Source organism: Vibrio paracholerae (assembly GCF_037672085.1).
GTDB classification, from domain to species: domain Bacteria; phylum Pseudomonadota; class Gammaproteobacteria; order Enterobacterales; family Vibrionaceae; genus Vibrio; species Vibrio cholerae.
Genome location: NZ_JBBHLM010000001.1, coordinates 1 through 115,343 on the forward strand (window position 1 = coordinate 1; position 115,343 = coordinate 115,343).

Sequence of the window (115,343 nt, forward strand, 5' to 3'; positions counted from 1 at the left end):
GCGTTATTTAGCCGTAAAACGTACCTGTTCCCAGATATTCTATTGACCTTCTCCCTTCCCTGTTAAGAGCATCTGGCAAACATCGCCATCGTGAACCACACTACAGGAATGAAAAGCATCATAAGCCACGTGGTTTGCTTCAGATCTTTGATCTTATGAGATCAACTCTTGTTTGATAACAGGAACTTACGGTATGAATGAACTAGAAAATTGGTTAAAAACCATTCATCACTGGTATCAAAATAGCGATTGTTCTGCCGTCGCTAAACTACAGCCTCTGATTTTTGGTGCACCGCAAGCACTCTGGCAGCCAGAGCTCAATCAAACGCAAAGCAAAGCGATTGCCTGCTGGCTTGATGCCTGTTTGCGTCAATTTAAGTTTTATCGCGAGACGGATACCGAGAAGGCCTTGCAATATCTCAATTTGGCTTACGGTCGATTCCAGCTCTGTGCCGCTCAACCTGAATGTGACTTGGAGTTGAAATCTTGGTGTTTGTTACGGATGCAACAGCTAATGGTGCTGAGTCTTGAGCATCTCAACCATCAAGTCGGGGGAGAATCTCAATCTCGCGAATTGATCGATGCCCATGTGCGATTTATGGCGTTTCATGCTTGGAACGATGATCAAGGAACTCGAGATCCGATGCGCGGATAGTCGGAATCGAAAGCACTGAGTAGGAGTTTTGCCAAAACGTAGGCAAAAAAAGAGCGAGCTATTTAAACTCGCTTAAAACATATGAGCCAATCTACAATTCATTAGATATGACAAAAGGTTGTCTATTCGCGAAAGAGTGTATCGGCGGTTATCTGGTTAAATGTCAGACTGTTGTCAGGTTTAAGTCACAAAAACCAACCCCAGTTCATTTAAGCTAGGCACCAGCCGCCATCTCATCTAAGGCTCGATACACCGTCTCGTCAATGTGTCCATCTAGAACTAATTTACAGACTTTACGGCGCACCGCTAAACCTGCGATCAATTTTTCGATCGACAGGTGCTTACTTTCATTTTGGCTGTTATAGAGCTCAAGCAACTTACTCAAGGTCGGGTATTGGAGAACATCATTTTCGACACGTAGCCAATCTAGCTTGTCTATGAGCTCTACACACTCTTCTTTGATTGATGAAGGGGCATGTCCAGTCATCGCCGCTAAAGCCGTTATACTGCGTTCTAGCGCTTCTGGAGAGGTATAACGCGATAGAGTAATGGTGATTTCATCGGCATTGATCTCGACAAGATGTTTACGTAGCTTCACACGACGGCCTAATCGGCCTCTCGGCGAAGGGGCTTTGCGCTGAATAGGTTCAAATTCACCATCAATGATGCTCGATAGCTCGGCTAACTTCTGCTTGGAAACCAGCTCGTTGCGTAAAGGGTTTGGCAACGTCGGAGCCATATTGCGTTTACCTGCGTTGGTGGTTTTGGCTCGTGAATAGCGCAGCACCTCTTCGACATCACATTTGATATCGACTTGGTAATCGACCACTTTGCCTTTCTCTACGATGCTTTTCACTGTTAAGTGGTATCCCCACAAATTGACCACAAACAGATCCTCACTCCCCTTCCCTTCGGAGAGACGACGAAGCTCACGGATCAGATCCATAGAAAAACGTCGCCATTCGATGTTTCTGGCCAATTTTTGGTTGAGTTCACTGAGCATCATGACATCGGAATGACGACGAGACATTCGGCTACGGAAATAGGAATAGAGCTGAAATACCAAAGTATGCTGTTTCAAGATCTCCGGTGGAAACAGGAAGAAATAATCTCGTGTTAATAATTCTTCAAAAAACGAAGGTTCCCAAACCAGAATATACAGATTGGGTTTGATGCGGATCTCGCCATCACTGCCTTCCACAGGTGCCTCTTCGGAAGCGGTGATAGTGCGCGCTAAAAAGCGAAAACGATCGCTTTTAAAACCTTCGGGCATATTCTCACTGAGCCAACGGCCCGTCAGTTCATGCAACTGAAAATCGGTAAATTCAATACGATCAATACTGTCACGAATTGAGTCACGTGCTGGGCCGCTGTCTTTTTTGCCACGCAAAGAGAGAATATCAGTGATATACAGCGGTGTTTTGTTTGGTGCTTGTTTGGCATTGAAATGGTAATCATCTTGGTGATGATCATGGTACTGCACTGTTAAAGTGAATAAGGCAAACAAAGTCATGAGATCGTCGACCGTCATGATGTTTTTAGACGATCGTGTTTCAATCACAGCGCGAGTACCCGATATTGAAACCATGGATTTTTGGTAACTTTTGCGGGTTCTTGGGGGGGCTAATGCTTGATCTATGATCCCAGCCCAGTTGGTGGGGGATACCACAAACTGCTCTGCTTCATCTTTCATCGCTGGTGGTGTATTTAAACCATGCTCATGCAGCAAACGTTGATTGACTTGTGTCTGCGCTAAGGCTTTAGAACGCTTCTGTTTTTCATTTTGTTTAACAGATTCAGTAACTAAGCTGGTTGAACCAAGTACAGAGATCAATTGGTTGGGGTTAATGAAACGATGGAGCATCGTTTTTCCGGCCAGCCCTTCTTCAAAACGCACTGGGATCTGTTTGAATAATCCGACGGCCACAGCCGCTCTTAATCGCTGCTGAATAGCTGCACGCGTAAGCTGCCCATCCGTTGCATCAATCAGTTCAGTGGTTGAGACTAGGCCATCCTTACTGCGTAATCCACGCAGTGAGATAAGATTTAAGAGTTCAACGATGCTTTTCGTGACACCTTTAAAGTGTTGATACTGTTCAATCCAGTCAATCGCTGCTTCAGAGACTTCAAAAAGATGACCATCTTTATGAGTTCTAGGTAATTTGATCAATCGTTTTTCTTCTGAGCTCATGGTTAGATCCGTATCACACTTGCCGTAATATCACTATAGTTCCAAGAGAATAAAGAAAAAGAGATCATAAATAAAGAAAAATTTGTTGTTTTTAAATAACTGATCTTTTTGATTTAAATGATTAAATATGATTAGAGTGATCTAATGATCTGCGCTGTTTCTTGCATCTAAGTGATTGTAATTAAATGGTAATATTTTTAGTGCTTCAGAAGCATGATCATGTTCTGTGTGAAACCATGATCAATACAAGATCGTAAGCATGATCATTTATTCCTTTAAGCATGATCATCTACAAATAGAATCAATGATCAACGTAGGCGACTAAGCATGATCAAGGTACTCACACAGTTTATCCACAAGCTGAGTGGGTTGTACCAAAATTAATGGTGCTATCGACATTCCGTTGCGCTCTCATTGCCACGGACAGATGATCAAGAGACGACGATTTTTTGGCCATATTTCAGGTAATACCCGTGACTTACGTTTCCAATTGACATTTTCAGCGCTATACCGTTTTGCCTAAGATGCTGATGTAAGATAATGAAAGCATGATCATGGCTGTTATTCTGCTTATCTCGTTTTGATTAGCACGAGTATTGATAGGTTGTTTTTCATCACTGACGAGTCAAAGCCTTACTCTGCCTGACATTGACCGTAAGTTGATGATGAATTTACATGCTTCCGTCTCAATTGACCTCTTGATCATCGATCCGATTGAAGATCTTCAATTGTCGATTCTCTTGCGTCGATTTATAGCCATGACGGGCTCTTGATCATGTTTCCTTAACCCCCTATTTTTTACGGAAGAATGATCAAGATGGCGCTCTTGATCATCGTTGCAGTGATGTCCATTCACTGAGGAAAGATAGGAATTTTCTTATCTCGCTTGAAACCTGTGTATTATTTAAATCAAAATTGCATTCACCGTAACTTAGTGAGGTGGTTTAATCGTTCCGCTTATGGCACGCTGTTATTTCATCATCATCACTTCAAAACGAGGCTTTACATTGTAAATAAGTGACGTTGTAATATTTTAATTATCTTCGTCTTATCGAAGAATTACAGGCCATTTAAAAACTAGTTTTATGCCCAACTATGTTTGTTTGGTATCAATTTTCTGTTAATACTCCAATATGTGTGATTTTAATTCATCGTTTAGTGTTCACCTTTTTGTTGTTATAAATAAGTTATGCTGTACAATTTGTTTAAAGCCCGAATAATGGAAATTGGCAATGAAAAGAGAACAAACGATAGAGAATCTCTACCAGCTTGCACTACTTACCCAACAGGTGCAGGCGGATCGTATAGAGATTGTATTAGAGGAACGTCGTGATGAACATTTTCCTCCAATGTCTAAAGCCCTTATGGAAACTCGCTCTGGTTTAACCCGTCGCAAGCTTGATGAGGCTATCGCTAAGATGGAAGAGGCAGGGCATCAATTTACCAAAAATAACGCGAACCACTACTCTATCTCCCTTTCTGAAGCGCATATGTTGATGGACGCCGCTGGCGTACCTAAATTCTATGAACGCAAAAAAAATAATGAGAATAAGCCGTGGGTCATCAACGTACAAAACCAAAAGGGTGGTACGGGGAAATCGATGACGGCGGTACATCTTGCTGCTTGTTTAGCGCTCAATTTAGATAAGCGTTACCGTATCTGCTTGATTGACTTAGATCCACAAGGTTCGCTGCGCTTGTTCTTGAATCCGCAAATCAGTCTGGCAGAGCACACCAATATCTATTCAGCGGTTGATATCATGCTCGATAATGTGCCTGATGGGGTTCAAGTTGACACTGAATTCTTGCGTAAAAACGTGATGTTGCCGACTCAATATCCGAACTTGAAAACCATTTCTGCGTTCCCTGAAGATGCGATGTTTAACGCTGAGGCTTGGCAATATCTCTCACAAAATCAATCACTAGATATTGTTCGCTTACTCAAAGAGAAGCTTATCGATAAAATTGCCAGTGATTTTGACATCATCATGATTGATACAGGTCCACACGTTGATCCACTAGTGTGGAATGCGATGTATGCCTCGAATGCGTTGTTGATCCCTTGTGCGGCGAAGCGATTGGATTGGGCTTCCACGGTCAATTTCTTCCAACATTTGCCCACTGTGTACGAAATGTTCCCTGAAGATTGGAAAGGGCTCGAATTTGTACGTTTGATGCCAACCATGTTTGAAGATGACAACAAGAAACAGGTGTCGGTACTGACCGAAATGAATTACTTGTTGGGGGATCAAGTTATGATGGCTACCATCCCGCGTAGCCGTGCGTTTGAAACCTGTGCGGATACTTACAGTACCGTTTTTGATTTGACCGTTAACGATTTCGAGGGCGGTAAAAAAACCTTGGCGACCGCTCAGGATGCGGTACAAAAAAGTGCTTTAGAGCTAGAGCGCGTACTTCATTCATATTGGTCTTCACTGAATCAAGGGTAAGTAACTTATGGCAATTAAAACTTCTGAACTGAACGCAAAGCTGTTTGGAAAGGCGGATAAACGCCGCGCAACGACGCCTGCTGAAGCGCAATCTGCGGTGAAAGCACAAGCACAGATGATTGAGTTGGCTGTAGCGGGTGAAGAGGTTGTGACCTTTGAACTGATGCGAATTCCGGCAGATGAAGTGGCGGAAAAAACCGTTGTGTTTGCTCAAAATGCCCGTGAACAAGCGTTTTTAACCGAACATGCTTTGGCTGATGTACTGACCACATTGCGTGAGCGTGGCCAGCAATACCCTGCCGTTGGCCGTAAAACTGCAGATGGCAAAATCGAAGTGCTCGATGGTAGCCGTCGTCGCATGTCTTGCATCCTGGCGGGCAAAGAGTTTTTGGTGTATGTGGCTGAAAATATCAATGCTGAGCATGCTAAGTTTTTGTCTGATGTCGCGAATGCGCATAAGCCTCTTTCTCTGTATGAGAAAGGTAAAGAGATGCAAGCCAAGCTCGATAGTGGTGAGGCGGAAGACCAAAAAGCGCTTGCCAAAATGTTCCAGTGCAGTGAGGCGTTGGTTAGTGGTGCCTTAAAAGCAGCCGCTTTACCGCTAGAGCTTTTACAGGCGTATCCGAGTGTTGTAGAGCTTGGGCGTCCTACTATCGTTAAATTACATAAACAGTTTAACGAGCTGAATGAGGCTCAGCGTGAGCAACTATTAGCGAAATGCCATCAAGAAAATGGTTTCGTGTGGCAGCAATCTCAAGCTCAAGGAGTGGCGCGTATTACCAAAGAAGTCACGGAAACCATCGAAAGCTGGATTCAGGATGTATTACCTCCTAAACGCATTGAAACACCTAAGGTTGAGCTTATCAAAGGTCGTGCCAGTTATGCTCGTAAAGGCAGTAATTTGGTGCTGAATTTGAAGAAAATTGATGATGAGCTAATGCAAGATATTCTTGATTTTGTGCAACGCAAGCTAAACTGAGTCGACCTAAATAACAAAGCCCGCAGATGCGGGCTTTGTGCGTTTTAGAGACGAGCTCTTATTGGTTTCTTAAGCGCTGCCAGTATTTCTCATAAATCGCTAGCGTCTCTGGGCCGACATCGTTGGTGAATTCACCTTTCTTCATATCTTCATCTGATGGGAAGATTGTCGGGTTATCGCGCAATTCTGCCGGTAAGATTGCACGGCCACCTTTGGTTGCAGAGGCATAACCTAAGGTTTGCACAATCTCAGCTTGGTTTTCTGGTTGGTACATGAAGTTGATAAACTTGTGTGCCAACGGAATGTTCTTGCTGCCTGAAGGAATGGTGAAGTTATCCATCCACAGCACTGCCCCTTCTTCAGGCATAACGAATTTCAGCTCAGCCATTTCCACTTGGCCTTGGTAGGCGTTGCCGTTCCACTGCATGCCCAGTGTTGCTTCGCCAGAAACGTAAGGCACGTGTGGCGCATCTGAGTTATACAGCAATACGTTTTTCTTCAGCGCCACCAGAGATTCGTACGCTTTTTTGATTTCCTCTTCATTTTTGGTGTTGATACTAAAGCCATTAAGCTTCAATGCCATACCAAACACGTCGCGGATATCGTCGATCAGCATGACTTGCTGTTCGTATTGCTTGTCCCACAAATCAGCCCATTTTGTGATGCCGTTAGGCAGGGTAGAAGAGTTGTAATAAAGACCGGTAATACCCCAAATGTAGGGGAGTGAGAATTTGTTTTGAGGATCGTGCGCCAGTCCTAATACGGTTGGCATTGCATCTTTCATGTTCGGGATTTGGTTATGATCGATTTCTGCTAGCAGCCCTTCACGTCCCATTTTTTCGATAAAATAAGCGGACGCAAATACGACATCATACCCTGTACCTTTTAGAAGCTTGAGTTTGGTATACATCGACTCATTATTCTCAAAGGTTGAATAGTTAATAGTAACGCCTTCTTGTTTTTCAAACGCTTTTAGTGATTTCTCTGGTAGATAACCACCCCATGCGTAAACGTTAAGTGTCTGATTTGCATAAACCTGAGAAGAGGCAACAACGGCAGAAAGCACCAATCCTTTAATGAAAGTTTTCATTGCATTTTGATTCCTTTTTAACCCAGCCCAATGCCGGGGTTCGAGTGCATAATTAGTGAATTTTTTGCTGTGATAAAGCAAATATAATTTGTCGTTAAGAAAAAATATTTTAGCCTTCTGTTAACAAATGTTTCCCCCATCTTATGATGCCTTTCAAGGTTTTACAGCGATCGGTTTGGCTTGTGCTAACATGGCACATCATATTTTGAATATTGCTCGTTATGACTCAGCCAATCACCTATTTATTACAGCTTCAGCAGCTCGCCAAGCAAGGACAGACTCGCTTTGGCTGTTGGCTGCGTGGTGATGCACAGTGGCAGCATCACTTACTGAAAACACTTGTTCCGCACTTTGCCGAACAACCGATATTGATGTTAGGACAAACTGAGCTTGAGGGTGTGACTTGTGTCGACTATCGCCAAGGTCAGCAATGGTTAGGGCGAGAATGCCAACTCCTGATCGTAGATTTAACACAAGGTTGGGATGCCAATAGCTTTAATGCGGTGCTGGGTACCTTGGTGGGCGGTGGATTACTGTTGGTGGTTGGCGAACCGACTACCCTCAACCATTGTGCACGAGTCTGGCTAGAGCGCGCTTGTCATCGCTTGCTTGTGATTACGCCACAAACGGTGCCGGCTTTACCCCATTCGGCTTCGGTTACGCGAACGAATACCGAACAAACTTATACCGAACAAAGATTGGCGATCGACAGCATCATTAAAGTCGTGACTGGGCATCGCAAGCGTCCTTTAGTGCTGACTGCCGATCGCGGGCGTGGAAAAACCAGTGCGCTAGGATTGGCGGCCGCTGAGCTGATGTCATCGCGCTCTATTCATATTGTGGTGACAGCGCCTACTTTGGCTGCTGTGGAGCCGCTGTTTGTGCATGCCCAGCGTAAATTGCCACAAGCCCATCGCCAGCGCGGTGATTTGCAAACGGAACAATCAAGCTTACGTTTTATGGCTCCGGATGAGTTACTGCGCACTCAACCTGAGTGTGATTTATTGTTGGTAGACGAAGCCGCCGCGCTGCCGTTGCCATTTTTAAAACGCTGGGTGGAGCACTATCACCGCGCGGTATTTTCTTCGACCATTCATGGCTACGAAGGGTGTGGGCGCGGTTTTTCTCTGAAATTTCAGAGTTGGTTGCAAGTACAGCGCCCGCAGATGCGTTCACTGCATCTTGAGCAGCCGATCCGCTGGGCGGCGAGAGATGCGCTGGAACAGTGGCAAAATCAGGTATTTCTTTTACAAAGTGAGTTGCCTGAAGTTGCCCTAGAGCAGGCGAGAGAGCCACTGTCTTTTTCTTTATTCAGTCAGCCTGAGTGTGTGGAGCAACCTGAGCGATTAGCACAAGTGTTTGCACTTTTGGTCAATGCGCATTATCAAACCTCGCCTAACGATCTCTTTGCTTTACTGCAAGATGAAGCGATGACGTTGTTGGTCGCTTATCAAGGAGAGGTGTGCGTCGGTTGCGTTTTGGCGGTGCGTGAAGGTGAGTTAGACGCGCCGACGATTGAGGCGATTCAATTGGGAACGCGGCGTCCGAAAGGGCATTTAACCCCTGTGACTTTGGCGAATCAATTAGGAATTAGCCAAGCGGCGCGCCAATCTTGCTGGCGAATATTACGCATTGCCGTCCATCCCGACTGCCAACGCCAAGGTATGGGTAGCCAATTGTTGACCCATTTTATTGCGCAGCATCACGCGGATTATTACGCCACCAGCTTCGGGGTGAGTGAAGATTTATTGCCATTCTGGCTAGCTAACCACTTCGTTCCAATAAAACTCGGTTCACATCGAGATCAGGCCAGTGGTTGTTACTCTCTCTTGATGGTGCGCGGAGAGCATCTCGATTGGTTGGAGCAAGCCAAACAGCAGTTTAGTGCACATTGGATTTTTGAACTTAGTGATTCACTGCAGGCATTGGAGCCACAAATCATTCAACAGCTTTTGCCCTGTACTGTCGCATTGCCTCAACCTCAGCTCCCTTTGGAATTGATCGAGCGTTACGCGCGAGGTGGAGCGAATTACGAAAGCGTAGCGGTGTGGCTTTATGCTTGGCTACTGGCAACGGCTCCATCACTAGAGAGCCTATCTCCTTTGTTGATCAGTAAAATTCTGCAGCGTAAAAGTTGGGCGGCCTGTGCTGAGCAGTTTCAGTTAAGTGGGAAGCGGCAAGTCGAGCAAGCGGTGCGAACGGAAATCTTGGCTTTGCTAGCGAATTTACAGTGTAAATAGCCATTTCGATTATTGCTAAATAACTCCATCTCTGAGATAGAGGACAAGGGTAAGTAATATTTCATTTGCGTCAAACAATGATTGAATATTTACAGTGTAAATTAGCAATAAACAAACGAATTCATGAGGCCATTCGGCCCCATGAATGACAAAGCTCATCTTACAAATAGAGTACACGATGGCAGGTTTTCTCAAGGGCGAGCTTGTCGTGACTGATCAAGACCAAAGCGCAGCCGATCTCTTGAGTCAACTCGATGATTAATTGCAAGGTACTGGCCGCAGTGATGGGGTCAAGTCGCGAAGTTGGCTCATCGGCGACTAAGAGGGTTGGCCGCGTCAGTAAAGCGCGCAGAATTGCAAAACGTTGTAATTCTCCGCCTGAAACTTGATTGGCTTTGCGTGACAGTAAGCTGGGTGACAAAGCGAGGCGTTCCAGTAAACGAGGAATTTGGCGGCGTTCGACCGTATGCTGACGACACACATCTTCCAATAGTGTCTGTAAAGTGACGCTTTTTGCCAAGGCGCTGGGCGGATCTTGATAAAGTTTCAGTGCCTTACCGACAGGGATCGCTTGTGGGTGATGAATATAACCTTGGGTGGGCTTGAGTAACCCGAGTAATAGATCGGCAAGGGTAGATTTTCCGCAGCCGCTATCACCACTGATGCCAAGAATTTCTCCGGCGCTGAGGGTAAAACTCAGCGAATCAAACAAGCACTTCTCCCCGCGATGCATGGCGATATTGTCCACGGTCAACAGGGGCTCTCCTATTTTACTCTGCGGTATTGTTGGCCAATATCTGGGGTCAGCGCTAATCAGTGCCTTGGTGTAATCTGATTGAGGATGGCTCAACACTTGTTGGGCTGGCCCTTGCTCTTGAATAACACCTTTGCGCATCACAATGATGGTTCCACCGAGCTTTTCGGCAACTTCGATATCGTGAGTGATGGTTAACAACGCACCACGAGTTAATTGTGCTTGCAATAAGGCAATGATTTGATCGCGGCGGCTGGCATCTAAACCTTTGGTTGGTTCATCGGCGATAAGCAAAGGCGCCTGCGTTTGGGTGGCACACAAATAGGCGACGCGCTGCGCCATGCCGCCAGAGAGCTGATGTGGGTACTTGATCTGATCCTCATGAAGCGCCACTTGCTGAAAAGCGGAGTCGGTTAATGCTGCGCTAGCAGCGTGATTGCCCATCACCAAGCGATGCACCTCCGCCACTTGTTCGCCCGCGCGCATGATTGGGTTGAGTGCATGCCAAGGCTCTTGGGGCAAGACGGCAAGTTGTTTTCCCCATAGCGCTTCACGTTCTGCTTGAGTTCGCTGATGTTGATATTGGCCAAATAACGCAATCTTACCTTGGCTGCGCAGCCCTGCGGGCAAATTGCCAATAATCGCATTCGCCAACAAGCTTTTGCCTGATCCCGTTTCACCTAATATCGTCAGTGCTTGGTGAGCATGCAGTTCAAAGGACAAGCTTTCGACTAAGGTTTCTTGCGCAGTAGAAATCGCGAGTTGTTGTACAGAGAGGAGCGCGGTCACGATATTTTTCCTTTGGCCAGCAGTTGAAAACTTAACACTAAAATAAACACCACTAAGATAGGTTGGGCGAGTACCCAAGGGGCTTGGTGATAGTAGCGAAAGAGCTCCACCATCATCATGCCTAATTCCGCTTGGGGTGGCTTAAGTCCAACATAAAGAAAGCCGATGGAGGCGAGCGCTAAAATCGCGTTACCCGCACCAAAACAGGCCAGCGTGAAGAGATCTTCCCTTAGCTCAGGCCAAAGATGTCGGCGAAATAGATACCAAGCATTGAAGCCATACAATCGTGAGGCTTCAATTTGTGGCTGTTCAAGTAATGAGAGGGTTTTGCTGCGCACTACGCGGAAAAATTCCACCCATAACATTAAGGCAATAGCGAGATAGAGGATGAAAAAAGATCCCGGCACCATAGCGCCAAACAGTAACACCAAGATTAAACCGGGCATGGCCAGCAGCATGTTGAGTAGCCAAGAAAAGCCTCTATCCCACCAACCGCGTTTCCATGCTGCGACCACGCCAGTGACTAACCCCAGTAACGCGGAACTGCTTACGCAAGAGACGGCCATGGTTAACGAGGTCGCAATTGCAGAGCTTAAACGTGCGAAGTTACTGCGCCCATAGTGATCGGTACCCAGCGGTTCACCCCAACTGGGGGCGGCTAAAGCGCGATTGAGATCTTGTTTGGCCGGATCGCCGCCATACAGCAGATGTTCGATCAGCACGAGCATTACGAGCAAAATCAGCAGGCTCACTCCAAGCCATTGTGGTTTCGATAAGTGCAGTTTCATGTTAGGCCTCTGGTTGAACATGTCGGCTTAAACGTAGGCGAGGGTCTAATGCGTATTGGGCTAAGTCGACCAGCGTATTGAGCGCGACAAACAGTAATCCCATCACCAGTGCAGAGCCTTGGATCATTGGAATATCGCGTTGGAAAATCGCATGTGACAAGGCATGCCCCACACCGGGCCAAGAGAACAGGGATTCAATCATCACTATCCCTTCTACTAAGCTCACTGCCTGAATGCCGACAAATGCCATAACGGGAAGGGTGATATTACGCTGTGCGTGGCGCGTAAAGGCTTGCTCGTGATTCAAACCTTTCAAACGCGCGAAAGCGTAATAAGGGGATTGCAGCACTTGTGCGGTCGAGTTACGGATCATGCGACTCGACATTGCTGCCATACCCAGCGCTAAAGCCAGCGCAGGCAGAATAAGGAATTTGGGATGACCAAATCCAGCAACAGGCAACCAATTCAGTTGCAAGGCAAACAGGATGACAAGCCCCAGACCAATCAAAAATACTGGCTGCGCTTTAATCATGATTGAGGTGAGCAGGGCAAGGTTGTCTGCCCACTGATCGGTACGTTTTCCGCAATAGACCCCAATTGGGATCGCGATAAACAGCGAGAGTAGTGTTGCAGCACCTGCAAGTAAAAGGCTGTGTCCGAGATTATGCATAATCGCATTAATGACGGGTTCACTGCTGACCAGAGAATGGCCTAAATTAAGATGCAGTAAATCCCATAGCCATTGCAAGTAAAGCTCAAAAGCGGAGCGATCCAGCCCTAGCTCAGCACGCACTGCAAGCGCGGCGTCGGCATTGACATAATCATAGCCATAGCGACCTGCTGCAATGCGATAAGCCACATCACCCGGAATAAAGCGCATCAAAATAAAGGTCAGTGTGCCAACGGACCAGGCCACAAAGAGGGCCTGGTAAAAACGGTGAACAAGAATCTTAGTCATTGAAACTCATCTGCGCGACGCGGTAGTTAATTTCAAAGGGATCAAACGAAAATCCAGCGACTCGTTTATTGACCGACACAATCTGGCGGTAATAAGTCACAGGGATGAGCGGCATCTCATCAGCCAGTAATTGGGAGGCTTGGGCGGCCAATTGCTGATAACGCGCATTGTCTGATTCGGTCGAAAGCTCAGCCAGCAGTTGGCTAAACTGAGGTGATGACCAATTGGTTGGGCCCCAATCCGATCCTTGATGCGTTGCAAAATCACTCAAAAGCAGTGGCAGAGGATCGGAAATAGTACCGAAGTTGCGGGCAATCAAGGCCATTTCTAGGGTGCCATCATGATGTTTGGCGGGGATGGCACTTGAGTTATCAATCGCAATATCCACTTGAATGCCAATCTCTTTGAGCTGGGCTTGTAGCGCGGTGGCAATCAAAGGTAGTTCAGGGCGATCAGCATAAGTCAGCAATTGAACTCGGAACGCTTGGCCTTCTCGCTCCAGTAAACCTTGGTCATTGAGCGTCCAGCCTTGATTGGCTAGCAGGGTTTGCGCGGTCGCTAAATGACGTTGCGGCTGTGATTTTTCTGCTAAGTGCCAAGCTCCGAGTGCGGGAGAAAAGAGTTGATGCGCTTCTGATCCCGGTAACTTAAGTACCGATTGAGCAATACCTTCACGATTGATTGCCAAACTGATTGCTTGACGAACATCGGCGTGATTAAGCAAAGGGTGTTGGTTATTGAGTTTGATCAGAACCGTACGCGGCATCGACTCAATGTAGAGATCCAGATTGTGGCTCTGTTGCAAACTCGGAATGCTAATAGGGTCAAGGGTGTAGACCAGATCGGCTTGCCCAGTTTGTGCTAACAAAGCGCGGCTTTCTGAGCGATGGCCTGCCAGATAATTGATGGTTTCGATACTGGCGGGTTTACCCCAATAAGCGTTAAAGCGGATAACACTGGCTTTATGAGGCGCTTGCAATTGTGCGATTTGATAAGGACCCGTGCCTAAGAGCCGAATCACGTTACCACTGGCATCATAAGAGCTGGGGGAGGCAATTGCGAGCGAGTAGTGAGCAAGCACCGCCGCGAGCGGACGATAGACAGTATTAAGTTCAATCACTACTTGGTCGTTTTGCGCGGTAATCGCCTTGATCGGCACTTGTTTTATTACTCCCGGCTTACCTAACGCATGATTAAGAGCCGTCGCCGCCGCTTGTGCCGTCAATTGGCTGCCATCGTGAAATTGTACTTCAGGACGTATTTGGAAACGCCACACTAATCCATCATCACTTACCGTCCAGCTTTTGGCCAGCAAAGGGTACGGTTGTGAGTTCTCATTGATGCCAACCAAGGATTCAACTACTTGTAGACGCGAAAACAGGAATCCGTCCTTGGCTAAATCTTGGCTGTTAAACTCAAAGGGGCCTGAAATCTCCAGCGAACTCGGTGCAGGCTCCGTTTTCGTCAACCAAATCCCTGCGCCTCCTAGCGCTAAAATCAAACCGAATAACAACCTTTTTTTCATCAAAATGTCCTTAATTAAAACGTTATAACATAACAATTAATTAAATCATGAGAATAAAAATCATGTCTATATGTGTCTGGTTGAAAAAATAAACAATCTTGGAGTGCGTTATTCACTGATGTTTACTGATTGCTGAAGGGGTATCACACGACGACTTTGACGAGAGATCATCTTGTTGCATTTGATAATTGGCTAATCCCTCCTAAACTCAAAATCGGGAAGTAAGAAAATGGTTGACTATTCATTTCATCTTAAAGGTTTGGATTTCCATGTTGATACTGAATGAAGTTCTGGACATTGCGCATGTACAAGAGTGCAAGCAGCAGTTTTTGTCGTGGATGAGCCAAGAAGCACCGATAGTGATTGATGGTCGCGCCGTTACTCGAGTGGATGCCGCAGGTCTTCAACTCTTGGCTTCCTTATTTATCACCGCACAGCACAATGGGCAGCAGATCCATTTTGAACAATTATCTGACGTGTTAGCAGAAGGACTTGCCCTACTGGGGATGGCAGACCTGATGCAGCTAAAGAGTGAATGAGGGAAACACTATGGCAAAAGTTTTGGCAGTAGATGATTCAATTTCGATTCGACAAATGGTTTCTCATACTTTGAAGGATGCGGGATATGAGGTTGAAACGGCAGCCGACGGGCGTGAAGCTTTAGCCAAAGCGCAGAAGGCGCGTTTTGACGTCATCATCTCTGATGTCAACATGCCAGTGATGACAGGTTTTGAGTTTGTGAAAGCGGTGCGTATGCAAAGCCAGTACAAGTTCACTCCCATTTTGATGTTAACCACCGAAACCAGCCCAGAAAAAAAACAAGAGGGCAAAGCAGTCGGTGCAACAGGATGGCTAGTCAAACCCTTCAACCCAGAAACCCTGCTAAAAACTTTGCAGCGCGTTTTGTAAAAGCTGAACTCTAAAATAATCAAAACTAGTCAGTGGGCGGGTGAGTTATGGCTTTAGATATGGAACAACTGCGCAAGATTTTTCATGTTGAATGCCGTGAAAATCTTGAGACTTTGGAAGGGGAACTGTTGCAACTGGATCCTTCTCAGGTCGATCTTGAGGTACTCAATACGATTTTTCGTGCGGCTCACTCGATCAAAGGGGGAGCCGGCACCTTCAATTTGCATGAGATCAGCGAATTTACTCATGCGGTCGAAACCTACCTCGATTTAATCCGCAACCAGAAAAAGCAGCTCACCGCACAAGGTGTTGATACCTTGCTCAAAAGCTGCGATGTCATACGCAACATGTTGGATAGTCGGGAACAAGAGACAGCGATTGACGAAGCCTTGAAACAGCAAGTCGGGGCTGAACTGCAAGCCTTGTTAGCGGATCAGGGAGCCGATAGGGTAATGAGTCCAGCGCAGCCCGTATCATCCAATACGCACGCATCCAATACGTACGCCGATGCTATTGCAACCCCAGATGCGACGGCACAAGCCTGGCGCATCCGTTTTGTTCCTCATCAAACACTGTTTTATAGTGGTAATGACCCGCTGCGTATCTTACGTGAGCTGCGTGAGTTAGGTTCTGAATATCAAATAGAGCTAGACCATCAAGCCCTACCAGAGTTAGCCGAAATCGATCCTGAACTCTGTTATCTGAGTTGGACGATCTGGTTAACAGGAGATGTGTCGGAAAACGATGTGCGTGAGTTGTTCGACTGGGTTGAAGATGAGTGTGATTTGCACATCGCCCCAATACTCAGTGACGAGGCTAGCGCTCATGTAGAGGATGAGCAGGCTGCTCCTGCAGCGACGCTTCAAAGCAACCCCCAAACTCAGGTCGAGCCTGTTGCCATCGTTGACTTACCTGCGGTAGAACCGCCGGTTGCAACTGTCGCTCCCCCCAAAGAGTCCGCGACTAACAAGCCTGCGAAAACGGACTCAAGTGTCTCCTCTATCCGCGTTGATATCGAGAAAGTCGATAACCTGATTAATTTGGTCGGCGAGTTAGTGATTACCCAATCCATGCTCACCGAACTCGGTAATGACTTTTCAATGGATAAATTGGACAAGTTAAAAGCCGGTTTAGCGCAGCTGCTGCAAAACAGTAAAGATCTGCAAGAAAACGTACTCAATATTCGCATGCTACCGATGAGTTTTGCGTTTAGTCGTTTTCCCCGTTTAGTTCGGGATTTGTGTGGTCGTTTGGGGAAAAAAGTCGATTTACAAATCCAAGGTGAACAAACGGAGCTGGATAAAACTGTGCTCGAACGGATTGTGGATCCTCTCGTGCATTTGGTGCGCAACGGTATCGATCATGGTGTTGAAATGCCGGATGTCCGCCTTGCCAAAGGTAAGCCTGAAACGGGAGTGATCACGTTAAAAGCCTTTCATCAAGGTGGCTCGATCATTGTCGAAATCAGTGACGATGGGGCAGGGATTGATTGCGACAAGCTTTGGCGCAAAGCGGTGGAAAAGGGGGTGTTAGAGCCTCAGACCCAACGTAGCGATCTGACCGATAAACAGATCATCAATTTAATTTTTGCGCCCGGGTTTTCTACCGCCGAGCAAGTCTCAGACATCTCAGGCCGTGGTGTCGGTATGGATGTGGTGAGACGCAACATTGAAGAGCTAGGTGGACAGATTGAAGTCGATTCCGAATTAGGCCGAGGAAGCCGTTTTACCATCAGTCTGCCTCTGACACTGGCGATTTTGGACGGTCAGTTGGTCAAAGTGGCCGATCAGGTTTATGTCATCCCGCTGCTGACGATCGTCGAATCGATTCAGATCAACACTGCCAGTGTCAAACATGCTGCAGGTGGGATCGAACTCTACCGATTGCGCGAAGAAAATATCCCGATTTTACGTTTGCAAGATGAGCTTGCGATGGGGCGTAGTGGCAGCTTAGAGAAACGCTTGATCTGTTTTGTCGAATCAGCAGGGCACAGGGTGGGTTTGCTGGTGGATGATCTGCTTGATCAGCAGCAAGTGGTGATCAAAAGCCTAGAATCCAATTATGCGAAAGTGGCTGGGATCTCCGGAGCCACGATTTTGGGTGACGGCTCCGTCTCTTTGATCCTCGATATTCCTGGCTTGATCGCACACTTTATGAAGCGCAGTTCATCTTCCACGACCAAAGGCAAAGCGGCATAGGAGCAGGTATGAATTCAGCGAATCTGACCACATCATCCAGTGCCGCTCTTGAGCCAATCTTGTCGATGGATATGGGGCTGACTGGGGGCGCAGATTTTTTAAGTTTTATGCTCGGAACTGAGCTTTACGGGGTGACCTTATCTCATGTCGAAGAGATCCGTGTTTGGGAAAAACCTACGCCGATCCCGAGAGCGCCGCATTTTGTTAAAGGCGTGATTAACCTGCGCGGCATGATTGTTCCCATTATCGATTTACGTCAACGCTTTGGACTCACCCAATACGAGTATTTGCCAACAACGGTTGTCTTGATCTTGAGTGCTCGCGAACAAGAGCAAAAACGCCTTATGGGTTTAGTGGTTGATTCCGTCAGCGATGTGATTGGCCAAGGCGATATGCCGCTGCATCCGGCAATCGGTGAGAGCATGGTGGTGCCTTTTTTAAGTGGCATTTTGAATGTCGGGGATGAGGTGATGTCTTTGCTAGACAGTGATGCATTGCTGGATATGGACCGAATCCTTAATGAGGGACAAGCATGATGCAGCGTGAATTTCTCAGTTTCGTTTTAGATGATGAAGAGTACGGCATCCCGATCCTAGAAGTGCGTGAAGTGCGTGGATGGAGTCCTGTGCGCATCCTGCCTAATGCGCCACCGTTTGTGATTGGCTTGCTGGATATTCGTGGCGAGTACATTCCGATTGTCGATCTGAAGCGTCGCTTAGGCTTAGTGCCGGTTGAAATTAACGCTACCACAGTGGTGGTGGTGATTAATGCGGCGAATCAGCAGCCTTTGGGGCTGATTGTGGATGCGGTCGCTGAGGTGTATGCCTTGTCTGAGCAAGAGATCAAACACGCGCCCAGTATTTCCACTGTGATCGGCAACCAATACGTGAAAGGAATTGCGGCAGTGAAAAGCAAACATCTGGTTCTTATTGATATTGATGCGCTGTTCGACGTTGAGGCGCTACGCTTAAGCACCACTGCCGAAAGCATATAACGAGGGAAGACACATGGCATTTTGGAATCGTAAACAACAGGTTGTGCCCCAGTTTGTTGAGCCAGCCAAGGAGAGCGCCACAAGCGAATTTGACGAGTCGGAGACCCAAAGCGGTTTATCTAACTATCAATTGCTTTCCGCACTCAATGCGGCACAAACAGCACTGATGATGATAGATCGCGACTTTCGGATCACCTACTTCAATAATCAAACGCTCAAGCTGCTAAAACAACACGAAACGTTGTTTCGTAGTGTCTGGCCTGATTTTCGTGCCGAGGCCGATTTTTTACAGGGCTACTGCATTGACCATTTTCATCTTAATCCTCGCCATCAGCGCACCATGCTCGCGGATCCGAGCCATTTACCCTACACCACCGTCATCAACATCAAAGGGGTAAAAATAGAGCTGATTGTAGGTGCGATTATTGATGATCGCGGTTCTTACATTGGCAATACCTTGGAATGGCGTGATGTGACCGAAGAGCTCCTGCGTGAGCAGCAAATAGGTCGTTTAGCTTCGGCGGTCGAAGGCATGACGACCAACTTGATGATGGCGGATAAAGAGGGGATTATTCAATATCTTAACCCCGCACTGTTGCAACTGTTGACCCACCGTGAACCAGAACTCGCGCAGGCCTTTCCCGGCTTTAAAGCCGCTGAGTTGGTGGGGAAAAATATCGACATTTTCCATAAAAATCCTGCACATCAACGTTCGATCATTAGCAACCCAGAACGCTTGCCTTTCTCCTCCATGATAAAAGTTGGCTCTTTAGAGTTTAACCTGACTTGTATTGCGATGCGCGATACGAAAGGCGAATACATAGGCCCCGCTCTGCAGTGGATGGATATTACTGAGCAGCGTGATGGCCAGCGCCAAGTGGAGTTTTTGATCCAAAAAGCGATTAAAGGTGACCTGCATGACCGGATCAACACCAGTGGTTACAACGGTTTTATGCGTGAGTTGGGGGATGGCATCAATAACTTGCTTAACACGCTGGTGGAACCATTAGGCCAGTGTATTACGGTGATGAGCCGAGTGGCTGAAGGCGATCTCAATACCAGCATGTCTGAAGAGTACCAAGGCGAATTTGGTCGATTAGCCAGTGCGGTCAACGCTTCGATTGTGAACCTACGCAATATGGTCGACAAAATTACCGTTTCTTCTGCTCGAGTTGCGACCGCTTCTACAGAGATAGCGGATGGCAATAACGATCTTAGCCAACGGGTAGAAGCTCAGGCCTCCAATTTGGAAGAAACTGCCGCCAGTATGGAAGAGATAACGGCAACCGTGCGTCAAAATGCGGATAACGCGAAAGATGCCAATCTACTTGCAACCGATGCGGCGAAAAAAGCTGCCCGAGGCGGAGAAGTGGTTGGTGAAGCCATCAGCGCGATGGGGGCAATCAATACCGCCAGTAAGAAAATTGCGGACATCATTAGCGTGATTGATGAAATCGCTTTCCAAACCAACTTGTTGGCTCTGAATGCTGCGGTAGAAGCGGCGCGGGCTGGTGAACAAGGTCGCGGCTTTGCCGTGGTTGCCGGAGAAGTGCGTAATCTCGCGCAGCGTAGTGCCGGAGCGGCGAAAGAGATTAAAGGTTTGATTAACGATAGTGTCGATAAGGTGAATGAAGGCTCACGCTTAGTCAATGAATCGGGATCGACACTTAAAGAAATTGTTGAAGCGGTAGTGAGAGTCTCGGATCTGATTGCACAGATCGCCGCTTCCAGTGTGGAGCAATCCACGGGTATTGATGAAATCAACCGAGCGATTGCTGCTATGGATGAAATGACCCAGCAGAACGCTTCGCTGGTGGAAGAAACATCAGCGGCGAGTCAGTCACTCAAAGATGAAGGAAAAGAGCTGCTTAATTTGATGAATTTCTTTGTCACCGAAAATAATGTCACCACTTTTGAGCGCAAACCTCGCCAATCAACGCCACCCAAAACTAAGCCTGTGGTTAGCATGCATAAAGCACCGATACATCAGGCTGTACATAAAATGCCAGCTCGGGCGGCAGAAGAAGGTGACGAATGGGAAGAATTCTAATCTAGGGATAACGTATGTTGGCGGTCAATGAGCAAGAATTTGAACTCACAGATAAAGATTTCAAATTTATTCAATGGTTTATGCATAAAACGGTCGGAATTTATCTCCCGGATTCCAAGCGTACCATGGTGTATGGCCGCTTGAGTCGGCAGATGCGTCGTAAGGGTTTGCGCCGTTTTGCACAATTTCGTGAGCTGATTGAAAGTGATGAGCAGGAGCGTATTCACTTCATTAATACCTTGACCACCAACAAAACAGAATTTTTCCGTGAGAGCCATCATTTTGAATTTATTGAAAAAGTATTGGTTCCCGAGTGGAGTAAAGAGCGGGTAGGCCAACTGCGTTTTTGGTCAGCGGGATGTTCGACTGGTGAAGAGCCTTACACTCTAGTCTCGGTTTTAGACCATGCAGGAGTCATGAATTTTTGTCCGGATGTCAAAATTTGGGCAACCGATCTGGATACGGCAGTGTTAGAGAAAGCGAGTTTGGGGATTTATCCCATTGAATCGCAAAGCTCGATTCCTGAACGGTATTTGCGTCGTTGTTTCGTCCGTGGGGTCAAAGATCAGCAAGGCAATATGAAGATTAAACAGAGTTTGCAACGCTACATCGACTTTCACCAATTGAATCTGATTCAGGAATGGCCGTTTAAACAGAAGCTGGATCTTATCTTGTGCCGTAATGTGATGATCTATTTTGATCGTCCGACCCAAGAACAGTTGATTGAACGTTTTCACCAGCAACTCAAGCCGGGTGGCGTACTGATGCTAGGGCATTCAGAGAGTGTTGGCCGTTGTAGCTCTCTTTTCCATCATCTGGGACATACTATTTATGTCAGACAGTAAACTTGCCACCAAGCGCAGATTAAAACAGGAAGAGGCGAAGGGGCATTACCATCGTTTCAACCATCCTAGCGATCATCGACATTGGGTCAAGGTGATGCCAGGAGGCGTTTATACAACCACAGATCAAGAAATTATCCATACCGGGTTGGGTTCTTGTGTTTCAGCTTGTGCTTGGGATATCGAAATGAAAGTGGGCGGAATGAACCATTTCCTACTGCCTTTTCATAACCAGTTTGAGAGCCATCATTGGCATCCGCAGGCTTTATTATCGGACACTTCTCGCTATGGATGTTATGCAATGGAACTTTTGATCAACCGCCTATTATCCATGGGTGCTGAGCGGGAGAGATTGAGTTTTAAGTTGTTTGGCGGTGCTCACTTAATGGGGTATCAGTCGCTGGTTGGGGAAAAAAACGTCGAGTTTGTGCTTGAGTATGCCAAGCGTGAAAAGTTAAACGTCGTGGCGCAAGACTTGGGAGGCGCTCAACCGCGAAAATTGTTGTTTGACCCACAGACCGGTCAGGCATGGGTAAAACGCATTGGATTTAGTTCGGCACATGCAATTAAACAGGACGAAGAACTCTATCAGCACAGCATAGATAGGCAAATTCCCTCTGACGATGTGGAGTTGTTTCAATGAAAAAAATCAAAGTCTTGATTGTGGATGATTCTCCGGTATTTCGGGCTTTATTAACCCAGTTGATAGATAGCGACCCAGTGTTGCAAGTGGTGGCCTGCGCAGAAGATCCTTATCAAGCTCGTGAACTGATTAAGCACCATCAACCCGATGTGGTGACCTTAGATGTTGAAATGCCCAAAATGAATGGTGTGCAGTTTCTTAAAAATCTGATGCGCCTTCATCCATTACCTGTGGTGATGATCTCTACCTTAACCCAGCATGGGGCGGAGGCAACGTTGGCGGCTCTTGAGTTAGGCGCCGTGGATTATTTCCCCAAACCTTCTTCAGATAACCCAGCAGAGATGCTCAATTATAAAAACTTGGTGAATGACAAAATCAAAATGGCGGCACAAGCCAATGTAGGGTTTGTGCAGAGTGCGACGGTTTCTGCCCCCATTACGGAGCGAGTTTCCACCGATTACCAGTTGATTGCTATCGGCTCTTCTACTGGTGGTACGGAGGCCGTCAAACAAGTCCTCGCAGCATTACCTTCTGGCTTACCTCCTATCGTCATGACTCAGCATATTGGCGCGCAGTTTACGGCCTCCTTAGCGAAACGATTAAATGACAGCAGCGCTCTCCATGTACAAGAGGTGACACAACCAACGACAGCACTTGAGAGCAGCTGCGCCTATCTCGCTCCAGGCGATAAGCATATCGTAGTCGTGAAACGGGCTGGGAAACTGTATGTCGAGTTAGATGACAGACCTGCGGTGAATCGGCACAAACCTTCAGTGGATGTCATGTTTGATTCGATTGCTCAGCATGTAGGCAGTAAAGCGATGGGGATTTTATTGACCGGAATGGGACAAGATGGCGCGAAAGGCATGTTGGCGATGCATCAACAAGGAGCGGCGACCGCAGCTCAGGATGAACAATCAAGCGTGGTGTGGGGAATGCCGCGAGTGGCGATTGAGCTCGGCGCGACCGATGTGGTTAAGCCTTTAGGGGCAATGGCGGCTTGGATTGTTGAACAACTACAAAGAAAGCGCGCATAACATCAGTACGCATAACACCAGAAAGACGTCGAGAGGCTTAGGATGATAACCAGAACACACAAAATAACGGCGGTACTGACAGGGCAACTACTCTTGTTGCTGGTGCTTTTTCAATTTGGGCAGGATTGGTGGTTAGGATTGATCGCAGTTTGTAGCGCGTTACTGCCATGGTTGGTCGGTTTTATCCCGCAACCTAATGTCACAGCAGCTTTGCCAGCAGATGAAACTCAGTTATCTGCTGGGCATCAACAGGCGCTTAGTCTGATTGAGCAGATCTTAAAAGAGAATATTCAACGAATCACTGACCCTTTACAGAAGCAGCGCCAAGTCGTTAACACGTCTGCAGAAACCATCAACAGTAGTTTTATTGGTTTACAAAGAGCCAGTGAGGAGCAATCCGCCATCTCGACTCAATTGGTGGATAACTTACTGGCTAACCAAGGCAGTGAGTTTGATCTGATGCAGGTTTTACCCAAAACGGAAGAGATCATTCAGCAATTTGTGCAAATCTTGGTGGATGTGTCAGAAAAAAGTATCTCAGCTGTACATAGCATTCACGATATGTCGCAAAAGCTGGATATGGTTTTTAAACTGCTGAATCAAGTGCGCAGTTTGTCTGAGCAGACCAATTTACTGGCGCTGAACGCCGCCATTGAAGCGGCGCGAGCGGGCGAGGCAGGACGCGGTTTTGCCGTCGTGGCACAAGAAGTCCGTAATCTCTCTATTCAGGCCGCGAGTTTGAATACTCAGATTGAAGCTGAAATGAAAGTCGCCCAAGACACGGTGGATATTGCCAACCGTACAGTGGGTGAAATGGCCTCATTTGATATGACTCAAGCCATTGAGTCAAAAGAAAAAGTGGATTATATGCTGCGTGGCGTTCAGCAGTTGAATACGGAAATAGAGCAAGAAGTGAATAAACTTCAGCGACTAGGGCAACAACTGACCCAACAAGTTCGTGCAGGCACACGGGCATTGCAATTTACGGACATTGTTTCTCAACAAGGCGACTACGCACTGGGCTCAATGGCCTTTTTACAAGAAGCAACCAGCTTGTTAAAGGCAGTGCAATCCAACTCACGTGATGTGCAACCCGTGATTGAAAGTCTCGTGGCATTACAAGAGCGCTCACGTAATCGTGGGGCATTGGCTGCCAACCAGCACAGCATAGATGAAGGCGAAGTCGAGTTATTTTAGGAGATCACCATGAGTGTGCACACGAACATTGATAGCCACAACAAACACATCACCGTTTCGATTGAAGGGGCTTTTTGCTTCAACTTGGTTCACGACTTTCGTGCAAGTTATGCCAAACGGCATGATCATCGATTCACCATAGATTTACGCAAAGTCGACTATATCGATAGTGCTGGGCTGGGCATGTTGCTCAATATGCAGAAATACCTAGAGCAAGCGGACGGCGCGATTCGAATTGTCAATGTCTTACCCCAGGTGAGAAAAATCCTCCTGATATCACGCTTTAATAAGAAATTCGATATCGAATAAATCGCTCAAAGGAGAGATAGCGGTGAGAGTAATGATAGTGGATGACCACGGTACTAACCGTGAATTGTGCCGATTTATCTTGGCGCACATCGCATCACACATAGACACTTTTGAAGATGGGCAGCAAGCGATTGATGCGATGCGTGCAATGGAAATCCTGCCCGATGTGATTCTGCTTGATGTGATGATGCCGATTAAAGACGGATTTGTCACCGCTAAAGAGATCCGCCAAGCGTTTGTGAAGCACCATATTCCGATCATTTTTCTGACGGTATTAGACGATCGCGATTCGTTTGAAAAGTGTTTAGCACTGGGTGACGATTTCATCCTAAAGCCAGTAGAACGCAGTGTGCTCATTGCCAAAGTGCAGGCACATTATCGCATTGTGAGGATGCATAATGAGGTTATGGAACAACGTGATGAGCTGCGCCATTTCCGTGAGCAAGTCCAGTATGATTACGCGATTTCAGAATCGATTTTCACTAACCTGATGGAAGAAATGTGCCATCAAGTTGAGCACATTTTCGGGATACATTACATCTCTACACCATCGACCATTTTTAATGGCGATTTGATTGTGGTCGCAAATCGGCCTCACGGCGGAGTCTATGTGATGATTGCAGATGCCACAGGTCACGGTTTACCTGCGGCGATCTCGACGATTCCCGCAACCAGAACTTTCTTCTCCACTGCACAAAAGGGCTTATCGCTGGGAGAGATGGTGATTGAATTGAATCACTCCTTAGAGCGTTTTTTACCTATTGGAATGATGTTGGCTGCTAGTGTGTTTGAAGTACGTGCTAACGGCTTTGAAGTCTCTTGGTGGGGGGGAGGGTTACCTGAGGCATATTTACTCGATAACCATGGCAAGATAGTGAGCCGTTTAATCTCTAATCATATGCCACTTGGTGTACTGTCTTCCAATGAGTTTGAAGCGGATGTGCAGCATTTCAAACTCGAACCTAATCAAAAGCTGGTTTGTTATACCGATGGCATTATTGAAGCAATGAACGAACAAGGAGAATACTTCGGCCAAGAGCGTCTTGAACAAGTATTGACGCAAGCCTATTCCGAGGCTTTGATTCCGACTTTGTATGATGCGGTGAAAAAATTTTCGAATCGGGGAAAAGGGGATGATCTCTCTATTTTGACCATGACATTCCCTATCACCAACAGTAACCCGAGTGATAAAGCCCTACCCAAGGTGGTATTGAGCTGCATCCCCCTACAGACAGAATTGCATTTCCCCGCTGATGTTCTGCGTAAAATTTCCCTGATGAATGAAGTACGCCGTTTTTTAACTGGGATTGTCAGCGGTGGTGAGGATCTCGACTTACTCTGTTCAGTACTTTCAGAACTGTTTGCCAATGCTATAGAGCACGGGTTATTGGAGCTCGATTCCTCGTTGAAAGAAACACCAGACGGTTTCTTTGAGTTTTATCAGTTGCGCGATAAACGATTGCAAACCTTGCCTGAATACCACTGGTTGATCCTCAAGGTTAACTACCAGCCAGAAAATCAACGTATTGAAATCGATTTAGAGCACAGTGGTAAAGGCTTTGATTGCCAAGCTTTAAAAGATGGCAATAGTGAAAAAAGCTATGGGCGAGGTATTCTTCTTGCGACCCAGTTGTGTGAGTCTTTGGAGTATTCCAATCAAGGCCGCCGAGTGACAGCGGTATACTCCTTCGCTCGCAAAGACACGCTGCACTATTCTCTGCCTAGCTGATGTTATTGTTTTGTTGGCATGGTTTGTTGGCATGGTTCACTGACCTTTGCCGTACGGTTTACAGTGTAAACGGCTGCTCGTTGACGATTCCGCGGGCAAAAAAAGTGCCCGTTTTCTCATCTAAACCCTTCCGATTAGTTTATAAATAACTCCTTTTGGTGATTTACAGAGTGACCTAAGCCCGAATTTGCGGGCTGCGCAGTTTAGCTATCTGTATTCTTCTTATACACTCAATTCATGGATATTCTGTACCGTAAAAGATAAAGCGTTATGTGGAAAGAGATACTCGAACTTACGCCAGATAGACAGAAAGTGATCGCAAAATTAGGTGCGCAAGGTGCCGTTAAGGAGCTCAATCGCAGCGAATTGCCTATGGTATTGGCACAAATTGGAGCGGGTAAACTGTTCATATTGGATGAGGAAGTCACTCGTTTTATCAATTGTGTGAAAGAAAGTAAGCGCGCTGCGTTTGAAGGTGTCGTGGTTGCTGAAGTGCGTAACGCGACAGTTTCTGTTGTGCTTGGCGAGAAAGAAATGCTAGCCAGCATGGTCGTCACTGGAGCTTATGGCGGGCGCGGTCTACGCGGTAATGAACTGGTTCACGCTCTAGCACAAGCCAGCGTGCTGAAAGGAATTAACAAACTGGCATTGAAAAAAGTACTGCTGGTGAGTGGCCAATTAAAACCCGGTGAGGTGTTTACTCAGCCTGTCGCTCGTGGCAAGGAGCCCATCCAAGGGCGTGATACTCAATTTGTTCCATTAGTCGAAGACGTCTCGAAGCGCGTACTGCGTCCTCAGCAGAAAGAGGGTGAAAATAAACTCGATATGCGCAACTTAGGAGAGACCATCACGGTTGGTGAAAATGATCCTGTGATGCGCCGTTTGCCTGCGACCAAAGGCGAGATGGGTTACACCGTTCAGGGTAAACAGATCCAACCTAAGCCTGGTAAAGAATCCGCGCTGGTGGCGGGTAAAGGTACCCATATCTCCCCGAATGACCCCAATTTGTTGCTTGCCAGTCAAGCGGGCATGCCCCTTATTAAAAAGAACACCATAGAAGTGGACAGTGCGCTTTGCCTAAATCATGTCAGTGTGGCCACTGGGCATATCCGCTTTAAAGGTAATGTCGTGATTGCTGGGGATATTGAGCCGGGCATGATTGTTCGCGCGACGGGGTCGATTACGGTTGGCGGTTTTATTGAATCCGCTAACGTTCAAGCGCAAGGTGATATCGAGGTCGGTAAAGGTATCATTGGACACATGGTGACGGATGATGAAGAGCGTAGCTGCGTGGTGAAATCTGGCGGCAGTATTCGCGCTAACTATGCGCAGTATGTTGAGCTACAAGCGGCGGATTTTATCCATCTTGGCGTACACAGCATTGGCAATATTATCCGTTGTGGAAATGATTTGACGGTGCTCGACAGCAAAATGACCCAAGGCACACTCAGTGCAGGAAACGCCAAAGTGGGCGGGAAAGTGCTCTGCTTTAATCTCGGAGTGGAGGGCGACACGGCGACTCATGTTGAGGCTTTTGCGCGTTACCAAAGTTATAAAGAGAGAATCAACAAACACAAAGAACTCTATAAGCAAGCACAAGACACGACTATGGCGTTGATTCGGCGTGAAATCGAGTTTAAAAAACGTCCGAAAGCAGAACGTAGCGATGAAGAAGCTCAAGAAATAGAAACCGCGAAAGCAGACGCGTCGACCCAGATGGAAAAAATCAAACTCGCTTTGGATATGCTCAATGAAGAGTTTGAGCAGCAGCTATTGGAAAATACGGTGGAAGCGAAAAATAAAGTGTTTACCCATGTCACGATTCAGTTTGGTGATGAGAAAGTGCTGACCAAGCGAGAACACGGCGCCTCGATTTTCAAATTTAACCAATACGAAATTAAGCTCTCTTCACTATTGGAAGCGGAAGATATTGGTATTTAAGTCTGCTAACGGAAGCGGAGTCGTGCAATCTGTCTGTGGAGTAATAAATCTGCGGAATAATAAAAAGGGAACCTTGAGTTCCCTTTTTCATCGCTAAACCTTGTGATGTAAAGACATCAAACTATTGCACAGCGCGTACATTACCTTGGCGCAGATCGTTCAGCACTTCGTGCTTTGGACCATCGGCAATAATGCAGCCTTTCTCCATCACAATAACGCGGTCAACCACATCTAGCATCGAGGTTTTGTGGGTGATAAGGATCAGCGTCTCACTCGGCTTGAGTTGGCTAAGTTGTTGCTTAATGTGCATTTCTGATCGGTTATCCATCGCGCTGGTGGGTTCATCCATCAGTAAGACGGGAGGGCGGCCAAGGAAAGCGCGCGCAATCGACACCGATTGACGTTGACCACCCGAGAGCAGCATACCCCCTTCACCCACTTGACGTTCTAGCCCCGCAGGATCTTGTTGAGTAAAGACCGTAACCCCCGCTCGGTTGGCCGCATCCATCACCTCACGATCATCGGAAAGTGGGCGACCGAGCGTAATGTTGTCGCGGATCGAGCCATAAAACAGCACACTGTCTTGCGGTACACACCCAATATTGCGGCGAATATCGATGTGATGCAGCTGTGAGATATCCGTATCATCAATTCGCACATGCCCTTCAGTTGGCTTGTACAGGCCCATGATCAAACGCTCAAGCGTGGTTTTACCAGAACCAATTCGACCAATGATCGCCACTTTTTCACCTGGGTGGATGGTAAGGCTTAAATCACGGACAGAGGCGATAGGTGAATTTGGATAATGGAAAGTCACGCGGTCCAGCTCAATCTTGCCTTGAATGATGGGACGGTGGATATAGCGTTTACCTTCTTCCTGTTCGTCAGGCATCGACATCACTTGTTCAATGATGGTCATAGAAGATTTGGCTTGGTTGTAACGGGTTGAAAGCAGTGAGAGCTGCACTAAGGGGCCAATCGCACGGCCACTGAGCATAGTGGCGGCAATCAGTCCACCCATGGTCAGGTCACCGTTGGAAATCAGGTAGACCCCGACAATGATCATGCCGATATTGGCGGCTTGCTGCACAAAACCAGCGGTGTTTTGAATGCTATCGGTGATGCGGCGACTTTTAATGTTCCAATTCGCCATGTGCGCTACGGCTTCTTCCCAGCGGTACTGGAATTGTCCTTGCGCGCCAAACAGCTTCACCGTTTCTAGTCCTGCTAAGCATTCGATGAGGTTGGCGTACTTTTGTGAGGCGAGTCTTGAGCCTTCTTCAATTGCCCGTTTTAAGCGGCTTTGAATGAGAAATGAGTAAATCACCAAAATCAGGACACCGATCACAGGCACCCACACCAAATGTCCAGCCATTAACCAGATCAACACTAAAAAGAGCAAGGCGAATGGCAGATCAATCAGTGAAGAAATCGTCGCGGATGTAAAAAATTCACGAATCGATTCAAACTCTTGCAAATGGCGAGCAAAAGCACCAACCGAAGGTGGGCGAGCCTCCATGCGGATGCCCATCACTTTGCTAAACAGTTTGGAAGAGATCAGTATGTCCGATTTTTTTCCTGCGACATCAATGAAGTAGCTGCGCAGCATTTTAAAAACGAAATCGAACAAAAAGATCACTAAGATGCCGCTAGAGAGCACCCACAAGGTTTCAAAAGCCAAATTGGGGACGACTTTGTCGTACACAATCCGTGAAAACATCGGCGCTGCAACGGCAAACAAGTTAATCAGCAGTGACGCGATCAACACATCGCGATAAATATGCTTGGATTTATAGATGGTGCTCCAAAACCAGTGCCCATCTCTGGGTTTCAGGACTTCTGGTGAGCGTTCATCAAAGCGAAACTGCTTTTTGACCATAAAGTAACGGCCAATATACATCGCTTCTAAATCACTGAGCGAGTAAGCGACGGGGACTAACCCCGACTCTGCGGTAACAATTTCAGCCTCTTGCGTTTCCTGATTGATGCTATTGAGTACGCAGGCCTCACCGCCTTTGAGCAGCAATACCACAGGAAACACCAGATGAGGAATTTGGTCTAATGGCGCGCGGTTTTCTTTTGCGATCAGCCCAGCTCTTTCCGCCGAGCGAGGAAACAGAAAAGGCGTGAGCTTGCCGTCAGCCAACGGTAAGCCGTTGATCAGTGCTTCAGGAGAATTCGCTAAACCATAATAACGGCTTACGTACACCAGCGAATTGAGTAACGTATCTTGCATGCCTCTGACCTTGGTTACTTATCAACAATGAAGCCTTGGAAGACTTCGATGAAATGTTCTGAAAGAAAATCGAGCTGAGTCTGTGTTTCAACCCGTGATGCGATGGTGGTGATCCCTAAGTTATGCGCGGTGCGCGAGATTGAGGTCAGGGTAAATTTCTGGCGTTCATCATCCAAATGGTGAGTAAACAGATAATCCAGTTTGACGTATTTAGGACGGAACTCGTTGATGTAGTCGAGAGATTGGAAGTTACGTCCGTAGTTGTCTACCCCAAAGTCCGCCCCTGCATTGCGTACCGCGTTACAAAATAGCGCAGTGTAATGCGGTTCATTGACGAAACAGCCTTCTGGGATCTCAAAATGCAGTAAGTTGGCCACAGAAAGATGCTTGCTTAAGGTTTGGCTGATCCAACGGATAAAGCTCGGTTGAGAGATGCTGCCTTGTGCGATGTTGATCGCGAGTGGATCGGTCAGTTCACCTTTTTCAAGCTGTTCAATCACTCGTTCAATCACGTACTGATCGAAGATATGGCTAGCATTGAGCTGTTCAAGGGCAAACAAGAATTGGTTTGCCGTGTAACGCACGCCATCTTTCTCAAACGCAGAAAAGACCTCACGATGGAATGTTTTCCCCCAACTGTTGTTGGCGGCTTGGTAGCGGAAAGTAAACCAGTCGTTATGGATTGCCTCTTCGACCAGAGTTTTCCACTGCTGTTTGCCCAAGATGATTTTATCAGTATCACTGCTAATAAAGCCGTAGTTCAGCTCAGGATTGGATTTCGCTTTAGCTAACGCATTATCCAGCAGAGACAAGAGCGTTGTGGTGCTGGATTGACGCTTATTGCTTACCACGCCAAGCGATAAATTGGCTTTCGCCATACCAGTAGGATCAGGGTTAATGTCGTCCACACAAGTGATGATGCTCTCTGCCACGATTTTGAGCTCAGTTTCATCCATGTTGGGCATAATGATGCCGAACTCGTAAGTGGAGATACGAGCGATAGAGATATCTTTGATGGTGATGGAGTTTTTAAGGCGATCAGCCAGTTCACGGACCATTCCATCACCCGCTTCATAGCCCTTATCTTCATAAAGTTCTTTGATGAATTCAGCTTGTAGGATAGCCACACCACCGATGCCGCTTTCAGAGAGCCAGCCACTCAATTGGCTCATGTAGTATGCTCGGTTGCCAAGATGAGAAACAGGGTCAAGATAAGCGCGTTCACGTAGTTGCTGCGCCTCTTTGGCTTGGGCTTTAAAGGCGTTTTCGACCTGCTCAGACATCTTATTGATGCCATCCACTACATAAATCAGATCTCGAGTGTTGGGGCGCGGTAGAGGCTCACCAAATTGGTTGTTAGCAACCTGCTCCATTTTGTTGACGATCAGTTGTAGTGGTCTTAGAGAGCGCTTCAAAATGAAGGCGACGGCAAACATACCAATCACTAAGATTGCCAAAAACGCGATATTTAAACGAATTAATGCTTTCCAGAGTTGAGCGTAAGCCGCGCCAGGATGGCTGACGATTTCCACTTCCGCCAATTGCATCCAACCACTGGTTACAACACGCCGATCATGGATGGGTTCAAACAGATTTAACTGAGTAAACCAAACTGGCACATCATTGGGTTGGATAGGGTATGAGCGCAGAATTTCAGTACCGTCATCGAGGAAAATAAGACGTACGATCGAGTAACTACTGCCATCAAACAGGGCATTGATCACCGACTCTACCGCAATAGTGTCTTTTTTCTCCAAATAAGGTGCTAAAGCCAAACCCACCGTATTGATGGTGTTGTTGACCTCAGAACGTTGTTGTTGTTCAAGACTGTTGCGAGTGGTGTTGAATTCGATGGTAAAAACCGAAATCAACAACAGAATAAACACCGCAATCATCCCTGCGACTAGTTGTTTGTATAGCGTCATAGTGCCTACTCATCATAGCTAACTAGAGGTTTATTTAATTTCAGTGAGCGCTCTCGTGCTCTTAAATCATTCCACAAACTGAGTCTCGAAGAGTCCCCAGCCAATTGACCGTTATTCGATTTCATTAACCACAAATTTTTACCGTTAAAGCTGTAGATAGGGAGTAAATCTTTGCGAGTGGACGCAGGTTTAATTTGTGGGTTGAGATTATCTAAAATCACCGGCTCGGAACTCGGAGTGGAGTAATACGCCAACACCATATGAAATTGATTTAATTCAATGGCTTTAACATACACGAGACGGAGTTTTTTATCTGGTACTCCGAGTTCTAACAGCGAGAAATACTTCGCAATTGTGAAGTCTTCGCAATCGCCAGCATTGCTACCGAGAAATTCTAATGGGGTCGCCCAGTAGTCTTTCACCCCCCATAAGTGAATGTCGTTGACAAAGTTGAGCTGATTAAAAAAGGCATTCACTTCTTTTAATTGTTCTTGCTCTGAGGCAGAGGATAGCTCTGCCATCTTGCGACGCCATGTTTCGACGCGTTTGCCTGCTCGCTGGCCATACGTTGCCTTCACCGCATCCACCCACTGTTGCTCTTTGCTTGTGAGCGCTAGCGAGAGTGAGGAGGCACAGATGGCCAGAGACAGCACAATCCAACGTTTCATAGGGCGGGCTATTCCCTCAGCGCATTGCTTTGCGCACTTAAAATCGGTTTCAGCAGATAATCCAACACTGTTCTTTTACCAGTAATAATGTCGACAGAAGCGGTCATTCCCGGAATGATCGGCAAATTTTGATCATGACCGAGACTGGTGTCTTTAGTACGTACGCGAACCAAATAGAAGCTATTGCCTTCCTCATCCTGTGTGGTGTCAGCACTGATGTGTTCGAGCGTGCCTTCTAAGCCACCATAGCGCGTGAAATCATAAGCACTAAACTTCACAATAGCCGGCAGCTCTGGGCGCAGAAAAGCGATGTCTTGCGGCGCAATTTGAGCCTCGACCAACAGAGTATCTTCAGTCGGTACGATTTCAATGATGTTCATTCCCGGTTGAATCACCCCACCTACCGTGTTCACATAAAGGGTTTTTACAGTACCTGTTACGGGGGAAACCACCACCGTTCGGTTCACTTTATCCTCAAGGCCGACCGCCGATTCAGTGAGGGATGAGAGCTTATCTTGCGCTTGGTTGAGTTTATCTTGCTGTTCAGTTCGGAATTTTTGCGCGGCATTAATTCGACTGAGCATCGCTTCACGTACCGCGGATTTGAGTACGGGAATTTTTAGTTCAGTGGAGGTTAACTCTCGGCGAGTATCATTCAACTGGCGCTGTAGTTTCAGCAGTTCAATTCTTGGGACTACGCCTTCGTTGGCGAGAGGCTCCGTGATGTCGAGTTCTTTTTTTGCGTAATCATAACTTTGGCGAAGGTTGATGATTCGCGCTTCGGCTTCAATCAAATCTTGCTGTTTCTGCTTGATTTGTTGAGAGAGAACGGACAATTGGTTGCGCAGGTTATCGAGATCTTGGCGATATTGATTTCGTTGGCGTTCAACTAAATCTGGCTGGTTATCACTCAATACGGGAGGGAAAGCAAGCTTGCTGTAATCAAGTTGTACGCTATTTGCCCAGTTCTTCTCTTCAAAATTCTCATTGATAATGACGCTTGAAATGGAAGCAGAAAGTTGTAGAACACTGGCGGTTAAGTTTGCAACTTGTTGCTCTCGCTCGCGGAAATCTGAGCGAAAGCGTGTGTCGTCGATCAAAATAAGCTGTTGGCTTTTTTGGACTTGCTCACCTTCACGGACAAGGATCTGCTTGACCAGTCCCCCTTCCAAGTTTTGGATCACTTGCACTTGTGAGGAGGGAACCACTTTACCTTGGCCGACCGTGACTTTATCGATTTCTGCCCATGACGCCCAAGCAATCGCTAGAATAAAAAATGCCACCATGACCCAGAGAATGATTCGTGCGCTATGCGGCGTATTAAGTAGCAGTGCGGCGGTTTTATCGTCCACATAGTCTAATTCTTCGACGGTGAGCTTGTTATAACTGCGATTGCTCATGAGTGGTTCCTGTTCACACCATTGGTAGTTGGTTGATTTTATTACGTGGGCCAATAATTGTTAAGGATATGCTATCTGCGGCGAAAGGCCTATTCAGCATTTTAATAAATTACTTAATTTTTAGAATTTGTGATCTTATTTTGTCGGCCTTGGCATCACTTTGCTCGCTTGAGTTATCAGCGGGATAGGCGCACAATCGGGCAAAAATCAGTGAGGAGCAGAAATGGATCTTTCAGATATTCGCCGCGAATACATTCATGGTGGTCTAAGAAGAAAAGATTTGCAGGCCAACCCAATTGACCAGTTCAATCTTTGGTTGCAGCAAGCAATTGACGCCAACTTGTCCGACCCAACCGCGATGACGGTTGCGACGGTAGATGAACACGGGCAACCCTTTCAGCGTATCGTGCTACTGAAAAATGTCGATGATGCCGGTTTTGTGTTTTATACCAACTTGGGCAGCCGCAAAGCGCAGCATATTGCGCACAATAACAAAATTAGCCTTCATTTCCCTTGGCATCCGCTAGAACGTCAAGTGCACATCACAGGTGTGGCGGAAAAACTGACCGCCATGGAAAACATGAAGTATTTCATGTCGCGCCCGAAAGAGAGCCAGATAGCAGCAATCGCTAGCCACCAAAGTAGCCGAATCTCTGCTCGTGGAGTATTGGAAGGCAAGTATCTTGAGCTTAAGCAGAAGTTTGCAAACGGTGAAATTCCTGTGCCTAGCTTCTGGGGCGGTTACCGCATCAGACCGGAGAGTCTGGAGTTTTGGCAGGGTGGTGAACATCGTCTGCATGATCGCTTCTTGTATTCGCGGCAAGATGACAATTGGACAGTCGATAGACTGGCGCCATAAGCCCAATCAATCAGCTTGACGTTGTTGCTTACTGTGCGACAACGTCAACTTTTTTGGGGATCGTGTGATCGCTCAGCACAACGGAAAGTTGTTTTCTAAGCAAGGTTTTCGGGATGACTGATCCGAATCCCCGATCTAAAGCAAGATCAATCAATTGGTCTTTGCTCAATGCCCCAAATTTACTGCGTAGTTTGGCCTCATACCCTTCCACCGTTTTAATCGAAATCCCCATTACTCGTGCAATGTGTTGCGGCTTTTTACCATACAAGAGCAGAAATAGGACTTCAGATTCACGCGCGGTCAGTTTCAAGGTATCGCGATCGGCGACCGATTTAAACGTGGTGGAGGTGGATAACCCGGTTGCTCGGCAGACCCAATGACCAACTTCAAGAATCGCAGTGTCGGTTAAATCCTGCCCGAAAAAAATGGTGCCTTGGATCTTACCTTGGCTATCACGCCAAGGCGTTTTGGTAAAAATATGCGCATGCCAGTGGCCATCGGGGTAGGGATGAATATCAAGTACCTTGACGGAATACCCCGTCTCAATCACATAGCGATCTTGTTGTTGAAATTCGGATGCACAAGCTGCTGTTGGGCTAGGCATTTCAAAATCGGTGCGCCCAATGCAATCTTCAGCGCGCTTTAAGCCGATCAATTCGCCGTAGGCTTGATTGGCATACACAAATACCGAGTTTAGGTCCTTGCATCCCCAATAACCGGGTAATTGTTTGAATAAAGAAATCTGCTCTAATGTCAGATGGTTAGGCACGCGATATCCTCCGCTGGAAATGCGGCAATATGATACCAAGAGCATTTCCGATTGTAAGCTTATCTTGCCTATTTGGAGACTGTTTGGATGAAAAAAAGCCAGCCTGAAGACGGGCTGGCATAAATACAAGAAACATATCTTGTCGACGTGTAGAAGAGGTTCCATGAATCCAGCGAGGGTCTGCTGAACACACAGAGGTATCATATTGATACCAAGCATCAGTCATGCAACTCATGCTCTGATTTGTACTTTACCGAACGAGGTACAAATGAAAAAGGGGGGAAATCCCCCCTGTTTGGCTAAAAATTACTTGAGTTCACGCAGGATACGGAAACCAACGTAATTTGCTGCTGTAGTTGGTCCTACAAACAATTGGCTGTGAGCTTTAGCCATTTCGGGAGAAAAACTCCATGCTCCACCTTTGACTAACCCACGTGAGTCATTAGTCCATTCCCAAACGTTACCAACCATGTCATAGAAGCCTAAAGAATTAGGAGAAAAGGCTTTAACGGGAGAAGTGCTTTTGTTTGACCATAATGTGCCAGCCCATCCGGTATTTGCCTTACCGGCACCAAAATGGTTGCCCCACCAGTAATCTGTTTTACTGCCAGCGCGTGCGGCAATTTCCCATTCCTCTTCCGTCGGTAAGCGATATTTGAGTCCAGTTTGTTTTGATAGCCAGCGTAAGTAAGATTTTGCATCATTTTGACTTATACACACCACTGGAGAGTTTTTACTCTGTGTAAAGCCAGGATTGCGCCAATTACTGTCTGAAATTGGTGTGATCTCTGAATCTTTGATCGTTGTGCATAAATTTTTTAATTCTGCATCCGTTTTGTATTTCGTTTGATTCACGAATGTCTGGAATTGATCTACCGTAACTAATGTTGCACTCAGTGCGAAAGCATGATCAAGGTTATATGGTTTAGCGGCATGTTCACCTAGCAAATATTGTCCAGGAAGAACGGTGATCAGGCTTGGACTATTAACACTCACTTTAGGCTTGGCTGGTACCTGAGTGTGGGCTGTTGTCGGTGTCGCTGTTTTAGGTTCAATTTTAGGTGTTGCATTATTTTCATGCAAAGTCACCCGTAAGGTTTGATCTGAAGTGAAATTAATTTCTTGCTGGAAAGTTCTGAAACCGTCTTTTTCTATCTTAACCAGATGCTTACCAACAGGAAGCATGACCTCTACGGGAGTTGTTCCGTAATTAACACCATCGATAGTAACTCTATCACCGTGTTGATTGGAACGCAGTGACAGGTTAATCCATGCCATTTCTTGCTGTTGTGTCGTATCACTCTGGCCTGGAGCCATACAGAATTGGGCGTCAATATTAAGTAATTTACAAGGTGCATTTTCAGCTGGGCGAGCTTCAAGATGGGCACTGACTATACTTCTAAAACGCATGCCATCATAAAAGCCTGATTCAACAATTTCATGTTTAAGAACGTGAATATTCAAAGACACACTGCTTATTTGTGCTCTTATAGCCTTTACTTCACTACTTTCATCAATGAGCCATTGCTGGAATTGACTGACGGCCTTTTGCAGTGCGAGCTCATTGGTTTGCTTGCTACATTGACCAAAAGTCATATCTGCATTACACAGATTGGTAAAACTGACTTTTTGTTCTCCAACACGGCGCAATTCTTCGCGCAGCCTATCCACCCGAGCGCGAATTTTGTTTTGTTGGAGTAAAGTGATGCTATGTTCTACCGTTTGCTGTTGGATTTGGTACTGTGCAAGAACTGTTTGTAATTCTTGTAATTTCTGTTCTGCTTCAAGTCGAGCAACTTGATTTTGTTTGACCTCAGCCCACGCAGCTTGGTAAGCATTTTGCGATGGTTGAAGATCCAATTCAGGATCATCGATCATTTTTTGATAATCGCGCTCAAGGGCAGCCTTGGCTGTGGTTAGCGCAGCATCTAAATTTTTCGCTTGCTGTGCCAGACGATTCAATTCAGATCGTTGGTTATCAACCGCTGTTTTTTGAAGCTGAGTGTCATCGATCGCTTTTTGCAATTCGGTGTGTTTGCTAAATAGTTCATCATCAATAGCAAGCACAGAAGAAGCCGTTTCTTCTGTGAGCACTGGTGCTGCTACCAAGCAAGGCGAAAGTGCTATTAATAGAGCGGGAATCCCTTGTCGCATGGTGGTCTACTTCAAGTTAAGAAAATAAGTCTAAGTTATGAACATTCTAAACGAAAACGCCATTTTGTCAGAAGTCATCTTTCAATCACTTAGTTACAAAATGGCGTTTTATCGACAGGTTTGTGAATTCCGACAAAAAAATCAGTAATTTTTTGTGTCGCTAACTGTCTTTATGTGGCCTGAGTTTAACCCATAGTGTGTCATTACCGTTAATAGTAATCACATTGTTATAGGTTTCATAACCCTCTTTCGATACGGTGACTTTATGATTTCCGACTGGCAACACCAACTGTATTGGTGTGCTGCCATAGTTTACGCCATTAATCGTTACCGAATCGTTGTATTGGTCAGAGCGAACTGTAACGTTAGCCCACTCTTTATCTTGTTTTTTCGTATTGGTGACTGAACGTTCTGGCTCACCTCTTAGGCAGTAGCGAGCTTCTACGTTGAGAAGTTTACAAGCCGCTGTTGCTTCGGGTTTTGCTTGTAACTCTGTTTGCATTTGAGTGAAGTATTCGCTGTTACCTTCAAATCCAGAGCGGATCATTTGACTGTTTTGTACATGAATATTGAATTCAACATCTTTGATGTTCTGCTTTGCAATAGCGGCTTCGGTTAAATCATTAACTAGCTTGTCTCGAAATTCTTTGACCGCTTTTTGTTTGGTCAAATATTGGCCTTGATTTGCGCACTCACCCAAAGTCATATTGGTCGAACAAGTCGTTTTAAAACTTGTTTCCAGTACATCACTTTCACGCAATTCTGCTGTCAATCGTTTTACGCGTGCTGCAATTTTCGCTTCTTCTAAATTGCTAAGCTCGGTATTCAAACGTGCTTGTCTTTGTTTGATTTGCGACAGGCGCATTTCAATTTCACTGACAGCTTGTTGATTATCTAACTTATGTGATTGATTTTCCTTTAACGCCCCCCATGTTTCTTGGTAGCGCTTTTGGAAAGAGACAAGGTCAGTGTTCGGATCTTCAAGAAGACGAGTATATTGTTTGTCCAGTTCTGACTTTGCCCTATTGAGTTTGACGGTTAACTCTTCGCCTTCACGTTTTAATCGGAGGCCTTCACTTTCAAGCTGCTGTAATTTACTGCTCTCCACCTCATAGTCGGTGAGGATCGCGTTGACTTCATTTTGTTTGTTACTCAGTTTCTCATCAATAGCTACAACGGGGTCAATTTGAGTGACCTCTTCTGCATGTATCGATGCTGATACCCATATAGGGGATAGCGCAAGCAATAGCGCTGGGATGCGACGTCTAATCATAGGTCCCTGCAACACATTTACGTTTAACCACAATAAAGTGGGAAAGACAAACTTTTGGCAGCTTTATGTAGCTAGCTGTATTATTAATGCAAATATTATTCCGCCTAGACAAAAATCATCATAAATCCATTTACTAGGTGACTGATTTTTTGAACTTTAGATCTAAGCATTTTCATTTTGAGCAGATTCGAGAAATATGCAAGCTGAGTTTTCCGATCTACTTTAACGTTTTTTAAATTGAGTACACATTGACCGTAATTTATGTGCACTTGATCATTGTTCCGAGATGAGAATTGAACCCAATTGCAGCCAAGATTTTTATTGATATGTAAGTAATTGATTATCGATGCCTCTAAATGGGAGTGATTTCGTTTTGAAGCAATTTGAGATACCATGGCCGCGCAAATCCCACCTGATGAGGTTGAAATGGATCAATCGCATGCAACAGATGTTGGCAACGCTTCTTCAATTGCCAAAGTTTTGGCGCCTAAACCGGCAGAACTGATCACTTTGCCTTCACATATGGCTTGCCATGATCATAGTTACACGCAAATTGTGATTGGTTTGAAAGGGCAAGCTGAATTTGAAGTCCGTGGTATGGGGAATATTGTTGGACCTGGGCAAGGGTGTGTGGTGACATCCGGTTCGGATCATGCATTTGGTGGTGTTGTGGGGCAATCGGATATTCTGGTGCTCAATATGCCAGTGCCGAGTGACGATGATCCGCTACTACTGCGCAAACTCAATGAACTCGCGGTCGGTGACGTTTATTTTCAACTGGATGGTCAGATCCAACGCTTGATTCAAATGTTGGTGCAGGAGATGCAAGCCAGCCCTGATGATCTGCTGCTTGGCCGAGCTTGTAACGATACGGTGGTCGCTCTTTTGCAGCGTCATGTCAGCGCGCTGGCCAGCGTCCATAAAGAATCTCGTTTTGATATGGAACTGGTGGATCGTTATATCGAGCAGCACTTAGCACATCGTATTTCCGTTGCACAACTGGCAGGAAGCGTGTTCTTAAGTGAAAGCCAATTTCATGCCTTGTTCAAAGAGCAAATGGGGCTGACCCCACATCAATATGTGTTGAACAAACGCGTCGATATGGCGAAGAAGTTGATTGAGCAAGGTCGACTTAATTTGGGTCAGATTGCGGAGCTGACGGGTTTTTCCAATCAAAGTACGTTCACGCATACTTTTTCTCGGTTACATGGTATTTCACCTTCGCAATATAAGCGGCGCTTTTCTTCTTCGCTTTAATCTTGAGTGATCCTTGAATTCCTCGTTTATTGAGCTCGCTAAGACTCAATCCTCAAGCCTTTTATCTCTTGATGACAAAACCCTAGTGACTACGCATCTGCCTGCTTATTGATGTAGAGTGGCTCACTTTTTGTCGTTGTTGAGTTGCAACAATTGCAAAATAATTGGCGATGAAACTTGCTTGAATTGGTGTGATCTTGTTTTTGTTTTGTTAAAACTCAGAGTTATTGACAAAATACTAGGACTTTTTGACAAGTTTTCTTCTCACGCTCAAAATACACTGCCAGCCATTGCAGGAAACCTGACTCAATCTGTCAGGTATGAGATGAAGGAAACCACATGTTTACAGCAACCGATGTGTTGAACGCAGCGTTTATCGAGCAGCCGCTAGATAAACTATGGTCGCTGATCTCGCCACTGTATATGGTGGACGAATCCCAATGGCTGACCCAATTATTGCCTCTCGCAACGCCAAGCCATGCTGAAAAAGTAGCAATGGCGGAGAAAACCACGCGCTTAATTGAAGCGATCCGCAGCGATAAAAAAGCGGTGCAGATGATTGATGCACTGCTTTTGGAATACAGCTTGGATACCCAAGAAGGTATTTTGCTGATGTGTTTGGCGGAAGCGTTAATGCGTATTCCTGATGCAGAAACGGCTGACGCGTTTATTAAAGACCGCTTGGGTGTTGCGGATTGGAAATCCCACCTGAAAAATTCAGATTCGGTGTTCGTGAATGCTTCAACTTGGGGCTTGATGCTGACAGGTAAAGTGATTGGCCTTGCTGATGGAGATACCGCAAGCCCAGTGCAAGCGGTGAATCGTTTAGTCAATAAGCTGACGGAACCTGTGATCCGCAAAGCCATGCATCAAGCCATGAAGATCATGGGCCATCAATTTGTGCTTGGACGCACCATTGAAGAAGCGCAGAAAAATGGTCGCCCGATGCGCGATAAGGGGTATACCTATTCGTTTGATATGTTGGGTGAAGCGGCGCTGACTTCCGCCGATGCGCACAAGTATTTCAAAGATTACTTGATGGCGATTGAAGCGGTAGGCCGCGATAAATATGGTCTGGAAACCAGCCCTGCGCCGTCGGTCTCGATCAAACTTTCGGCTTTGCATCCTCGCTACCAAGTGGCGAATGCCGATCGCGTGATGACCGAGCTGTACAGCACACTTATTCAACTGCTTGAGCGCGCGAAAGAGCGGGATGTCGCCATCACGATTGATGCCGAAGAAGCGGATCGTTTGGAGCTGTCACTGCATCTGTTTGAAAAGCTCTATCGCAGCGACACGCTGCGTGGTTGGGGTAAGTTTGGTTTGGTGGTTCAAGCCTACTCCAAACGTGCGTTGCCAGTATTGGTTTGGCTGACGGCTCTCGCGAAAGAGCAGGGCGATCTCATTCCTGTGCGTTTAGTCAAAGGTGCGTATTGGGACAGCGAAATCAAGATGTCGCAGCAACGCGGTTTTACTGGCTATCCGGTTTATACGCGCAAAGAAGCGACCGATGTTTCTTATCTCGCTTGTGCTCGTTTCCTACTGAGCGAATCGGTACGCGGCAATCTGTTCCCACAGTTTGCAAGCCATAACGCGCAAACCGTTACCGCGATTGCGGTGATGGCGCAGCACAAAGATTTTGAATTCCAGCGCCTGCATGGCATGGGGGATGCGCTTTATCACCATGCGAAAGCCGTTTATCAGCAGTCGGTAAGGATTTATGCTCCGGTGGGTAGCCATAAAGATCTGCTGCCCTATCTGGTGCGTCGATTACTGGAAAATGGCGCAAACAGTTCGTTCGTACATCGCTTGGTGGACTCGCGCTGTCCTGTGGGTGCGTTGACTCAGCATCCAGTCGATATGCTGCTCGCGTTTGAAACCTTAAATAACCGTAAGATCCCACTGCCAACGGAGATTTTTGCCGAGCGCAAAAACTCATTGGGGATCAATATCGATATTGAGAGTGAAGCGAAGCCGTTTGAAGCCAAGATCCACGCTTGGTTAGATAAGACGTGGCAAGCGGCACCGATCATTGGCGGACACTCATATTATGAAAGCATGACCAAAGCAGATCACAGTGCAGAGCCCGTCACTGCGCCTTACGATCGCCGTATTCAAGTCGGTCAGGTGTTTCACGCTAACCTTGATCATGTTTCCGCTGCGATCGACTCTGCTCAACAAGCTTTTGCAACTTGGAATGCGCTCGATGGCAAGGCGCGTGCGAGTAAATTAGATGCGCTGGCGGATCTGCTTGAGCTGCATATGCCTGAGTTGGTGGCTTTGTGTCATCAAGAGGCGGGCAAAACCATCCACGACAGCATTGATGAAGTGCGTGAAGCGGTCGATTTCTGCCGTTACTACGCCAAGCAAGTCGATGTGTTGGGCGAGTTCAGTGTCGAAAGCTTTGATGGTTCAACCCGTCGTGTCAGCCGCCAAGGTCGCGGAGTGTTTGTGTGTATTAGCCCATGGAACTTCCCGCTGGCGATTTTCCTTGGCCAAATTAGTGCTGCCTTGGTGGCAGGAAATACCGTGATTGCCAAACCTGCCGAGCAAACCAGTTTAATTGCGTATCGCGCGGTTGAGCTGATGCAAGAAGCGGGTTTCCCTGCTGGAACTATCCAGCTTCTACCGGGGCGCGGTACAGACATTGGTAGTGCACTCACTTCTCATCCGGCCATCGCGGGTGTGGCGTTTACTGGCTCGACCGCCACGGCGCAGCGCATTAACCAAACGTTAGCGCAACGTGAAGCGGCTCCGGTGCCATTTATTGCAGAAACTGGCGGCCAAAACGCCATGATTGTCGACAGTACCGCATTGCCTGAGCAAGTAGTGCGTGATGTGCTGCGTTCCGCTTTTGCTTCTGCTGGCCAACGCTGTTCGGCACTGCGAGTGCTGTTTGTACAGCAGGATATTGCCGATCGCGTGATCACTTTGATTCAGGGCGCGATGCAAGAGCTGAAAGTCGGTGTGCCACATCTGCATCAAACCGATGTCGGTCCAGTGATTGATGAAAAAGCCAAACAGAAACTGTTGGCGCACATTGAACACATGAGCCAAACCCAGAAGAAAATCGCTCAGCTTACTTTGAGTGAAGCTTGCCAGCATGGTGATTTTGTTGCGCCAACCGCTTTTGAAATTGATGACATTGCCGCGCTGAGTGAAGAGCAGTTTGGCCCGATCTTGCACATAGTGCGGTTTAAAGCGCGCGAACTGGCGCAGATCGTCGACAAAATTAACCAAACTGGTTTTGGTTTAACCATGGGCATTCATAGCCGTAACGAAACCACGTATCGCTGGATTGAAAAGCATGCTCGGGTGGGTAACTGCTACATCAACCGCGATCAAGTCGGGGCTGTGGTAGGGGTACAACCGTTTGGCGGACAAGGTTTGTCAGGCACGGGACCGAAAGCGGGCGGGCCTCACTATCTTTACCGCTTTACTCAAGTGCAATACCAATAACCCACAGCAAGGAGACGTATCATGGTGCATCAAGTAACCCGTTTTTCAGACGCCTTTTCTGCTTGGGAAAATTGGAATCTGACCGACTTTGACTCGAAATGTGAGTGTTTACTCGCGTTGAAATCTTTATTGGAAAACAGCATGCCCGGTGTGGCAAAAGTGATTTCCTACCACCTTCAACAGGCATCGACTTTGTTGGCGCATACGCACCAACTGATTGGGCCTACCGGAGAAACCAATGAGCTTTATACCGCAGGGCGTGGTGTTGCCCTGATCATCCAAGAGGATAACGGTATTCAAGCCAAACAAGCCGTAGTGGCTCAACTGACTGCTGCACTTGTAGCAGGGAACAGTGTCGTTTTTTGCAGTGACGATAAAGAGTTGAGTTCTGCGTTAGTGGCTGCTTACCAGCAGTCATCCCTTCCGGCAAATTTGTTGCAGTTTGCTTCTTTCGATGCGTATCACCAACTGATCGAATCAGACGTGAGATGCGTTGGATATGTCGGAACCCCGTCGGTTGAGGCTACGATCAACCGTCAGCTCGCGAAACGTACAGGCGCGATTGTCAGTCTCGTTTCAGAAACGGATCTGCTTACCTTGCCGGTGGCACATGATCCACATTTATCACTGCGCTTTATTACCGAGCGCACACGCACAATAAATATAACAGCAGTGGGTGGAAACGCGACGCTCTTGGAGCTAGGTGTGGATACTCATTAGTCCTTTCTGCGTTTGCCCCCTTTGGATAAGAGGGGGCATGAAAGGCGATCTTGAAAAAGAGGACAAAACACAATGGAAAATAGCTTCGCTATTACAACCACCTTTATCGTCTACCTCATTTTGATGTTGGCGATTGGGGTTTACGCTTATCAGCGAACGAAAAACTCAACCGATTACTTTCTGGGTGGTCGTTCATTAGGGCCATGGCCGGCAGCACTCTCTGCTGGCGCATCCGACATGAGTGGCTGGTTACTGCTCGGTCTGCCGGGTTACGCGTATGCCGCCGGCATTGAATCATTCTGGTTGGCTGGCGGCTTGCTCGTCGGTACTTGGGCTAACTGGTTAGTGAATGCTAAGCGTCTGCGCACCTACAGCATCACCACGGACTCTCTGACTTTACCTGAGTTTTTGTCACGCCGTTTTAACGATAACTCAAAACTCATCCAGACCATTTCTGCGTTTTTTATTCTGCTGTTCTTCCTCTTCTATACCAGTTCGGGTTTGGTGGCAGGCGGTAAACTGTTTGAAACCGTATTCGGCTTGGATTACTCCACCGCGGTGATCATAGGTACGGTTTGTGTGGTGTCGTACACCCTGTTTGGTGGCTTCTTAGCGGTCTCTTGGACGGACTTGGTGCAAGGCTTGCTCATGGCAGCGGCACTGATGATCGTGCCGATTGCGGCAATGAATGGTGGCTTTACTCAGCTTAATCACGATTTGGCGGCGATTAACCCTGAACTGCTGACCTTGTGGAATGACGCGAAAGGCGAACCTCTGTCGGCGATTGCGATTATCTCGCTGGTGGCGTGGGGCTTGGGCTATTTTGGTCAGCCGCACATTCTGGCGCGTTTCAAAGCCTCACGTTCCAATAAAGATCTGACCACGGCGCGCCGTATCGCAGTAGTGTGGACTGGGCTTTCAATGGCTGGCGCGATTCTGGTCGGTTTAACGGGTCTGATTTTCGTTACTCAATCAGGCACGATTGGTCTGGATGATGGCGAAAAAATCTTCATGCTATTAGTGAACTCGCTGTTCCACCCAGTCATCGCCGGTATTTTGCTGGCCGCCATTTTGGCGGCAATCATGAGTACTGCGGATTCGCAGCTGCTGGTCTCTTCATCGGCACTCGCGGAAGATTTCTACAAGCAAGTGTTCAAAACCGATGCCAGCTCCGAAGACATTGTCCGCGTTGGTCGCATCGCGGTGATTTTGATCTCGCTGATTGCCCTGTTTTTGGCGATGACGCCAGATAGCTCAGTGCTGGGTTTGGTGTCCTACGCTTGGGCTGGCTTTGGTGCGGCGTTTGGTCCTGCTCTGGTCTTGAGCCTGTACTGGCCGCGTATGAACCGTCATGGTGCGCTATCGGGGATCATTGTCGGTGGTGTGACGATTGTGGTTTGGAAACAACTGTCTGGCGGTTGGTTTGATGTGTACGAAATCGTACCGGGAATTATCCTTTCAACCCTGTCGATTGTTGTGGTCAGCCTGCTCACCGGTGAACCGGATGAGAAGGTAAAAGCGCAACACGCCACCTTCAAAAAGCAGTTGATTGAACTGGAATAAGTGCATTTTACTCTACGGAACAAGCCTCGCTTTGCGAGGCTTTCTTTTTGCTCTGTCTGGGCATTATTGAGTAATTTTCAAATATAGGTCACGAAATTTGCACAACAAATTATGTCTACGGAACCTATCGCTGCAAAATGCGTCAACTGTCAATAGTGACCAATCGGATAGGAGATCTCCGTCATGCCTAAAGCGTATTGTCGTAGTTGTGGTAAACACACCGCACACAAAATGGTGATGAAACGTGTGCAGTCACAACCTGAAGGCTGGCAAGGTTTCCAACAATTTCTCACCATGCTGATGCAAGGCCAACACTATTATCGGATGGAGCAACGCTATTTCTGCCGAGTCTGTAACCAGCAGAATGAGCGAGCGGCGCAGCGTGATTTATTCGCAAGCGCATGATTTCCGCGTCATGATTGGGCTCTCCTAAGACGAGCCTGCGGCTGTGCAAATCGGTTTTAGCGTCACCTTTCACTCGCTGGCTGCCTACCGGCCACTTCAAATTGTATCGGCATATGGCATCTCAACCGCGGCATATTCATGATATTGGATGGGAATGCATGGCAACGCTTTGTTTCTACTTTCCTTTAAGTCCAATGCTTACTGATGGGGCCAGCTAGTGGCTTTTGTGCACCATTATGGACAGAAGCTCACACTTTAGTCATTCCTTGTTATCACTCATTACGATTGTGGGAGTTTTCGCAAGGTAATTCTTCGTCATTTCGATAACTTGCTCCCATATCAGTGCAATTTGATATGAATGGAGTGTTGTTCATGAGATTGAGTTTAAAGAGAAAAATGGTTTTCTCTGTGGTCGTGGCGATTGCCGTGACGGCGGCGGCGTTAGTCGCCGCAGGGTATCAGACCTTTGAAAAGGACAGTTGGCGGGCGATTGAAAGTGAAAGTCGCAACACTTTACAAGCGCATGCCAAAGGGATTGGTGACTGGTTTTTGGGCAAGCAGCTCGCGCTTAAAGGGCTACGTGAAGAAATTGAACGCAATCCGCAGTTAGAGTTAGTCCCTCATTTAAGACAGACACTGCAGTCTGGCTCTTTTGGATTGAGTTACTACGGTAATGAGCAGGGCGAAATGTTCCGTCAAGATCCGTCACTCAATACCGCAGATTATGATCCTCGAGTCCGAGGTTGGTATAAAGAAGCAAAAGCAGCTGGCAAACCGATCACGACCGAGCCTTACGTAAGTGTCACCATGCAAACCTTAGTTGTGACCTTGGCGGAGCCTGTTCGCTATCAAGGTCAATTGATTGGGGTGGCCGCCTCCAACCTAGCGTTAGATAAGCTGATTAAAGATGTGCTAGCGATTGAAGTGCCAGGAAAAGGTTACGCGATTCTGGTGAACCAACAAGGCAAAATCGTTGCTCATCCAACTCAAGATTTGATCCTAAAACCGACGGAAGAGATTGCGGTAGATTTGACGCTGACTCAATTAAATCGAGCAGCGCAGCAACATACCCCGTTCAATTTGCGCATCAATGGACGTGATAGTGTACTGATGGCACAAGCGGTAGAGCATACTGACTGGTTACTGGTCATGGTGATGGATAAGGCAGTACTTGAAAAGCCGCTCAATGACATGTTGATGGTGCAGGTCGGGATTGGAGTGGGTATCTTGCTTGTGATGGCACTGCTTACGTCTTGGTTTGTGGCTCGTCAGCTTAATGAGCTCGGTAATATCGCTAATGCTCTGGCAGATATCGCCGAAGGGGATGGCGATTTGACTCGTCGTTTGGATGTTCGCAGCCAAGATGAAGTCGGTTTGCTGGCGGATAAGTTCAACAAGTTCGTCGATCGCTTGCATCAAATGGTGAAAAATGTGCGTGAAGTGTCGGTGGCGCTGACTCAAGGGGCTGACCACGCGGCCGCCTCGGCGACTCAAGCCAGCAAACGCATTCGCACCCAGCAAGATGAAATCACTATGGTCGCGACAGCGGTGACGGAAATGGCGTCGGCGACAGCTGAGATCGCCAGCAATGCCGAAAATACCGCGAAGAACGCCACTCAATCGGTGCAATTGGGCGAAGATGGCTTTGCGCAAATGCAACAAAGTAAACAGTCGATTGACCAGCTTGCCCAAGAGTTAACTGGTGCGGTGCGCATCATCAGCGAGCTTGAAGTGCATGCCAATGAAATTTCGACGATTTTGTCGACCATTCGTGGTATTGCCGAGCAGACCAACTTGCTGGCATTGAACGCCGCGATTGAAGCGGCGCGTGCTGGTGAGCAAGGACGCGGTTTTGCGGTGGTCGCGGATGAAGTTCGTGTGCTGTCACAGCGCACCCACGCATCGACGGAAGAGATCCAGACTAAGATTGCTGGTTTGCAGAAAGTCACTACCACTGCGGTATCGGTAATGACCGAAAGCCATAAGTTGGTGGAAACCAGTGTCGCGGATGTCAACCAAACCGGAGCAAGCTTGCAAGCGATCAGTGAAGCGATTCAGCAGATCAGCGATATGGCGACGCAAATCGCTTCAGCGGCGGAAGAGCAATCGTTAGTGACGGCGGATATCAATGTGAATACTGAATCCGTGCGTGAAGTGAGCGACCAGTTAGCCGAAGAAGCTCAGCAATCCGTGCAGCAGGCGAAATCACTGCATGCGATGGCACAAGAGCTGAACAAGGAGATTTCACGCTTTAAGCTATAAGCTACAGCGGTGCAAAATCGCGAGATTTGGCTAAAACTGGGCTGACACGTTAGCCGCTTCAGTCGCAAGGAGAAAACCAAGGGCATCGTAAGATCTGTCTCTTGATCACATTTCTAGATCAAGAGACTTTGCTAGCTCATAACCTTCAAGGATGGTTTGCAATTTAAACCATCCTTCACGCTCGGCTTGCATGGTGCTTGTTCTGACCATATAAAGTGACGTCTCGTGTCCATCGTTTTTGCTCAATAAGACCAACGACATGTTGCTGCTGTGGAGCAAACAGTAATACTGAATGAGCATGCATGCCACGTGAATGCTTGTTCGAACTTGTGTGTCCCATTTCGTCACGTACGGTTTGATGCTTGAATTCAAGAGAAGTGGTGTCTTCTAAAGCGAGCAGACAATCGTATTGGTTAACACGCTTTGCTGTGGCTAGAAAGCCTGACTCAGCTATGGCTTGGGCATTGATGGCTTTGTTGCGAGTAAAACGGTAAGCCGCTTCAATATCAGCGGCAGAAGTAGAAGATTGCACGAGAGATTGCCCTAGCTTATCGGAAAGGTTAGAGGCTAACACAATCAGTCGCTTTGTTCTGCGAAGATCACCTAGCTGTGCTTGAGAAAATATTTCTGATGCCCATTGCTCTGAACTTGTTGAAAACACCGTACCTGACCTTATGGTTATATTCAAAATAGATCAGATCGAGATTAATCAGCTAAGTTCAAAAAAATCCCCCGATTTTGATCGAGGGATTTGTGTATGAAAGACAGATCGTAAGATGCCCTTTTGCGTGATGTAAATCACGCCTTGCCGCACACTATTTCTGCCGATCGGGGGTTATCAGTATTGTATTCGGGTCTAAACAGTCAAAGGATATTGCTGTATGAGTCTGGATCGAGTTGACCGCGATATTTTGCGGATCTTACATGCCAAAGGGCGTTTACCAGTCGTTGAGCTGGCCAAGTTGGTGAATCTCACGACATCGCCCTGTTCAGAGCGGGTAAAACGTTTAGAAAAAGAGGGGTACATTCGCGGTTACCACGCGGATCTCGATCCGGGAAAGTTAGGCTTGGATGTGCAGGTCTTTATCCATATTCGGCTTGATCAAAGCAGCTTCTCAATTTTTGAACGTTTTGCTCATGCTGTTGCGGATATCCCAGAAATCGAAGCCTGTTACTCGCTCTCTGGTGATTTTGACACCATGATTAAAGTGCGCGTCAAAGACATGAGAGCGTATCAAGCGTTTATGTCGGGCAAGCTGGGCTCTTTACCCGGCGTGATTCAAACCCGTAGTGAGTTTGTGATTGAAGAGCACAAAACCAGTTTTGGTATCAACCCTGAGCTGATTTACAGCTTGCCAAGTTAATACACTCTACGCCCGAGGGGGGCTTATCCCCTTCCTACTTGAAGCTGCAGCGGTGTTGGCTACGTTTGTTCACCTCAATCGCATAGTGTATCTATGCTCATGGGGATGAACTCACTTGCCGCCTACCTGCAACTCCAAGTAGTTTAGGTATATTTTATTTCTGCGGAGTTTACTATGGTTCAACTCTCTGTGGTGTCTCGTGCTGAGTCACCAGAAATCTCGTCAGCAATCGAAGCTTTGCAGGCTGAATTTACGCGCCTCAAAAGGCAGTATGCCAATACGCCTTATCCGAGTTTGACCCACCGTTTGCAACGTTTAACCCAGCTCAAACAGGCTTTATTGCGTGAAAACGAAGCCCTGATTGCCGCAGTCAATCAAGATTATGGTTTCCGTAGTCGTTTTGATAGCGGTCTGTGCGATTTACTGCCAACGTTAAATCATCTCAATTACACGGCTAAGCAACTGAAAAAGTGGATGAAGCCGCAGCGGCGACATGCAGGATGGATGCTGCTGCCTTCGCGTGTTGAAGTGCAATTTCAGCCCTTGGGTGTGGTGGGGGTAATGGTGCCTTGGAATTTTCCTATTTTGCTTAGTCTTGCACCACTGATCACCGCTGTTGCTGCGGGGAATCAGGTGATGGTGAAATTGAGCGAGTACACACCTGCCACCAATCAGGTGTTAGCGCGTGTGATTGCCGCGTTAGGCGATATCGCGGTTTGCGTGCAAGGTGATGCGAAGGTTGCTGCGGCTTTTAGTGCCTTGCGATTTGATCATCTGCTGTTTACGGGTTCAACCGCCGTGGGCAAGTTAGTGGCGCAAGCGGCCGCGAAAAATTTAACACCTGTGACGTTAGAGTTGGGGGGCAAATCTCCAGTGATCATTGCTGACGATGCGGATCTCGCGCGCAGCGTGGATAACATCATGCTGGGTAAAACCACCAATGCAGGGCAGATCTGTGTTGCACCGGATTATGTGCTGCTGCCGCAAGCGAAAGTCGCGACCTTTGTGGAGCTTTATTTGCAGCGCTTTGCGCGCCGTTTTATTCGTCATGGTCGTATGGATGTGACACAAATCATTAACCAAGCGCAGTTTGACCGATTACAGCACTGTTTGGATGATGCACAGCAAAAAGGTGCCAAACTCAATACTGTGGTGGGCAAAACAGTAGAACTCGAAGCAAGGCAGATGCTGCCGCATCTGTTAACCGAAGTCAGTGATGACATGCTGGTGATGCAACAAGAGATCTTTGGCCCGATCCTGCCGGTGATCGGTTATCGCAATATTGAAGAAGCGATTGAGCGAGTCAATCAAGGCCCACGGCCATTGGCGCTGTACGTGATGACCAAAGAGAGCCATCTGGCTAATCATATTTTGCAGCGTACCCACAGTGGGGGTGCGTGTGTGAACGATACCTTAATGCATGTTGCGGCGGATGATGCGCCATTTGGCGGCATTGGTGAATCAGGGCAGGGGCATTACCACGGAATCGAAGGCTTTAAGACTTTTTCGCACAGTAAGACGGTGCTGCGTTCAGCCGCGTGGTTGCCACGCAGTGGTTGGCTGCTGACTTATCGTAAATCCGTGCAGCGTCTGCTAACACGGTTTTTCTTACGTTAATTCACGATGATTAATAGTTACTTCAAGCCGAGTTTCAATTCGGCTTGAAGGTTTTTCAATTCCCGATCATTAAACCCAAGATGTATACCCAACCTACAGCTTCAAGTAGGAAGGGTATAGGTTAAAAGTAGAATTCAGCATTAATAGAGAGATAACTTTCACTGCTCAGGTAAGCAATCGGCTCATTATTGGCCATGGCAGATAAATAGTAACTCTCAGCCACCCAGCGCCAGTGATGGTTAATCCGACCGGAGGCAGTGAGTTTATAAATCTGCGAAGCATCATCTAAATCAAACAGACCGGAGAGCAACAGTTCGGTATCACTCACATCGTTGGCTTGCCAACGTAGCCCTAAAAATAGGTCATTGTCATAAATGGTTGCCGGGGCAGAAGTATCTCGGTTATCCCAAGTGTATTCCGCAATCAGTCCCAATTGCCCTTGAGAAAAACTAAAACCATACAGGGAATATTCAAAGCCAGCGACGAGCGTTCCGTAGGTACTGCCTTCTCCCGATTTCAGTGTTCCTTCCCCTTTGACTAAAAGATCATCCTTTGTCCATTGCAGCTCAGTGCCGAACTGAAAAATTTTGGCGTAACTTTGTTGCCATTCACTCGCTGTTTCTATCAGCAAGGGCTCACGACTATTGCCATAGAAAGCGCTCAAGGCAATATCCAATTCATCCTGCCAGAAACTCACACGGCTCGCCAAATCGAGTGGTTGTTCGCCATCAAGATAAAGTGCATCGCTGCTTACGGGTTTAGTTAAAGCTCGCCTTTGATTGGGTTCACGCCACGTTCTGGTTTGGTGAAATGGCAGTATAAGAAACTGCGTTTCTCCCCACTCTGGCAACCAGCGCATTTGCAGCATTGGTTGCCCCATTTTTTCCTCGTAACCCAATGCGATGCGCCCATCATACTGATTCACAATATTGACGGGTTGGTAGACTTCCGTAACGCCCCAATACACCAATCCATAGCCAATTAGCCACTCGGTGCTTTCCGCAGCATAAGTCAGGTTTGCTTCCCGCAAATTGATGAACCCTTGTTCGGATGGTGCTTCGTATTCCATATAAGGGGTGAAGTTGACTGCCCATCCTTGTTCATTCCACCAAGACATTCTGGGGGCGAGGATCATAGTTGCTGCAAAATGATCACAACACACCGAGTTGGGAGAGGACTCTTGATAAAAGTCAGCAGCAAGGCCGATATTCCCTTCAACTTTCTCCTCGGCTCCGGAGAATGATGCCCACAAAGATAATGGCAATAGGGCGTAAATCAGTTTGTTCGCCATCAGTTATGCCTGTATGCATTGCGAAGTTGATTCGGTTCAAAATAAGAAGCGGGAACGTCAACACCCAGCTGCATGTTTTGCCAAATCAGTGTTGAGCTGCGCTGGTTTTGCAGATTGTCCATTTGCGCGAATTTGGGTCGCCAGTAACGCTGGTTAAACTGCTGATACTCCGTTAAAGAGAGCTGCTTAAATAAGCTGCCTTTACGGTCGTAATACTCAATCTTTCTGGGTTGGTAGATGGATTGGTCGATCCAGGCGACCAGTTTGGAATAGCCAGAGTTTTCATATTGTGGGTAGCACGCCAATAGCCAGAATTGCTGGCCGTTTTCCGTCTTTTCCTCAATTAGCTCGTAACGATATTTATCCAGTTCCCAAGAACTCATGTCTTCATAAGCGAATTCACTGCCCATAAATGGACCTGAACGGTTATTGGATGAAATGCGTTTAACCCGTTTGACCGAAGGCAGGTAGAGCCATTGATCATCCGCCTCAATCGCGTGGCTGAACGTGAGTAACGCGGTTCCCGCAATGTCCAAAGGTGCTTGAAAATAGGTCACGATTTTGTCGCCATCGTTCTCTTGTTCAATCCCTTTGATCATCAATTGGCGCGTCACGGTATCACCATTCGATGCACTGATTTTCATTTGAACATCAGCAGTATAAGAGAGATAGCCACTATCTCTATTGACCATTTCCGTTGCGATATCTAACCCTGACAGAGTTTGTTGTGCCATCACACTACTGGAAAGTGCTAGCAACACGGCTGACCACATTCTCATCTTCATTTCCTTATAAAAATCCCAATCTCGCCAGCAAAGTACCGGAGTTCGGAGAAAGTGGAACCTGTCCAAGTGGACAGGTTTAAGATCTGGGTGGACAGGGTAAAAATAGAAGGGCAATAGGTAGCATAAAAACTCCAATACACAAATTGTTACGTAAGGAGTTTTTATATTATGGAATTAGAATTGGTTAATCTGAGAAGCCAAGGAAAAGAAATCATTGCAACGATTGATGATATTCTTGGCCCTGCTGAACAGCGTTATTTTGGTGAGGGTTATAAGCGCACTCAGTATCAATGTAGCATTCATTATCAAGAAAAACACGCTCAGGGATTAATTGGCGTTTCTTATAGAAATGATTGGTCTAAGAAAAAAACCAAAGAACGAAAGCCGCATTTGAGTACGATCGATGCATTTTTAATTGCAGGCCAAATCTCTTATGGTCTTATTAATAGAAGCTTCCATCTTTCTAAAGATCAAATGGCACAGTCATGGATTAGAAATATATCCATAAAAGCAGGAGCAGAAGCTTTGGAAAATTTAGACTCCGTCATTGTGAATGCTACTTTGATTAATTCTGAACCATCTATAGACAGTATGTTTGGTATGCTCAGTCGTGTAAAAACAACATTAGATAGTATGGAAGTTGAAGTCATCATTGATCATTCTATCGGGAAGTTGAATCTTTGTGAATTATCTTCAGAAGATAATGATGAATATTTTAGCGATGATTTCCGTCTTAGACGCTGTCAATTGGAAAATAGCACATTTAGCGACTCCGTCTGTGCGGTTTCCAGTGAATTAGTTTTCCAATGCCCTGAAAAACAATCTGTTGGTGCTATGGGGCAATACCCTAATGCATTAATGATGGTGGATTGGCTTACCTGTTTTGCTCAATTAGCTCAGCTCATCATGTACCGACTGGATAACTTGGATCGTAGTAATACTCACAACCTTTGGATGCGCTCAGTTTCTGTATCTACACCATATCCCATTATCCCTCGTCGTAAGCACATACTTACATTGAGAAGTTTAAAGAATGCTTTAGTCAGCAAGAATGGCCAATCATGGCGTTTATCCACGGTATCCGGCTCTGTTGCGGGACACCCTGAGTTCAACTTAACAGCCAAGCTTTGCCACCAATTACCACAGATGCCACAAGGAGAAGTAGCGTGAAAATTGCCATATCAGGAACCTATTCCACAGGAAAGACAACATTAACCGAAGCGCTTTCTATCGCTACTCAAGTACCACGTACTCAGGCAAGAACAATGCGTGAGATCCTTCCTGATGCTGTACCTGGAAAAACGCTAGAGCAGTGTAACCCTGCTGAGTTGCTTAATTTAGGTTTAAGCCGTTTAAGTGAACGAGTTGTCAATGAAGAGCGGTGTGGTGACAAATTTTTCTCAGATGGCTCATGTTTACACGAATGGGTTTATGGGGCTGCACGCCTTGAAACAGGAATTAACCCTAACGACAGTGATTTAGTGTTGGCTATAAAACGTTTAATGGGGAAACCTTATTTATCTGTTCATCGTGGTTATATTGATGCATTTGGAAATGTCGCTAAACGTCATGCTAAGAAGACGTATACAAAATTTGTCCATTTACCCATTGAATTTGATCTGGTAGCTGATGGCCATCGACCTGTATCAGAAAGATTTAGACAACTTTCGAATGATCTTCTTTTATCAACAGTTAAAGAACTGAATATTCCCTATATCACAGTAGGTGGGGATCTTCGAAACCGATTAATTACGATTGCTGAGCATTTTAATTTGCCAATCTATGTTGATGTTGATGAAGCAATAGAAATGGCAGTAAAGAAAGTGAAAACAGAAGCGATTGCGATAGAAAATTACCGACTTTCTATTTTGTCTCCACAAAAAGCTTAAATAATATATAGGAAATAATTCACCATGGAAAAATGGACAACGCCCAGAGCTTGGCTAGTTATAATGGCGTGGCTTGCTGTTATGGTTATTGCTTTTATGGGGTTAGGCAAACTCAGCCTAAATAATGATTACAAAGTCTTTTTTAGTAAGGACAATCCAGATTTAGTGGCTTTCGAAGCAATTGAAAATAAATACAACAGCAATGACAGCGTGCTGATTGTTGTACACCCAAAAGTGGGTGATGTATTTCAGCCGGAGGTATTGCAAGCGGTATTGGAACTGACCGATTACGCATGGCAAACCCCGCACTCCTATCGTGTGGATTCGATAAGCAATTATCAGTACACCTATGCGAAAAATGATGATCTGATCGTTGAAGACTTCATCACTCAAGCCAACTTGAATCAGCCTCAAGGCTTACAAGAGAAGAAAGCGTATGCGTTAAAGCAACCGGAGTTAGTGAACCGCTACTTGGCTCAGAATGCACACTCGACAGCGATCAATGTACTCGTCAGTTTGACCACAGAAGGGCAATCTGAAGAAGTACGTGAAATTGCTCAATTTTGGCAAGACAAGAAGCAAGAGATACAAGCACGCTATCCAAACCTTTCTTTCTACTTGACTGGGCAAGTGATGCAGAACGATGCGTTTGGTGAGGCCGCCCAACGTGATATGGGGAGTTTGGTTCCCGCGGCGTTACTGCTGATCATTGTTGGAACGGGCATTTACTTGCGTAGTGTCTGGAGCTCAGTCGTGATGACTCTCACGATCGTCTCATCCATCTTTATCGCGTTAGGATCGGCAGGATGGCTTGGTATGGCCATTACCTCGCCATCGGCTTCTGCTCCTTTGATCATCTTAACGATGGCGGTAGCGGATTGTATCCATTTCCTACAAGGATACCGACAAGGGATTCAAAATGGGCTGGTGAAAAATGACGCGCTTCAGTACTCCATGCGTAAACACCGCTTACCGATCATTTTGACTAGCTTGACCACCGCGGTGGGCTTCCTGTCGATGAACTTCAGTGATTCTCCACCGTTTAACGATCTGGGTAATATCACGGCGATGGGCGTGATCGCTGCCATGCTGTTGACCTTATTCTTGGTGCCCGCATTGCTTGCTGTGCTGCCGGTAGGCCGTCAGCGTAAAGTGAAACCACTGCCCGTTTCAAACCCACAAGGTTTAGCAAAACCATTAGAGCGTATTGCTCAGTGGTCAATGGTCAAACCGGGGTTGAAAATCGCGGTTGTTGTGGTGTGCAGTCTCGTTGTAGCCGTGAATATGGTTCGCAACGACATTGATGACACGCTATTTGAGTATTTCGATCACTCTTATGCGGTGCGTCAAGCGAATGATTTTACCTATGCGAATCTCACTGGTGTAGCGAGCATTCAATACGCGATCAGACCAGAAAAAGGAGAGTTGGTGACATCGCCCGATTTCCTGAACAAGCTAGATCGCTTTGTGGCAACCGCGCGTGAAACACAGGGTGTTTATCATGTGCAGTCACTCACTGACATCATGAAGCGTTTGAACAGCAGCTTGCATAACGATGATCCGGCTTTCTACCAATTGCCAACGGATCCCGATTTGTCTGCGCAAACCTTGCTGCTTTATGACATGTCTCTGCCTTATGGCTTAACCCTCAGCAATCAAGTTGCACTGGATAAACAAGAGCTGCGGGTGGTTGTGACGGCGAAGAAGATGTCTTCTAACGATTTGGTTAGCCTTGAAGCAAACTTACGTCAGCAATTGTTAGCTCTATTTCCTGAATCGAGCGTAAGCCCTGGAGTAAGTGCCGACATCATGTTTGCTCATATTGGTTATCGCAATAACGTCAGTATGTTAACGGCATCCGCGGGAGCTTTGCTGGTGATTTCATTGCTCATTGGCCTTGTGCTGCGTTCGGTACGTTTAGGCTTAATTAGTCTGTTACCTAACGTGCTACCTGCTTCCATCGCATTTGGTCTATGGGGCATTCTGGTGGGCGAAGTTGGGCTTAGTTTGTCGGTCATTGCGAGTATGACATTAGGTATTGTGGTCGATGACACTATCCATTTGCTCTATCGTTTCCATACTGTGCGTAAAGAAGGGCAATCAGAAAATGAGGCGATTGTGACTGCTGTCAGAGAAACAGGTGTCGCCATTATCGGTACCACTTTGGTGCTCAGCGCTGGTTTCTTGGTGCTGGCAAGCAGCAGCTTTAAGATGAACGCCGATATGGGCTTGATGACGGCTATTACAATAATGATTGCACTTATCTTGGATCTCTTGTTGGTTCCTGCATTACTCAAAGTCACAGGACAATCGAAGAAAGTGCTGAGACAGCAAGCCCAGACTGCCTCGTTTTAGCAATGTATCTTTTTGATAGGCTTAGGAATTCCTAAGCCTATACCCTTCCCGCTTAGGGCTGCAACGCCAATTGGTTTGGGTAGATCCGTTTTGTTCTTTATTCTTTGTACCAACCGAGTTCAATCGCTTTCGCAATCGCATGGGTACGATTATGCGTTTCCAGTTTCCGATAAATGTTTTGCAGGTGGTACTTCACTGTGCGTTCACTGATGTTCAATAGTCGGCTGATTTCCCAGTTACTTTTTCCTAGCTTTAACCATGGCAGCAGTTCGCATTCTCGATCGGTTAATGGATTGAGCGGCGGAGGTAGATGCAACTGCTGTGATTGGTGTGCGATAGCGTCTGACGCACTATACAAATGGGGCGTGAGTAAATAGAGCGTATCGATTTCATCACTGGATGGGTGCCTATTGCCAAAGGAAGTCAGAAAAATCGCTTTCTTTTCGCCATGTTGGCCAGCGAGAAGTAATCTTTTGCCGTAATCGGGATGATTATAGGGATCCATAAAAGCCATTATTCCTCGTCCAGATTGCAGTACTGCCGCGACGAAAGGATCGGTTTCTGATCTTTTATGGCCAAAGCAAGCTGAAAAATGGGTTGGAGAGAATCCATAGCAGAGTGGTTCTAGAGACGAATACTCTCCAAATGTACCTAATATGCTGAATTCAAATGAAATATCTTTTTTAAGCTCATCGAACCAATGGTGTATCGATGCTGAGTTTTCTGCGCACCTAAGTTGGTTGGCTAATTCAAAAATCCGATGCTTATCCATAAGCTATTGTGTGTCCTAGCGAGTGGGTGTTGAGTCCTAACATGAAAGAAAGGAACTCGTTCTTCTTTTCCCTATATTTATCTCATTACTACCTGAGGCTGCAGCCGTGTTGGCGGCAATGTCAAGTCATTTGGGTACATGCCGATGCGACTTGAAATGCAATCAGTTGCTGCATTGTGCGGCAATTTTTGCTAGGTGAGCAAGTGCCAAATATTGGTTTCCTTAGATTACACGCATTTTGGGGTGATACGAATGTTGTACAGTTCCAGTGATGATGGATAGCAGGATCTCACGTCAAATTGAAAAACAGCAGTGTTATTGAATGTCATTAAATATGTGGCATTTGTTGTTAATGTTGCATTTTATCCGGTTGGATTACGAGTGTTTGGTAGTGCGTTGTTCTGTTTATTTTGTTCTCCGCTATATTATTTTCTTATAGTTTTGCTCAATTCCTAGGATATATATGGTAATACCTATTCTTGTTGGTAAATAAATCTAAAATATATATCTATGCGTATTAAGGTGTGATAATGGTCAAATTTTAATTTTTCCGTGGGGTATAAAATGCGCCTGCTTTCTAAGCAAAACGACGTAAACTGGTTTCTTGATTATTTGTAACGGAGTTGTATATGAAAAAGAAATCAAAAATCATGGCACACATTCGCAGGACTCGGCACATCATGATGCCGTCTCACCGTGACTACTTTGACTACTCTTTCTTTACCCAATCGACATCTCATCTGTAACGAGCTTTAGGCTGCTTGTCAGCTAAAGGTTCGTCCTATACCTGCTTTCCTCATGTTGAGGTATTAAGGCATATTCATGGATTTTTTACGCCCTTTGGCGTGATGTGAAATCATGTTGGTTTTGCCTGCTCCTACCGTAACTGAGTGAATCTCTAGGTATGCCCAAGAAAAATCATTATTAAGCAAAAGAATATTCACCCGTTCTTAGGCTGGGGCTCTCCATTATTTCTATCTCAGCCTTTGTGACGGCAATATTTATTTTGCTGAGCGATTTCCTGCACGCTAAAAATAATTTGGCTTGGAATTCGTTTAATCAAAAAAATAAGAAAGGCTAAATATGAATTCATTAAAAATTGCTACGAGTTTATCGGTTCGCTCTTGCTTCACAACCCAACGTGAAGTGGTGGATGTACTGAAAACCGACTTCTGTGACATTGGTGCGGCGGTGGTTTCCGTCGAAGACGTACAAAACGGCATCATAGATAAAATGAATGCGACCGGTTTGAAACTGCCGATCTTTGTTGCTGTGTGCTGCGAAGACCAATTCCCAGATGATTTTTGCGCCGATATCACCGGGGTATTTGAGCTGTGTGATGCCAAAGTCGAGTTCTACGGTAAGCAAGTGGAAACTGCCGTACGTCGTTATCAAGAAAGTTTGTTGCCACCTTTCTTTGGTACATTGAAAAAATACGTAGACATGGGGAACTCCACTTTTGCTTGCCCAGGCCATCAAGGTGGTCAGTTCTTCCGTAAGCATCCGGTTGGTCGCCAGTTTTTTGATTTCTTTGGTGAAACCTTGTTCCGCTCGGATATGTGTAACGCGGACGTGCGTTTGGGTGACTTGCTGATCCATGAAGGCGCCCCACATGATGCGCAGGCTTATGCTGCGAAAGTGTACAACGCGGATAAAACCTACTTCGTACTTAACGGGACTTCAGCTTCCAACAAAGTGGTGTGTAACGCACTGCTGACACCGGGAGATCTGGTGCTGTTTGACCGCAACAACCATAAATCCAACCACCACGGTGCGTTAATTCAAGCGGGTGCCACTCCGGTTTACTTAGAAACGGCGCGTAACCCATTTGGTTTTATCGGCGGGATTGATGCGCACTGCTTTAACGAGTCTTACCTGCGTGATGCAGTACGTAATGTCGACCCAAGCCGCGCGGACGCGAAACGCCCATTCCGTCTTGCCATCATTCAGCTCGGTACTTACGACGGCACGATTTACAACGCGCGTCAGGTAGTAGATCGCATCGGTCATCTGTGTGACTACATCCTGTTTGACTCAGCGTGGGTCGGCTATGAACAGTTCATCCCAATGATGAAAGACTGCTCACCACTGCTGCTCGATCTAAAGCCTGAAGATCCGGGCATCATCGTCACTCAGTCCGTGCATAAACAGCAGGCGGGTTTCTCACAAACTTCGCAAATCCACAAGAAAGATCACCATATCAAAGGCCAAGAGCGTTACTGCAACCATAAACGGTTTAACAACGCCTTTATGCTGCACGCCTCAACCAGCCCATTCTACCCGCTGTTTGCGGCGCTTGATGTGAACGCCAAGATGCACGAAGGGGACAGTGGCCGCTACCTATGGCGTGAAGCGGTGAAAACTGGTATCGAAGCCCGTAAGCTTCTGATGAAAAAATGTAAATACATCAAGCCGTTTATTCCACCGATGATCGAAGGTAAACCTTGGCAGTCTCACCCTACCGAGCAAATTGCCGATGATTTGCGTTTCTTTGAATTTGAGCCGGGTCAGAAATGGCATGCGTTTGAAGGTTACGAACATGGTCAGTATTTCGTTGACCCTTGTAAGTTCCTGCTGACTACACCGGGGATTGACCCAGAAACCTGCGAATACGAGCACTTTGGTATTCCAGCGACCATACTGGCCAACTTCCTGCGTGAGAACAACATCATCCCAGAGAAGTGCGATTTGAACTCGATCCTCTTTTTGCTCACCCCAGCCGAAGATATGGCGAAGATGCAGCATTTAGTGGCGCAAATTGCTCGTTTTGAACGCTTAATTGAAGAAGATGCACCACTGAGCGAAGTATTGCCGAACGTGTACCGTGCGAATCGTGAACGTTACAAAGGCTACACCATCCGTCAGTTGTGTCAGGAAATGCACGATCTGTATGTCAGCCATGATGTGAAACAGCTGCAAAAAGAGATGTTCCGCGCGCGTTACTTCCCACGTGCGGTGATGAACCCACAAGAAGCGAACTTGGCCTTTGTACGTGGTCAAGTTGAGCTAGTCCCACTGCGTGAAGTGGAAGGTCGTATCGCCGCTGAAGGCGCACTGCCTTACCCTCCGGGTGTGTTGTGTGTGGTTCCGGGAGAAATATGGGGCGGTTCAGTACAGCGTTACTTCCTCGCTCTAGAAGAAGGCATTAACTTGCTGCCGGGTTTTGCGCCTGAATTGCAAGGGGTGTATCTGGAGCCGACAGGCGAGGGACGAGTACAGGCCATGGGCTATGTACTGAAACGTTAATCGGGGCATCGGGGCAGATGTTTCTGCCCCGATGACAACACGAAAAGACCCATAGAAGGGGAATATCATGAGTAAATCCAATAACAAAATTGGTGTAGTGCAACTCACCATTCTGACTATCGTTAACATGATGGGGTCGGGCATCATTATGCTCCCGACTCAGCTTGCCCAAGTCGGCACGATTTCTATCTTATCTTGGTTAGTCACTGCCGCAGGTTCAACTGCCTTGGCGTTTGCCTTTGCAAAATGCGGTATGTTCAGTAAAAAATCCGGTGGTATGGGCGGTTACGCCGAATACGCGTTTGGCCGCAGCGGCAATTTTATGGCCAACTATACTTACGCGGTTTCCTTGTTAATTGCCAACGTGGCGATTGCCATTTCCGCTGTCGGCTATGCCGATGTGCTGTTTGGCTTCCATCTCACGCCGATTGAAACCTGTATTGCGACTATTTTGGTATTGTGGGTCGCCACCGTGGCCAACTTTGGTGGTGCACGCATTACTGGCCAAGTCTCCAGTGTTACCGTTTGGGGCATCATCATTCCGGTGATTGGGGTATCCATCATCGGTTGGTACTGGTTTGATTTTGACTTGTATCGCGCAGCATGGAACCCACATGGCTTGCCATTCTTCCAAGCGCTCGGCGGCTCAATTGCAATGACGTTGTGGGCATTCTTGGGTTTAGAATCTGCGTGTGCTAACGCCGATGCGGTGGAAAACCCAGAGAAAAACGTACCGATTGCGGTCATGGGCGGCACCTTGGGGGCTGCGGTGATTTACATCATCTCAACCAACGTGATTGCTGGGATTGTGCCAAACGCGGATCTGGCTAACTCGAACGCACCCTTTGGTCTGGCTTTCGCGCAGATGTTCAACCCAACCATGGGCGCGATTGTCATGGCGTGTGCGATTGTGTCTTGTACCGGTTCACTGCTTGGCTGGCAATTTACCATTGCGCAAGTGTTTAAAGCCTCGGCCGATGAAGGTTTCTTCCCTAAATTGTTCTCTAAAGTGACCAAAGCCGATGCCCCTGTGCTAGGTATGTTGACCATCGTCTCGATTCAAACTGTGTTGAGTTTGATGACCATCAGCCCATCACTCAATAAGCAGTTTGAGGCGCTAGTTAATTTGGCGGTTGTGACCAACATCATTCCGTACATCCTCTCTATGGCTGCGCTAGGCGTGATGCAAAAGCAGCTCAATGTACCGGTGAGCCAAGCGAAAGTGGCCAACGTGATGGCCTTTATTGGTGCCATGTACAGCTTCTACGCGCTGTACAGTTCCGGTGAAACCGCGGTTATGCTTGGTTCGATTGCGACTTTCTTTGGTTGGGTGCTGTACGGTGCGATCTCTCGCTCACAGCTCAATACACCCATGAAACACGCCTGATCGGGTTTAAAGCTTAAGCTATCAGGTCAACAGCGCAGCAAGTCTGCGCTGTTTTTCTATCCGCGCTGTTTTCTCTCTGATGTTCTTTTTTATCGACTTTTTTTGCTCAAAAGCGGTGATATTCAAAACAAGTTTGTCCGTAACGCTTTTCAGCGCCTGTTGAACTGACTACACTAGGCGGCGTTTCAGAATCGTCTGAAACACAACAATATTCTCAGGGCGGGGCGAAATTCCCCACCGGTGGTATGCCGCAAGGCGAGCCCACGAGCGCTCGATTCGTCGAGGTCAGCAGATCTGGTGAGAAGCCAGAGCCGACGGTTACAGTCCGGATGAGAGAGAATGACAAACACACTGAATCTTAAGGTGCGGCTTTGCTACATCTTTCGGTTTTCAGTGCTTTTCGTTTTGGATTTTGATCCCTCATAAGCCCTGATTCTGGTCATTTTTTGGAGTATTACCATGAATCAGTCCTCATTACTTGCCGAATTCGGCGACCCCATTACTCGTGTAGAAAACGCACTGCAAGCCTTACGTGAAGGGCGTGGTGTGCTGCTGCTTGATGATGAAGATCGCGAAAACGAAGGCGATATTATCTACGCAGTAGAATCTCTTACTACGGCGCAAATGGCATTGATGATCCGTGAATGCAGCGGCATCGTCTGTTTGTGTCTGACTGAAGCGCAAGCCGATCGCTTAGCCCTGCCGCCTATGGTGGTCAACAACAACAGTGCGAACCAAACGGCGTTTACGGTATCGATTGAAGCCAAACATGGCGTAACTACAGGGGTTTCGGCGCAAGATCGCGTCACCACCATCAAAACCGCCGCCAACCCACAAGCAAAGCCAGAAGATTTGGCGCGTCCCGGCCATGTATTCCCACTGCGTGCTCGTGCGGGCGGGGTATTGGCGCGCCGTGGCCATACTGAAGGTACGGTCGATTTGATGCAGATGGCAGGCTTACAGCCAGCCGGTGTGTTGTGTGAACTGACCAACCCAGATGGTAGCATGGCAAAAACGCCAGAAATCATCGAGTTTGGCAAACTGCACAATATGCCCGTATTGACCATTGAAGATATGGTGCAATACCGCATTCAGTTTGATTTAAAACTGGCTTAAGCGAAGAACAAACAGCCCTGACGAACAGATTCATCAGGGCTGTTAATGATTGATGAAGGTTGGAATTACCACCCTGCTTCTTGGTGATCAATCTCGTTATGGATGAGGGTGACACACTGTGAAGCAAACAGCATTTTGGGACCAAGGCTGATTTTTTCTACCCCAAGACGTTTCATCGAGTTACCACTCTTTTTCGGCATTGGGATATGGTCGGTCAGAATAAAACACGGGTTCGGGCCAATCTTAATATCACGAATGGAATCGCCTTTTTTATCCATCATGTACAGCGAATGATGCTCTGCCAGCTCACCGAGTAGTGCTTCAAAACTGATAGTACGCACGGTTAAGCCCGGTTGAACCACACACGTTTGTTCTTTGCCCATGCCAACTGAGGCATCCAGCGCTTTCACCAATAGAGCAATCAACGCCGCTTCATGGAATCCGCCCACATCACTGATTTCATTCGCTTCGACGGTGATGGTGCGTGAATAATCGCGCGTGCTTTCCAATACCAGATGAATCACCACATCTTCACGATGCGACTGCGCGGTAAACAGGCTGTTCATCATGCAGTGCGCCAAAATTTCGGTATGGCATTTGCCACCAATTTCGTCCAGTAGGCGTTGGCTATCGGTCGGTGCGGAGCGAGCTCGAAGGATAAAACTGCGCATGGTATTTCTCATTCGTTGTCATTCAAAGTGTGGTATTGTCGCTAAGCAGGTTCGACTTGACCAGTACTTTCTGGGGAGTGAGCATAATTCAGTATTTGATGTTTTTTACACTGTAAATCATTGATATACCCTTCCTACTTGAAGCTGCAGGGGTGTTGGCTACGTTCGTTCACCTCAATCACATCGTCTATCTATGCTCATTGGGACTCATTCTCTTGCCGTCTACCTGCAACTCCAAGTTGTTTGAGTATATTCATTTTGACTGATCAGATTTTTGCACAATCACAATCTCCACCCTAGACTAACTAAGATGATTTCATATCAATAAAACCATCGTCGGTTGGCATGATAAGTCTATAACAAAGCTACTGGGAGCTACAGATAGGCAGCTAGTGAGTTCATTCCCGTCAACATAGATTGGGGTAAACATACTGAGTTAGCACTACTACTGCTTCCAATAGGAAGGTATATATCAAGAGGCGAAAAGTCTCGGGAAACGCTTATGAAAATTGCAAATCGAATTGTACTCTCCATGACGTTAGTGGCCACTATTGCTGTTGTTGCCGCGGGTCAGTGGATTGGCTGGAGTGCCTCAACTCTTTCTGAGCAAGCGTTATATAATCGTGCTAGCGAACAATTAGTCTCTGTACGCCAAGCTAAAAAGAGTGAGATAGAGCGTTATCTTAACCAGATTTCTGGCCAATTGCTCACCATGGCTAATATGGTTTCAACCATTGATGCTATGCGTGAGTTTACTCATGCTTATGATCAGTATCCTCTAGAGCAGGTAACGAATGCTTCTATCGAGAAATTACAAACCTACTATCTTGCCGATTTTGGTCAAAACTACCAAAAATTGAACGATGGTCGTGATGCTGCGGTCAACCGACATTTTCAACAACTATCACCCACTGCCAAAGCTCTACAGGCACGCTACATAGCGGAAAATCCTCATCCACTTGGCTCTAAAGATGCCTGGTTGGGGGATGAGCTAGCTTTGCATTATGATGGATTACATAAGAAGTATCATCCCAGTATAAGAAAATACTTAGAGCAGTTTGGTTTGTATGACATATTTCTAATTGATAACGCTGGGAACATGGTTTACAGCGTATTCAAAGAGCTTGATTTTGCGACTAATTTACAAACAGGCTCCTATCGTGATACGGGATTAGCTCGAGCCTATAGCGGGGCCAAAACATTAGCAGAAAATCATTATTATCTTGATGATTTCGCACCTTATTATCCTTCTTATGAAGCCGCTGCCTCTTTTATTTCCACTCCAATTTTTGAACATGGTCAGCGGATTGGAGTGTTAGTGTTTCAAATGCCAGTCGACGAAATCAATCAGATTATGACGTTTGATCAGCAGTGGGGAGCTAATGGCTTAGGGCGCACAGGAGAGAGTTATCTAGTAGGGAGTGACGGTTTAATCCGTAGTCAACCCCGCCAGTTACTTGAAAATTCCTCCGCATTTGTAAACACCTTAAGTGTGATGGGGTTGGGTGGCGACATTATTGGCCAAGTACGCAGTAAGTCGTCAGCGATAGGTATTTTACCTATTCGCCACCAAGCGATAGATAAGGGATTAGGCGGTGAGCAGGGTGTGTTACATGAAGTTAACGCCTTGGGGGTTGATATGTTAACGGCCTTTACCCCGATCGAAGCATTAGGGCTACGCTGGGTATTGGTCACGGAAATGCATGCACAAGAAGCTCTAGCCGATATTGCTGATTTACAAAAGAATGTGATGTGGATAGCGGGAATAGCGATTGTGGTTGCTGCTATTGTTGCTGCGGCAGTGGCTTTTATTCTCGGGAATAATATCGCGCGGCCAATTTTGCGTTCGATGTTTATGGTTGGAAATATTTGTGAGACGAATAATTTAACCCTGCGTTTAGAAGAGAATGGTAGTAATGAAGTGAAAGCGTTAGCCGCAGCACTCAATCGGTTATTGGGCTCTTTACAAGAAACGATCCAGCAGTTCGCGAGTGCAGCGGATAAGCTTAACAGCGACACCACCTCTATCGTACAAACCACCAAGAGTGCAACACATTCTGTGCTGGATCAGACTCAGCGTACTGAATCTGTAGTGACGGCTGTGAATCAAATGAGTGCTTCAATTGCCGAAGTGTCTCAGTTTGCGCTACGTGCAGCTGAGTTCGTACATGAGGCCAATCAACAAGGGCAAAATGGTGTGGTGGTGGGTAATAATCTAGTACGAGATATGAGCGTGATCCACGAGCAGATGGATTCAGCAGTGCAAGCGATTGGCCGACTCAACCATGAGAGCCAATCTATTGCATCCGTATTGGATGTTATTCAGGCGATTGCTGAGCAAACCAACCTACTGGCACTCAATGCAGCGATTGAAGCTGCACGTGCGGGCGATCAAGGGCGAGGTTTTGCGGTTGTCGCTGATGAGGTGCGCAATCTAGCGTCGAAAACGCACGCCTCGACGGACGAAATTAGGCAGAAAATTGAACGCTTACAAACGGAGACGCAAGCCGTGGTTGGCTCAATTCAAACCGCCAGTGAAACCGTTGAGCGCGGGGTCTCCTCGTGCAGTAGCAACACCGACATGATTAAACAAATCGTTGCCATGATAGATCAACTTAATGATATGAATACACAAATCGCTACCGCAACCGATGAGCAGCGAGAAGTCACTGAAGAGATCAATAGTAATATGACGTCGATATCTGATGCTTCTAAAAAGGTGGCTCAGCAAGTGGCTGATGTGGATGAGATTGTTGGCGAGCTGTCACTAGAGGCAAAAAGTTTAAATCAGCGTGTCGGAAAATTTCGTTATTAGCCACTTTTATATCCAAACTACTTGGAGTTGCAGGTAGGCGGCAAGTGAGTTCATCCCCATGAGCATAGATAAACGCTGTGATTGGGGTGAACGAACGTAGCCAACACCGCTGCAGCTTCAAGTAGGAAGGCTATAGTGATGCTGTTTCCTGTTTGGTTATGGCCCCAACGTTTGCGTTGGGGCTTTTTTACGGCCACAGCAGGTTTTGTTGCCAACGCTCGGCGAGAAAATCAATAAACTGTCTGACCAAAGGTGTCTGGTAACTGCGCGACAGATACACTGCCCAGATTGAACTGCTTGGCAGATAATAGTCCGGCAGTAACGCTTGCAGTTGTCCAGCTCGCAACAGCGGATTGGCCAAATCACAGGGGAGACGAATGATTCCTTTATGATTTAATGCGGCGCGGCATAAGGTACCCATATCATTGGCGCGAATATTACCATTGACCAAAACGCTAAACTGCCCGTTATTTTTTACGAAATCCCATTTATTGCCACTGATATGCACTAAGCAGTTATGGTGTGCCAAATCTTGTGGCAATTCGATAGGTGCATGTTGTGCCAGATATTCCTCAGTGGCACACACCACCATGCCGACTTCAAGCAAGCGGCGCGCAATCAAATTTTCATCGGGCTGCTGCGTAAAGCGCAGCGCGATATCGACACGTTCATCGACCAATTGTGAAAAACGATCGGAGGCAAGCACATCAAAATGAACTTGTGGATGCAGGTCGGTAAAGGCCTGTACCGCATCCAGCAGCATGTTTTGCGTGAGACCTATCGGTGCAGAAATTCGAATGCTGCCGCGTAATGCTCCTGACTGCTCCAGTGCGCGCATTTCCAGCTCCATGGTCTGATGGAGAATTTGCTCACAGCGTTGTAGTGCCTCCTCACCCGCTGCGGTGAGGCTGACTCGGCGTGTCGTGCGATGCAGCAAGCGCTGCTTAAGCCAATCCTCAATCTCTTGAACATGGCGCGATACCTGTAAACGGCTGAGGTTTAGGTTATCCGCTGCTTGGGTAAAACTGGCGGTATTGGCGACTTCAATAAAGCTGCGCATGGCAGTTAGGCGATCCATAAATGCTCTCATTTGCAAACTATACAGATACAATGTACATCATTTTATCGAGTTTATCGCTTTCAATATAACAAACTATACTTACTCTCGTTGAATGAACTTATCCGAATAAATTCGAGAGGAAGATAAAATGAAAGTAGCAATTCTAGGTGCATCTGGTTGGATCGGTAGTCAGTTAGTGGCAGAAGCCAAAATGCGTGGACATGAAGTCGTCGCTGTCGTTCGTGATCCTGCTAAAGTGACAATGCAGGGTGTTACAGTGCATCAGTGGGATAGTCTAAATCCAAAAAGTGATCTGAACCGCGCTGTACACGGTGTAGATGCTGTTATTGCATCGGTCGGTGGTCGTGCAGTAGGCAATCACGATATGGTTGCGAAAACGGCACAACGTTTACTTGCTGAACTTCCTGAAGCTGGCGTTAATCGCTTATTGTGGGTTGGTGGTGCGGGTTCTTTGGAAGTGGCTCCGGGCGTGAAATTAGTCACCGTTCCGGGTTTCCCAGAAGAGTACAAAGGTGAAGCTCTAGCACAAGGCGAAGCGTTGGAAGTTTTCCGCGCAAGCAACAGCGATGTGAACTGGACTTTCGTAAGCCCTGCGGCCGAAATTTTCCCTGGCGACAAACAAGGCCAATACCGTGTGGGTGGCGATCAACTGCTGACCGACAGCGAAGGCAACAGCCGTATTTCGGTGGCAGATTATGCGGCCGCGCTGATTGATGAGCTGGAATACGCAGAGCATCCTCGCCAACGCATTGGTGTGGCGTACTAATCCACACAAGCGGTTTAATCATTGGATAACTCAGGAAGGTGCGCGGCATCTTTCTGAGTTTTGCTATATGGATGCCATTAAGATAAGCGGTCGCCTTTGCAAGCGGCCGCTGGTCGTTTTTATTGGTGAGTGAGTCTAAATTTCTGATAAGCCCGTTCGGGCGAAACGTTTCTATTGCGAAATATTGCTGAACTGATACCGTCTGTGTCATTCGATACATCGCAGTACAAAGGGAACGAAATGGAGTATTTAGGCGCGAGTGCGTGGATTGCCATGCTATTGGTTTTCATGGGTTCCTTTGTGCAGACCGCGATCGGCTTTGGGCTCGCGGTCGTTGCATCACCGCTGCTGTTTCTTATTTCGCCGGACTATGTGCCATCACCAATCTGCTTAGTTGCGCTGTTTATTTCGCTGCTCAATGCGATGAAACATCGCGAGAGTATTTCGATTGGCGGCTTAAAAATGGCCTTAATTGGACGCATTCCGGGGTCAATTGTGGGTGGTTTGCTGCTGATGTGGATTTCCACGCAGGCGTTGGCTTTGTGGCTTGGCTTGTTGGTGCTGTTTGCGGTAGCGGTAAGTTTGCTGCCGCTGCGTATTGAACCAAACCCTACTCGAATGGGGATTGCGGGTTTTTTCTCTGGCGTATTTGGTACCAGCAGTGGTATCGGCGGTCCTCCTATGGCGCTCCTGCTGCAGCATCAAGAAGCCAATCAATTGCGCGGTAATTTGTCTGCCTTCTTTGTGTTTAGCTCGATCATCTCTTTGATGGTGCAGTGGCCGACGGGGTTTTTAACATGGCACCATGTGCTGCTGACTTTACCGCTTATTCCTGCGGCTTGGTTAGGCTACGCGTTGGCACGTAAAACCACTCACTCATTGCCGAAAGAAAAAATTCGCTTTGCGGCGCTGGCGCTCTGTTTGGTAAGTGGTACGACTGCGGTGTGGCATGGATTTTTCTGATCATTCATTTTCTGTTCATGGTCGCCGCATTAGCGTTAGGCGCATGAAACACCGTCAACAACGTGAGGTAAGGTAATGTTAAGAACACTAGGCAACATTATTTGGTTTTTATGTGGCGGTATAGTGATGGGATTGGCTTGGTGGTTAGTCGGGGTACTGGCGTTTATTAGCATCATTGGCATTCCGTGGGGACGCGCTTGTTTTGTGATCGGCAATTTCTCATTCTGGCCGTTTGGTTATGAAGCCATTTCTCGTGATGAATTAACTGACCAAACCGACATTGGTACCAGCGGTTTTGGCGTTTTGGGCAATATCATTTGGTTTATTTTGGCCGGTTTTTGGTTGGCGGTGGGACATATTTTGTCTGCGGTGGCCTGTTTTATCACCATCATCGGCATTCCGTTTGCCCTGCAGCATTTAAAACTGGCGGTAATCTCATTGGCGCCGATTGGTAAAACTGTGGTGCCAATTGAAGAGGCCGCGCGTGCGCGTTATCGCGCTCGTTAATACGCTTTAATACCGAACTCACGCAATTTTGCGGGCAAAATGTCATCCAGTTGCGTGATCTCATGAGATTGGATCTCAATCAGTGCTAACCCGTGTGCTTGATAAAGTGCGCGGGTTTTTTGTTGCTCACTCGGGGCTATGTCACCTTCATCTGTTCCCCAAAATTGCAAATAGACCTTGCCGCTTGGCAGATAAAAATCACTGGTCACTTCTTCTTCAATTGGCAGTGGACGCTGGTAAGCGTGTACCACGCCAGCCAGATACAGCCAGTTATCAATCAGCAATTCACCTGTTGAACGCACATAGTGCCCATCCAAAGTACGGTGTTTGGCAGCAAACTTCTGGCGAAAGCTGGAATAAGATTTATCGGTCGCGTGAGATTGTGCTTCTTGGCCGAGAAATTCCACCACGGATTGGCGTAAGTGGCGGTTACGCAGTATGGCTTCATGCCAAACCACAAACCCATTACCTGAGCTTTTCTCTTCACGCTGCTGCGCTCCGGCACGTAGGCCGCTCTCGGTGGCGTGCCAACCCGACTCGCTGCGCGCTATCCAGCCTAATTCACTGAATAACTGATTCATTTTCTTTGGGTTTAATTTGAAGTATTCCCCGACTTGCGTGGCGGTGAGCGTTTGGCCTGAGGTGGCATGTAAGTCGATCAGTAAGTTTTCCGGCCAGACAATAAAACGCCCATACTTAGGGTGCTGGGCATATTCTCCCCCAAATTTAGTGCCGAGATCGGTCAATATCCACTGCTCATCATGGCGATGGATGTAACCGGCGGTTTTCAAATCCTGAAACAGCTGTTTGGCATCTTGCTGGCGCTTTTTTGCCAAGGCGGAGGTGGAAAGTTTGTCGGCCATACTGAAATTCCTCTGTGTCTGCGCTCCATTCAAGCATAAGACGAGGAGGGGGCTCAATGTCAGTCAGCAAGAACGACCAAGAACTGTGAGGCTTTAGGCAATCCTGCGCAATTAGTTAACTGATTTGAATCAGTGATGTTCTTGTTTCGATCTATTTGTTCAGCTTAAAGCACAATAAGCTGTAGCTCTATTGATGCACCACGGAGACCCCAGCATGAAACTTACTCGTACCCTTTTGACTTCAGCCCTGCTATTACCCGCGTTTTCAAGCTTAGCGGCTTTAGAACTGCAAACGTATAACCCAGGTGAACATGGCATTTTCCCCGTCAGCTCAACCCTCATCAGTGACGAGAAACAAGCCATTCTCGTTGATGCTCAATTTGGCGTGAATGATGGTGCTAAGCTGGTCGACATGATCAAGCAATCAGGCAAAGAACTCACCGCTATTTACATCAGCGCGGGCGATCCGGATTACTATTTTGGCCTACAACCTCTGGTGGAAGCCTTTCCAAACGTTCCGGTTCTAGCCAGTGAAAGTGTGGTCAAACACATTGAAGCGACTAAAGACGCCAAAATCGAGTATTGGGGACCCATCCTCGCTGAAAATGCGCCGCAAAAAGTGATTGTACCTAAAGTCGATAATCGTACTGAGTTTGTGCTCAATGGCGGCAAAATTGAGATCAAACAGCTCAATCATCCGCAAGCCTATCTGTGGTTGCCTGCAGAGAAAACGATTTTGGGTGGTGTCGCAGTAATGAGTGATATGCATGTTTGGACTGCGGATAGCCAAACCAAGCAAGCACGTATGGAATGGGTAGAAACCTTAGATCGCATGCTTGAACTCAAACCCAAACAGGTGATCCCTGGTCATTATGGTCATGAAATCCCACAAGGTACGCAAGCCATCTCTTTCACGAAAGAGTATTTGGTGAAATTTGAACAAGCTTTGGATAGCTCGACGCACTCTTCACAAGTGATTGAGAAAATGCGTGCGCAGTATCCGGTCTTACCGGATGACGGTAGCTTACAGCTTAGCGCTGAAGTGAACATGGGCGAAAAAAGCTGGTAAGTCCCCCGTGATCTCGACATCACAAGCATACTGACGAATGACAAAGCCCCCACCGTAGCGCTTCTCTCTATGGTGGGGACAACGTTGGTGGGGACAACGTTTAGCCCTTGGTTACCTGTTGAGTGATCTGCTGGCAAATCGCTTCAGCCAGTTGGTGACTGGCTAAGTTACGTTCAATGATATGAGTGGGTAGTTTGCCTGCTGCTGCAACTTGCAACCAATCTTGCACCATAGCGTCAAAGCCTTTACTGGCGAGCATCGGTGTCCAATCTTTTAAGGCCACTCGACTTTCTTGGTTATCTCGCCACATTTTGCCTTGGGTAAAGGAATCAAACTGATAAGCCACATTGTCATAGCTCGCGGTCACCTGTTCAGTGGTGATGCCAAACTGACGGTTCATCGAAGCGTGCAATAAGGTATTGCCTGTTTGCCATTGAACATCAAGGCGCGCGAGGAGTCCTTCACTCATGTGATAGGTGAGATGGAGGTCATCTAAATTGCACTGACGCGAAAGGTTGACGCTATCTAGAGGATGAATGAAATCATCGAACACAAAGGTGCGAATATCGCCGGGCAGGGCATGGCGATGTTTTTCCCAACGCAGTGAACGCAGCGCCCCACACTCTTGTTGAGCCAGCTCGGACAAATGTTGGTTGTAGAGCGGGATATGACGTCGGTTAAACCCGACATAAAGTGGTTGGTGATGTTTCTCCGCTAACTCATACAAGTTTTCACACTCTTGCGCGCTCGCGGCGAGTGGTTTATCGACAAAAGTTGGGATCCCTAGATGCAGAAAAAACGCCGCAAGTGTGCTGTGTACATCGGTCGCCGCATGGATCATCACTGCATCCACACCATACTGCAACACATCACGGTAGTCGGTGCACGTCGCGCTGACTCGGTAACGCGTCGCTAGAGTCCCCAATACTTTCGGATTTCGGGTGCAGAGCACCAATTCAATATCTGGCCATTGAGCCAATACGGGAAGATAAGCTTTCTGTGCGATATCCCCTAAACCAATCATGGCGACTTTCATGCTTCACTCATCTGTCATCAGAAATGAGTCTCAGGCTAACACGATACACAGACAAGATGAAAAATGGATGTGGAAGTTGAGCGGAGATCACGCGAAATCGGCGTGCACCTAAACGTTAAAACGGGCTGTCTTTGTTGAGTGCATTACAGATTTGAATGATGGCCAGAGAGAGACCAGATTTGATCACTTGTTGTTGGCGTTGCAATTGCAGGTGGTAAAAGCTGAGGTCAATATCGTCGTCTGGCTCCAAGACGTTTAAATGCAACATGCCCATTTTTTTGACCAGATTGAGTGCCTTGATGGGCGCGAGAATTTGCGGGTCGGTGAATTGGTACTCGGTGGCATCATGATTGAGCTGATTACGCAGTTTGATGATCTGTTCAATATCGTGAAAAACCTCATCTGGGATCACGCCCAAACCAAATAAAAGTTTCAGACGAACGGTGAGATCTCCAAGCGGTCCTGTATCGTGCAATAGTGGTTCCACGACAGATTTCACCGCGAAATTGTCTTTACGAAAAATACGTTGCATCAGTGCATCAATGGCTTCGGTTAGCACATCAACCGTTGTAATGAAGAATCCTCGTACCGTATGGGTTTGATTCAATCGCTCCAGAATGTCGGATTCGTTAATTTTATCTGCCATAAACTGATCTGTTGTTGAGTTAAGTCGAGAGCGAGTTTTTGCTCTCGACATTGTAAGCATTGAGAAAGACATGTTGTGCAAGCTAAGTCGCCCAACGGCTAATTAAACAAGCGGTTCATCTTTCATCATGCTGAATATTCAATCTATTTGTTGATAAAGCGCTTCAATTTGCTGTGCTTCAATACTGTCGGCGGTTAACCCTGTGTAGCGAGCAAGTGTAGAGCGAACGCCTTCTTTTTCAATACTTTGTTGTAATTCGATGGCTTGGGGATCACTGTCATTACGATATTTCAGCGCTGCGGCAATCCCTTTCAATAACATGCTGTTTGGTAAGCCGTACTCAATTGTACCGAGTAACGGCTTGATTAATCTATCATTTGTGCCAAGTTTTCTCAGCGGTTGGCGCCCAACGCGATCCACTTCATCCACCAGATAAGGATTGGCAAAGCGGCTTAGGATTTTCTCGATGTAGGCGCTGTGCAGCGCGCGATCAAAACCATAGCGGCGGATCAGCACTTCACCGCTCTCCTGCATTGCTTGTTTCACCTGTGCATGAATGCTCGGATCTTCAATCGCTTCACGGATGGTGCGGTGACCTTTCAAACAACCCAAGTAAGCGGTAATACAGTGACCTGTGTTGAGGGTAAACAGTTTGCGCTCGACAAACGCCATCAGATTGTTCGTTTTTTCCATTCCCTCAATCTGTGGGATCTCGCCTTTAAACTGCTGCTCATCCACAATCCATTCGCTGAAGCTTTCTACGGTCACTTCCAGCGGGTCATCGTTGGCCGCTTGCAGCGGCGGCACAATGCGATCGACCGCGGAATCCACAAAGCCCACTAAAGCATCAGCTTGTTGTTGTTCCTCGGTAGTGAGGAATTGATACACCTGCTGCTTAAGGTGAGTCGTACCGCGCACCATATTTTCACAGGCGATGATATTGAGCGGTTGCGTATTACCCGCAGCAAAGCGAGCGCTCAAACCCTTGGCGATGGTTTTGGCAATGATATCCAGCACTGTTGGCCCAACCGCCGTAGTGACTAAATCGGTTTTGATAATCCGCTCGATCAAGGCTTCACTAGCACTGTTGACGGCGGTGATGTGGCTAACGGTTTCCATTTTGCATTCGCTACCGACCACTTTGACTTTGTATTCTTGTTGATGACTCAGTTGATCCACGAGAGGCTCGTTGACATCGGCGAAGGTGACGGCAATGTCCGCATCCGCCAGAAGTTTGCCAATAAAACCACGGCCAATGTTGCCAGCACCAAAATGAACTGCATTCTTTTTCATCTTTACCTACCTCAATGTTGAATGTTCCTCTCACTGCCTGAGGTGAGGTCAGCCACATAGGGGGCGTCGCTGACCTCGTTTTGCCTCAGGAGCAAAAAGGTTATGCCGCTTGGCTGGTGGCCAAAATGCTCAGTACATCACTCACATCCTTGGTGGAGGTGAGTTTATCGATAGCATTTGGATCATCGAGGGCATTGGTAATGGTGGTAATGACTTGAATATGTTCGTCATTTTTGGCAGCGATACCAATTACGAGTTTGGCGACATCGCCGCTGTCTTCGCTAAAGGCTACGCCTTGTGGATATTGGCAAATCACGATGCCGGTTTTGATCACGCGATCTTTGGCATCCACAGTACCGTGTGGTACGGCAATAGATTCACCAAGGTAGGTCGAAACGAGCTTTTCACGTTCGAACATGGCATCGACATACTCTGGGTGGACGTAACCCAGTTCAACTAATTTGTTACCCGCGAAGCGAATCGCCTCTTCTTTATTTTTGGCGTTCAGGCCAAGGTGAATGTTCTCTTTTTGCAGTTGGAATACGCTTTGCTGCTGTACTTCATAGCGGTCATCGTTAGCGGCCAAAATCGAAGCTTTGATCAGCTGACTATCGTTGGCCGCTTGGCGCTTTGCGGCCAGAAGTTGAGTCACTAACTGGTTGTACAACGCGCTATCTAGGAAATTATTGAGTGAAATATGCTCGGCATTCGGTGCATGTTTACGTGCACGGTCTGTCAAATCTTGGTGGGTGATCACCATATCCACATGAGCAGGGAGTGAGTTGATGGCCATATTCGTTACTGTAACGGGCAAACCGACTTCCTGAATTTTTTTACGTAGCATGCTGGCACCCATGGCACTAGAGCCCATACCCGCATCACAAGCGACAATAATGCTTTGTACATTCGCCATGTCGATTTTTTTGCTTTGGGTCGCCGTCGGTGCCGCTTGACCTTTTGAACCCGCTTTCATCTCTTGCATTTTCGAGGTGGCTTTCACCAACGCGTCTTTATCGCCATCTTGCTCGGTTGAAGTTTGTGCTTTCATCAGTAGCGCTGCGACGGTAAAAGAAACCGCTGCCGCTGCAAAGATGGAACACACTACACCTAAGATTGAGCCCTTATTAGTCATCAGCAGTACCGCGAAAATAGAGCCCGGAGATGCTGGAGATACCAGACCTGCATTAAATACGGTGAGCGTAAACACACCGGTCATACCGCCCGCAATCGCCGCCAAAATCAGGCGTGGATTCATTAGGATGTAAGGGAAATAGATTTCGTGGATACCACCAAAGAAGTGAATGATGGTCGCGCCACCCGCGGTTTGGCGAGCTGTCCCCTTACCAAACACCATGTACGCCAGCAAAATACCAAGGCCAGGACCTGGGTTGGCCTCAATTAAGAAGAAAATAGATTGACCTGTTTCACTGGCTTGTTGGATACCCAGTGGCGAGAAAATACCGTGGTTAATCGCGTTGTTGAGGAACAAAATTTTGGCTGGCTCAACAAAAATGGACGTCAGAGGGAGTAGGTGAGCGGTCACGAGGAAGTTAACTCCAGCCGCTAATGCGCCTGACAGCACTTTCACAAATGGGCCGATCAGGAAGAAAGCGATGATGGCACATAGCATACCGATAATGCCGGCAGAAAAATTGTTGACCAACATTTCAAAGCCACTGCGCACTTTACCATCGATTTTTTTATCGAACGCTTTAATTGCCCAGCCACCCATAGGACCGACGATCATCGCGCCCATGAACATGGGAATGTCGGTACCGACAATCACGCCCATCGTGGTGATGGCACCCACTACCGCACCGCGCTCGCCACCTGCCAGTTTACCGCCGGTATAACCGATCAACAGTGGCAATAAGTAGGTAATCATAGGCCCAACCAAAGAGGCTAACGTCTCATTGGGTACCCAGCCTGTTGGAATAAAAAGCGCAGTAATAAAGCCCCACGCAATAAAAGCGCCGATATTCGGCATAACCATGTTTGATAAGAAACGGCCAAAATTTTGTATCTTGACCTTAGCGTCTGATGATATCATCGCGTCCCCCGTTGGATGTTCCGTTTGAATTTAATCGTAGTAACGGTTCGGCAAAAACCGTTGATTGCTTAGTACACAATCACTCTACCACACAAATTTCGAATGGAATCACCAACGGGTTTTTTGTGATCTTTGTAGCTAAAATGTTAGTTATATTCCAACTTTTTAGTGATCAATTTCAAATTTTCGTTATGTAAATTTAATACAAATTCTGCTTATTTATTTTGTCAATTGATTTTTAATGCTCAATATCTCAATTTTGTTATTTTAAATAAAAATAAAATAGCGACCTTGTTCACAATTGTGAGTTGCCAATAGACGGAAAATAAGTCTGATGGTGATTTTTGTCACATTTGATGCCTGTTCTTTGCGTTCGCATCCTATACCTTATTTTAATTATTGTTCGTTTTGTAATTTAGCTACGAAATATACCCTTTAACTTTTAGCCTTGCAGCGTTAAGCCGCTAGGTAATAGCACTGCGTTGTTGTCAAAAAGGAGAGGTTTTGGCCTCTCCTTCGCATTATGGATTATCTTATTTTTTGAGTGTTACAAGCTGGTTTGATGCTCTGCAATCAGCAGCGACATCTGCTCATCGGCCCGCTCTTGCGCGCTCACAAAATCTTCCCCAGCCGCAAACGGCGTCACTACCTCGTAGTAGCACTTGAGCTTAGGTTCAGTACCCGATGGACGCACAATCACGCGAGCGCCACCGTCCAGATGGTAAATGAGCACATCACTGGTTGGCAGGGTAATCGTTTCGGTTTTGCCATCGGCAAAAGTGCGGCGTGCCAGTTTAAAATCTTCCACGATGAGCACTTTACGTCCTGCAATGTCCTTTGGTGGCGTGGCACGCAATTTATCACCCACCGGTGGCGAGTTCGGATCCAGCGCAATGCTGCGCTGTGCATTCACGTGCAGGCCATGCTGGCGATACAGGGCTTCAAGCTGATCCCATACCGTTTTGCCTTGTGCATTAAGCTCTGCCGCCAGTTGAGCAAACGCAACCAGAGCAGACAAGCCATCCTTATCCCACACTGTGCTACCAATGGTGTATCCCAAGGCTTCTTCATAAGCGAACAGGAATTGGTGCTGCTCGGTTTGCTCTTGCATCGCCACGTTGGTCAACCATTTAAAACCAGTGAGGGTTTGGTAATAACGCGCGCCATGAGCTGCGGCGATTTTGCTGAGCAGGCTGGAAGAGACGATAGTGTTGCCGACCAGCTGGCGACGAGCATCGGTTTGCGAGAGCAGATAGTGACCAAACAGAGATCCGACTTGATCGCCGGTCAGCATTTGATATTCGCCATCGGCTTTACGCGCGGCAACTGCAAAGCGATCCGCATCGGGATCATTAGCACAAGCAAGCTGAGCGCCGACTTTTTTGGCCAGTGCCATCACCATATCCATCGCGCCCGCTTCTTCAGGGTTCGGGAAGTTGACGGTTGGGAAAGTGCCATCCGGCTCGCGCTGTTCCTTCACGCTGCTGACGTGAGTAAAACCAGCATCGGCAAGTAAGGTTTCTGCCATATTGGCACCTACGCCATGCATCGCGGTGTAAGCCAAGCTCAGCGCTTGCGGCTTAGTGTGATGCTGCAACAGTGGGCTTGCACCAATCGTTTTACGATAAGTTTGGTAATACTCATCACGCAGCCAATGCAGCAGTCCTTGTTGCTCAGCTTGTTCAAGTGCGAGGTAAGGAATAGCTTGCTGTGCCGCTTGGTCAATACAAGCCGCAATACCTGCATCATGCGGTGGAATAATTTGCGCGCCGTTTTCCCAATACACTTTAAAGCCGTTGTATTCCGGTGGGTTGTGGCTTGCGGTCACCACCACCGCAGCGGCCGCGTTGAAATGGCGTACACCGAAAGCCACGATAGGGGTCGCCGCGACTTGGTAGGTCAAATAGGTTTTGATGCCGAGTGAAGTCAGCACGCTTGCGGTATCGTGAGCAAACTGCTTTGAATCTGGGCGGCCATCGTAACCAATCACTACGCCGCGGTTTTTGGCATCGGGTAATTGAGCAATCAAGTAATGCCCCAGACCCGCCGCCGTTTCTTGGATCACTAAACGGTTCATTCGGTTCGGGCCACAGCCGACTTTGCCACGCAAACCCGCAGTACCAAATTCAAGGCGTGATTGAAAGCGCTCGGCAATCTGCGCGTCTTGTTGAGTATCGATCAACTGTTGCAGTTCTTGACGAGTTTTAGGATCCGGATCTCTGGCCAACCAGTGTGTGACTTGTGAATTCATGGGGTCACCTTTATCTATTGAGGTTTTGATAATTCAGTCTATACCCTTCCTACTTGAAGCTGCAGCGGTGTTGGCTACGTTCGTTCACCCCAATCACATAGTTTATCTATGCTCATGGGGATTATGAGAGCCATCCTTGGCTCTCACCAAAGGCCAGCCGATGGCTGTGCAAATTTGTTCCAGACAAATTTGTCACTCTCTTGCCGCCTACCTGCAACTCCAAATAGTTTGAGTCTAATTGATATTTATTCTCAAAAATATCGAAGCAATCGCTAAACTGGCTTTGCTTCGACACCGTCTTTCATCGTTCAACGGCTTAAATGGCGTAAGCTGCGCTTCTCTACTTGTTTAAACAGCATAGACAGGGATAAGCAAAGCACCAGATAGGCTGCGCCGACAATCAGCCAGATCTCAAAAATTAGTCCAGATGAGTTGGCGATCTCACTGCCGACAAAGGTCAGTTCTTGAATCGAAATCAGTGAGATGATCGACGTATCTTTGATGAGGGATATCGTCTGCCCTGCCAGCGCTGGGGTAATAGCGGTCAGTACTTGTGGGGCAATCACATAGCGGTATTTGACCCACGTTGGCAAGCCAAGTGAATCCGCAGCTTCCCATTGTCCCTGCGGGATGTTGGCGAGCCCAGCACGCACGATTTCCGCAATGTAAGCAGAAGAGAGCAGCCCGATACACAACACGCCGGACAACAAGTTTTCCCACAAACGAGCAGGGCCGAACAGCCAAGTGATCAGCGGGTGAACTTCCGCTGTGTGGTAGCGCAGTAGCTCATCCAAACCCAGTAGCGGGATGAGTTGATTGGAGATGAAAAAATAGAAGATAAACACAAACACCAGTGGTGGAATATTGCGTACTAGCTGCACAAATGCGTTAGCGGGTAAACGCACAAACCACGCCTTTTGGCTGCGCGCGATGCCGATCAATGACCCTAACACTAAAGCCAGTACCATGCCCCATAAGCTTAAACGTAACGTTGCGCCTAAGCCTTGTACGAAGTAGGGTAAGCTGCCATCGGCACGCGGCGTGAAAATTAGCGTCCACGCTTCACGCCAATGCCACTGATAGTGAATGCCTACTTCCGAACGGTAATAGAGCCAGCCGATGAGGCTGGCGATTGCGAGCAGTAATCCGCCATCCAGCAAAGTAAAACGATAGCCCGAGGAGGATTTTGCGCCATAGTTATTCATTTACTGACCTGAATTTACTGGCCTGAGGCGATCTGATCCTGCCAATCTAAAGTGGAGAACCAGTATTCGTAACGCGCTTGCAGCCAGCCATCAGCAGTGCGGTCCGCAATCCATTGATCAAAATAGGCTTTCTTATCTTCTTCCCCTAAACGCACTGCAAACGCTTCATTGCCTTTACTTAAACGCTCACTGAAAGGAAGAAACAATGAATCACTGTGTTTGATGCTTTCATGCTCGGGTTTTGGGCTTGAAGCAATCACCGCATGCGCGTTGCCGTTGATCACTTCTTGGAAGGCTTGGGCATCGTCATCAAATTGCAGCACGCTGGCTTTCGGGAAGGTTTCACGCGCCACTTGTACGGTAAAAGCACCTCGGCGAGCGGCGATTTTTACATCGCGCTTGTTAAAATCTTCGAGCTTAGCAAAGCCTTCAGCGAGCTTTTTATTGGCAGCGAGTTGCACACCAGAGTGTGAGTAGGGCGCAGTAAACAGCACACTTTTGGAACGCTCAGGCGTGACCGACATTCCGCCGATGATCACATCAAATTTTTTGGCTAGTAGCGCGGGAATAATGCCATCCCATGCGGTCGGCACAAATTCCACTTGCCAACCTGAGTCGGCGGCTAAGCGTTTAGCAACATCAATCTCAAAGCCAATCAGCTCACCCTGCTTATCGCGCATCGCCCAAGGCACAAAGGTCGACATACCCACGCGCAGCGTGCCGCGCTCTTTAATCGCATCAAGATTGGGTGTGTCGCTCGCCACTGCTGGCAAAGTGAAAGCCAGCCCCAACAAGCCCGTAAGTAAGGTTTTGACGCTGAATCGACCTAAACGTTGTCCGAATAATTGCATAAGAGTTCCCTTTTTATTTAGCGCATTTTTTCGCGTTATGGTGAGCGCCACTGCGCGCCCAGTTTATGTTCTAGCCAAGCTGATAACGCTGATAGAGTCAGGGTTAACAACAGATAGATCGCCGCGACGCTGAACCAGATCTCAAACGGCATCGCGGTTTCCGAAACGATATTTCGCCCCTGAGTGGTGAGATCAAAAATCGCCATCACACTGACAATAGACGAGTTTTTAATCAGCGACACCATTTCATTGGTCAGTGGAGGTAGTGTACGTTGCAGAAGTTGCGGCAGGATCACATCGTAAAAGGTAAAAAAGCGCGATAAGCCGAGCGAGCGTGCCGCTTCATACTGGCCTTGCGCAATGCTGTTTAACCCGCCGCGAAATACCTCTGCGGTATACGCGCCTTGAAACAGCGCAAGGGCAAGCACTGCGGTGGCAAAACGGTCGAGCCCAATCACAGGACCAAACACAAAGTAGAGGAGGTAAATTTGCACCAAAAGCGGCGTGTTGCGCACTACCGCTATGTATCCGGTGCCTAAAGCGCGCCCGACCAGTGAGTGTGACTGACGCAGCAAAGCGGTGGTTAAACCCAAAGCCAAAGTGAAAATCAAACTGATCCCTGTCAGCTGCAATGTGACCAACAGGCCGTGCAGTAAATCGCCCGCCCACCACTGCCCATCTTCAAAAATCAGCACATACTCAGGCACGCGGTGCCACTGCCATGTATAGCCCATAGCCTCTGCGCCGGAATCGAGTAGCCAGACCAATCCGGCAAACACCAAGATCATTTGCAGGGCGGCAAACAGCAGTGGGCGGAAAAAGCGTTTTATCATCAATGGCTCAGGATCTGATTGAGAAATTGTTGGGTACGTGGATGCGTTGGGTTTTGGAACAACTGTTCGGGTGAACCCACTTCGAGAATTTCCCCTTGATCCATAAACATCACGCGGTGCGCGACTTTACGCGCAAAGCCCATTTCATGAGTCACGCACATCATGGTAATGCCATCTTGCGCGAGGTCGACCATGACTTCGAGTACCTCGTTAATGGTTTCAGGATCGAGCGCGGACGTAGGTTCATCAAACAACAAAATTTCCGGCTGCATACAGAGAGAGCGAGCAATCGCTACCCGTTGCTGCTGGCCGCCAGAGAGTTGAATCGGGTACTTATGTGCTTGATCGGTGATCTTCACCCGTTGCAGAAAATGATAAGCACGCTCCTTGGCTTCTTGCGCAGAGAGCTTGAGCGTGCGGATGGGCGCGAGGGTGAGATTTTCCAATACGGTTAGATGTGGAAACAGGTTGAAATGCTGAAACACCATGCCGATCTTACCGCTGCGTCGTGTACGTTCATCCAATTCGGGCAAAACGGTAATGTCACCGCTATCAATACTTTCTAAGCCATTTACGGTGTGGATTAGGGTTGATTTTCCGGAGCCGGAAGGACCACAAATCACCACAATCTCTCCTTTATTGACCGTAAGAGAAATCGATTTGAGCGCTTGAAATTGACCGTACCATTTGCTGACTTGGTGAAACTCTATCACTTTCATCTTGTTATCTTTGTGATTCTTATTGCCCTACCTTAGCAACATAAAACTCACAATGCATTAATTGATTCGGTTTTACTGAGCCGTTTCTTGAGTGGCTAAGGCTTACTCAATAGGGTGTAATTTATTATTTACATCTTGTTTTTCCTGTAAAGAAAAGTGGAATCTTGCCTTTATTTAAAAATAGTGCTTGAGATATTTTTCAAGTGCCGATAAGTTACCCGAAGAAACGACAGGTGCAGTGATTACCAAGGCTGGAGCCGTTGACTGGCAAGGTAACCAGAAAGTAAAGGAAGAAGTAACGATGTTTCAAACTGATGATGTAAAAATTAAGAAGATTAAAGAGCTACTGCCACCAGTCGCGGTGTTAGAGAAATTCCCAGCGACCGAAATGGCGTCGTCCACGACGTTTCAAGCGCGCGAAGCGATTCATAACATGCTGCAAGATAAAGACGATCGCTTGTTGGTGGTGATTGGTCCATGCTCTATTCATGACCCGAAAGCGGCGATTGAATATGGTCAGCGCTTAAAAGCACTGCGTGATGAGCTCAGTGGTCAGTTAGAAATCGTGATGCGCGTATATTTTGAGAAGCCACGTACCACAGTGGGTTGGAAAGGTCTGATCAACGATCCGTATCTCAATGACACTTATGAGATCAATGATGGCCTACGCATGGGGCGTAAATTGCTGCTGGATCTGACCGATATGGGGATGCCGACCGCGAGTGAGTTTCTCGATATGATCACGCCGCAGTATGTGGCGGATTTGATCAGTTGGGGCGCGATCGGAGCACGCACCACTGAATCACAAGTGCATCGTGAATTGGCTTCGGGGTTGTCTTGCCCTGTAGGTTTCAAAAACGGTACCGATGGCAACATTAAAATCGCGTCTGATGCGATTCGCTCTGCTGGTGCTTCTCACCACTTCTTGTCTGTTACCAAGTTTGGTCACTCGGCGATTGTCGAAACCGCAGGTAACCCAGATTGCCACATTATTCTGCGTGGCGGTAAAGAACCCAACTACAGCGCGGCGCACGTGAGCAATATCAAACAAGAGCTGGAAGTGGCTGGCTTACCACAAAAAGTGATGATTGATTTCAGTCACGCGAACAGTTCTAAGCAGTTCAAACGTCAAATGGTAGTGGCGGAAGATGTTGCGGCGCAGATTGCGCAAGGCGAGCATGCTATCTTCGGGGTGATGATTGAATCGCATCTCGTTGAGGGACGTCAGGATCTGACCCCAGGTTGTAACCTGACTTACGGTCAGTCCATCACGGATGCGTGTATTGGCTGGGAAGACACCGAAACAGTACTTCGCCAGCTGGCTGCTGCGATTGAAGCGCGTCGTCAGCGATAGGCGAACGAAAATAAAAAACCGCCTTTTTTCTATTTCTAGAGGCGGTTTTTTTACGACTCAAGCAATAAAAATATGCCTTTGTACGAAAGTGAATACTTACACGTAATAAGCTTCAACCGTGCCTTTCAATTGGATCAGCATAGGGTTGCCGTAGCGATCTTTCGCTTTTGGTGATGGAATTTTAATCCAGCCTTCGCTGATGCAGTACTCTTCTACATCGGTACGCTCTTTACCGTTAAAACGGATACCGATTTGGTGCTCAAAGCACTCTTTGATAAAGAATGGGCTGCGTGAATTACCGGATAAGCGATCGGGTAGGGTGGGTTTTTCTGTAGTGTCGTTCATTGTATGTGACCTGACTCGATAAAAGTGCGCCATTGTAGACAGAGCGTGCCTAGGGTTCAAGTTGGTTCAGACAGCAGACACCTCTAAATGAGAGAGAACGTCTTCCTGTGAAGTTGATTTCTTGGCCTATTCAGAGCCCAAATAGTGCTGATTTAGTTTTTATCAATGATGCATACAACCCGATCTTTACCCGCGTTTTTGGCTTGATATAGCGCATTATCTGCTGAAACTAAATCGTAGTTTTCTTTTGGTTTAGGGTAATAGGCAAGCCCAAGACTTACCGTTACCCAGCCTAATTGTGGGAAAGCTGTTCGACTTTGTTCACGAATATTAGTAACTAATGTCTGAGCTAAGTTTTCTGCCGCCTCAACCGTTGGATAGCAGGCAATAACCGCAAACTCTTCACCTCCGATACGTGCGATCGTTTGGTCGTTTGAGATCAATTCTTTGGCTTGACGAGCAACAAATTGGATCACTTGATCTCCCAAGTCATGCCCAAAGTTGTCATTAATCGACTTAAAATTATCAAGATCAAAGATGATTAGGGTGATACCGCATTGCGTCTTTTGGATATTATTCAGTTGCATCATAAAGTATCGACGATTATGAATATTGGTCAGACTATCGGTGTTGGACAGTGTAATGAGCTGACCATTCATTTCGCGAAGTTGCTTAGTTTGTTCTGCGACACTTCTTTTTAGGATAATGATATAAGAGGAAAGGACAATCAAAACGAAAGCGACTAGGCTTGGAATCAAAAAGCGTGGATAAACGGTCTCAACGCTGTGATGCATCCAGCGGTTTAAAATGCGAGACTTATCTTCCTGATTAAAAAGCGCAAAACCTTGCGCTAACTCTTGAAAGTGAGGGCTGCCTTTGGCTATTGCCGGATATAACACTCCAGTATAGAGGTGTTGAACAGGTAATATCTTGCCCGGTTTGTTTCCTAAATTAAGAAAATAGTTGGTGACTTGGGTATCGGCGACAAACGCTTTTAGCCTGCCTGCTAAAGCTTCTTCCATCATCTGCTGGTTGTTAGTATAAGTCGCGAGCTTTACGTATGGATAATGGCTTTGCATATAATCTTGTTGATAGCCGCCATATAACACGCCGACTGGGTGTTGGTGAAAACCCTCAAGGAAGTCTTTGACTGAAATTTGCTCCAACAATGCACGATTAAAATATAACTTGGTATCAATACTGAAAAAGGGCTCTATGAAATCAAAAGATTGCTCTCTTTTATCGGAACGTACCATACCAATATGAGCATCTGCTTTTCCAGTGAGCACGTTATGGAGCGACTGTTGCCAGTTAGTCACTTTAAACTCAACAGATGTGCCAGTTTTTTCTGCGTATTCTTGCCAGAAGTTAACCAATACCCCCATAGGTTCACCCTTTGCATTGGTATAAGAATAAGGGTGCCAACTGTCAGTTGTTGCAATAACTAAATGTTTTGTTGATGCGTATGGTGTTGAGTTCCATAGCAAAACTAAAATAGTCAGTGAAGTCAGGGCTGTTTTTTTGTTCAACAATGAAATTCGTCTCCAGAGCAGGTGCAAAACCATCAGCAGCTTCCAAAGTGGGTGTCGATTATTAATAAAATAGTCATATATTACAGCGTTTGCACATGTAAAAAGTTTGGTTTAGATCATGTGGATTAAGATTAACCTTAACGAGGTTTGTATTTGTCTCAATTTTTTTATTCAATTATATATTCATATTGGTCAGCTAATAAGCTCGCTTCTAGCGATGTTAAGTAGTTATATGTAACCAATATTGTAAATTGATGAATTGGATTCGCAGTCAAACACAAAACTGTCTATGTTTAACACATCTTTTCATTGAATCATGAGGATAGGTTCATGGGTTTATCTATCGTGCAGCGCATTATCGCTGGCTTCGTATTGATGCTCCTGTTGTTAATCCTATTAGGTGTCATTAGTACTTTGAAAATCCGCGGTATTAACGATGGATTATCAGAGGTGTCAGACCGAGCCACGCCCTTAGTGATGGCGGTTGCTGGCCTGAAGGAAGCCTTACAAGAGAGCAACCGCTGGGTACTGGAATTTCGAACCAGCGAAGAGGCGGCTGAGCTGCCACAACTGTCGAGCAAGTTCAAAGATCAGCAAGCACGTTTTCGGCAATTGAGTCAGCAAATGAACGCGTTTACTGATTCAACTGAGAACCAAAAGCAGTTCCAAGATGTGTTACAGGCCACCAATCAATTTTTTAGCCACGCGGATCAAGTACTCGCTCAGCATAACGAATGGGTGAATACGCTAGTCCAGCGTCGCAAATTAGAAATCGCCTTTATTCGTCTCGAAGATACCTATCAATGGGCTGCCGATCTGTTGTTACAACAGAGTTCGGGTCAACGCTCGATGCGTAATAAAGCTGAGCTGATAACGTCTGGAATTGCCCGCGATTTAAAAAATATCCGCCGAGCGGATGCCAAGACGGATTTAAATGAGCTGGAAAAAGTACTCAGTAAAGATATCGAAATGGCGCGTAAACGGCTAGATCGTGTATTCGTCCCTGACGATGTAAAAACGCGCTACCTCGCTAATTTAAATCGCTTACAAGAACTCGCTTTGGGTCAAAATGGTTTGCTGGCAACCATGCGTAAAGCGCAGCAGTTGGAAAATGCTCTGCTTATTCAAAACCAACAGGTCGATACCAGCCTTGCCAATAGCTTAGCGAAACTGGATGACATGGCGAAATATGCAGGCTCGATTGCTCATCAAAGTCGTGTGCTGGCTGATGCTGCGGTGAGCAGTGCGAATTTCTGGATTATGGTGGTCTCGGCGATTTCCGCTGCTGTTGCGTTAGTGATTGGTTACACCACGGCGCGCAGTATTCAAAAACCGCTACAAAAAATTAATCACGAGCTGGCTTATATGGCGAAAGGGGACATGACCCGACGCATAAAATATCAAACCCAATGTGAATTTGGCGCCCTTTCCCGTTCGATAGATATTTTGGCTGATAAAACCGGTGAGCTGCTGTCTCAAATCAACGCAGGTTCACGCCATCTGGTGAATGAAGCGAGCCGCTCAGCTGAGATTAGTGAACGCGCCATGGCACGTGTGCAAGAACAAAAAAGTCAAACCGACCAAGTCGCGGCGGCCATTACTGAGCTTGAAGTCAGTGCAACCGAAGTGGCGCGTTCAACCGATGGCGCGAAAGATGAGGTGGATCGAGCGGATGCGGAAGCAAAGCAAGGTCGTCAAAAAGTCGCCACGACACGTCGTATTACCGAGCAATTAGCGAGTGATATGGAGTCGGCCGTGGGCATTACCCATAAACTGGGCGAGTTTAGTAACAATATTGGCAGTATTTTGGATGTGATCCGCGGTATCGCTGAGCAAACCAACTTGTTAGCACTCAATGCGGCGATTGAGGCCGCGCGTGCCGGAGATGCCGGACGAGGTTTTGCGGTAGTGGCGGATGAAGTTCGCGCTCTGGCTACGCGCACTCAAACTTCGACCGAAGAGATCCAACATATGATTGAGAACTTGCAGCAATCGAGTAAGCAAGTTGTCGAAGTGATGGGACGTAGTCAAGAGCAAACCCGTGCTTGTGTTGATCAAACGAGGGAAATGGATTCTGCACTGCAATCGATCGCCGATCGTATGGGAGCGATTAAAGAGATGGCCGATCAAGTTGCTCATGCGGCGCAAGAGCAAATTTTGGTCAGTCAAAGTGTTGCGCACCACGTAACAGGGATTGCAGAAGTTGCCCATGAAACGGAGCGTGAAGCGCGTGAATCCGCCAACAGCAGTGAAGTTTTGGCTGATCTTGCGGCTAAGCAGCAGCAACTTATTGCACACTTTAAGGTCTAGGAGGGCTTATGACGAACAAGTGGATTGGAGCTCTGAGCCTCCTGCTATCTGGTCACTTAATGGCCAGCGAATTGGTCATTGAAAGTTGGCGTGCTGATGATAAAGCGCTGTGGGAGCAAAAAATCATACCCGCATTTGAAGCTGCAAACCCTGGCATCAAAGTAAAATTTAATCCGGTACCGAATGTGAGCTATACGCCAACATTGTGGGAAAACTTGAAAGCGGGAAAAGCGGGAGATTTAATCACCTGCCGTCCGTTTGATGATTCTTTAGCACTTTTCAAAGCCGGACATTTAGCAGAACTCACCGAAATGGCAGGGATGGAAAATTTCCCGAGCTTTGCACAAGCGCCTTGGCAAACCGATTCGGGGGCACAAACCTTCTGTGTGCCTATGGCTTCAGTGATACATGGTTTTTTCTATAACAAGAAAATTTTCAATGAATTGGGGATTAGTGTGCCGCAAACCCGTGAACAGTTTTTCACTGTCCTCGATAAAGTGAAAGCGGATGGACGTTATATTCCCTTATCGATGAGTGGTTCTGAAAGCTGGGTTGCATCGGAATTGGGCTATCAAAATATCGGTCCTAATTACTGGAAAGGGGAAGATGGTCGTTTGGCCTTGATTAATGGCCAAGAGCATTTGGACGACTCACAGTATGTGAAGGTGTTTGAAGAGCTCGCACGTTGGCGAGCCTACTTAGGTGAGGGTGGTGAGCTGCGGGATTATGGCACCAGTAATGAGCTCTTTACCTCGGGCAAAGCTGCGCTTTATGTGGCGGGGTCATGGGAAATTGCGCCATTTACCGATAAAGTCGATTTTGGGGTTATGCCTCCTCCAATCGCGAAGCAAGGAGATGGTTGCTTCTTTACTGACCATACCGACATCGGTATGGGGATGAATCCTGCCAGCAAAAATCCGCAAGCAGCGATGGCCTTTTTACAATGGTTAACCACACCTGAATTTGCTGAGTTGTATACCAATTCGTTGCCGGGTTTTTTCTCGTTGTCTAACCACTTCTTTGACGTCACCAATCCTGCGGCGCGCGAAATGATGGAGTGGCGCGATCAATGTGACTCAACCATTCGGGTCGCAACCCAAATTCTTTCCCGTGGTCAACCTAAGTTAGGTGATGAGCTTGCCGAAGTGAGCCAAGCGGTATTGGTTGGAAAAATGACGCCGACAGCCGCCGCTGAGCGTTTAGAGCAAGGCTTAAAAAGTTGGTATGCTCCCCATCAAATGCGCAAAGCAAAGGGACAAGAGTGTCAATGTGTCGAGCAAGGCGTTATGCCTCCAGCACCTGCTGTCGTGTTAGGGGAGACCATTGAATCGCCTGTCGCTGTGGCACCGGATAATGCTGAATCTGCGAGACAAGCTGTACTTAATAATGAAGAAAGTCAGTTTTCGGATGCTGTTGAGCTGATATTACCTATCGCTATTCCCTCGCAGGAGTAGAGCGTTTGAGAGTGATGGTTGTACGATGAAAAACGGCCTGATATCAGGCCGTTTGTATTTCATCACAGGATGAGATTATAGGCGGAAACGCTGCACCGTATCTTGCAACTGGCTCGCTAGCTGACTGAGTTCTGCGCAAGATTGAGCAGCGCTAGAGGAGCCCTGTGCGACTTGCTTGGCTGACTCGTTGATTCGCTCAATGTTACGGCTGAGCTCTTCGCTCACCGAATCTTGCTCACCACAGGCGCTGGCAATTTGAATCGTCATATCCGCAATTTGGCTACTTTGGTGACGAATTTGCTCAATTGCTTGTTGTGTTTCTTGGCTTTGCTCTACACAGTGGTTGATCAACTCACGACTGTTGTTGGTGGTTTCGCGTGCTTTTTGTGCGCAGGCTTGCAAGTTTTGAATGATCTCAACGATATCGCCAGTGGACTGCTGGGTTTTACCTGCCAGCGAACGTACTTCGTCGGCGACTACCGCAAAGCCACGGCCTTGTTCGCCAGCGCGCGCGGCTTCAATCGCTGCGTTCAGTGCGAGTAGGTTAGTCTGTTCCGCGATGTTACTGATCACATCAACCACCATGTTGATTTGTTGCGCTTGGCTTTCTAGCTCCAGCACACGCTGTTCTGTGCGGCCGATCTCTTGATTCACATGTTGAATCGAGTCATTGACGGCGCGCATTTGTTGTGAACCCACGTTTGCGTGTTGGCTGCTGTCGCGTGATGCATCTGAAGCGACTTCAGTATTACGAGCGACTTCTGCTACGGTCGATTTCATCTCGGCCATGGCTGTTGCAATCTGCATCACTTCTTCTTGCTGGATCTGCATGCCTTGTGATGTTTGCTCGGACACAGCGCTCACTTCATCCACCGCATGCGCCAGTTGAGTTGCGCTGGTAATGATCTCTTCGACCATCAGGCGCAGGTTATTTTGCATTTTGCTGCAGGCATCTGCCAGTTCACCTAATTCATCGTGACCGATGGTTTTGCGATCTAAGCGGTGTGCTAAGTTACCTTCGGCAATCGCATTCGCTTGAGTGACGACTTGCATCAGTGGGCGGCAGATAAGATTGGTGAGCAGCCACGTCACCGCACTCATAAAGGCGAGGAGAGCAACAATGCTTGCAACAGAAAATTCGCTAATTTTATCAATAAGCTCGGTCAGCTCACTGCGGTTGTCATCGACATAAGAGAGGTTAAGTTTTAGCAGTTCGTCAATCGCTGTTTCCAACTTTTCAAACGTAGGTAGAGAGCGTTGCAGATCTTGCTGCGCTTTGATCATCTCGTTTTGCAGGATGTCGTTGTTAAATGAACCGAGTTGGCGTAAGTACTCGTTCCACAAGTTTTTCACTGGCATGAAGATGCTACGTTCGTGATCGGTCCAAATACTGCGCTCATAACGGCTCAGATCTTGGGCGATTTGTTGGTAGTGATCGTTCATCCAGCGGATGTCTTCGGCGATTTCCGCTTTATCTGTTGAGGAAAGTAAGCTGATTTGCGCTCTACGCACAGAGGACATGTTGTACTTGATACCGTTGACCACCATCATCGAAGGTAAGGTATCGTCAGTCAGATTGAGTACGTCGCTTTTAATGGTGTGAAGGGAGTTATAAAGGTAGCCACCAAAAGCTAAGTTGATTAAGGCAATCACGCCAAACGCGACTGCGATTTTTTTGCCTATCGCTAAATTTTTGAAGAAAGCCATAAAGAGTCTGTGACCTCGTGGTAAAGCGGGTTGGTCACGTCCATATGTTGAATGCGCTGTCCAAGTTGCGGTTCACGAGCGAAGTTGCATAACGCTGGTGAAGAATTGCAGCGGAGTATAACACCGATTGCATTAATAAAACGAAATTATGTGCGATCTATCGCATTTTATGTCGGATTGTGAAGAGATTTTATGACGATAAGGTGTAAACACGGATGGACAGAGATTGAGCGATCTGAGGATTCACTCATTCACCGTCTATCTGCAATTCCAAGTTGTTGGGGTATAAAAGGTATTGGCTTATTGTTGGAGCTTGGCTTTCGCTGCTTCCACTTTTGCGAAGTCGAGTCCCAGCTCTTCAACGGCTTGTTTGATCAGCGCCGGATTTTGCATCACTTGCGCCAGTACCATTTGCATTTTGTCTTGAGGAAGACCGAGTTGCGCCAGTGTGGCCATGGCGGCAAGCGGGTTTTGGGTCAGAGTTTGAAACAACTCGTTGATCTGCTCGTTACTGATATTGTTTTCTTTCAGCATCGCTAGAATGGGGTTCATTCAATTTCCTCTGTTTTTCTATAGCTCTGTAACGCGAAAGCAACGAGAACGTTGCTTCGATTAACGTTGCTTTGGTGTTAACGGCACGAGACGTTGCCGCTCTAAAGGGCGCCATTGTCGCAGCTTGCTGCTCTTTTCGCTACTTTTAAGCCGATTTTTTCCTCGGTTGATAGTGCAAAATCGACATTGAAACAGGCAGTTGCAACACTTCACCTTCAGCATGACCATGCTGAGCATGGCGCATATTGGTATCGCAAATCAAACGCCAATCCTGCTGCCTATCTTTGGGGAGCACAAAGCGCGCTGGCGCGTTGGTTTGATTAATCAAATACAACATTTCAGGGCCATCACTACCGATGCCGATATGCAAGGCGACCGAAGAGAGGCGATTCCAGTCATCCATTTCCATAGGTTTGCCATCCACCCTACGCCAAGCAATGCGGTTATTGTTACGGTTTTCGCCACTAAATGCGCGAATAAAGGGCACCATGTAGGTTTGTCTTGCCGCTACCATTCCGGCAAGCCATTCACGAAAATCTTGTTTGGTTTCGTTGTTTTCCCAGTTTAACCAGCTGATGTCGTTGTCTTGACAGTAAGCGTTATTGTTGCCTTTTTGAGTGTGTGAGAGTACATCGGCGGTGAGAATGTGTGGAATACCGAAAGCAAACAGCAGGCTGGCCATAAAGTTACGTTTCTGCCGCTCACGAGTCGCGCGGATCACGATACTGTCGGTGTCACCTTCAAAGCCGTAGTTGTCCGAGCGGTTATCACCATGGCCATCGCGGTTTTGTTCGCCATTCGCTTCGTTGTGTTTGTGTTTATAAGACACTAAATCTTGCAGCGTAAACCCATCGTGATAGGTGATGTAGTTGACGGTTAGTTTGTAAGGCCAGTTAGCCGCGCTGTAGAGGTCGCGTGAACCCATGAGGCGTGTCGCAAACTCCTTCAAAAAGCCTAGGTCGCCACGCCAGAAGCTACGGGTAATATCGCGTAGTTTGTCGTTGGTTTCATTCCAACCAAAAGGAAAGTTACCCACTTGGTAGCCATTGGGGCCAATGTCCCAAGGTTCGGCAATCAGCTTCACTTCGCGCAGCACCGGATCTTGTGCAACGGCTTTGAAAAAGGCCGCTTCTTTGCTGAACTCATCACCACGTCGGCCGAGGGTGGCGGCTAAATCGAAACGAAAACCGTCAATCTGATATTCTTCTACCCAACAGCGAAGGGTGTCCATCACTAAATTCAGTGCCGCTTGGTTGGAGAGATCGACCGTGTTGCCACATCCCGTGTAGTTGGCGTAGTGATCGCCATGGTGCAGATAGTAGTTTGGAGCAAGGGCTTTGAGGTTGAACACTGGGCCATTGCTCCCACCTTCTGCAGTGTGGTTATACACCACATCCAAAATCACTTGGATGCCGTTACGATGCAGTTCACGGATGGTGGTTTTCAGCTCATTGACGGCATCTTTATTTGCGTAACGTGGATCGGGGGCCATAAATACATAAGGGTTATAGCCCCAATAATTGACCTTGCCACTTTCCAATAGATGGGGTTCATGCATACAAGCCGCAATCGGTAGTAGCTGTAGAGTATTAATATTTTGCTGGCGATAAAAATCCAGCATGGGCTGGCTCACCAAACCTAAATATTTGCCACGCAGCACTTTTTCTACATCTGGATTCAATTGGGTCAACCCTTTGACATGGGTTTCAAATAACACCATCTCATCTCGTGCGATACGCGGTTTGGTGACGTTTTGCCAATCAAAGTCGGTATCCGTGACCACACATTTTGGTAGATCAAAACTTTTATGGCTGTCAAAAGGGGGATCATAATGCAACGGACCTTCCAACGCTCGCGCGTAAGGGTCAGAAACATAATGCAACTCATCATTGAGTTGGATTAAATAACCGTATTTCTGCCCAGCATGAATGCCAGAAATATGCGTATGTTTTATCCCAGCATATTCATGTTCAAGTTGATGCGTTTCATAGCTACCGTCAGCATGAAAGAGAGCCAAGAGAACATCTCGATTGGCTGGAGCATAAATTGCGAAGTTACAACCCTCGTCATCGAGCGTTGCTCCCAGTGGAAAAGGCGTTGATCGGTTCATTTTCATTTTTAATCGTTGCGTTAGCGCACCACGTTATTAAGTAAAAGGCTTTGCTAGTCTTAGGTCAAGCGCACGGTCACAAATATTTATCTGTAATTTTATTTCATACTGATAACGGAAATGGGGCTAAAGAGTGATCCTTCATACACTTTGTATTAGTTTGTTTGGAAAGTGGCTAACCTACTCCCCCTAGAGAACGTGATCTTAGTTTTAAAAACGACACACTGTAATTTTTCTCATCCTTTCTCCTCCCCCCCAAATAAAAATGGGGTGGAGGAAGTGCCTTTTATCTTCGTAACGTAATCTCAGCACAGTTGAAACAACTGGGGACTCGTTCCCATCTTACCTCTCTTTTTATGCTGCCAACTTTCTGCCTTTGGGGGCTCGACAGAAAAGAGGGTCAAGAATCCAAAATAAAAACCCTAAATGGAGTTAACGATGAAAAAAGTAAGTGTAATTGCTGCCGCAGTGGCCGCGACGCTCGCAGCTGGTTCTGCTTTCGCTGAAGATGCAAAAAATGCTACCGATGTTATTAAAGATGGCTGGGAAGTACACGGCTATGCATCGATGAATTTCCGTACCGTTGACGGTGAAACCGTAGATACAGAATTTGGCAAGCCAGATTACAAAACGGCAGGGACGCATGGCAAAAGTACCAACCAAGTTGAATTTGTGTTGAAGAAACACACTGAGCATCAAAATGGTGTTTGGTCTAACTTTAATGTGCGTTCTGAGTATGGTAACGGTAACTCTTACGCTTACTCCTCTTCTGGTAGCCAAAAGAAAAATGATGAAGCGCAGTTTGAAATAAAAGAGACCTTTGTTGAAATTGGCGGTTTATCTTATTTAGGTGAAGATACTTCTATTTGGGGTGGTCAGCGCTTCCTCAATCGTGCTGCTGGATTGTTGTCTGGTGAGTTTTGGAAGCAATCTTCGGGTGTTGGTGCCGGTATTCAAACTAAGTTAGCCGGTAACACCGCGGGTTTTGCAGTAGTGGTAGCTGACCCTGACGCTGGTGACGTGACTCGTGACGCGGAGCGTAAAACACTGACGTCATACGATCTGTATTACTACGGTGTTGATGTAGGTTTCGGTAGCTTGGACTTCGATTTCAAATATATGAAACAAGCGAATCAAGACAGCAGCTCTGAAGATGGTTTTGGTGCGGCAATTACTCTGAACTCTAGCTACTATGGTTTGAATGGTTGGACGCAAACAGCGATTGCTTATGGCAAGGGTGTTGCGCAAAACCGTGGTGTGAACTTTGGTGGTTGGGCTAGTGGTAATGATCAACAAGAATCACTGTTTTTAACCTCTTACGGTGTGTTGAATATTACTGATAACTGGCAAATGGGGTCTGAGATGACTTATTTTGCTGCGCTTGATGAACTGTTTACTGCTAAGGATCTCAAACGCTGTATCGTAGCTGTACGTCCATCTTATAAAGTGAACGACAATCTACGTATTGAAATGACCGGTTCCTATGCGCATGAAGAAGGCGCTGAAGGATACTGGGGCCGTACAGGCGGTGACGTGAAGAGTGATATCTATAACCTTGAGTTAGCCGCTGCATTTACGGTTAATGCAGATTACTTCGGTCGTCCACAAATTAAGCCTTATGTAAGCTATATTTCAGCGGATGATAAAGAGAGTGCATCACAGTTAGGCATTAAAGATGGCAAAAATGAAACTGTGATCGGTGTTCACACTGAAATTTGGTTCTAAGCGTCTAAAATAGGAAAGGCAGCCAAGTGGCTGCCTTTTTGCACTACAACAGAGAGATAATAATGACAAAAATAAATACCTTTTTTGCCTTTTTCTTAGGTTCCCTACTGACTGGCTGTGCTTCACAACAAGTGGAGTCTACGATCGTGACTCCTCCGGCCGATTCACAGGTGTGTTGCAGTGCGTCTTCTCAATACCCTTATGTAGAACTTCAAGAGAATGAAGCGTTTCGTTTTGATATTGATCTTTCTTCTCCTATCGGCTCGTTCCCGAGTGGCAATAGCCACTTTGCGGCATACCGCTTTAGTGAGCGCTCACAAAGTGCCGTGGTGACATTATCCAGTTTCTTTATTAATGACTCGGTTTTTGTTCCTGAAGTTTTACTACTGACGGAAGACTTCCAAGTCGCTGAACATTACTCAGCCGATCGATTCAGTATTCTCCCTTCTGATGCTTTTACTCGTACACGTTATATCGCTCGTTTCCAAGTGGATACTGAGAAAACGCCATACCTAGTTATCTATACCTCGGCAAACACCTTAGGGAAAAGTATAACCATTGATCACCCAGCCAAAGTTCGAGCTAGAGAGATGGGTGAAGCGATGCCTATGGTGACTGATCCAACTTATATCAAACAGTTAGGTGGGGAGTTATCGTTGAGTGTTGAAACCAAGAAGAGGCGACCATTCCGTGCTGAGCCGCAAAAAGTAAAACCTCAGTCCGCTCCTGCAGTGGTCGCTCCGTTAAATGTTCAACCAGAGTCACAAGCCTTTTATCTGTCAGCGATTGAAAAAGCGGTAAGTACTGGAGACATTCCTAAAGCTCTGAGTCTTCTAGATGAAGCCAAAGCACTGGGAATTGAAGGCGCGCAAGAAGTGTTTGTGAAAGCGGTCAACACAAGAAAATAAAATCTGCCTGTAATAAATTGATATTTAAAAAAATGGAGCCTTTGAGTTCCATTTTTTGTTATTAAAAAGAATGAGTTACATAGATTTACCATGCGCGCACATGGGGATAATGAGAGCCATCCTTGGCTCTCTTGAAAAACCAGCCTACGACTATGCTACTTGGTAGCATAAAAATTGATCACTCACTTACCATCTATCTGCAACCCCAAGTCCTTGGGTTATACACACGTAAGTGTTGAGCGAGTTAATCATGGGCGGTTGAGAGATTCTCCAGCCGCCGTTTGTTTAACAAGAAGTTCTGTTCTTGTAGGGCGGAGTGAGTAAGAGTCCAGTCTGGCCGACAAAGCGTCAGTGGGTATGGAATCCAACTTGGTATGGTGACAAGTGTCGCCTGCATCTTTGGATGGCTGTCGTATTGCTGCTTAGAGTAACGAATGGAGAATTTTCCACCTAAATTTGTCTCAATATGCCAATGCTGATTGTCTGTAACCAAGAGATTGAGATGCAGTTTTAGTTCGGGAAAAGATTGGCTTGGTATGATCTCAATATGTTGATCGATTCCCTGACGATGCCAAATGATATCCAAGTGGTGGCTGCTTCCGAACGGAACTCGCGCAGATACCTCGTTCCATTCATTAGGAAATCGAGGAGCCAAGGTTAGAGTTTGCTGGAGCATTTGTGGCCGATAGCCCAAATAGTCTTGCTGAGCGTTACGGGCGAATTCCGAAACAGACCAAGCCTGAGAATAGGTTCCCGATTCTACGAGCTTTTCTGTAGATATCTGATAAGCATCAAGGTTTTCACTCATCGTGCCACGATGCCCTTGATGCAACACCTGATGGGTTAATTGCTTTGTTAACTGATACGCCAATTCGGTTTGGTTGAAACGTGTCAAAGCCGAGACCGTAAAACCTGCATTCCACCCCCAGATTGTCCCATTATGATAAGCGGCATCTTTATGGTATTCGCTTCGGTTGTCATGGTAAGGATGAAACTCAGGATGATGTTGATTTAAAGAACAAATCCCCCATGGGAAAAGTAGATTTTCCGTCGCTTGGGTGAGTATGGCTGCTGCGTATTCTTCTGTGAATAGCGGTTGTTGTTGTGGAATCGTGATCGTCATTAATTGATTCGGGCGGATAGTCCAATCCGGATGATCAGTGTGATCTAAGCGATCGGCTAGGCGTAGTTTGGAACTGTCCCAAAACTTCTCTGTAAAACTCTGTTTAACCTTTTGAGCCATGGATTGCCAATGGTCGGCGGAGGTCACATCCCCTAATAGTTGGGCAAGAGTGACTCCTACTTGGAGGCTTTCATACCAAAGAGCTTGTATGTCGTTGGCTTTTGGCCCTCGTGGAGACCAAGGGATCTGGCCTTCTATTTTTGCATCCATCCAGGTATCTGGGTCTCGGTGTAACATGCATCCATCATCGGCTAAATAGTGACGTTCTACACCGGAGATGAAGTGTTTTAAGACGGGATACAGTTTGGAGGCAAAAGCTGTATCACCACTGTAGTTGAGATATTCTAGGAGCTCGCGAATCATCCAAGGAGTGCCATCAGTTGTGTTGTAAATGATCTGCGAGTCACTGCTGACTCGATTTGGGATTCGTCCATAATGTACCGAATCTGGGCGAGTTTCCTGAAGACGAGCAAAGTCCTCAATAATCGATTTAGCCGTAGCGAAGTCGCCGTTCACCAAACAGATTCCCGGTAGAGCAATAAAAGTATCTCTTCCCCAGCCATCTTTAAACCAAGGGAGGCCAGCCCAAATACCGGAGTAACCGAATTCCTGATTAATCATCGAATGACCTGAGAATCTAGCCCACATCAAAGCTTTGTTGTATTCGTGGTGGTTACACCACAGCATGTTTTGAGTCAGAAATTGATAAATAGTCCTTTTATTTTTTTCAAACGCCTGTTGCTGAACCGCTGTGGCTGCCTGTTCAACGGCTTCTTCCAGTGTGTGGGTGAATGAGAAGTAAATGTGTAACGCGGTTGTTTTGGTGCTGGTTGTGATGGTCAGTCTAACTGGAGAGCTGTTTTCACATAATGTCACGCTTTGGCTGGCGCTAATCGCTAAATAACAAGGATCACCTTCTGTACGATATGCAGCCGGAATTTCATATACCCAAGCGGTGTCACTGAGATGGACAATAAATTGATTGAGGGGAAGATTCAGTTCGGGTTTTAAAGTCATCAAAGCAGGTTGTTTGGCGTTAAGCGTAATGCAGGCGAGCCGCTTGCCTTGTATGAGAGAAAAACAGTCTGAGCCAAAAGCATAATGATGCTCAACACCATAAGGTAGAAAACGCGCGGTAAGCGCTTGTGATTTATCACAACGGTGCTCTGCGATGGTGGCAGAGTAATCGCCAAGATAGCCATTTTTCTTATGCTGGTACTTATTGGTACTACTCGATTGATAGGTGGAGCCTGCATAATATCCATCGATATTATCTGTCATCACGTAAGCCAATGCCTCTTGGCTTGAAATCGCCAAAAAGTCAAAAAGCTCGGTTTGGGAGAGAGCAAAAGTGGGTGCCAGACAGGGGGATGAAGTCATGGATTGTTCCATAGGCTGAGCAATATTTGTCTGGAGAGAATGAGTTAGAGATTCGGTTCGATGGGTATTCATAAATCATTATCCTAAAAAGGGTACCGAAAACGGCACCCTGTACATAGAATCAGTCGATAAAGGTTCAATTGGCGTGCTTTTTTTCAAGTAAATAAGCATGTGCTGCAAAGGGGGTTAATGTGCAGCATATTTGCCCAACACCTTGAGTAATTTGCAAAAGCACAGGCTCTGCAAGACCGATTTCATCCACTAAGGTGTAAGTGCCATCGGGTAATGAACAATAACGGATCAATTCAGCCGGAAGTGTCAAATTAAGATCACATGTGGTATTGGCTTCAAAATGGCTAAGGGCAATAATCAGCTCAGAGTGACAGCTGCGTGCAAAAGCATGAGCTTGGTTACCTAAAGAATGCGCATTAGCAGAATAGAGATCCCAGTATTGTCCACATAAGGCTGGATGTTGAAGCGAAAAGTTCAGTAAGCGAGCGTAAAATGCGCGTAAATCTCTTTGCCTATCGGACAGTTGCTCTCCGTCGAAGAGTCCGTTATTCATCCATTTTTGATGTTCAGGAACACCAATATAATCGAAGATAGATGTGCGGGAAGGTCTGCCAAAGCCTGCATCTTCTGAGCCATCTTCACCGACCTCTTGACCGAAATACACCATACTCGGTGCACTACTAATCAAAACGCTGACTAACATGGCAGGTTTGCCCCATTCGGGATTGCCAGCAAATTCAGGTGCGGCTAAGCGCTGTTCGTCATGGTTTTCAAGGAAATGCAGCATATGGTGCTCAATATCACTCATTTCTTGTTGGATACGACTAATTTCTTGAGTGGATTCCTTACCTTGAATAATGGCTTTTAAGCGATCGTACAGATCTACTTTGTCGTACAGATAATCCATTTTCCCTAAATGTAGATAATCTCGGTAACGTTCAGGTTGGTATACTTCTGCCACCAAAATAGCTTCTGGGTTGCGCATTTTGATGGTGGAATTGAGATAACTCCAAAACTCGATGGGAACCATTTCAGCCATATCGTAGCGAAACCCGTCCACACCGTGAGAAAGCCAAAAGAGGGCAATTTCACGAAATTTATGCCAAGAGTCGGGGAGCTCTTGGTTCTGCCAGAATGCATGATGCTCGCGGTAAGTGAATTGTTCGTAACCCGCGGGGAGAGAAGGAAAGTCCTTTGTGCCATCTGGGCGTACACCATAATTAATTTTTACGGTTTCATACCAGTCATCGAAAGCAGGCTTGGCTTTACGTGCTCCATTTCCCGTCCATTTTGCTGGATTTTCTTGATATGACTGCCAGCCCATTAAGGTCTTTTCACCTAATGGTTGATAATCGTTTGGGTAATCAGGAAGTTCAAAAGGCTGGTTAGGAAGGTAATAAAAATTGTTATCTCGGTGGTATTCAACATCTGAGTTGTCGTTAGCGCCGAAATCACAGCTACCCAATGGGTTATTTTGGCTCCGGTAGTTACGGGCAACATGGTTAGGAACGATATCGATAATAACTTTCATACCATGTTGGTGAGTACGGTTAATTAATGAAAGGAATTCATCCAGACGATGAGCTGGATCGTCGGCTAAATCTGGATTGACTGAATAATAATCTTTGATTGCGTAAGGTGAACCGGCTCGTCCTTTCACAACGGCTGGGTGGTCATGATGGATACCATAGGCCGAGTAATCTCTGACGAGAGCATGGTGAAGAACGCCGGTATACCAAATATGGGTAATTCCTAGATTGCGAATTTCGGCTAGCGCGGTATCGGTAAAATCGCTGAATTTTCCCACACCATTTTCTTCGAGTGTGCCCCAGCGGACGAAATTCTGCTTTTTATTCCCGAAAAGTCGAGTGAATACCTGATAAATCGCTTTTTTTTGTTTCATGGTTTGACTCATGCCTGCAAAACATATCACCCGACAAGTGCCGGGCGAATGAGATTAGTGGGTGAAACGAATAGCAAAGGATTCATAAGGTCTTAACGTTAACGTATCAGACCAAGATTGCCGAAACTCGTAGTTTGAGATCAACACCTCGTGGTGAGCATCGCCTGCGATTGGCAACTGAGAGATTGTTTGTTCAGCATGACTGAAATTACTGACGACCAGAATCCGTTCTCCCTGATATTCACGCGTATAAGCAAAGACAGATTCATGTTCAGCGGCGACGGGGGTGAAAGTGCCATACACGATCACAGGGAGCTTTTTACGTAAGGCGATCAGGTGCTGGTAATGATAGAAAATAGAGTTTTGATCGGCTAACGCTTGTTCCACATTAATTTGCATATAGTTGGGATTCACCTCAATCCAGGGACGAGCTGAAGTGAATCCTGCATTTTCACTGTTATCCCACTGCATTGGCGTTCGCGCATTGTCACGACTATTTTCGTGAATCGCAGCCATCATCGCATCATGTGATATTCCAGATTGCGTTTTCACTTTATAAAAGTTCAACGTCTCGATATCGCGGTACTGATCCAAACTATCAAAGGCGACATTGGTCATGCCAATTTCTTCTCCTTGATAAATGTAAGGTGTACCTTTAAGAAAATGGAGCGTAGTAGCAAGCATTTTCGCAGATTCGACTCGATATTGCCCTGTATCTCCGTATTTAGAAACTGCACGAGGTAAGTCATGGTTATTCCAAAACAGAGAATTCCATCCTCGGTCGGCAAGTTCGATCTGCCATTTAGTAAGCACTTGCTTAAATTGGCGTAGATCGAGAGGAATTGGACGCCATTTTTCCCCGTTTTCCCATGTCAAAGTAATATGTTCAAATTGAAAGACCATAGAAAGTTCATGACGTGCGGGATCGCTGTATAATTTCGCGATTTCTGGTGTGGCTCCCCAAGTCTCTCCGACCGTCAGTAGGTTTTTATCTCCGAAAGTCGCGTGGTTCATCTCTTGCAATAGAGTGTGTAAGCGAGGCCCATTACCTGTAATGCCACGTTCAATTTCTTTACCAATTAAATCAATGACATCCAGTCTGAATCCACCAATGCCTTTATCTATCCACCAGTTCATCATCTTGTGTACTTCTTGTTGTACACGGGGATTCTCCCAGTTCAGATCCGGTTGGCGCGCAGAGAAAAGATGGAAATAGTATTGTTGGGTTTGCGGATCCCACTGCCAAGCACTGCCCCCAAAGATGGATTGCATATCATTCGGGGGGCTGCCGTCTGGTTGCGCATCACGCCAAATATAAAAATCTCTGAAAGGACTGTCTTTGCTCGCACGAGCAGCCTGAAACCAAGGGTGTTCATCAGACGTATGATTGACAACCAAATCCATCACGACCTTGATATTGCGTGCGCGAGCTTCGGTGAGTAAACGCTCCATATCGTGCATATCGCCAAATTCTTCAGCAATCGCTTGATAGTCAGAAATATCATAGCCGTTATCGTCCATTGGTGAACGATAGACAGGTGATAACCACAGAACGTTGACACCGAGAGTCGATAGGTAATCCAGTTTACTGATAATGCCAGGTAGGTCACCGATACCATCATGATTAGAATCGCAAAAGCTACGTGGGTAAATTTGGTATACAACGGCATCGTGCCACCATTGTTTATGCATGTCTTTTCTCCGTTGCGAATGAATGCTTGAACTATAGCGGGAGTAAGAGAAAGTAAAAAATTGATTTTTCTCTGCATGATATAGGAAATGGCTATATCATCTATTTGTAATGCTCTCTCTGTGTTGGGTATGATTAACTTACGTAGAAAGAACAGATTCTCTCTTTCCTACGGAGAGCTACGGTGTCGTTGGTTATGCGTGTTTGCCTAAATGCATTGTTTGTCATGTTCATAACACGACTAGAATTAAAGCATCGCTGAATGCTAGTGAGCTTTGGATAGAGAAATGTGAACTGAAGCAAGACAAGGTGACTGATTAATGCACAAGCACTACCGGTATTTTCTGATGGTTGCTCATCTAGGGAATATAAAACAAGCGGCAGAAAGGCTACATATTACCCAACCTTCTTTGACGGCTGCGATTAAAAAGTTAGAAAGTGATATTGGTTTTACCCTATTTCATCGTCGCTCTAAAGGTGTTGAGTTAACTGAGTACGGCCAACTACTCAAAGAACATGTCCAAGAGCAGCAAGAACAACATAATCATTTATTGCATCGTTTGCAGGATATGCAGCAAAGGGAAAAAGGAAAATTAAAGCTGGGTACGGGAGATGCTTGGTGGGAATTGTTTGTGCGCGACGCTTTGAACCAGTATCTACAAGATGTAGAAGCAAGCTCAATTCACTTAGAGTTTGGGAATAATTTAGCGCTCATGCACCATTTAGTACAAAGTGAAATTGATTTATTTATTGGGCATGAAGTGTACGGGTTGAGTGAGCGATGTAAGGTGAAATTTATTCCATTATTGCAAGATAAAGAGGCCATTTATGTCCGTTCTGGGCATCCATTACTCTCTGGGAAGACTCAAACCGAGCTTGACGTCGCACAAGCTGCATACCCAGTCATACGAGTAACACCTGATCATCCGCGTCATCGTTCAGTCCTTGCAGAACAAAACATTTCAAAAATGGATACCGTTTTTGCACAAGATGTGGGGCGACAGGTTTATCATGTCGATTCATTAGCCGCGAGTTTAGATATCCTCCGTTACACTGATGCTGTCATGCCGTACAGTAGTAAGTTGTGCCAGTGGATGGAAGCACATGGTGCGAAGGTGCTTGTTATTAACGCCGCACAAGTCGGTAACGTAGGTATTTATTACGCCTCACCGCTTAGCGATAATCAGAAAGTATCGCGAATAATCGATTTGTTGAAGAAATCGTGTGAGTTAAGTGAATTTACGTAACTCTATGAGTCTAAATCGAACATTGGGTTGAAAAAGCAAAAATGGGTGGCGGATCTCCACCCATTTTTTATCGCACATAGTTTCTACGTTGGATGTACAGTACAATTCAACCATCGTTTAGTTTTGCCTGCCTTCAAACGGTGCTGGCAAATGCAGTGACCCAGTTAGAGAAACTATGAATATTATCGGAATTGCGATTGGCGCTACCGGGCTAACACTTATCCTGATTTTTGTCTGGATGATTGTGCTATCCGTCAGACGTAAGCGACTAGAGGAAGAACGCAGGGCCAGAGAAGAAGCGTATCGCAAAGCGTTAGAGCGTAACCGAGAGCAAGAACGCAAAGAAAGATTGTTTAAAGCCGAATCCGGACATATTCCAACTATTTTGTTTTTAGCCAAAGAGGCGGAACGCAACAGTTTAAAAGAAGCCTTGTTTTGGTATGAAAAAGCCGCCCATCTCGACAATATTCCGGCCATGTACGGTATTGTGCGGGTTTGTCAGCGGATCCGAGAGGATGTAGTTGCGAAAGAGAAGGCCAAGTTTTGGCAAACCTGTGTGCGTGGTATTGAAGGCGATCTGGCTTCTAAATTTGAAACTGGCATGGCATGGCTATACGGTCGTGGGGTGGAAGTTAACGTTTCGCGAGGTATTGGGCTAATTCAAGAAGCGGCAGAAGCTAATTTCATTGATGCGATTTTGTTTATGGGCGGATGGTGCGTGTCGAAAGATAACATTGCTCCGACGCCTTCAGATTCGACGTTTTGGTATGAAAAGGCCGCTCGTATGGGCAGTGCCGAAGGCATGATGAGATTAGGGCAAAACTTGCTGCATGGTATTGGTGGCGCCAGTGATTTTCCGATGGCGTGTTATTGGTTAGAGCGTGCCTCAGAAAAAGGGCACCCCGAAGCCATGTATCATGCCGGCGAAGCGTGGATTGACCGTGGTGCTCACGGTAAAGCAATTGCGTATATTTGGTTGTTTCTTTCGGCTTCTATGGGGTATGAGCCTGCGAAAAATCTGCGTGATTTGGTAGGTGGTAAGCTCGGAGTGGAATCGATTGTCGGTTTACAAGCCTTGGCCAAACCGTTGCAACGTAAATTAGCCACCAGTTCGGTGACTAAACATTCGATGATTCGTGCGTTGAATAAACTGTATAAACGCCAGATCCCGATTCCGACGAAAGATGTGGTGGATCCTCTCGCAGAGCAAGAAGCCGAGTCTTTAATTGATTTAATTGAACCTAATGCTCTCAATGACGTGCCTCATGTTACCAGTGAGCGACTGGATTTCTCACAAGGCCCAATCGATAGTCTCCCGCTTGACAAAAGATGATGAGAAAAAGGGGCTCTATACCCTTCCTACTTGAAGCTGCAGGGGTGTTGGCTACGTTCGCTCACCCCAATCACATAGTTTATCTATGCTCATGGGGATTCACTCTCTTGCCGCCTACCTGCAACTCCAAGTTGTTTGGGTATACATGTATTTGAGCCCCTTCTGACCCGAATAGACTCTCAGTGGTTGAAGAGAGTTATGAATAAAAACGCCCCGAATATCATATCGGGGCGTTTTTATTCGCTGAGTGAGATTTATCTTAGAAGCCTACGATATTTTTGGCTTCTAGCTCAGTGAAATATTTAACGGTTTTCACTTTCAGCTCTTGGGTTGATGGCTCGTCACATACGATCACCGCTTTAGGGTGCAGTTGCAGTGCAGAGACAGTCCATAGGTGGTTTACACTCCCTTCAACCGCTGCTTGCAGTGCCAGCGCCTTGTTGTGCCCAGTCACGAGAATCATGATCTCTTGTGCATCCAGCAATGTGCCTACGCCGATAGTGAGCGCATACTTAGGCACTTGATTGATATCACCATCAAAGAAACGTGAGTTAGCGATACGAGTATCTTCGGTCAGGGTTTTGATACGAGTGCGTGAAGAGAGAGAAGACGCTGGTTCATTAAAGGCGATGTGGCCATCGTTACCTACACCACCCATGAACAGGTTGATCTTACCGTAAGATTTGATTTTGTCTTCGTAGCGCTTGCATTCTGCTTCGTGATCATCGGTATTGCCGTTCAGCAGATTGATATTTTCTTCTTGGATATCAATGTGATTGAAGAAGTTGTTGTACATGAATGAGCGGTAAGACTCAGGGTGGTCTGCGGCTAGGCCAACATACTCATCCATGTTGAAAGTGACGACGTGTTTGAAGCTCACTTCACCCGCTTTATGCATTTCAATCAGCGCTTTATAAGTCGCGAGTGGTGTGCCACCAGTAGGGAGTCCCAATACAAAAGGACGTTCAGCTGTTGGTTGAAACTCGTTGATACGCTTAACAATGTGTGCAGCCGCCCATTTACCAACTTGTGCTGCCGCTTTCAGTGGGATAAGTCTCATGTATTGCCCCTAGATTTGAATTTATGATGCCTTGCAATTCCCTTCCTACTGAGTGCCCTAGTGCAAACAAAGCAGAGTGGGTTTATGTTAATTTGCATTATAAAATAAGTAAGGTTGAACTGCCATTGTTTTAGGTCAAAAAATTATAGTCTTGATAAAAGCGGCCAACCAATAGGCTTGAATCGGGTGGATGTTCGGCAATCTAGAGCCTTGTCCTATCAAGATAAGCTTCGTCCAATATAACGGGTCTCAAAAAATTTATGGCCAAAATTAAGTGTTTTTTTGCGCTGACGCAGATCATAAACTGGCAAGCTGGCGCCTAACTGCCAATACTGATTATGGGCACATGTCGAGGAAAAAGATCATGAAAAATGAACTGGAACCGAGCAAAGTCTTATCGGCGTATGAAACGGTAATGGAAAATGGCTCACCCACTGAATTTGGCAAGATCTATGAAGGAATTGAAGCGTATGCGGATTATGATGGCTACAACATCTTCATGCGTGGTAACGGTGTTGAGCTGAAGATTGGCTTCCACAATACCTACCATTTGGCCTATGAGCAGGAGCACTTACGTGACAGTTTCCTGAAAAAACTGAGCATGTTGGCGAAATAATGCAGGATATTTTTACCTGATGTTTTAAGTCATTTGGATATAGTGCTGATTCATCTCCCTAAAAAAGCCCTGAGCAGTGGCCTGCGTCAGGGCTTTGGGAGAAAGATCCTCTTGTATCGAGTGAGCTTATTGCCTCAAGTGAGTTAGTGGCGTAGCGACTCAATCAAATATTTGAGGGTGGGCTCTGGCTCGCTGCCTAAATCATCGAAACGGAATTGGGGTTTAATCAGCCAACCGCGCTCGACCAGCTCATCAATTAAATCAAGATATTGATAGCTGCATTTCCCGACCAACAGATTATCTAAGCTGCGCTTTTGTGCTTGCTGCAAGGTATTGATAAACCCTTCAAGATAAAGGTGATCTTTGGTGAAACCTCCGCCGCGATACACCCGTGTGGTGGTCACAAAGGCGCTTTCTCGATCGACACCATACTCTTCGGTTAAGTAGCTGAAGGTTTGGTAGAAATTGTGCTCTTTAAGCATGGAATCGACCGCCAACACTCGCGTTGCCAAGGTTTTGAGTCGCTCATGCGACATATAACCCGCTTTGTATTCTGCCAAAATGGCCAACCCTTCTTGTGACTCTGTTGCGCCGGGTAAACCAATCGAAAACACGCGTAAAGGCTGCATGCGGCCGTTAAAAGTGGTGGCGAGATGAACGCCAATTTCATGCTGAATTAGGCGCTGTATCTCTGCATGTGAATACATCACCTTGCTATTGAGATATAAGGTTGGAGGCTTTTTGCCACTCACCATCGCCCGCGCTGCCAGTGATGCTGTGGGTGTAATATGGCAATGCATACCCCATTCTTGTGCTTTTTTCAGCATGATTTCAGCGGCTTGATCCGCGTTATACAGCTCGCCTTTCTCTTCCGGTAACGTCTTGGCGTAGAGTAGAAATTTCGCGTTTTCTATCGCGGTACGGTTCGGGCGGCCATAAAAACGCAGCGAGTTATACAGAAAGGATTCTTGACCTATGCTGGTGAGCAAGTCGATTTTTTCGCTCAGCTTATCGACCATCGAGCCGTACAACTGTTTCAAATCAGGATCGGAAATGGTCTCAATTGGCAATTGATACAGTTGCTGCTTAAATTCATTGGCGTTGATAGGTAACTGTTTATAGCGAAACTCAGGTTTGTAGCGACTCGGTGCCGCTTCAAAACGCTTCTGCTCAATATTGATATTGGTTGGGTTGACGTATTTAAGTGTCTCAACTTTGCGCGTCAGTTTGGACAGCGCATCATCAATACTCAAAATTGCGGGTTCAATCGATGAGCCAAGCATTTTCGCTTTGCTTATTCGGCGACGATTATGACGACGCTGAAAATAGGCACTGGTTTGGCTCAATGCACCTTTAAGGCCGCTACACAGCGCGTTTAGCACCAAGGGATAGACAGTGCCAGTATCCTCCTCCATGAAGACTTTTTTTACTTCGGTGGGGAGTACTAACGTTCGGTCAAAATGGGCGTTGGTATGGGCAATTAAATAGCCACGGCCTTCAAATACCGCGTTGATTTCGGTGCTATTTTCGATGTGCGGTAGCTGAATTTTACTCAGTTCAGCACAGAAACGCTTCACCACGGAGCCCCAACGCTGCATGTCGATTTGTGCGGTACCTACGTTAAACACTGGCGTCGGTTTATCACCCAGCTGTTTATAGTTGTAAGCGTACATATCAAACACAATCACCATGCCATGCATCGCTTCAAGTTTGCGGATTAACGCCTCATAGAGTTGATAAAACGCGCTGTGCTTACGATGGCTCTCGGTACGCTGTTTATCGCTCAAAGGGCGATTCCAGGCAGATTTATAGCGGGTACTGAGGGTTTTTGCGCGGTTCAGATCGTACTCGAAGCGAGAATCGAGGCCACACAAAGTGATGGGCTGGGAGGCAATAAATTGATCGGTATAAGGTGCTTCTTCAAGATTACGCTCCGTTTTACTCAGTTGGCACTGTTTGAGCAAATCTTCGCGTAAACGGCTTCCCGCATGGATAGCGGTGCAGACCACAGGCAGATAGTCTTCTATCTTGATAAAACAGCCAGCAGATTCGAGCTCTCCGGCGAAAGGCTGCTCTCGCTGGATCAGCGATAACATCTCTTCAAGAGAATAAACGTTAGAAACTGGGTTAGGCATCTTTCCTCTCAAAGGACACCAATTCTCGTCCATCCATGCCAGAGGGCTACAAATTATTTCTGTAGCCCGAAGGAAAGATTAATCTTCCTCACTCAAGCTTGGTTCGTCGTCGGTGTAATCTTCAACGCCATCAGGCTTGTTGCGGCCATTCAAGGTATGGAAACGCTTGCGGCCACGAGCCAGACGGGTGTATTTCACCCAAGCTTTCTCTAACTTATTTTCTGCTAACTCTGGATTGGCGAGTACTTTTAGAAAATGCTCTTCATCGGCATTTTCGGGCTGTAGCTCACCACTCTCCAAACCGAGCATAGTGTCGCCATACCGAGTTAGGATATCCTCTTCTGCTAGAGTAAAGTCTCCAGATTTAGCAAAGCCTCTTGGGAACTTCTTAGTATCGAAAAAACGTTTTTTTCCTTGACGAAATGCTGTCTCAGACATGTCAACCTCGTGTGAATATGTTCAACCACCTTGTAGCCGTGGGTCACGGCGAAAGTTAGGCGTAATCTTCGGAAAAGAAAAACAAAAATTTTTTATCGTCATAATACTTCTTACTTGTTAATCTTCACGGGTAACATCAGAGGAAACTATATGGACGTAAAAGTCTTTCGCACCTTTCTTGAACTGGCCAAAGTTCGCCATTTTGGTCGTGCTGCTGAAAATCTGTATTTGACGCAAGCGGCGGTGAGTGCGCGCATCAAACAACTTGAAAATCATTTCGATGCTCAGTTGTTTACCCGTGACCGTAACAACATCAAATTGACCTCTGCCGGTGAACGTTTGGTCGGGTATGCCGAGGTCATGGTCGCGACGTTGCAGCAGGCGAAATTTGAATTATCGCTCGAAGGCGGTAAGGCTTTACAGCTCACATTAGGCGGTACGCCTAACATTTGGGATGCCTACTTACAGCATTGTTTAAGCCGTATTACCGATACTTTTGAAGGCTATGGCTTTTTGGCAGAAGTCATGGGGCGAGAACAATTGAACCGCGGCTTGCTAGAGCGTACTTTGGATATGGCTTTCGCTCTGGATCCGATCAAAGCCGAAGAATTGCAATGCAAAAAAGTGGCTGATTTGGTTCTCGTGTTGATATCCACTAAGTCTGACGATGCCGATAGCGTGTTTGAAAACCGCTACGTTTATGTCGATTGGGGCGCGCGTTTTGCTTCAGAACATGCCGACCGCCACCCTAAAGCGCCAGCGCCTTTTTTAAGAACGTCGACGGCAAGAATTGCGTTAGATTTCATTTTGGAGAAAGGGGGCAGCGCTTACTTACCGCAAACCATGGTGCAACCCTTATTGGATGCAGGGCAATTACATCGCGTGTCCGAGGTGAATGATTGGCAGCGCCCACTTTATCTGAGCTATCGCAAAAATAGCTCTTCCATTGAGGCGATAGTGCAGGTGGAGAAGTTGATGAAAACGTTAGACCCTTTCAGTGTGGTGCGAACGGTGGACAAAGTGGAAGCCGTGTGATTGAGCACTGATTAAGTCATAGGTACGAGAAAGGGGGAATCGCTTAACACGATTCCCCCTTTCTGCTTGAAGTGACTTATGCCAAACGCTTCAGTAGCAGATTATCGAGGCTCAGACGACCTGCACCTGAAACCAGCAGTGAAACAGAGCCTGCTAACAGAGCCAAGCCAAACTCGTAACCGCCGTTGCTTAAGAATAAGCCGTGGCTAAAGTGCACGCTAAAAATCGCGACCAGCATGGTGACAGACAGTACCAGTGCGGCAGGACGTGTCAGCAGACCTAGCAAAATGGCTAATCCGCCAAAAAACTCCCCACTTCCGGCCAGAAATGCCATCGCTACGCCAGGCTCTAAGCCAATCGAAGCCATCCATTGACCTGTGCCTTCAAGGCCGTAACCGCCGAACCAACCAAACAGTTTTTGTGCACCATGCGCCATAAAAATGATGGCTAGGGGAAGGCGCAGTGCTAGGGGAGCCCATGAGCTTGTTGAAGTTAAAGCAGTTTTTAATAAAGTATTCATCAATAAATCCTCTCAGTTGACTCAGGCTATACGGTGATAGACTGGGTTGAAATTTTCGAATGACTCAAATGGTCTGTATGTTTGATGAAATGAAGTTTATGGGATGAGCCTTGTGCAGAGAATCCCATTAGGCTGATGCTCTTGTTCAAAATTATTGAAGAAACTTTTGCGGCTTAGTCTCTGCATTCTGTTCCGAAAATGGCTAGTCTAGACAGCGGAACTGGATAGACTGAACAAAAAAGCGAGCAGGAGGCTTTGATGACATTGCTTAATGAATTATCCGCGGAGGTGTGCCAACGCGCTCGGATGAGCCGAGATCCACGGTTTAATGGGCGTTTTTTTGTTGCGGTTAAAACCACAGGGATTTTTTGCCGCCCGATTTGCCCAGCCAACCTACCGAAAGAAGAGGATGTTGAATATTTTTTCTCGCAAGCGTTAGCGGGATTGGTCCTTGGACCGTCGATTACGCGCAATTGCGCGGTGAATCACGTAGCCACTATTTTTTAACCGGAGATTTGATCGTGAAAAAAGCACTGGCGAAATTTCCTCAGTTAACTGCCGAATCGGTCGCCCCTTGGGGCAGTTATGCCACTTTTCATTGCTGGAGCCACTAAATGAGCCATTTTACTGACTACTCATCCCCCCTCGGGCCAATGACCTTACAAGCGAGCTCTCAAGGCTTATTAGGCGTATGGTTTGCTACCCAAACGACTCAACCTGAGCATTTGGGCGACTATGTGAAAGAATGTCCTATACTTAACAAAACGATACGCCAACTGGATGAGTATTTTTCAGGTCAGCGCACTCAATTCGAGCTACCGTTGGCCGCCAACGGCACGGCATTTCAGCAGTCGGTTTGGCACGCACTATGCGAGATCCCTTATGGGGAAACATGGAGCTATCAACAACTGGCAGAAGCAATAGGCAACCCTAAGGCAGTAAGAGCCGTTGGACTCGCGAATGGTAAAAACCCGATTTCGATCATTGTGCCTTGCCATCGAGTGATTGGAAAAAACGGCCGATTGACCGGGTATGCGGGTGGTTTAGAACGTAAAGCCTTCCTGCTGGAGTTGGAGCAACGAAGATAAGGATAAGATTATGAACATGGCTAACTTGAAACCCATCATTCTCATCTTGAGCGTATTGCTATTAAGCGGCTGTTTTCAAGAGGAGCTGGAAAACTTTGTGAACCGAGAAACCTTGGCCTTTAATGGTCTGTATGATAATCCGCACAACAAAGATGTGTTGGAGTTTAGGCAGGGCGTCGTGTACATGCATTCGGCGCAGCAAAAATGGGAGCGCCCATTTAGCGTTGATGGCAAAACTTTGCGGATTCAGATCCGTAATAACTCCAAAGAAAAACGTGATGATTTGGTCATGACCATTCATGGACAAGGCGAAGTCCTCACTTGCAGCGCCTGTGCGATGTTCCACCTCAGTAATAACTGGGTCAAGCTGAACGCAGAACCGAAAAATGCGTCAGCCAGTAACACTCAATGAGCCAAACGGTAGAGAGGTTGTTCTGTTTGGGACTCATTTCAAGTAGGAAGTGATTTCAATCGGTCATATTATGTAAATGATTGATTATTGAGCAGCAAATGCAACACGATACTGACCACATAACCAAGCAGAATGACGGGAGTCCATTTCAAGTGGCTCAAGAACGTGTATTTGCCATGAGCCGCGCCCATGAGCGCCACACCTGCTGCAGAGCCAATCGATAGCAAACTGCCGCCGACTCCTGCGGTGAGAGTGACCAGTAGCCAGTTGCCGAGAGACATTTCGGGCTGCATCGACAGTACAGCAAACATGACAGGAATGTTATCGACCACCGAAGAAAGTAGCCCAACCAGTACGTTGGCCCAGATGGGGTTCCATTCGGTATAGAGGATTTCCGATACTAAACCTAGATAGCCGAGTAAGCTCAAGCCTCCGACACACATCACAACCCCATAGAAAAACAGTAAGGTATCCCATTCGGCGTGAGAAATACTGCGAAAGACATCAAATGGCACCACGGAACCAATACGTTTTAGTGCCGCTTCATCATTCTTTGCCATGGCAAGCGCCGTTTTCTTAGCCAGTGAGCTAGCCAGCGTTTTACGTAGGAAATAGCCAAAAAACTGCAAATAGGC

90 protein-coding genes, 4 pseudogenes and 1 riboswitch (1 of these 95 running past the window's edge) are annotated in these 115,343 nt (G+C 46.8%); of the genes and pseudogenes, 51 read left to right on the top strand and 43 right to left on the bottom strand.

Annotation, left to right across the window (positions count from 1 at the left end; genetic code table 11):
• Positions 1–193 precede the first annotated feature (193 nt).
• Positions 194–655: a transcriptional regulator gene (locus R4537_RS00005; protein WP_071178906.1), complete on the top strand. Its 462-nt coding sequence runs from the start codon at positions 194–196 to the stop codon at positions 653–655.
• Between the two features lie 214 nt (positions 656–869).
• Here the strand turns inward: R4537_RS00005 and R4537_RS00010 are convergent, their stop codons facing one another.
• Positions 870–2,846: a replication initiator protein RctB domain-containing protein gene (locus R4537_RS00010; RefSeq protein ID WP_029628349.1), complete on the bottom strand. Its 1,977-nt coding sequence runs from the start codon at positions 2,844–2,846 to the stop codon at positions 870–872.
• Positions 2,847–4,078: 1,232 nt separating this feature from the next.
• Between R4537_RS00010 and R4537_RS00015 the strand changes: the two genes are divergently transcribed.
• Together R4537_RS00015 and R4537_RS00020 are read left to right on the top strand one after the other, a co-directional pair.
• Positions 4,079–5,296 (top strand): AAA family ATPase, encoded by a 1,218-nt coding sequence (locus R4537_RS00015; RefSeq protein ID WP_000817991.1) that lies wholly within the window; start codon positions 4,079–4,081, stop codon positions 5,294–5,296.
• Between the two features lie 7 nt (positions 5,297–5,303).
• A complete protein-coding gene (locus R4537_RS00020) occupies positions 5,304–6,275 on the top strand; it encodes a ParB/RepB/Spo0J family partition protein (protein WP_000985775.1) in 972 nt (323 codons plus the stop codon).
• 58 nt (positions 6,276–6,333) lie between these two features.
• Here the strand turns inward: R4537_RS00020 and R4537_RS00025 are convergent, their stop codons facing one another.
• Positions 6,334–7,365: a polyamine ABC transporter substrate-binding protein gene (locus R4537_RS00025; RefSeq protein ID WP_000846699.1), complete on the bottom strand. Its 1,032-nt coding sequence runs from the start codon at positions 7,363–7,365 to the stop codon at positions 6,334–6,336.
• 221 nt (positions 7,366–7,586) lie between these two features.
• Here R4537_RS00025 and R4537_RS00030 point away from each other — a divergent pair, with 221 nt between their 5' ends.
• A complete protein-coding gene (locus R4537_RS00030) occupies positions 7,587–9,605 on the top strand; it encodes a GNAT family N-acetyltransferase (protein ID WP_071178907.1) in 2,019 nt (672 codons plus the stop codon).
• Positions 9,606–9,765: 160 nt separating this feature from the next.
• On the opposite strand, the gene R4537_RS00035 is transcribed toward R4537_RS00030, so the two are convergent.
• Genes R4537_RS00035 through R4537_RS00050 form a run of 4 tightly spaced genes read right to left on the bottom strand, consistent with a single transcriptional unit; the run spans position 9,766 to position 14,419 of the window.
• The gene (locus R4537_RS00035) at positions 9,766–11,148 is read right to left on the bottom strand and encodes an ABC transporter ATP-binding protein (RefSeq protein WP_071178908.1); all 1,383 of its coding nucleotides are present in this window, start codon (positions 11,146–11,148) and stop codon (positions 9,766–9,768) included.
• On the bottom strand, positions 11,145–11,936 hold the full coding sequence (locus tag R4537_RS00040; RefSeq protein ID WP_057558395.1) for an ABC transporter permease: 792 nt from the start codon (positions 11,934–11,936) through the stop codon (positions 11,145–11,147). Before R4537_RS00040 ends, R4537_RS00035 begins: the two co-directional genes overlap by 4 nt.
• A 1-nt stretch (position 11,937) precedes the next feature.
• The gene (locus R4537_RS00045) at positions 11,938–12,894 is read right to left on the bottom strand and encodes an ABC transporter permease (RefSeq protein WP_071178909.1); all 957 of its coding nucleotides are present in this window, start codon (positions 12,892–12,894) and stop codon (positions 11,938–11,940) included.
• Positions 12,887–14,419, bottom strand: coding sequence for an ABC transporter substrate-binding protein (locus tag R4537_RS00050; protein WP_071178910.1), 1,533 nt, complete (start codon positions 14,417–14,419; stop codon positions 12,887–12,889). Before R4537_RS00050 ends, R4537_RS00045 begins: the two co-directional genes overlap by 8 nt.
• A gap of 269 nt (positions 14,420–14,688) precedes the next feature.
• Here R4537_RS00050 and R4537_RS00055 point away from each other — a divergent pair, with 269 nt between their 5' ends.
• From R4537_RS00055 to R4537_RS00115, 13 genes are all read left to right on the top strand, one after another.
• Positions 14,689–14,958 carry an STAS domain-containing protein gene (locus tag R4537_RS00055; RefSeq protein ID WP_000906366.1) on the top strand — a complete coding sequence of 90 codons (270 nt, stop codon included), beginning with the start codon at positions 14,689–14,691 and terminating at the stop codon, positions 14,956–14,958.
• Between the two features lie 10 nt (positions 14,959–14,968).
• Positions 14,969–15,328: a response regulator gene (locus R4537_RS00060; protein ID WP_001151339.1), complete on the top strand. Its 360-nt coding sequence runs from the start codon at positions 14,969–14,971 to the stop codon at positions 15,326–15,328.
• 47 nt (positions 15,329–15,375) lie between these two features.
• Complete coding sequence (locus R4537_RS00065; protein ID WP_071178911.1) at positions 15,376–17,526, top strand: chemotaxis protein CheA; 2,151 nt, start codon at positions 15,376–15,378, stop codon at positions 17,524–17,526.
• An 8-nt stretch (positions 17,527–17,534) separates the two neighbouring features.
• A complete protein-coding gene (locus R4537_RS00070) occupies positions 17,535–18,062 on the top strand; it encodes a chemotaxis protein CheW (protein ID WP_001083360.1) in 528 nt (175 codons plus the stop codon).
• Positions 18,059–18,520: a chemotaxis protein CheW gene (locus R4537_RS00075; RefSeq protein WP_000983692.1), complete on the top strand. Its 462-nt coding sequence runs from the start codon at positions 18,059–18,061 to the stop codon at positions 18,518–18,520. Before R4537_RS00070 ends, R4537_RS00075 begins: the two co-directional genes overlap by 4 nt.
• A gap of 13 nt (positions 18,521–18,533) precedes the next feature.
• On the top strand, positions 18,534–20,570 hold the full coding sequence (locus tag R4537_RS00080; RefSeq protein WP_071178912.1) for a methyl-accepting chemotaxis protein: 2,037 nt from the start codon (positions 18,534–18,536) through the stop codon (positions 20,568–20,570).
• Positions 20,571–20,584: 14 nt separating this feature from the next.
• A complete protein-coding gene (locus R4537_RS00085; protein ID WP_033931866.1) occupies positions 20,585–21,415 on the top strand; it encodes a CheR family methyltransferase in 831 nt (276 codons plus the stop codon).
• Entirely contained in the window at positions 21,402–22,055 is a 654-nt protein-coding gene (cheD, locus tag R4537_RS00090) for a chemoreceptor glutamine deamidase CheD (RefSeq protein WP_001284066.1), read from the top strand. The genes R4537_RS00085 and cheD overlap by 14 nt, the downstream gene beginning before the upstream one ends.
• Positions 22,052–23,092, top strand: coding sequence for a protein-glutamate methylesterase/protein-glutamine glutaminase (locus tag R4537_RS00095; protein WP_001961540.1), 1,041 nt, complete (start codon positions 22,052–22,054; stop codon positions 23,090–23,092). The genes cheD and R4537_RS00095 overlap by 4 nt, the downstream gene beginning before the upstream one ends.
• Positions 23,093–23,134: 42 nt before the next feature.
• Complete coding sequence (locus R4537_RS00100; protein ID WP_071178913.1) at positions 23,135–24,289, top strand: methyl-accepting chemotaxis protein; 1,155 nt, start codon at positions 23,135–23,137, stop codon at positions 24,287–24,289.
• Between the two features lie 9 nt (positions 24,290–24,298).
• Positions 24,299–24,598 carry an STAS domain-containing protein gene (locus tag R4537_RS00105; protein WP_000110730.1) on the top strand — a complete coding sequence of 100 codons (300 nt, stop codon included), beginning with the start codon at positions 24,299–24,301 and terminating at the stop codon, positions 24,596–24,598.
• Between the two features lie 31 nt (positions 24,599–24,629).
• A complete protein-coding gene (locus tag R4537_RS00110; protein ID WP_071178914.1) occupies positions 24,630–26,327 on the top strand; it encodes an ATP-binding SpoIIE family protein phosphatase in 1,698 nt (565 codons plus the stop codon).
• Between the two features lie 270 nt (positions 26,328–26,597).
• On the top strand, positions 26,598–28,268 hold the full coding sequence (locus tag R4537_RS00115; RefSeq protein ID WP_071178915.1) for a DUF342 domain-containing protein: 1,671 nt from the start codon (positions 26,598–26,600) through the stop codon (positions 28,266–28,268).
• 121 nt (positions 28,269–28,389) lie between these two features.
• Here the strand turns inward: R4537_RS00115 and R4537_RS00120 are convergent, their stop codons facing one another.
• From R4537_RS00120 to R4537_RS00135, 4 genes are read right to left on the bottom strand one after another with little or no spacing between them, the layout of a single operon-like run.
• Positions 28,390–30,504 (bottom strand): type I secretion system permease/ATPase, encoded by a 2,115-nt coding sequence (locus tag R4537_RS00120; RefSeq protein ID WP_071178916.1) that lies wholly within the window; start codon positions 30,502–30,504, stop codon positions 28,390–28,392.
• Between the two features lie 14 nt (positions 30,505–30,518).
• On the bottom strand, positions 30,519–32,429 hold the full coding sequence (locus R4537_RS00125; RefSeq protein WP_071178917.1) for a bifunctional diguanylate cyclase/phosphodiesterase: 1,911 nt from the start codon (positions 32,427–32,429) through the stop codon (positions 30,519–30,521).
• A gap of 5 nt (positions 32,430–32,434) precedes the next feature.
• Entirely contained in the window at positions 32,435–33,097 is a 663-nt protein-coding gene (locus tag R4537_RS00130) for a transglutaminase-like cysteine peptidase (protein ID WP_071178918.1), read from the bottom strand.
• Between the two features lie 8 nt (positions 33,098–33,105).
• Entirely contained in the window at positions 33,106–34,497 is a 1,392-nt protein-coding gene (locus R4537_RS00135; RefSeq protein WP_071178919.1) for an HlyD family type I secretion periplasmic adaptor subunit, read from the bottom strand.
• A gap of 223 nt (positions 34,498–34,720) precedes the next feature.
• On the opposite strand from R4537_RS00135, the gene pdxH reads away from it, so the two are divergent.
• Complete coding sequence (gene pdxH, locus R4537_RS00140) at positions 34,721–35,356, top strand: pyridoxamine 5'-phosphate oxidase (protein ID WP_000365910.1); 636 nt, start codon at positions 34,721–34,723, stop codon at positions 35,354–35,356.
• A 28-nt stretch (positions 35,357–35,384) separates the two neighbouring features.
• On the opposite strand, the gene R4537_RS00145 is transcribed toward pdxH, so the two are convergent.
• The 3 genes from R4537_RS00145 to R4537_RS00155 all read right to left on the bottom strand — a co-directional run bounded on the left by R4537_RS00145 (position 35,385) and on the right by R4537_RS00155 (position 39,552).
• Entirely contained in the window at positions 35,385–36,125 is a 741-nt protein-coding gene (locus R4537_RS00145; protein WP_001132602.1) for a helix-turn-helix transcriptional regulator, read from the bottom strand.
• Between the two features lie 306 nt (positions 36,126–36,431).
• Entirely contained in the window at positions 36,432–38,279 is a 1,848-nt protein-coding gene (locus R4537_RS00150; protein ID WP_071178920.1) for an SUMF1/EgtB/PvdO family nonheme iron enzyme, read from the bottom strand.
• A 160-nt stretch (positions 38,280–38,439) separates the two neighbouring features.
• Entirely contained in the window at positions 38,440–39,552 is a 1,113-nt protein-coding gene (locus R4537_RS00155) for a PEGA domain-containing protein (RefSeq protein WP_000621205.1), read from the bottom strand.
• Between the two features lie 393 nt (positions 39,553–39,945).
• Between R4537_RS00155 and R4537_RS00160 the strand changes: the two genes are divergently transcribed.
• The 6 genes from R4537_RS00160 (at position 39,946) to R4537_RS00185 (ending at position 49,218) form a co-directional block, all read left to right on the top strand.
• Positions 39,946–40,809, top strand: a complete 864-nt coding sequence (locus R4537_RS00160) for an AraC family transcriptional regulator (RefSeq protein WP_071178922.1) — start codon at positions 39,946–39,948, stop codon at positions 40,807–40,809.
• A gap of 339 nt (positions 40,810–41,148) precedes the next feature.
• Entirely contained in the window at positions 41,149–44,268 is a 3,120-nt protein-coding gene (gene putA / locus R4537_RS00165) for a bifunctional proline dehydrogenase/L-glutamate gamma-semialdehyde dehydrogenase PutA (RefSeq protein ID WP_071178923.1), read from the top strand.
• 21 nt (positions 44,269–44,289) lie between these two features.
• A complete protein-coding gene (locus tag R4537_RS00170) occupies positions 44,290–44,988 on the top strand; it encodes a 1-pyrroline-5-carboxylate dehydrogenase (protein ID WP_000233685.1) in 699 nt (232 codons plus the stop codon).
• Between the two features lie 72 nt (positions 44,989–45,060).
• Positions 45,061–46,551, top strand: a complete 1,491-nt coding sequence (putP, locus tag R4537_RS00175; protein ID WP_071178924.1) for a sodium/proline symporter PutP — start codon at positions 45,061–45,063, stop codon at positions 46,549–46,551.
• Between the two features lie 183 nt (positions 46,552–46,734).
• Positions 46,735–46,956, top strand: a complete 222-nt coding sequence (locus R4537_RS00180) for a hypothetical protein (RefSeq protein ID WP_071178925.1) — start codon at positions 46,735–46,737, stop codon at positions 46,954–46,956.
• Between the two features lie 372 nt (positions 46,957–47,328).
• The gene (locus R4537_RS00185) at positions 47,329–49,218 is read left to right on the top strand and encodes a methyl-accepting chemotaxis protein (RefSeq protein ID WP_032472047.1); all 1,890 of its coding nucleotides are present in this window, start codon (positions 47,329–47,331) and stop codon (positions 49,216–49,218) included.
• Positions 49,219–49,399: 181 nt separating this feature from the next.
• Here R4537_RS00185 and R4537_RS00190 read toward each other — a convergent pair.
• Positions 49,400–49,879, bottom strand: a pseudogene (locus tag R4537_RS00190) (IS4/Tn5 family transposase DNA-binding protein); the annotation flags it as partial.
• 220 nt (positions 49,880–50,099) lie between these two features.
• Between R4537_RS00190 and R4537_RS00195 the strand changes: the two are divergent.
• Both R4537_RS00195 and R4537_RS00200 read left to right on the top strand, forming a co-directional pair.
• Entirely contained in the window at positions 50,100–50,582 is a 483-nt protein-coding gene (locus tag R4537_RS00195) for an Lrp/AsnC family transcriptional regulator (RefSeq protein WP_071178927.1), read from the top strand.
• A 174-nt stretch (positions 50,583–50,756) separates the two neighbouring features.
• Positions 50,757–52,199, top strand: a complete 1,443-nt coding sequence (locus tag R4537_RS00200; RefSeq protein WP_001886581.1) for a coniferyl aldehyde dehydrogenase — start codon at positions 50,757–50,759, stop codon at positions 52,197–52,199.
• A gap of 121 nt (positions 52,200–52,320) precedes the next feature.
• Here the strand turns inward: R4537_RS00200 and R4537_RS00205 are convergent, their stop codons facing one another.
• Both R4537_RS00205 and R4537_RS00210 read right to left on the bottom strand, forming a co-directional pair.
• Positions 52,321–53,490: a malate transporter gene (locus tag R4537_RS00205; RefSeq protein ID WP_071178928.1), complete on the bottom strand. Its 1,170-nt coding sequence runs from the start codon at positions 53,488–53,490 to the stop codon at positions 52,321–52,323.
• Positions 53,490–54,263 (bottom strand): outer membrane lipoprotein-sorting protein, encoded by a 774-nt coding sequence (locus tag R4537_RS00210; RefSeq protein WP_000269390.1) that lies wholly within the window; start codon positions 54,261–54,263, stop codon positions 53,490–53,492. The genes R4537_RS00205 and R4537_RS00210 overlap by 1 nt, the downstream gene beginning before the upstream one ends.
• 180 nt (positions 54,264–54,443) lie before the next feature.
• On the opposite strand from R4537_RS00210, the gene R4537_RS00215 reads away from it, so the two are divergent.
• The 3 genes from R4537_RS00215 to R4537_RS00225 are packed head-to-tail and all read left to right on the top strand — an operon-like array spanning position 54,444 to position 58,519.
• Positions 54,444–55,445 carry an AvrD family protein gene (locus tag R4537_RS00215; protein ID WP_071178929.1) on the top strand — a complete coding sequence of 334 codons (1,002 nt, stop codon included), beginning with the start codon at positions 54,444–54,446 and terminating at the stop codon, positions 55,443–55,445.
• Positions 55,442–56,164, top strand: a complete 723-nt coding sequence (locus R4537_RS00220; RefSeq protein ID WP_000684422.1) for an ATP/GTP-binding protein — start codon at positions 55,442–55,444, stop codon at positions 56,162–56,164. Before R4537_RS00215 ends, R4537_RS00220 begins: the two co-directional genes overlap by 4 nt.
• Positions 56,165–56,188: 24 nt before the next feature.
• On the top strand, positions 56,189–58,519 hold the full coding sequence (locus tag R4537_RS00225) for an efflux RND transporter permease subunit (RefSeq protein WP_071178930.1): 2,331 nt from the start codon (positions 56,189–56,191) through the stop codon (positions 58,517–58,519).
• A 97-nt stretch (positions 58,520–58,616) separates the two neighbouring features.
• On the opposite strand, the gene R4537_RS00230 is transcribed toward R4537_RS00225, so the two are convergent.
• Positions 58,617–59,024, bottom strand: coding sequence for a response regulator transcription factor (locus R4537_RS00230; RefSeq protein WP_000371598.1), 408 nt, complete (start codon positions 59,022–59,024; stop codon positions 58,617–58,619).
• Between the two features lie 896 nt (positions 59,025–59,920).
• Between R4537_RS00230 and speFL the strand changes: the two genes are divergently transcribed.
• From speFL to potE, 3 genes are all read left to right on the top strand, one after another.
• A complete protein-coding gene (gene speFL / locus R4537_RS00235; RefSeq protein ID WP_001893294.1) occupies positions 59,921–60,037 on the top strand; it encodes a leader peptide SpeFL in 117 nt (38 codons plus the stop codon).
• A gap of 337 nt (positions 60,038–60,374) precedes the next feature.
• Entirely contained in the window at positions 60,375–62,537 is a 2,163-nt protein-coding gene (gene speF, locus R4537_RS00240) for an ornithine decarboxylase SpeF (RefSeq protein WP_071178932.1), read from the top strand.
• Between the two features lie 67 nt (positions 62,538–62,604).
• A complete protein-coding gene (gene potE, locus R4537_RS00245; RefSeq protein ID WP_000045945.1) occupies positions 62,605–63,924 on the top strand; it encodes a putrescine-ornithine antiporter in 1,320 nt (439 codons plus the stop codon).
• A gap of 21 nt (positions 63,925–63,945) precedes the next feature.
• On the opposite strand, the gene R4537_RS00250 is transcribed toward potE, so the two are convergent.
• Positions 63,946–64,077 carry a histidine kinase gene (locus R4537_RS00250; protein WP_080483435.1) on the bottom strand — a complete coding sequence of 44 codons (132 nt, stop codon included), beginning with the start codon at positions 64,075–64,077 and terminating at the stop codon, positions 63,946–63,948.
• Between the two features lie 53 nt (positions 64,078–64,130).
• A riboswitch (FMN riboswitch) is annotated at positions 64,131–64,269 on the top strand.
• A gap of 114 nt (positions 64,270–64,383) precedes the next feature.
• Here R4537_RS00250 and ribB point away from each other — a divergent pair.
• Positions 64,384–65,040, top strand: a complete 657-nt coding sequence (ribB, locus tag R4537_RS00255) for a 3,4-dihydroxy-2-butanone-4-phosphate synthase (protein ID WP_001076646.1) — start codon at positions 64,384–64,386, stop codon at positions 65,038–65,040.
• Between the two features lie 65 nt (positions 65,041–65,105).
• On the opposite strand, the gene trmY is transcribed toward ribB, so the two are convergent.
• Complete coding sequence (gene trmY / locus R4537_RS00260) at positions 65,106–65,711, bottom strand: tRNA (pseudouridine(54)-N(1))-methyltransferase TrmY (protein WP_071178933.1); 606 nt, start codon at positions 65,709–65,711, stop codon at positions 65,106–65,108.
• 502 nt (positions 65,712–66,213) lie between these two features.
• Between trmY and R4537_RS00265 the strand changes: the two genes are divergently transcribed.
• Entirely contained in the window at positions 66,214–68,526 is a 2,313-nt protein-coding gene (locus tag R4537_RS00265; RefSeq protein ID WP_071178934.1) for a methyl-accepting chemotaxis protein, read from the top strand.
• A gap of 187 nt (positions 68,527–68,713) precedes the next feature.
• Here the strand turns inward: R4537_RS00265 and R4537_RS00270 are convergent, their stop codons facing one another.
• The gene (locus tag R4537_RS00270; protein ID WP_071178935.1) at positions 68,714–69,604 is read right to left on the bottom strand and encodes a LysR family transcriptional regulator; all 891 of its coding nucleotides are present in this window, start codon (positions 69,602–69,604) and stop codon (positions 68,714–68,716) included.
• 130 nt (positions 69,605–69,734) lie between these two features.
• On the opposite strand from R4537_RS00270, the gene R4537_RS00275 reads away from it, so the two are divergent.
• The 3 genes from R4537_RS00275 (at position 69,735) to R4537_RS00285 (ending at position 71,843) form a co-directional block, all read left to right on the top strand.
• Positions 69,735–70,373, top strand: coding sequence for an NAD(P)-dependent oxidoreductase (locus R4537_RS00275; protein WP_071178936.1), 639 nt, complete (start codon positions 69,735–69,737; stop codon positions 70,371–70,373).
• A 240-nt stretch (positions 70,374–70,613) separates the two neighbouring features.
• Positions 70,614–71,336, top strand: coding sequence for a sulfite exporter TauE/SafE family protein (locus tag R4537_RS00280; RefSeq protein ID WP_071178937.1), 723 nt, complete (start codon positions 70,614–70,616; stop codon positions 71,334–71,336).
• A gap of 75 nt (positions 71,337–71,411) precedes the next feature.
• The gene (locus R4537_RS00285) at positions 71,412–71,843 is read left to right on the top strand and encodes a YccF domain-containing protein (protein ID WP_000946561.1); all 432 of its coding nucleotides are present in this window, start codon (positions 71,412–71,414) and stop codon (positions 71,841–71,843) included.
• On the opposite strand, the gene R4537_RS00290 is transcribed toward R4537_RS00285, so the two are convergent.
• Positions 71,840–72,706: a hypothetical protein gene (locus R4537_RS00290; protein WP_000764037.1), complete on the bottom strand. Its 867-nt coding sequence runs from the start codon at positions 72,704–72,706 to the stop codon at positions 71,840–71,842. The two genes, R4537_RS00285 and R4537_RS00290, sit on opposite strands and share 4 nt — an antisense overlap.
• Before the next feature lie 214 nt (positions 72,707–72,920).
• Here R4537_RS00290 and R4537_RS00295 point away from each other — a divergent pair, with 214 nt between their 5' ends.
• Entirely contained in the window at positions 72,921–73,775 is an 855-nt protein-coding gene (locus R4537_RS00295; protein WP_000779374.1) for a Vmh family MBL fold metallo-hydrolase, read from the top strand.
• Positions 73,776–73,875: 100 nt separating this feature from the next.
• Here the strand turns inward: R4537_RS00295 and R4537_RS00300 are convergent, their stop codons facing one another.
• The 9 genes from R4537_RS00300 to R4537_RS00340 form a co-directional block, all read right to left on the bottom strand.
• Positions 73,876–74,811, bottom strand: a complete 936-nt coding sequence (locus tag R4537_RS00300; protein ID WP_071178938.1) for a Gfo/Idh/MocA family protein — start codon at positions 74,809–74,811, stop codon at positions 73,876–73,878.
• 115 nt (positions 74,812–74,926) lie between these two features.
• A complete protein-coding gene (locus R4537_RS00305; protein WP_071178939.1) occupies positions 74,927–75,457 on the bottom strand; it encodes an MltR family transcriptional regulator in 531 nt (176 codons plus the stop codon).
• Between the two features lie 138 nt (positions 75,458–75,595).
• Positions 75,596–76,750: a mannitol-1-phosphate 5-dehydrogenase gene (locus tag R4537_RS00310; protein ID WP_071178940.1), complete on the bottom strand. Its 1,155-nt coding sequence runs from the start codon at positions 76,748–76,750 to the stop codon at positions 75,596–75,598.
• Between the two features lie 100 nt (positions 76,751–76,850).
• Positions 76,851–78,800 carry a PTS mannitol transporter subunit IICBA gene (locus R4537_RS00315; RefSeq protein ID WP_071178941.1) on the bottom strand — a complete coding sequence of 650 codons (1,950 nt, stop codon included), beginning with the start codon at positions 78,798–78,800 and terminating at the stop codon, positions 76,851–76,853.
• A gap of 547 nt (positions 78,801–79,347) precedes the next feature.
• The gene (locus R4537_RS00320) at positions 79,348–81,051 is read right to left on the bottom strand and encodes a phospho-sugar mutase (RefSeq protein ID WP_071178942.1); all 1,704 of its coding nucleotides are present in this window, start codon (positions 81,049–81,051) and stop codon (positions 79,348–79,350) included.
• A 308-nt stretch (positions 81,052–81,359) separates the two neighbouring features.
• Positions 81,360–82,256: an amino acid ABC transporter permease gene (locus R4537_RS00325; RefSeq protein ID WP_071178943.1), complete on the bottom strand. Its 897-nt coding sequence runs from the start codon at positions 82,254–82,256 to the stop codon at positions 81,360–81,362.
• Between the two features lie 14 nt (positions 82,257–82,270).
• Positions 82,271–83,107 carry a transporter substrate-binding domain-containing protein gene (locus R4537_RS00330; RefSeq protein ID WP_055044002.1) on the bottom strand — a complete coding sequence of 279 codons (837 nt, stop codon included), beginning with the start codon at positions 83,105–83,107 and terminating at the stop codon, positions 82,271–82,273.
• A 35-nt stretch (positions 83,108–83,142) separates the two neighbouring features.
• Positions 83,143–83,940, bottom strand: coding sequence for an amino acid ABC transporter permease (locus tag R4537_RS00335; protein ID WP_000595715.1), 798 nt, complete (start codon positions 83,938–83,940; stop codon positions 83,143–83,145).
• Positions 83,940–84,653: an amino acid ABC transporter ATP-binding protein gene (locus tag R4537_RS00340; RefSeq protein WP_175463856.1), complete on the bottom strand. Its 714-nt coding sequence runs from the start codon at positions 84,651–84,653 to the stop codon at positions 83,940–83,942. Before R4537_RS00340 ends, R4537_RS00335 begins: the two co-directional genes overlap by 1 nt.
• Positions 84,654–84,960: 307 nt before the next feature.
• On the opposite strand from R4537_RS00340, the gene aroG reads away from it, so the two are divergent.
• The gene (gene aroG, locus R4537_RS00345; protein WP_000487852.1) at positions 84,961–86,013 is read left to right on the top strand and encodes a 3-deoxy-7-phosphoheptulonate synthase AroG; all 1,053 of its coding nucleotides are present in this window, start codon (positions 84,961–84,963) and stop codon (positions 86,011–86,013) included.
• A gap of 96 nt (positions 86,014–86,109) precedes the next feature.
• On the opposite strand, the gene R4537_RS00350 is transcribed toward aroG, so the two are convergent.
• Together R4537_RS00350 and R4537_RS00355 are read right to left on the bottom strand one after the other, a co-directional pair.
• Entirely contained in the window at positions 86,110–86,358 is a 249-nt protein-coding gene (locus R4537_RS00350) for a DUF3297 family protein (RefSeq protein ID WP_071178945.1), read from the bottom strand.
• A 152-nt stretch (positions 86,359–86,510) separates the two neighbouring features.
• Positions 86,511–87,923 (bottom strand): transporter substrate-binding domain-containing diguanylate cyclase, encoded by a 1,413-nt coding sequence (locus tag R4537_RS00355; protein WP_235859116.1) that lies wholly within the window; start codon positions 87,921–87,923, stop codon positions 86,511–86,513.
• A 297-nt stretch (positions 87,924–88,220) separates the two neighbouring features.
• Between R4537_RS00355 and R4537_RS00360 the strand changes: the two genes are divergently transcribed.
• Together R4537_RS00360 and R4537_RS00365 are read left to right on the top strand one after the other, a co-directional pair.
• Complete coding sequence (locus tag R4537_RS00360; RefSeq protein WP_000524452.1) at positions 88,221–90,200, top strand: HAMP domain-containing methyl-accepting chemotaxis protein; 1,980 nt, start codon at positions 88,221–88,223, stop codon at positions 90,198–90,200.
• Between the two features lie 8 nt (positions 90,201–90,208).
• Positions 90,209–91,477, top strand: a pseudogene (locus tag R4537_RS00365) (ABC transporter substrate-binding protein); the annotation flags it as partial.
• A gap of 252 nt (positions 91,478–91,729) precedes the next feature.
• Here the strand turns inward: R4537_RS00365 and R4537_RS00370 are convergent.
• The 3 genes from R4537_RS00370 to glgX all read right to left on the bottom strand — a co-directional run bounded on the left by R4537_RS00370 (position 91,730) and on the right by glgX (position 96,029).
• Entirely contained in the window at positions 91,730–93,361 is a 1,632-nt protein-coding gene (locus R4537_RS00370) for a methyl-accepting chemotaxis protein (protein WP_071178948.1), read from the bottom strand.
• A gap of 300 nt (positions 93,362–93,661) precedes the next feature.
• Positions 93,662–93,913, bottom strand: a complete 252-nt coding sequence (locus tag R4537_RS00375; RefSeq protein ID WP_001068179.1) for a DUF2999 family protein — start codon at positions 93,911–93,913, stop codon at positions 93,662–93,664.
• Between the two features lie 145 nt (positions 93,914–94,058).
• Complete coding sequence (gene glgX, locus R4537_RS00380) at positions 94,059–96,029, bottom strand: glycogen debranching protein GlgX (RefSeq protein WP_071178949.1); 1,971 nt, start codon at positions 96,027–96,029, stop codon at positions 94,059–94,061.
• Between the two features lie 432 nt (positions 96,030–96,461).
• On the opposite strand from glgX, the gene R4537_RS00385 reads away from it, so the two are divergent.
• Complete coding sequence (locus tag R4537_RS00385; RefSeq protein WP_071178950.1) at positions 96,462–97,748, top strand: carbohydrate porin; 1,287 nt, start codon at positions 96,462–96,464, stop codon at positions 97,746–97,748.
• Between the two features lie 62 nt (positions 97,749–97,810).
• The gene (locus R4537_RS00390) at positions 97,811–98,656 is read left to right on the top strand and encodes a MalM family protein (RefSeq protein ID WP_002032066.1); all 846 of its coding nucleotides are present in this window, start codon (positions 97,811–97,813) and stop codon (positions 98,654–98,656) included.
• A 244-nt stretch (positions 98,657–98,900) separates the two neighbouring features.
• Here R4537_RS00390 and R4537_RS00395 read toward each other — a convergent pair whose 3' ends face one another.
• From R4537_RS00395 to R4537_RS00405, 3 genes are all read right to left on the bottom strand, one after another.
• Positions 98,901–101,291 carry an amylo-alpha-1,6-glucosidase gene (locus R4537_RS00395; protein ID WP_071178951.1) on the bottom strand — a complete coding sequence of 797 codons (2,391 nt, stop codon included), beginning with the start codon at positions 101,289–101,291 and terminating at the stop codon, positions 98,901–98,903.
• A 64-nt stretch (positions 101,292–101,355) separates the two neighbouring features.
• A complete protein-coding gene (locus R4537_RS00400; RefSeq protein ID WP_071178952.1) occupies positions 101,356–103,134 on the bottom strand; it encodes an alpha-amylase family protein in 1,779 nt (592 codons plus the stop codon).
• Positions 103,135–103,188: 54 nt separating this feature from the next.
• Positions 103,189–104,826, bottom strand: coding sequence for an alpha,alpha-phosphotrehalase (locus R4537_RS00405; RefSeq protein WP_071178953.1), 1,638 nt, complete (start codon positions 104,824–104,826; stop codon positions 103,189–103,191).
• Positions 104,827–105,144: 318 nt separating this feature from the next.
• Here R4537_RS00405 and R4537_RS00410 point away from each other — a divergent pair, with 318 nt between their 5' ends.
• Positions 105,145–106,071: a LysR family transcriptional regulator gene (locus R4537_RS00410; RefSeq protein WP_071178954.1), complete on the top strand. Its 927-nt coding sequence runs from the start codon at positions 105,145–105,147 to the stop codon at positions 106,069–106,071.
• A gap of 175 nt (positions 106,072–106,246) precedes the next feature.
• The gene (locus R4537_RS00415; protein ID WP_071178955.1) at positions 106,247–107,404 is read left to right on the top strand and encodes a tetratricopeptide repeat protein; all 1,158 of its coding nucleotides are present in this window, start codon (positions 106,247–106,249) and stop codon (positions 107,402–107,404) included.
• Positions 107,405–107,663: 259 nt separating this feature from the next.
• Here the strand turns inward: R4537_RS00415 and nagB are convergent, their stop codons facing one another.
• Positions 107,664–108,464, bottom strand: coding sequence for a glucosamine-6-phosphate deaminase (gene nagB, locus R4537_RS00420; RefSeq protein WP_001237050.1), 801 nt, complete (start codon positions 108,462–108,464; stop codon positions 107,664–107,666).
• 364 nt (positions 108,465–108,828) lie between these two features.
• On the opposite strand from nagB, the gene R4537_RS00425 reads away from it, so the two are divergent.
• The gene (locus tag R4537_RS00425) at positions 108,829–109,080 is read left to right on the top strand and encodes a DUF3081 domain-containing protein (protein ID WP_000787145.1); all 252 of its coding nucleotides are present in this window, start codon (positions 108,829–108,831) and stop codon (positions 109,078–109,080) included.
• A 143-nt stretch (positions 109,081–109,223) separates the two neighbouring features.
• On the opposite strand, the gene R4537_RS00430 is transcribed toward R4537_RS00425, so the two are convergent.
• Both R4537_RS00430 and R4537_RS00435 read right to left on the bottom strand, forming a co-directional pair.
• The gene (locus tag R4537_RS00430) at positions 109,224–111,215 is read right to left on the bottom strand and encodes a flavohemoglobin expression-modulating QEGLA motif protein (RefSeq protein WP_001133565.1); all 1,992 of its coding nucleotides are present in this window, start codon (positions 111,213–111,215) and stop codon (positions 109,224–109,226) included.
• Positions 111,216–111,293: 78 nt separating this feature from the next.
• Complete coding sequence (locus tag R4537_RS00435; RefSeq protein WP_071178956.1) at positions 111,294–111,653, bottom strand: MaoP family protein; 360 nt, start codon at positions 111,651–111,653, stop codon at positions 111,294–111,296.
• Between the two features lie 150 nt (positions 111,654–111,803).
• On the opposite strand from R4537_RS00435, the gene R4537_RS00440 reads away from it, so the two are divergent.
• Entirely contained in the window at positions 111,804–112,688 is an 885-nt protein-coding gene (locus R4537_RS00440) for a LysR family transcriptional regulator (protein ID WP_071178957.1), read from the top strand.
• 76 nt (positions 112,689–112,764) lie between these two features.
• Here R4537_RS00440 and R4537_RS00445 read toward each other — a convergent pair whose 3' ends face one another.
• Positions 112,765–113,208: a DoxX family protein gene (locus R4537_RS00445; RefSeq protein WP_071178958.1), complete on the bottom strand. Its 444-nt coding sequence runs from the start codon at positions 113,206–113,208 to the stop codon at positions 112,765–112,767.
• A gap of 258 nt (positions 113,209–113,466) precedes the next feature.
• Between R4537_RS00445 and R4537_RS00450 the strand changes: the two are divergent.
• The 4 genes and pseudogenes from R4537_RS00450 to R4537_RS00465 all read left to right on the top strand — a co-directional run.
• Positions 113,467–113,649: pseudogene (locus tag R4537_RS00450) on the top strand (Ada metal-binding domain-containing protein); the annotation flags it as partial.
• Positions 113,640–113,822 (top strand): annotated as a pseudogene (locus R4537_RS00455) (DNA-3-methyladenine glycosylase 2 family protein); the annotation flags it as partial. The pseudogenes R4537_RS00450 and R4537_RS00455, both read left to right, overlap by 10 nt.
• Entirely contained in the window at positions 113,823–114,296 is a 474-nt protein-coding gene (locus tag R4537_RS00460) for a methylated-DNA--[protein]-cysteine S-methyltransferase (RefSeq protein WP_071178960.1), read from the top strand.
• Between the two features lie 10 nt (positions 114,297–114,306).
• Positions 114,307–114,708 (top strand): hypothetical protein, encoded by a 402-nt coding sequence (locus R4537_RS00465; RefSeq protein WP_071178961.1) that lies wholly within the window; start codon positions 114,307–114,309, stop codon positions 114,706–114,708.
• Positions 114,709–114,776: 68 nt separating this feature from the next.
• Here R4537_RS00465 and nhaD read toward each other — a convergent pair whose 3' ends face one another.
• Positions 114,777–115,343, bottom strand: the end of a protein-coding gene (gene nhaD / locus R4537_RS00470; protein WP_071178962.1) for a sodium:proton antiporter NhaD. It continues 867 nt past the right edge of the window; 567 of the gene's 1,434 nt are visible here — the last part of the coding sequence; its start codon lies off the right edge, out of view; the stop codon is at positions 114,777–114,779.

What these genes read in the sequence shown, in the direction of transcription:
- R4537_RS00005 (WP_071178906.1), top strand. Translation starts at nt 194, where the DNA reads ATGAATGAACTAGAAAATTGGTTAAAAACCATTCATCACTGGTATCAA.
- R4537_RS00010 (WP_029628349.1), bottom strand. Translation starts at nt 2,846, where the DNA reads ATGAGCTCAGAAGAAAAACGATTGATCAAATTACCTAGAACTCATAAA.
- R4537_RS00015 (WP_000817991.1), top strand. Translation starts at nt 4,079, where the DNA reads ATGAAAAGAGAACAAACGATAGAGAATCTCTACCAGCTTGCACTACTT.
- R4537_RS00020 (WP_000985775.1), top strand. Translation starts at nt 5,304, where the DNA reads ATGGCAATTAAAACTTCTGAACTGAACGCAAAGCTGTTTGGAAAGGCG.
- R4537_RS00025 (WP_000846699.1), bottom strand. Translation starts at nt 7,365, where the DNA reads ATGAAAACTTTCATTAAAGGATTGGTGCTTTCTGCCGTTGTTGCCTCT.
- R4537_RS00030 (WP_071178907.1), top strand. Translation starts at nt 7,587, where the DNA reads ATGACTCAGCCAATCACCTATTTATTACAGCTTCAGCAGCTCGCCAAG.
- R4537_RS00040 (WP_057558395.1), bottom strand. Translation starts at nt 11,936, where the DNA reads ATGAAACTGCACTTATCGAAACCACAATGGCTTGGAGTGAGCCTGCTG.
- R4537_RS00045 (WP_071178909.1), bottom strand. Translation starts at nt 12,894, where the DNA reads ATGACTAAGATTCTTGTTCACCGTTTTTACCAGGCCCTCTTTGTGGCC.
- R4537_RS00050 (WP_071178910.1), bottom strand. Translation starts at nt 14,419, where the DNA reads ATGAAAAAAAGGTTGTTATTCGGTTTGATTTTAGCGCTAGGAGGCGCA.
- R4537_RS00055 (WP_000906366.1), top strand. Translation starts at nt 14,689, where the DNA reads ATGTTGATACTGAATGAAGTTCTGGACATTGCGCATGTACAAGAGTGC.
- R4537_RS00060 (WP_001151339.1), top strand. Translation starts at nt 14,969, where the DNA reads ATGGCAAAAGTTTTGGCAGTAGATGATTCAATTTCGATTCGACAAATG.
- R4537_RS00065 (WP_071178911.1), top strand. Translation starts at nt 15,376, where the DNA reads ATGGCTTTAGATATGGAACAACTGCGCAAGATTTTTCATGTTGAATGC.
- R4537_RS00070 (WP_001083360.1), top strand. Translation starts at nt 17,535, where the DNA reads ATGAATTCAGCGAATCTGACCACATCATCCAGTGCCGCTCTTGAGCCA.
- R4537_RS00075 (WP_000983692.1), top strand. Translation starts at nt 18,059, where the DNA reads ATGATGCAGCGTGAATTTCTCAGTTTCGTTTTAGATGATGAAGAGTAC.
- R4537_RS00080 (WP_071178912.1), top strand. Translation starts at nt 18,534, where the DNA reads ATGGCATTTTGGAATCGTAAACAACAGGTTGTGCCCCAGTTTGTTGAG.
- R4537_RS00085 (WP_033931866.1), top strand. Translation starts at nt 20,585, where the DNA reads ATGTTGGCGGTCAATGAGCAAGAATTTGAACTCACAGATAAAGATTTC.
- cheD (WP_001284066.1), top strand. Translation starts at nt 21,402, where the DNA reads ATGTCAGACAGTAAACTTGCCACCAAGCGCAGATTAAAACAGGAAGAG.
- R4537_RS00095 (WP_001961540.1), top strand. Translation starts at nt 22,052, where the DNA reads ATGAAAAAAATCAAAGTCTTGATTGTGGATGATTCTCCGGTATTTCGG.
- R4537_RS00100 (WP_071178913.1), top strand. Translation starts at nt 23,135, where the DNA reads ATGATAACCAGAACACACAAAATAACGGCGGTACTGACAGGGCAACTA.
- R4537_RS00105 (WP_000110730.1), top strand. Translation starts at nt 24,299, where the DNA reads ATGAGTGTGCACACGAACATTGATAGCCACAACAAACACATCACCGTT.
- R4537_RS00110 (WP_071178914.1), top strand. Translation starts at nt 24,630, where the DNA reads ATGATAGTGGATGACCACGGTACTAACCGTGAATTGTGCCGATTTATC.
- R4537_RS00115 (WP_071178915.1), top strand. Translation starts at nt 26,598, where the DNA reads ATGTGGAAAGAGATACTCGAACTTACGCCAGATAGACAGAAAGTGATC.
- R4537_RS00120 (WP_071178916.1), bottom strand. Translation starts at nt 30,504, where the DNA reads ATGCAAGATACGTTACTCAATTCGCTGGTGTACGTAAGCCGTTATTAT.
- R4537_RS00125 (WP_071178917.1), bottom strand. Translation starts at nt 32,429, where the DNA reads ATGACGCTATACAAACAACTAGTCGCAGGGATGATTGCGGTGTTTATT.
- R4537_RS00130 (WP_071178918.1), bottom strand. Translation starts at nt 33,097, where the DNA reads ATGAAACGTTGGATTGTGCTGTCTCTGGCCATCTGTGCCTCCTCACTC.
- R4537_RS00135 (WP_071178919.1), bottom strand. Translation starts at nt 34,497, where the DNA reads ATGAGCAATCGCAGTTATAACAAGCTCACCGTCGAAGAATTAGACTAT.
- pdxH (WP_000365910.1), top strand. Translation starts at nt 34,721, where the DNA reads ATGGATCTTTCAGATATTCGCCGCGAATACATTCATGGTGGTCTAAGA.
- R4537_RS00150 (WP_071178920.1), bottom strand. Translation starts at nt 38,279, where the DNA reads ATGCGACAAGGGATTCCCGCTCTATTAATAGCACTTTCGCCTTGCTTG.
- R4537_RS00155 (WP_000621205.1), bottom strand. Translation starts at nt 39,552, where the DNA reads ATGATTAGACGTCGCATCCCAGCGCTATTGCTTGCGCTATCCCCTATA.
- R4537_RS00160 (WP_071178922.1), top strand. Translation starts at nt 39,946, where the DNA reads ATGGCCGCGCAAATCCCACCTGATGAGGTTGAAATGGATCAATCGCAT.
- putA (WP_071178923.1), top strand. Translation starts at nt 41,149, where the DNA reads ATGTTTACAGCAACCGATGTGTTGAACGCAGCGTTTATCGAGCAGCCG.
- R4537_RS00170 (WP_000233685.1), top strand. Translation starts at nt 44,290, where the DNA reads ATGGTGCATCAAGTAACCCGTTTTTCAGACGCCTTTTCTGCTTGGGAA.
- putP (WP_071178924.1), top strand. Translation starts at nt 45,061, where the DNA reads ATGGAAAATAGCTTCGCTATTACAACCACCTTTATCGTCTACCTCATT.
- R4537_RS00180 (WP_071178925.1), top strand. Translation starts at nt 46,735, where the DNA reads ATGCCTAAAGCGTATTGTCGTAGTTGTGGTAAACACACCGCACACAAA.
- R4537_RS00185 (WP_032472047.1), top strand. Translation starts at nt 47,329, where the DNA reads ATGAGATTGAGTTTAAAGAGAAAAATGGTTTTCTCTGTGGTCGTGGCG.
- R4537_RS00195 (WP_071178927.1), top strand. Translation starts at nt 50,100, where the DNA reads ATGAGTCTGGATCGAGTTGACCGCGATATTTTGCGGATCTTACATGCC.
- R4537_RS00200 (WP_001886581.1), top strand. Translation starts at nt 50,757, where the DNA reads ATGGTTCAACTCTCTGTGGTGTCTCGTGCTGAGTCACCAGAAATCTCG.
- R4537_RS00205 (WP_071178928.1), bottom strand. Translation starts at nt 53,490, where the DNA reads ATGGCGAACAAACTGATTTACGCCCTATTGCCATTATCTTTGTGGGCA.
- R4537_RS00210 (WP_000269390.1), bottom strand. Translation starts at nt 54,263, where the DNA reads ATGTGGTCAGCCGTGTTGCTAGCACTTTCCAGTAGTGTGATGGCACAA.
- R4537_RS00215 (WP_071178929.1), top strand. Translation starts at nt 54,444, where the DNA reads ATGGAATTAGAATTGGTTAATCTGAGAAGCCAAGGAAAAGAAATCATT.
- R4537_RS00225 (WP_071178930.1), top strand. Translation starts at nt 56,189, where the DNA reads ATGGAAAAATGGACAACGCCCAGAGCTTGGCTAGTTATAATGGCGTGG.
- R4537_RS00230 (WP_000371598.1), bottom strand. Translation starts at nt 59,024, where the DNA reads ATGGATCCCTATAATCATCCCGATTACGGCAAAAGATTACTTCTCGCT.
- speFL (WP_001893294.1), top strand. Translation starts at nt 59,921, where the DNA reads ATGAAAAAGAAATCAAAAATCATGGCACACATTCGCAGGACTCGGCAC.
- speF (WP_071178932.1), top strand. Translation starts at nt 60,375, where the DNA reads ATGAATTCATTAAAAATTGCTACGAGTTTATCGGTTCGCTCTTGCTTC.
- potE (WP_000045945.1), top strand. Translation starts at nt 62,605, where the DNA reads ATGAGTAAATCCAATAACAAAATTGGTGTAGTGCAACTCACCATTCTG.
- ribB (WP_001076646.1), top strand. Translation starts at nt 64,384, where the DNA reads ATGAATCAGTCCTCATTACTTGCCGAATTCGGCGACCCCATTACTCGT.
- trmY (WP_071178933.1), bottom strand. Translation starts at nt 65,711, where the DNA reads ATGCGCAGTTTTATCCTTCGAGCTCGCTCCGCACCGACCGATAGCCAA.
- R4537_RS00265 (WP_071178934.1), top strand. Translation starts at nt 66,214, where the DNA reads ATGAAAATTGCAAATCGAATTGTACTCTCCATGACGTTAGTGGCCACT.
- R4537_RS00270 (WP_071178935.1), bottom strand. Translation starts at nt 69,604, where the DNA reads ATGGATCGCCTAACTGCCATGCGCAGCTTTATTGAAGTCGCCAATACC.
- R4537_RS00275 (WP_071178936.1), top strand. Translation starts at nt 69,735, where the DNA reads ATGAAAGTAGCAATTCTAGGTGCATCTGGTTGGATCGGTAGTCAGTTA.
- R4537_RS00280 (WP_071178937.1), top strand. Translation starts at nt 70,614, where the DNA reads ATGGAGTATTTAGGCGCGAGTGCGTGGATTGCCATGCTATTGGTTTTC.
- R4537_RS00285 (WP_000946561.1), top strand. Translation starts at nt 71,412, where the DNA reads ATGTTAAGAACACTAGGCAACATTATTTGGTTTTTATGTGGCGGTATA.
- R4537_RS00290 (WP_000764037.1), bottom strand. Translation starts at nt 72,706, where the DNA reads ATGGCCGACAAACTTTCCACCTCCGCCTTGGCAAAAAAGCGCCAGCAA.
- R4537_RS00295 (WP_000779374.1), top strand. Translation starts at nt 72,921, where the DNA reads ATGAAACTTACTCGTACCCTTTTGACTTCAGCCCTGCTATTACCCGCG.
- R4537_RS00300 (WP_071178938.1), bottom strand. Translation starts at nt 74,811, where the DNA reads ATGAAAGTCGCCATGATTGGTTTAGGGGATATCGCACAGAAAGCTTAT.
- R4537_RS00305 (WP_071178939.1), bottom strand. Translation starts at nt 75,457, where the DNA reads ATGGCAGATAAAATTAACGAATCCGACATTCTGGAGCGATTGAATCAA.
- R4537_RS00310 (WP_071178940.1), bottom strand. Translation starts at nt 76,750, where the DNA reads ATGAAAAAGAATGCAGTTCATTTTGGTGCTGGCAACATTGGCCGTGGT.
- R4537_RS00315 (WP_071178941.1), bottom strand. Translation starts at nt 78,800, where the DNA reads ATGATATCATCAGACGCTAAGGTCAAGATACAAAATTTTGGCCGTTTC.
- R4537_RS00320 (WP_071178942.1), bottom strand. Translation starts at nt 81,051, where the DNA reads ATGAATTCACAAGTCACACACTGGTTGGCCAGAGATCCGGATCCTAAA.
- R4537_RS00325 (WP_071178943.1), bottom strand. Translation starts at nt 82,256, where the DNA reads ATGAATAACTATGGCGCAAAATCCTCCTCGGGCTATCGTTTTACTTTG.
- R4537_RS00330 (WP_055044002.1), bottom strand. Translation starts at nt 83,107, where the DNA reads ATGCAATTATTCGGACAACGTTTAGGTCGATTCAGCGTCAAAACCTTA.
- R4537_RS00335 (WP_000595715.1), bottom strand. Translation starts at nt 83,940, where the DNA reads ATGATAAAACGCTTTTTCCGCCCACTGCTGTTTGCCGCCCTGCAAATG.
- aroG (WP_000487852.1), top strand. Translation starts at nt 84,961, where the DNA reads ATGTTTCAAACTGATGATGTAAAAATTAAGAAGATTAAAGAGCTACTG.
- R4537_RS00350 (WP_071178945.1), bottom strand. Translation starts at nt 86,358, where the DNA reads ATGAACGACACTACAGAAAAACCCACCCTACCCGATCGCTTATCCGGT.
- R4537_RS00355 (WP_235859116.1), bottom strand. Translation starts at nt 87,923, where the DNA reads ATGGTTTTGCACCTGCTCTGGAGACGAATTTCATTGTTGAACAAAAAA.
- R4537_RS00360 (WP_000524452.1), top strand. Translation starts at nt 88,221, where the DNA reads ATGGGTTTATCTATCGTGCAGCGCATTATCGCTGGCTTCGTATTGATG.
- R4537_RS00370 (WP_071178948.1), bottom strand. Translation starts at nt 93,361, where the DNA reads ATGGCTTTCTTCAAAAATTTAGCGATAGGCAAAAAAATCGCAGTCGCG.
- R4537_RS00375 (WP_001068179.1), bottom strand. Translation starts at nt 93,913, where the DNA reads ATGAACCCCATTCTAGCGATGCTGAAAGAAAACAATATCAGTAACGAG.
- glgX (WP_071178949.1), bottom strand. Translation starts at nt 96,029, where the DNA reads ATGAAAATGAACCGATCAACGCCTTTTCCACTGGGAGCAACGCTCGAT.
- R4537_RS00385 (WP_071178950.1), top strand. Translation starts at nt 96,462, where the DNA reads ATGAAAAAAGTAAGTGTAATTGCTGCCGCAGTGGCCGCGACGCTCGCA.
- R4537_RS00390 (WP_002032066.1), top strand. Translation starts at nt 97,811, where the DNA reads ATGACAAAAATAAATACCTTTTTTGCCTTTTTCTTAGGTTCCCTACTG.
- R4537_RS00395 (WP_071178951.1), bottom strand. Translation starts at nt 101,291, where the DNA reads ATGAATACCCATCGAACCGAATCTCTAACTCATTCTCTCCAGACAAAT.
- R4537_RS00400 (WP_071178952.1), bottom strand. Translation starts at nt 103,134, where the DNA reads ATGAAACAAAAAAAAGCGATTTATCAGGTATTCACTCGACTTTTCGGG.
- R4537_RS00405 (WP_071178953.1), bottom strand. Translation starts at nt 104,826, where the DNA reads ATGCATAAACAATGGTGGCACGATGCCGTTGTATACCAAATTTACCCA.
- R4537_RS00410 (WP_071178954.1), top strand. Translation starts at nt 105,145, where the DNA reads ATGCACAAGCACTACCGGTATTTTCTGATGGTTGCTCATCTAGGGAAT.
- R4537_RS00415 (WP_071178955.1), top strand. Translation starts at nt 106,247, where the DNA reads ATGAATATTATCGGAATTGCGATTGGCGCTACCGGGCTAACACTTATC.
- nagB (WP_001237050.1), bottom strand. Translation starts at nt 108,464, where the DNA reads ATGAGACTTATCCCACTGAAAGCGGCAGCACAAGTTGGTAAATGGGCG.
- R4537_RS00425 (WP_000787145.1), top strand. Translation starts at nt 108,829, where the DNA reads ATGAAAAATGAACTGGAACCGAGCAAAGTCTTATCGGCGTATGAAACG.
- R4537_RS00430 (WP_001133565.1), bottom strand. Translation starts at nt 111,215, where the DNA reads ATGCCTAACCCAGTTTCTAACGTTTATTCTCTTGAAGAGATGTTATCG.
- R4537_RS00435 (WP_071178956.1), bottom strand. Translation starts at nt 111,653, where the DNA reads ATGTCTGAGACAGCATTTCGTCAAGGAAAAAAACGTTTTTTCGATACT.
- R4537_RS00440 (WP_071178957.1), top strand. Translation starts at nt 111,804, where the DNA reads ATGGACGTAAAAGTCTTTCGCACCTTTCTTGAACTGGCCAAAGTTCGC.
- R4537_RS00445 (WP_071178958.1), bottom strand. Translation starts at nt 113,208, where the DNA reads ATGAATACTTTATTAAAAACTGCTTTAACTTCAACAAGCTCATGGGCT.
- R4537_RS00460 (WP_071178960.1), top strand. Translation starts at nt 113,823, where the DNA reads ATGAGCCATTTTACTGACTACTCATCCCCCCTCGGGCCAATGACCTTA.
- R4537_RS00465 (WP_071178961.1), top strand. Translation starts at nt 114,307, where the DNA reads ATGAACATGGCTAACTTGAAACCCATCATTCTCATCTTGAGCGTATTG.